Raw genomic sequence first — 111,609 nt, 5'->3', positions numbered from 1 at the left:
ACCCTTCGTCTTCTTCGACGTCCGTACCTCCGACACCGAGGGCAGCAAGCGGTTCTTCACGGAACTGCTGGGCTGGCACGCGAACGACACCCTGCTGACGACCGGGGGCGTTCCCTGGGGCGGCCTGACCCCGCTGGCCCCGGACGACGACCGGGCACCACAGTGGCTCCCCTACGCCCCGGTGTCCGATGTGGACGCTGCCGCGGCGAAGGCGGTCGAGCTGGGCGGGACCCTGGTGCGTGAACGCACCGAGCTGCCGTTCGGCTCCCTGGTGGTGGTCACCGACCCCGGCGGCGCCGCCCTGGTCCTGTTCCAAGCACTGGAAAAGCCGTGAATGGCACATTGAGGGACTTCAAGTCCCTCAATGTGCCATTCACGGACTTGATGTTCAGCTGAGCGGCCGGAACCCGACGCGTTCGGCGTCCTCGGCGGTGCGGAACCAGACCTCGGCGACCATCTTCGGGAACTGGGCCGATTCCTCGGTGCAGTACCGCAAAGCCGTGACACTCGCCTTCACCGCGAACGCGTCACTGGGCGCTCCGCCGCCCGGGCGCGGCATCGCCGAGCCGGGGCCGAACGGGCCGTGCGGGACGGCGTCGGCCGCCTCCTGCCGCGCGGGTGGCGGCTCGGGCGCCACCACCCCGGCCGCGGCGGCCACCTGGTTCGGCTGCACCGACGGCTCGAACAGCGAGCCGCTGTGCGCGCCGGCCAGGTCGGGCTCGCGCCGCTCCACCGTGCGCATCGACGGCTGGATCGGCTGCGGCGCGTCGAACCCGCCGCGCACCGTCGTCTCGCGCGGCTGACGCTTCGGCAGCACCTGCGTCGCCTCGGCCGGAGTCTCTTCGGGCACGTCCAGCTCTCCTGTGACGTCGTCGCCGCCGAAGGCGTATCGCGGCACTTCCTCGTCTTCGGGCTCGACCTTCCGCACGGAACCGGGGTGCTGGCCGATGATCCGCGTGCGCTCGACCGGCTCCTCGAACGCCGACCGCTGGGACGGTTGTTCGGGCGGCAGGTCGTGGTCGAACCAGTCCGGCACGGGTGCCTCGCCCGGGGTCTGGAACAGCGAGCCCGCGGAGTCCGGTTCGAGCCGCGAAAGCGCCGGCGACACGGGCTCGTGTTCGACCGCCTCCCCCGCCGGGGCCAGGTACTCCGTCGCGGTGGCGCGGTAGGGGTCCTCCGGCTCGTCGTCGGCGACCGGCGTCAGGAACTGGGTGGCCGCGGTCCGGTACGGGTCGTCTTCTTCGAGCTCGGGTTCGGGCTCGGGTTCGCGGTCCGGCTCCGGCGGCATCCGCGACGGCACCTGGGCGTCCAGCTCGGCGAAGTCCTCGTCGATGTCGTCGTGGACGTCGTCGCGGTGGATCGGCGGTGCGGCGACCAGCGTGCCGGGGTAGGACGTCTCCTGGCGGGACGGCTCCGGCTCGCGGCGCGGTTCCGGCCGCGCGAACGAATCGTGGCCCACCGCCGCCGCGTTCGCGGGGATGCGCGCGGCGTCGGCGTGGGACTGCGCCAGCGCGCTCTCGAGCTTGCGGACGCTCTTGCGGAGCGGCAGTACCAGCACCAACCAGGTGAGGAGGACCCCGACGAAGAACGCGGCGAGGCTCCACAGCCAAACCTGTCCGAATATGGACATCTTTTCCTGCCCCTGTTTAGTGCTTAATGCGTGCGCGCGACCAGGTAGTCGGCGACCGACTCGCACGCGTCCCGAGCGGGTGACGCGGGGAGCGCGCTGAGCTCGGCTCGCGCGCGCCGAGCGTAGTCGGAAAGGGTGACGCGTGCTCGATCGAGTCCGTTACTGACCCGCAGCAGCTCCAGCGCCTCCTGGACGAGGACGTCGTCGCCGATCGGGCCGGACAGCAGTTCGATGAGCCGCGGGTCGGTGTCCGGGTCGGCCAGCGCGTAGAGCATGGGCAGCGTCCGGACGCCTTCGCGCAGGTCGGTGCCCTGCGCCTTGCCGAGCTCGTCGGACGGCGAGGCGATGTCGATGATGTCGTCGGAGATCTGGAACGCGGTGCCGATGATGTCGCCGAAGCGGCGCAGCGCCTCGACGTGCTCGTCGGCGGCGCCGGACATCATCCCGCCGAACCGGCCGGACGTGGCGATCAGCGAGCCGGTCTTCTGCGCGATCACGGTGAGGTAGTGCGCGACGGCGTCGTCACCCGGTCCGGGGCCGACGGTCTCGCGCATCTGCCCGGTGACCAGCTCGCCGAAGGTCTCGGCGATGATCCGCGCGGCGTCCGTGCCCAGGTCGGCGACCAGGCGCGAGGCGTGCGCGAAGAGGAAGTCGCCGGTGAGGATGGCGATGGTGTTGTCCCAGCGCGCGTTGACGCTCTCGGCGCCGCGCCGCATGTCGGCCTCGTCCATGACGTCGTCGTGGTAGAGCGTGGCCAGGTGCACCAGCTCGACCGCGGCGGCGGCGATCACCACGTGGTCGTCCTGCTTGGGGCCGAACTGCGCGGCCAGCAGCGTGAACAGCGGACGGAAGCGTTTGCCCCCCGCTTCGACCAGGTGCAACGCGGCGTCGTTGACGGCCTGGACGTCGCTGCGGACGACCTCGCGCAGCAGCTTCTCGACGTCGGCCAGCCCGTCAGCGATCGCGCGCAGCAGGGCTTCGTCGGCGATCTGCAGGCCGACCGACGCCCGCAGGTCGTCGAGGGCGCCACCCGGCGCAGCGGGGAGGGATCCCGCCCCGGGGGCTGGGGAAGGCACAGACACGTCGGCTCCGCTCTACTCGTGCACCGGTCGGGTTGCCCCTTGAGCGTAGTGGCTACCGCGCGCGGTCGTTTACCCGCTGTCCAGCGGAAACGGTGACGAACATGACACCGCGGCAACGCCCCGTCGCGACGGCCGGGCCATCACCCACCGGGTGGTTCATGATCCACGAAAGGGTGATCGGAGATTCCGGACGCAACGGACGCCGGCGGCGGGCGGATATTCAGGGGGTGAACAGAGGTCGGCAAGGAGGAACGCCCATGCGCGTCACCATCGTGAGGCTCGCCGGAACGCTGGCGGCGGCCGCGCTCGCCGTGACACCCACGCCGGCGCAGGCGGCCCCGCAGCCGGGGGTGGCGAACATCGGCTCGGCCGAGTTCACGAAGGCGGGCTCGACGATCAAGGTCCCGGCGCAGGGCCCCTGTTCGATCGGCGGCCCGACGAGCGCAACGGCCCAGCCGGTGTCGAAACCGGGCATCACGTTCGGCGGCGGCACCTCGTCCTGCACGACGACGGTGACGGACCCGAACACGAGCGCCACGACGACGACGTCGACAGCGACGGGCAAGAACTTCGAGCTGTCGGCACTGCTGAGCGCGGGCGGGCCGCGGGTGAAGCTGTCGACGTTCACGGTGACCTGCACGGCAACCCAGACGCGGACGAACGCGACCTGGACGTTCGGCGGCATGTCAGGCCTGACGAACCCCCCGAACCCGGTGCCGGTGGGTTACGTGTCGCCGATCAGGAAGCCGGACGGGACGGCGCTGGCGAACGCGGTGTTCAACATCCAGAACCTCCCGGGCGACGGCAGCATCGGACTGACGATGCTGCGCATCGACTTCCTCCCGGCGTCGGGCATCAGCGGCCAGGTGACCCTGGGCCACACGAGCTGTTCGCCGACCCCGTAAGCCGGGAGTGCCGCGGCCTGGGACCAGTCCGAGAGGGTGGCCGCGGCACTCTCGCTACTCGTGTGCCGCTGACTCAGCGGCCTGGCCCGAAATGGCGCTCCAACACCGACGAGACAACGGCCTCGGCCTTCAGCGCGGCCTCCGCCGGCAAAATCGGCAGGGCGCCCACGTCAAGGCCACGCTCGGGCTCGGCCCTGATCCGCAGCCGCACCTGCCCTCGGACGTCGAGATTCCCGTACGGCGAAGCGTAGACGGAAAATTCGTCGCCACGCAGACTGCGAAAGACCACCGCCGGTTTCTGGCCGAGCGTGATGATCCGCCGGTCCGTCCACAGATTCGGATCCGAACCGAAAATCCCGGGGTGGTCGCCCAAGGCCGTTGCGCCCACCTCGATCTGAAGGCGGTGCTGCGGTTCGACGAACCAGCAGGCTCCGGGTGTCGCCACTGGTTCGAACGCGCTCCCGAAGGCCGTTTCGACAGCTCGCCGGAACACCGCACATTCGATGTTCGGATCGCGGGCTCCGGCGCCCAGCAGCACATCGGCACCGCCGGCCGGCACCTCGAGGTCAACCGCGGGGTCGCAGTCGTTCCCGTCGGTGTTGACGACCATGTTCGCGCAGGCTCCGACACGGCCGGAGTCCTGACCGCCGGCCGGGTACGCGAGGCCCTTCGGAAGCGAGCGAGCCCCAGCGGCGGCGAAGTCGCGCACGATTTCACAGTGGGCGTTGTCCTCCCGCGTGCCGTAGGCCAGTTCGAAGCGCACAGCCCGGACGAAACTGACCGGGACGAGCACACTGCAGCCCACGATCCGCCCCTGCTCGTGGCGCTCGACCTGGTAACCCTTCACACCCGACAGATCGACGACCGCCCCGTCATTCCGCAGCGGAGCGCCCTCCGGCGGCTCGTCACGAACGGTGATCAACGGAATCGGGTTACCGGCCCGCACGAGGTCACACTCGCGCCGGCCGTCGAAGACTCTGGCCTGCCGGGTGACCGGCGCAGCGCCTGCCGCCTTCCGGCGGTCGTAGACGCCGAGGTCGATCAGCGCGCACAGGTCGAGCGCGGCGAGCGCGGAATCCACCGCGTTCTCGTCCCGATCCGCCGGACGCGGCTGTTTCGGATGCCACGGAAGCGGCAATGACAGCGTTACGGAACGCTGCCCCAAAGCGGTCTCAGCGGCACAGCCGGATGTGGTCAGGAAACACGCCAGCAGGAAACAAGCAAGTCGTCGCGCAGGTCTCATTACACAGAGTATGCACACAGATTCGTGCTTTGAACAGGGAATATCTGCCTGGCGAGTGAGATTCAGCCGAATTGATTATCACTCATTGTCACTGAGTTCACCACTGCCATTCCGAGCGGAACGGATCTTCTTGCAAGGGGGAACAGGCGGTAGGGAACCCTGGTAATCTCCGATACGTCGAACTACGCAGGGTGCCGGACTAGGAGCACCCTGCTGCCAAGGGGAGAGCACAGTGACGACGACGGCTTCGGGGCGCCCCAGCCCTGTCACGCCCTGCCGGTTTGAGACGACAGGGGTGCAAGACGATGCCTGACGGCCGGCCGCCGGTCTACGACCCGAACACGCGCCGGGCACCGCTGACGCCGATCACCCCGCAGGCGGGCATCTACGGCGCCCCCGCGGGCGCGGGCGCGAGCGGCCCGGGCTTCAAGTACGACCGAGCCACGCTTGAGCAATTGAAGACCGACTGGAACGACATGGCCAACGAGTTCCAGGTCGATCAGGCCAGAGCCAGGACTATCGCAACAGCCCAAGGCCCCGGCGTGGAGTACGCAAGCGAGGGCAACGCCGACCACGTTCGCCGATCTGGTGAGGCACTCCTCGACACTCTCATCGGTCGCGAGAAGTACTGCCGAACGATGGCAGCCAAATTCGAAGCCGCCCTGGGCAAGTACGCAAGAGCCGAAGACACACATTCAACCGAGATCACGCGGACCGGAGGCAGCTTGTGATGCGCCGCACAATCATTCTGGTCAGCGCATCATTACTGAGCCTGACTGCGTGTACTACCACCAACGAGGGCAAACCCCAGCCGTCCTCCAGCACCGACAGCCAGTCTTCGTCACCCAACTCGGCCGACGGGCTCCCGGGGGCCGGAGTCCCGAAGGTCGAGAGCCCGCTGGACACAACCCACTTCAAACAGGCACCGTGTGACTCACTCAAAGACAGTCAGGTCAACGCTCTCCTCGGCTCTGGAGTTACACCAAAACCGGATCTGAATGGCCCCGGCGGCCCCGGTTGCAGTTGGAATACACCCAAGGTCTCACAGGCTGGCTTATCAGTTATTTTCAACGAGGTCGACAAAGTTGGCTTGACAGCCATCTACCAGAAGAAAAACACAACTTTCCCCTTCTTCTTGCCGATGGACCCGGTCGATGGCTACCCAATGGTTGCGTATGGCATGGTCGACGAACGGACAACACACGGTCGTTGCGCAATCGCCGTAGGCACGAGCGATCAAGAGATCATTGACGTTTCGATCGCACAGTCGGAGGAGAACGTCGGCAAGAAAGATCCCTGCGCAGCCGCACACGAAGTCGCCGCGCAGGTATTGACTAATTTACGGGCGGTGAGGTGATGGTCGCCGAAGGGCCGCTGACCGCAGCTCAGATCTACGAGCAGATCACTGGCGGCAAGGGAACTCAGGCCCTGGCCGACGCTCAGGACGGTGCGAGCCAGCTGACTCAGCGGATGATCGACCGGGCCGCTCGGATCAACGCTCTTCGGGCCAAGACCATGAGCGGTTGGCAGGGCGGCGCCGGAGATACCGCCGCGGACTCGACGGCACCGCTGATCCAGGCGGCGATGGACGATGCCATCCATCTCAAGAACGCGCAAAGCGCCGTCGGTGCGCAGATGGGCGCCTTCGGGACCGCGAAGAACTCCGTGAAGCCCGTTGCGGCGCAGCCTCCTGACATCACCGCCGATGACCTTTACAACACGCTCGCAGGCGATGGCAAGTCGTACCAGACCAAGGTCGCCGGATGGCAGGCCGACAGCCAGGCCAACATCGATGCCTTTCGCGCCTACCACTCCGCCAGCACCACCAATGGCGGGCAGATGCCCGCCCAGTACGCGCAGCTGACCGACTCCGGTGCGCCGATCACCTTGGACACCGGGTCGCCGCCCCCGGACACGACGACCGGCACCGATACCGGACGCCGTGCGCAAGATCGGCAGCGAACCCAGCCGCCCAGCGTCCCCGGCCAGACTCAGTACCGGCCCGGCACGCAGACCGGCCAGAACAAGACCGGTCAGAACCAGACAGGGCAGAATCAAACCGGCCAAAATCAGGTCGGACAGAACCAGGTCGGTGGCCGGACGCCGGGAGCCACCAATCCGTCCACTTCAGACGACACGCACGCCAACAGCTATGTACCCAAGCCCGTCATGCCGCCCGCGGCGAGCACCGGGTATCAGTTCGGTCCGACCGGGCAACCGATCAACTCCCTCGGGCAGGGATTCGGGCCGTACGGCAGCGGCGAGTTCGGGCCCGGGACCGGCGGATACGCGACCGGCGGTTACGGGCCAGGTTCGGGCAGCGGTGGATATCGCGGCACGGGCAGCGGCTCCGTGAACGAGCCGGGTGCGCGCGGGATGGGGCCGGGCCCCGGCTCGGGGCGTGGCGTGGTCGGCGAGAACGTCGCCGGGGGACGTCCCGGTGCGGCCGGTGCCGCCGGCAGGGGTGGTGCCAACGGGATGCCGATGGGGCATGCGGCCGGCGGCAAGAAAGAAGAGGACAAGGAGAAGAAGGCCGCGGCCTACCTCCGGAACCCGGATCCCGACGACACCTTCGGTGGCGACATCGAGAAGCCGGTGCCGCCGGTGATCGGCGAGAAACCGAACAAGTAGCACCACGCGAAAGGGGAGGAACCACGTGGTGCTCAAACAGGTCGAACTTTCGCTGAACACTCTGCTCACCGCGATGAACCAGGTGGGGTGCGGCGAACCGCACCAAGTTTTCGCCGGAGGGTTGCGGTACATCCCGCCGTCCTCGGCGAACCAGGTGAATCGTGAGGCGTTCGAGGAACTGAGCCAGTACGGCTTCACTCAGGGAGACCGCTTCACGCCGGGATTCGAGGAAGTCCTGCATCTGCTCGACCGTCCGGCAACCGAATACTTCGCTTATGCCCGCGACACGGAGGAGCAGATCGGCGTGCTCGTCGCGGCCCAGGGAAGGTTCGCGGTCACCGCGCTGTGCCAGGGCGAGCGTGTCTGGCTGAAGACCGTTTCGCCGGACAACAACCCGGCGGACGCGCTGGTCGCCAACCTGCCTCAGTACGCTCCGGCGTGCTTCACGCCCTTCTCGCTACCTCAGGACGAGTTCCGGCACGAAGCAGAAGCCGACGATCTCTACGACACAGGTCCCACCCGAAGCCGCGCGGCCCAGCAACTCGACGAAATCTTCGGCCAACCCTACTTCGGCGTCGGACAGTTCTACGCGGCGAAGCGGTCGAACGGCGGGCCCCGCACGCTCACCCAGGATTCGCTGAGCTACCTCGACGTCGAGGCTGGGCGCGTAGCCGTCCTGCTTTCCGGGGCGCCGGGCAACCGGTACATCACCGTGCTGCCCGGCGAGCCGGGGCTACTGGGCCAGAAAGTCGCTTCGCTGCGCGCCGGCCTGGATCACTAACGCCGCAAACGACGCCGGTGACAACACCAGCGCGCCGCCGTCCGGGTCCTTCGAGTCCCGGACGGCGGCACGCGTGGCGCCGAACGCGACCTCGACGCAGGATGACTGGGTGCCGCTGTAGCTGGACTTGCGCCAGCTCGCCGAGAACAGGTCCATACACTCAGTCTAGTGATTCATATCTTGCAGAGAGGTGCTCGATCAGTTGCACCGACTGCATAGGGCCGAGAGCGACTGAATCCAGCGCAGCGACGGTCCGCACATAGGGATCCACATCGGCAAGCTGATCCAGGAACAAGCCTGACCTCAGCTGCTCGAGATGCACCAGCGGTCGAGCATCGGCGAAGTCAAGCAGGTCAAAGGCGCCATCGATCGCCGCATGACCGCCGACACCGAACGAGATGACACGCACCTCCACCAGTGTGCGCTCTGCCATCTCCACGAGATGCCTCAACTGGTCCGCCATGACCTGCGGACCGCCGATCACCCGATGCAGCGCAGCCTCGTCGAGGTAAGTCACCAGCATCGGCGCACGTTTGCTGTTCAAGACCTTCTGGCGCTCCAACCTCAGGTTCACCCGCTGCGGGATATCCGGCGGCGCCACGCCGGCGGATCCCATCAACGAACGTATGTACCTGGGTGTCTGCAGAAGCCCAGGGATCGTGATCACGGTGGTCTCGACGATCCGGACAGCGTCGGCCTCGTACTGCGCGAGGGTCTTGGCCTGCTCTGGCACATCGGCGTAGCGCATTTCGAGCCAGGCCGCGCGATCGATGTCGCGCGACATCTCGATCAGCTTGCTTCGCTTGACACCGGTCACCTGATAGATGGCAAGCAAAGCGGAAACTTCTTCAGTTGACGCATTACGCAAGCCGGTTTCGATGCGACTGAGTGTGGACTCGGACCAGCCCAGTTTCTCTGCCACCTCAACCATTGCGAGCTTGCGGGCTCGTCGTTCAAAACGTAACCCCTCTGCAAGTCCACGTGCTTGCGGCTTGGGTTTTGACCTCGGCATGGCACCCTCCCTTCAGGTGAATGAGCTTGGCACGACGCCAATGAATAGCGCTAGAGTTGCTGCAACAACAACTCGATCAGGGGACCAGAGATGCGTTACGGCTATTTCGCCTACGAACTCCGCAAGACTTCCGTCAACGACATCAGCCATGAATTGGTCGGCTTCGCCGAGGTCAACTCCGCGCTGCAGAAGCACGACACGTACATCACAGAATTGCGTACGTGGGCTCTCGACCTGCTCCGCAAGGGGCACCACGAGGCCGGGCTGTTCAGCGTCTCCTACGGCGAAGTCGTCGAGTACGACGAGCTGGGTGAAGTTCTCGCCGAACTCATGCTGGCATGGGACGGCACCAGCGAGTTCGCCCAAACGCCGTGAAGGCCACCTTGAGGAACTCTACGTTCCTCAAGGTGGCCTTCACGAACCACAAGACTCAGAAAGCGAAACCGCCCGAGCCCGCCCAGCCGAGAGCGAACGCCGGGACCAGGCCCAGCACCAGCGTCACGCCCGTGCCGAGGAAGATCGCCGTGCCCGTGCCGAAGCCCGGGACCGATACCGAGGGGCCGTCGGGCGCCGGCTCTGAGAAGTACATCAGGACGATCACCCGCAGGTAGAAGAACGCCGCCACCGCGCTGAACACCAACGCGATCACGACCAGCGGTGCCATTCCGTCCGACAGCGCTGCCGAGAAGACCACGAACTTGCCCACGAAACCGGACGTCAAAGGAATGCCCGCCAGAGCCAAGAGCAGGAACGTGAACACGGCCGCCACCAACGGTGACCGCTTCGCCAGCCCCGCCCACGCCGAGAGGTGCGTTGCCTCCCCCGACGAGTCGCGGACCAGGCTGATCACGCCGAACGCCGCCAGCGTCGTGAAGCCGTACGCCAGCAGGTAGAACAGCGTGCTGGACAAACCGTCGCGAGTCATCGCGATCGCCCCGACCAGCAGGAAACCCGCGTGCGCGATCGACGAATACGCCACCATGCGCTTGACGTCCGTCTGCGTCAGGCCCAGCACCGCGCCGATCACCATCGAGATGATCGCCACCCCCCACAGGACTCCGCGCCACTCCCACGAAGTCGACGAGAACGCCACCGACAGCACCCGCAGGATCCCGCCGAACGCCGCGACCTTCGTGCACGCCGCCATGAACGCCGTCACCGGTGTCGGCGCTCCCTGGTACACGTCCGGGGTCCACGTGTGGAACGGGCCGACCGAGCCCTTGAACAGCAGACCGACCACCAAGAGACCCAGCCCGGCGAACAGCAGCGTGTCCGACCGGTCGGACCCGGCCGCCGCGTTCGCGATGTCGCCCAGCTTCACGGAGTTCGCGTAGCCGTACAGCAGCGCCAGCCCGTACAGGAAGAACGCCGACGAGAACGCGCCGAGCAGGAAGTACTTGACCGCCGCCTCCTGCGACAGCAACCGCCGCCGCCGGGCCAGGCCGCACATCAGGTACAGCGGCAGCGACAGGACTTCCAGCGCGATGAACATCGTCAACAGGTCGTTCGACGCGCAGAACGCCATCATGCCGCCAAGCGCGAACAGCGTCAGCGGGAACACCTCGGTCTGCATGACCGTCGCCGTCTGCGCACGGTCCTGGAGCGTGCCAGGGCGGATGCCGGCCTGCGCGACCAGCGCGCCGCCCGGCTCGACCACGCGGTCCGAGATCAGCAGCACCGCGCCGACGGCCAAGGCCAGCAGCGTGCCCCAGAGGAACAGCGCCGGCCGGTCGATCGAGATCGCGCCGCTGAACGTCTTGACGCCGCCCGCGGGCGCGTCGCCCGTGGCGTAGAGGAACAGGCTGACGCCGGCCGCCACGATCGCCGCCAGGCTCAGCCCGACCTGCAGGCCGAAGCGCGAGCGCTTCGACGCGAACGCCTCGACCAGCACGCTGACGCACGCCGCGCCGAAGACGATCAGCATCGGCAGCACCGCCGGGTAGTTCACCGACGGCGTCGCGATCGGCGGCTGCGCCTGCGTCAGGAGGATGTCGAGCACGGTTACTTGCCTCCCTGGACCGAGGACAGCGTCTGCTGCACCGTCGGGGTGACTGTGTCGAGCACCGGCTTCGGGTAGAAGCCGAGAACGAGGATCAGCACGACCAGCGGCGCGAGGATCGCGATCTCCCGCCCGCTCAGGTCGCGGATGACCTTTGTTGATCCGGACTCAGCCACGGTTGCTGTGGCTACGGCGCCACCCGACTCCACGCTGGTCGGGGTGGGAGGCCCCGTCGGGGCCGGCGAAAACACAGCGTCACCGCGGACCGGGCCCTGCATGACGCGCTGGTAGAGCCACAGGACGTACGCCGCGGCCAGGACCATGCCCACCGTGGCGAGGATCGTGTACACCGGCTGGTCCACAAAGGACCCGATGAGCACCAGGAACTCGGAGACGAACGAGTTGGTGCCCGGCAGCGAAAGCGTCGACAGACCGGCGAGGAGGAACATGCCCGCCAGCAACGGGGTCACCTTCGCCATGCCGCCGTAGTCGGAGATCTTCGACGACCCGCCGCGCGTGATCACCAGGCCGATCACCACGATCAGCATGCCGGTCGCGAGGCTGTGGTTGAGCATGTACGTCGCCGAGCCGATCATCGCCTGCTCGTTGAACGCGAAGATGCCCAGCGAGATGAAGCCGAAGTGCGCGATCGAGACGTAGGCGATGAACCGCTTCATGTCCCGCTGCCCGGCGGCGAGGATCGATCCATAGAGGACACCGATCACCGAGAGCACCAGCACCAGCGGCGCGAGGGTCTTGCTCGCCTGGGGGAACATCGGCAGGCAGTAGCGCAGGAACCCGAACGTGCCGACCTTGTCCAGCACGCCGACCAGCAGGACGGCGACGCCGATCGGCGCCTCCCCCGCCGCGTCCGGCAGCCAGGTGTGGAACGGCACCAGCGGCGCCTTGATCGCGAACGCCAGGAAGAACCCGAGGAACAGCCAGATCTGCGTCGACAGCGGCGCGTCGCGGACCACCGTCACCAGCGTGGCCCAGTCGAACGTGCCCTTGCCGAGCTTGTCGGCCGCGAGCGAGTACGCCCCGATCGCCGACGCCAGCATGATCAGGCCGCCGAGGAACGAGTACAGGAAGAACTTCACCGCCGCGTACTGCCGGTTCGCGCCGCCGTAGCCGCCGATGAGGAAGTACATCGGGATCAGCATGATCTCGAACAGCACGTAGAACAGGAAGACATCGGTCGCGGCGAACACGCCGATCGTGAGCGCTTCCTGCAGCAGGATCAGCGACAGGAACCCGCCCGCGCTGCGGCCCGGTGGCAGCTTGTCCAGCGTGCCGAGCCCGCCGACGACGATCGGCACCAGCAGCGCGATCACCGCGATCATGATCAGCGAGATGCCGTCGGTGCCGAACGCGATGTGCACCCCGAAGCTCGGGATCCAGTCGAAGCTCGACGTCATCTGCAGCCGCGCACCCGAAGGCGAGTAGCTGAGCCAGAACGGGATGATCAGCAGGAACTCGAGGATCGAGAACGCCAGCGCGGCCAGCACCGCGGCGCGGTCGTTCCCCTTGAGGAACGCCAGCACCAGGGAGCCGGCGAGCGGCACCAGGATGAGGATGAGCAACCAGGTCATCAGGAGAACCTCACCAGCAGGAGAGCCGCCAGAAGCAGGAACGTGCCGCCGAGCATCGACAGCGCGTAGGACCGGACGAACCCGGTCTGGAGCCGCCTCAGCCGGCCGGAGCCGCCGCCGAGGGAGGCCGCCAGGCCGTTGACCGCGCCGTCGACGCCGCGGTTGTCGACGAACACCAGCGCCCGCGAGAGCCAGGTGCCCGGGCGGGCGACCAGCGTCTCGTTGAGGGTGTTGCCGTACAGGTCCTTGCGCGCGGCCCGGGTGACGAACGAGACCCGCTCGGGCCGCTCGACCGGGACGTCACGGCGGAAGATCAGGTACGCGATCAGCACACCGAGCAGCGAGAACACGATCGCGCCCGCCGAGATCACGCCGGCGTTCAGCGGCGAGTGGTGGGCTTCCTCCAGCTTGCCGACCGAGGGGGTCAGCCACTCGGCGAAGCGGTCACCGAGGGCGAAGAACGCGCCGGCGCCGACCGAGCCGACCGCCAGCACCGCCATCGGGACCCACATGATCGCCTTGGACTCGTGCGGGTGGAAAGGCCGTGGGCCGTCGCCCGAAGATCCGCTTGCGGGATCGAGCTCCAACGCTGTGTTGATGTCCTTCCAGCGCTCCTTGCCGAAGAACGTCATCATCATCAGGCGCGTCATGTAGAACGCGGTGAGCCCGGCGCCCAGCAGCGCCGCGCCGCCCATCACCCAGCCGCGCCAGCCGCCCTGGCCGAACGCCGCTTCGATGATCGCGTCCTTGGTGAAGAAGCCCGACAGCGGCGGGATGCCGATCAGGGCCAGGTACCCGAGGCCGAAGGTGATGAAGGTGATCGGCATGTGCTTGCGCAGGCCGCCGAACTTCCGCATGTCGACCTCGTCGTTCATGCCGTGCATGACCGACCCGGCCCCGAGGAACAGCCCGGCCTTGAAGAAGCCGTGCGCGACCAGGTGCATGATGCCCAGCGCGTAGGCGATCGGCCCGAGGCCGACGGCGAGCATCATGTAGCCGATCTGGCTGACCGTGGAGTACGCGAGGACCTTCTTGATGTCGTCGTACGCGCAGCCGATGATGCACCCGAGCAGCAGGGTCACCGTGCCGACCAGCGTGACGATCAGGCGGCCGTCTTCGGTGGCGTTGAAGATGTCCTTGGAGCGGGCCACCAGGTAGACGCCCGCGGTCACCATCGTCGCCGCGTGGATCAGGGCCGACACCGGGGTCGGGCCCTCCATCGCGTCCGGGAGCCACGCCTGCAGCGGGAACTGGCCGGACTTACCGCAGGCGCCCAGCAGGAGCAGGATCGCCATCGCGGTGATCGCGCCCAGCGAGAACTTGCCGTCGCCGACCGCCTGGAACACCTGCGCGTAGCCGGTCGAGCCCGCGTACTTGAACATGATGAAGATCGCCAGCGCCAGCCCGACATCCCCGACGCGGTTCATCAGGAACGCCTTCTTCGCCGCGGTCGCGGCGGACGGACGGCCCTGGTACCAGCCGATGAGCAGGTAGGACGCGAGACCCACGCCCTCCCAGCCCAGGTAGAGCGTCACGAAGCTGTTGCCCAGCACCAGGATCAGCATCGACGCGACGAAGAGGTTCAGGTACGCGAAGAAGCGGTACCGGCCCTCGTCGTCGGCCATGTAGCCGATCGAGTAGTAGTGGATCAGCATGCCGACGCCGGTGATGAGCAGCACGAACGTCAGCGACAGCGCGTCGATCCGCAGCCCGAAGTCGATCTGCAGCGCACCGGCCGGGATCCACGAGTACAGCTTGGTGTCCGTCGTGGTGCCCGTGTCGGCGGTGAAGAACAGGATCAGGCCGTAGACGAAGGCCAGGGTGACGGTGGCACAGCCGAGCAGATGCCCCCACGCCTTGGCTCGCTTCCCTGCCAGCAGCAGGACGAGCGCGCCGAGGGCAGGAAAGGCCACCAGCAGCCACGATGATGCGGTCACTCGGGGGTCTCCTAGTACTTCAGCAGGTTGGTGTCGTCGACCGAGGCCGAGCGCCGGGTGCGGAAGATGGCCATGATGATCGCCAGGCCGACCACGACCTCGGCGGCCGCGACGACCATGACGAAGAACGCCATGATCTGGCCGTCGAGCCCGCCGTTGATCCGGGCGAAGGTGACCAGCGTCAGGTTCACGGCGTTGAGCATCAGCTCGATGCACATGAACACGACGATCGCGTTGCGCCGCACCAGCACGCCGACCGCGCCGAGCGAGAACAACAGCGCCGACAGCAGCAGGTAGTACGTCGGGGTCATGCCTTCTCCCCCTCGGGTTCCGAAGAGTCGGAGCCGACCAGCGCGTGCGCGTCCGGGTGCGGGCCCTCGTCCTTGACGAGCTTGCGTTCCTTCGCCAGCTCGATCGCCGAGGTGGACTCGATGATCGCCGACAGCGACTCCGGCGCGACCGAGCCGTCCGGCAGCAGGGCCGGCGTCGCCACCGAGTTGGCGGTGGCGAAGACACCCGGGCCGGGCAGCGGCGACGGCCGGTCGTGCTCACCGCGGAAGCGCAGCAGGACCAGTTCCCGCTGCGAGAGCTTGCCGCCCTTGCCGTGCCGGTCGGTGAAGGCCAGCACCATCGAGCCGATCGCGGCGGTGATGAGCAGCGCCGACGTCAGCTCGAACGGGAACAGGTAGTCGGTGAAGATCAGCCGGCCCAGGCCCTTCGGCCCGCCGCCCGCCGGCGTGGCCGAGTCGAGCGGGATGGCCGGGGTGACGTTCTCCAGCGCCCGGTAGATGCCGGTGGCCAGCAGCGCGGCCAGGCCGATGCCGAGCACGGTCGCGGCCAGCCGCTGTCCACGGAGGACTTCGACAACCGAGTCCGAGCTCTCCCGGCCGACCAGCATCAGCACGAACAGGAACAGCATCATGATCGCGCCGGTGTAGACGATGATCTGCGTGAAGCCCAGGAACGGCGCCGACTGGATCATGTACAGCGCGCCCAGGCTCAGCATGGTCAGCACCAGCCACAGCGCCGAGTGCACGGCGTTGCGGGAGAAGATCATCCCTAGCGCGCCGAGCAGCGAGACCGGGCCGAGAACCCAGAACGCGATGGCCTCGCCGGTCGAGACGCCCGCGGACGCGTTCGGCGCCTGGGCGAGAAGTGCGGCGATCACTTGACGCCCTCCCCGCGTGCCAGTTCGGGGCCGTTCACGTAGTAGTCCTGCTCGTTCTCGCCGAGCCGCATCGGGTGCGGCGGCTGCTCCATGCCGGGCAGCAGCGGGGCGAGCAGGTCTTCCTTCGTGTAGATCAGCCGCTGGCGGTCGTCGTCGGCCAGCTCGTAGAAGTTGATCATCGTCAGCGACCGGGTCGGGCACGCCTCGACGCAGAGGCCGCAGCCGATGCAGCGCAGGTAGTTGATCTGGTAGTCCGCGCCGTACCGCTCACCCGGCGAGAACCGGGCTTCCTCGGTGTTGTCACCGCCCTCGACGAAGATCGCGTCCGCCGGGCACGCCCACGCGCACAGCTCGCAGCCGACGCACTTCTCGAGGCCGTCGGGGTGGCGGTTCAGCTGGTGCCTGCCGTGGTACCGCGGCGCGGCCGGCGCGCCGGCCTCCGGGTACTCCTCGGTGGCGACCTTCTTGAACATCATCCCGAAGGTGACGCCGAAGCCCTTGACGGGATCAAGAAACCCCATCTTGTGCTCCTTCCTTTGCGGTACCGACGGCCGCCGGCTTGCGGCGGGCCGCCTTCGCCTCGGCCTTGGCCAAAGCCTTCTGACGCGGGGTGGTCTGCGGGACCTTGAGGTCCAGCGGCGGAACCGGGAAGCCGCCACCGGTCACCGGGATGCTTTCGCTCTCCTCTTCGCGGCCCGCGGCGCGAACGTAGAAGAACAGCGCGACGACGATGAAGATCGCGACCGCGGCGATGATGATGGTCGTGGTGTTCCAGGTGATGACCTTCGCGAAGGTCACCATGACGATCCACACCAGGTTCAGCGGGACCAGGACCTTCCAGCCCAGCCGCATGAACTGGTCGTAGCGCAGGCGGGGCAGCGTGCCGCGCAGCCAGATGAACCCGAACAGCAGGACGAACATCTTCGCGAAGAACCACAGCACCGGCCACCAGCCGGTGTTGAGCACGTTGTTCCCGATCAGCGACAGCGGCCACGGGGCCATCCAGCCGCCGAGGAACAACGTCGTCGCGAACGCCGAGACGATCACCATGTTGACGTACTCGGCGAGGAAGAACATCGCGAACTTCATCGAGCTGTACTCGGTGTGGAAGCCGCCGACCAGCTCCGACTCGGCCTCGGGGAGGTCGAACGGGGCGCGGTTGGTCTCGCCGACCATCGAGATCAGGTAGATCACGAAGCTGGGGACCAGGTAGAGGAACCACGCCTTGTGCTGCGCGCCGACGATGTCGGCCAGGTTCAGCGACCCGGCCTGCAGGATCACCGCGACGATCGACAGGCCCATCGCGATCTCGTAGGAGATCACCTGCGCCGCGCTGCGCATGCCGCCGAGCAGCGGGTACGGCGAGCCGGACGACCAGCCGGCGAGCACGATGCCGTAGACGCCGATCGAGGAGCAGGCCAGGATCACCAGCGCGCTGACCGGCAGGTCGAGCAGCTGCAGCACGGTGCGCTCGCCGAAGATCGACACGACCGGCCCGAACGGGATGGCCGACAGCGCGATCAGCGAGGGCACCACGCAGACGACCGGGGCGAGGAAGTACACCTTGCGGTCGGCGGTGTCCGGGATGATCTGTTCCTTGAACGGCAGCTTGATCGCGTCCGCCAGGGACTGCAGGTAACCGCCGGGGCCGACCCGGTTGGGGCCGGGCCGGTTCTGCATCCGGCCGACCGCCTTGCGCTCCCAGACGATCAGGAAGATCGTCAGGATCGGCCCGATCAGCAGGATGACCACGCACTTGAGCAGGATCAGCCACAACGGGTCGTCGGCGAGCAGCGCCGCCCGCGTCGCCGCGTCCGGGACGCTGCCCACGACGGTTTCGGTCAGCAGCGGGGTCATTGCCCACCTCCAGCGAGGTTCACCACGGCGCCGTGTCCGGCGCCGAGCGTCTTGGCCACGGCGGAGCCGTCGGAGTTGCCCGGCAGCCAGACGACGCCGTCGGGCAGGTCGGCGATCTCCACCGGCAGCGTGATCGCACCGCGTTCGGTGCTGACCCGCACGGTGGTGCCCAGTCCTTCGGCGGTCTTCGCGGACAACCGCGCGACCGGCGTGCGCTGGGTGCCCTTCAGGTGCGGTTCGCCGTCCTGCAGCGACCCGTTGTCGATCAGCTGGCGCCAGGTCGACAGGATTGCCTGGCCGGCACCCGGCGTGGCGGGCGGCGCGACCTCGGCGGCAACGTGGCTCCAGCGCAGCGCCGAAGCCACGCCCAGCTTCTCGAAGTCGCCGCGCGCGGCGGCCGGCGTCTGCGTGAACAGGTCCGCGTCCATCTCGACGGCGAGGGTGTCGAGCACCCGGCAGTCCGGCAGGGCGCCGGTGCCTTCGAGGGTGACGTCGAACGGGCGGGTGCGGCCCTCCCAGTTGAGGTAGCTGCCCGCCTTCTCGTCCGACGCGGCCACCGGGAGGACGACGTCCGCGCGTCCGGTCACCGCGCTGTGCCGCAGTTCGAGGCTGACCACGAACCCGGCGCTGTCCAGCGCGCGCAGCGCGAGGTCCGGGTCCGGCAGGTCGAACGGGTCGACACCGCCGACGACCAGGCCACCCAGCTCGCGAGCCGAGGCGGCCAGCAGGATGTCGGTCGTGTCGCGGCCCGGGGTGGCCGGGATCGGGACGCCCCAGGCGTTCTCGACGGCGACGCGGGCGGCGTCGTCGCCGACCCGGCGGCCGCCGGGCAGCAGCGACGGCACGCAGCCGGTCTCGAGGGCGCCCCGGTCGCCGGCGCGGCGCGGGATCCACGCGAGCCGGACGCCGGTGCGCTCCACCAGGTCGTGCAGGGCCGAGAAGAGGCCCGGGATCGCGGCGGCGCGCTCGCCGACCAGGACCACGGCGCCTTCGCCGCTCAGGGCTTCGTCGAGGTCCGGCGCGTGCTTGGCGATGCCCTCGACGGCCGCGGCCTCCTGGCCGGGGACGCAGGCGAGCAGCTCGCCGAACGTCTTGCGCACCGACGACGTCGTCCACTGTCCCAAGTGGACGACGCGGGTCTTGTTCCGGCGGGCCGCCTTGCGCAGCCGCAGGAACACGATCGGCGCCTCGTCCTCGGGCTCGAACGCCACGCACAGGACCGTCCGGGCCCGCTCGATCTCGCCGAAGGTGACGCCGGACTCCGGCGTCACGCTCACGACGTGCGAGGTGAGGAACGCGAGTTCCTCGGCCGAGTGCGGGCGGGCGCGGAAGTCGACGTCGTTGGTCCGCAGGGCGACGCGGGCGAACTTCGAGTACGCGTAGGCGTCCTCGACGGTCAGCCGACCACCGGTCAGGACGCCGACGCCACCGTTCGATCGGGCTTCGACCAGCCCGGCCGCCGCGGCGCGCAGCGCGTCGGTCCAGGACGCTTCTTCCAGCTCACCGGTCTCGCGGTTGCGGACCAGCGGACGGCGGATGCGGTCCTCGGCACCGGTGTAGCGGAACGCGAACCGGCCCTTGTCGCAGATCCACTCTTCGTTGACCTCGGGGTCGTCACCGGCCAGCTTGCGCTGGACCTTGCCGCGCCGGAAGTCGGTGCGCTCGGCGCAGCCGGACGAGCAGTGCTCGCAGACGCTCGGCGAGGACACCAGGTCGAACGGGCGGGAACGGAAGCGGTAGGCGGCGCTGGTGAGCGCGCCGACCGGGCAGATCTGGATGACGTTGCCCGAGAAGTAGGACTGGAACGGCTGGCCGGACGTCGTCCGCGACGCCATGTCGAGCACGTCCGCCGTCTCCGCGGTGCCGATCTGCTGGTGGGCGCCGCGTTCGAGGAGCTCGATGAACGGGTCGCCGGCGATCTCGCTGGAGAACCGGGTGCAGCGCTGGCAGAGCACACAGCGTTCGCGGTCCAGCAGCACCTGCGTCGAGATCGGCAGCGGCTTCGGGAACGTCCGCTTGGTGTCGACGAACCGGGATTCGGTGCGGCCGTGGGCCAGCGCCTGGTTCTGCAGCGGGCACTCACCACCCTTGTCGCAGATCGGGCAGTCCAGCGGGTGGTTGATGAGCAGCAGCTCCATCACACCCTGCTGGGCCTTGTCCGCGACCGGCGACGTCAGCTGCGTCTTGACGACCATGCCGTCGGCGACGGTCATCGTGCAGGACGCCTGCGGCTTCGGCATCGGCCGGCCGCCCATCTCGACCTCGACCAGGCACTGGCGGCAGGCGCCCGCCGGGGAGAGGAGCGGGTGGTCGCAGAACCGCGGGATGACCGTGCCGAGGCGTTCGGCCGTGCGGATGAGGAGCTCGCCCTTGGGGGCGATGACCTCTTCGCCGTCGATGACCAGCTTGACGTGGCCTTCAGGGACCGGCGTCTCTTTGGTCTCGGGCTTGTCGGGGGCGATCGTCATGCCTGCGCTCCCACCAGTTCGCGCTTGTTGCTCTCACACAGAGCGAGGAATTCGTCGCGGAAGTACTTGATGCCGCTGGTGATCGGCGACACCGCGCCGTCACCGAGGGCGCAGAAGGACCGGCCGAGGATGTTGTCGCAGACGTCGAGGAGGGTGTCGATGTCCTCCTCGGTGCCGTGGCCCTCGACCATCCGCTCGAGGATCTGCGCCAGCCAGTACGTGCCTTCGCGGCACGGCGTGCACTTACCGCAGGACTCGTGCTCGTAGAACTGCGTCCACTTCATCACGGCCCACGGCACGGACACGGTCTCGTTGAAGACCTGGACCGCGGTCGTGCCGAGCATCGACCCAGCTTCCGCCGCGCCCTCGAAGTCCAGGGGAACGTCGAGGTGCTCCGCGGTGAACATCGGGGTGGACGAGCCGCCCGGGGTCCAGAACTTGAGCGGGATGCCGTCCTTCATGCCGCCCGCCATGTCCAGCAGCTCACGCAGCGTCGTGCCGAGCGGGCACTCGTACTGGCCGGGCTTCTCGACGTGGCCGGAGATCGAGTAGATCTTCGGACCGGGCGACTTTTCGCGGCCCATCTCGCGGAACCAGCTGGAGCCGCCGTTGACGATGAACGGCGCGCTCGCGATGGTCTCGACGTTGTTGACCGTGGTCGGCGCGGCGTAGAGACCCGCGGCGGCCGGGAACGGCGGCTTGAGCCGCGGCTGGCCACGACGGCCTTCCAGCGAGTCGAGCAGCGCCGTCTCTTCGCCGCAGATGTACGCACCCGCTCCCGCGTGGACGGTGATCTTGAGGTCGAAGCCGGAGCCGAGGATGTTCTCGCCCAGGTAGCCCGCCGCTTCGGCTTCGCGCACGGCCGCGTTGAGGCGGCGGATGCAGTGCAGCGCCTCGCCGCGGACGTAGATGAAGCAGTGGTTGGACCGCATCGCGTACGAGGCGATGATGCAGCCCTCGATGAGCGAGTGCGGGTCCGCCATCATCAGCGGGATGTCCTTGCAGGTCCCCGGTTCGCCCTCGTCGGCGTTGATGACCAGGTAGTGCGGCTTGTCGAAGTTCGGCGGCATGAACGACCACTTGATGCCGGCCGGGAAGCCCGCGCCGCCGCGGCCGCGCAGACCGGAGTCCTTGACCAGCTGGACGAGCTGCTCCGGCGTCCCGGCGAGGGCCTTGCGGACGGCGGTGTAGCCCTCGAGTGCCTCGTACGTCCCGATCTGCCAGGAGTTCGGGGACAGCCAGCGCTTCGTGAGGACCGGGGTAATGGGATCGGCCATTACTTCTTCTCCACTTCGGGAAGCGGGACGTCTTGCGCGACGGGCGCGACCCAGCCGCGGTCCTGCGCGAGCTTCGCGCCCCGCAGCGTCTCGACGGCCTGCGACGGGCCGTCGACGTCCTTGCGGTAGGTCCGCTCGTCCTCCGGGAAGAACCCGGCGAGCTGCAGCTCGGCGCCCTTGAAGCTGGTCAGCGGGGCACCGCGCGTCGGGGCCGGCTTCTTGCCCGCCTGCAGCGCGTCGACCAGCGCGACGGCCTTCTCCTCGGTCTGGTTGTCGAAGTACTCGTAGTTGACCTGGATGACCGGCGCGAGGTCGCAGGCCGCGAGGCACTCGGCGTGCTCGAGGGTGATCGAGCCCGGCTCGTTCGGCGTGCCCGCGGTCTCGTTGTGCCCCAGCGGGTTTTCTTCGGAACCGAGGTGCGTTTGGAGCTTCTTGTAGATCGCGTCGCCGCCCATGGCCGCGCACAGCGTGTTGGTGCAGACGCTCACGAGGTGCTCGCCGCACGGACGCCGCTTGTACATCGTGTAGAACGTCGCGACCGCGCTGACCTCGGCGTCGGACAGGTCGAGCTGCCGCGCGCAGAACGCGATGCCCTCCTGGCTGACGTACCCCTGCACCGACTGCACGAGGTGCAGCAGCGGCAGCAGCGCCGAGCGGGACATCGGGTAGCGCGCGATCAGGTCCTGCGCCTTCGCGTGGATGTCCGCGTCGAAGATGTCCTCGAGGGGCGTCTCGGTGATGATGCCGACGGCCACATTGGGGTCCGGCGCGATGGCGACGACGTCGGTGTCGGGTCCGGCCGCGGCGTGCGTCGCCGCGGAGTAGTTCGGGCCCGGCTCGGGAACTGCTGTGGTCATCGGTCCACTCCCCCCATGACGGGGTCGATCGAGGCGATGGCGGCGATCACGTCGGCGACCAGGCCGCCCTCGGCCATGGCGGGCATCGACTGCAGGTTCACGAAGCTCGGTTCGCGCACGTGGACCCGCAGCGGCCGGGTGCCGCCGTCGGAGACCAGGTGCACGCCCAGCTCGCCGCGCGGCGACTCGACCGAGGTGTAGACCTGCCCGGCCGGCACCTTGAAGCCCTCGGTGACCAGCTTGAAGTGGTGGATCAGGGACTCCATCGACTGGCCCATGATCTTCTTGACGTGTTCCAGGGAGTTGCCCATGCCGTCGCTGCCGATGGACAGCTGCGCGGGCCACGCGACCTTCTTGTCCTCGACCATGACCGGGCCCGGCTCGAGCTTCTCGAGGCACTGCTCGATGATCTTGAGGCTCTCGTGCATCTCGTGGACGCGGATCAGGTAGCGCGACCAGCAGTCGGCACCGTTGTCGACCGGGACGTCGAAGTCGAATTCGTCGTAGCAGGAGTACGGCTCGGTCTTGCGCAGGTCCCACGGCAGGCCCGCGGACCGCAGCACCGGGCCGGTGACGCCGAGCGCGAGGCACGCGTCGACCGGCAGGTAGCCGACGCCCTTGAGCCGGTTGCGCCAGATCGGCTGCCCGGTGAACAGCTTGTCGTACAACGGAAGGCGCTTCTTCATCGTCTTGATGAATTCGCTGACCTTCTCGACGTAGTCGGCGGGCATGTCCTGCGCGAGGCCGCCGGGGCGGATGAACGCGTGGTTCATCCGCAGGCCGGTCAGGTGCTCCAGCAGGTGCAGCACCTCTTCGCGCTCGCGGAAGCCGAGCGTCATCGCGGTGGTGGCGCCGAGCTCCATGCCGCCGGTGGCGATGTAGACCAGGTGCGAGCCGATCCGGTTGATCTCCAGCAGCATCACGCGCAGCAGCTGCGCGCGGCGCGGGGCCTCGATCTGCAGCAGCTTCTCGACGCCGAGGCAGTACGCCATCTCCGTCGAGAGCGGGGCCAGGTAGTCCATGCGCGTCACGAAGGTGACGCCCTGGGTCCAGGTCCGGTACTCGCAGTTCTTCTCGATGCCGGTGTGGAGGTAGCCGATGACCGACCGCAGCTGCGTGACGGTCTCGCCCTCCATCTCCAGCACGAGCCGGAGCACGCCGTGCGTCGACGGGTGCTGCGGGCCCATGTTGATGACCATGCGCTCGTCGTGCGCCGCGTCGGCGATGACGTCGTCCCAGTCGCCGCCGGAGACGCTGTAGACGCGGCCTTCGGTCGTGTCGCGGCTGTCCGCCTCGGGAACTTCGGTGGTGTCTTCGTTGATGGTCACGAGTACGACCTCCGCTGGTCCGGCGGCGGGATCTCCGCGCCCTTGTATTCGACCGGGATCCCGCCGAGCGGGTAGTCCTTGCGCTGGGGGTGGCCGTCCCAGTCGTCCGGCATCAGGATCCGGGTCAGCGCCGGGTGACCGTCGAAGACGATCCCGAACATGTCCCAGGCTTCCCGCTCCTGCCAGTCGGCGGTCGGGTAGGTCTCGACCAGCGACGGCACGTGCGCGTCCTCGATGTCGAGGGTGACTTCGAGGCGGATGCGGCGCCGGTAGGTCAGCGACGTGAAGTGGTAGACCGCGTGCAGCCGCTGCGGGACGTCGACGCCGTAGTCCACACCGGACACCGAGGACAGCAGTTCGAAGCGGAGGCCGCCGTCGTCGCGCAGGGTCTTCGCGATGGCGGGCAGGTGCTCGCGGGCGACGTAGAAGGTGATCTCGCCGCGGTCGACCGTCGTCTGCAGGATCGCCTCGGCGGGGATCTTGCGCTCGGCCAGTGCCGCGTAGAACTCGTCGGCGAACTGGTCGAACCAGCCGCCGTAGGGGCGCTCGGCGGGCGCGGGGCTGTAGGCCGGGAGCCGGACGCCGCCGTAGCCGGAGGTGTCACCGGTGCCGTGGACGCCGAACATGCCCTGGCGCTCGCGGCCGGTGACGACCGGTTCGGCCGCACCCGGACCCTGGGCCGTCAGGCCGGTTTCGGCACGCTCGGCGCTCGACTGCTCTTCGCCGGGTTGGGGGTTCTCAGTCATCGCTCTACTTCTTCGCGTACTTGATCGACGACGCGACGAGCTCGGTGCGCGCCCCGCTGGCGGCGCGGATCGCGGCGCGGCGGGCGTTGATCGGCTCGTCCTGGATCTTGGCGTGCAGCTTGAGGATCGCGTCCAGCAGCATCTCCGGCCGCGGCGGGCAGCCGGGCAGGTACATGTCGACCGGCACGATGTGGTCGACGCCCTGGACCACGGCGTAGTTGTTGAACATGCCGCCGGAGGAGGCGCAGACGCCCATCGCGAGAACCCACTTGGGCTCGGCCATCTGGTCGTAGATCTGGCGCAGGACCGGGGCCATCTTCTGCGTGACGCGCCCGGCGACGATCATCAGGTCCGCCTGCCGCGGCGTCGCGCTGAAGCGCTCCATGCCGAAGCGGGCGATGTCGTAGCGGGAACCGCCGACGGTCATCATCTCGATCGCGCAGCAGGCGAGCCCGAAGGTGGCCGGCCACATCGAGTTCTTCCGCGACCAGTTGACGAGACCTTCGAGGCTGGCCAGCAGGATGCCGTTGGGGAGTTTCTCTTCGAGGCCCATGGGTCTAGTTCCAATCCAGGCCGCCGCGCCGCCACACGTAGGCGTACGCGAAGCCGACCGTCGCGATGAACAGCAGGATCTCCACCAGGCCGAACGTGCCCAGCGCGTCCGCCTGCACGGCGAACGGGTAGAGGAAGACCATCTCGATGTCGAACAGGATGAACAGCATCGCGGTGATGTAGTACGCGACCGGCATCCGGCCGCCGCCGACGAGCGGCTGCGGGGACGGCTCGATGCCGCACTCGTAGGCCTCGAGCTTGGCCTTGTTGTACCGGCTGGGGCCGACGAGCGGCCCGAGCAAGACCGACAGCACGGCGAAACCGAGCGCCAGCACGAACAACAGGACCAGGGGCAGGTAGGGCTTCAGGCTCGGGGCCTCTTGCGCCAGCTGCACCGTGTCGGTTCGGGTCAGCAACGTCAGCACGGGGTCTTCGCCATCCTTTCCGCGCCGATGCGGTTGTGCTTGGGGTGGGAACCGCTTGGCCTCGTCGGCACCCTAAGGGACCTGGGTCACACCGCCGAGGGTCAGGGTCTCCTTACGGCCCGTGGCTGTCCCCGGAGGGAAGACACAGGGTGCTTGTGAAATAGTTCACAAGCCACTCGTCGCGGATGTGAAGCGATTCACAAAGCATGGGGGGAGTCTAGGACGCGACTCACACTCTTGTCCCTAGGCCCCCGTGTTATAAGGGTCGCCTAACTTCCCGCGCCATCGTTGTCACGACGCGCTGACGTCGCCCGCGCGACCTGCGCGAAGGGTCCTCAAGATCGCCTCGAGGCCCGACAATCCGGACTCCGGCGTGTGAGCTATCCCACTGACCGCACGGCCAACTTGCCAGACCACTCGCGTGTCCGCGCGCACGAGGTCCAGCTCGTGAAGGCCACCTTGAGGAACTTGTAGTTCCTCAAGGTGGCCTTCACGAAGTACGTCAGCGGGGGGTGGGGGTGACCCGGGCGAGCGCCGCGATCAGGCGGTCGACGCCGTCGCCGCCCTTGGCGTCGTAGCAGCCCGACAAGCCCTTGTACACCAACGGGAGGAGCTTGTTGACGCGCAGCCCGTACTTGGTGCAGGCGTGCATGATCTTCGGCTTGCCGATGATCTTCGCGAAGACGTTGCCCAGCTGGTAGTAGCCGCCCATCAGCTCGCCGACCGCGCGCGGGTACGCCTCCAGCGCCCGCTCCCGCGAAGGCCCTTCGCGCCGCGCGAGCGCCTGCACGACGACCTCCGCCGCGATCTGCGCGGACTCCATCGCGGCCGAGATGCCTTCGCCGTTGAACGGGCTGACCATGCCGCCGGCGTCGCCGAGCAGCAGCAGGCCGTCGCGGTAGTGCGGGGTGCGGTTGAAGCCCATCGGGAGGCCGGCGCCGCCGACCTTGCCGATCGCGTTCTCCTCGCGGTAGCCCCACTCCTCCGGCGTCCCGTCGAGCCACTGGCGCAGCAGCGCGCGGTAGTCGGTGTTCCGGAACGACGCCGACGTCGAGAGCATGCCGAGGCCGACGTTCACCGTGCCGTCGCCGAGGGGGAACGCCCAGCCGTAGCCCGGCAGCAGCTTCGGGTCCCGCGGGTCGGAGCGGTCCCACAGCTCGAGGTGCCCCTCGATGAACGGGTCGTCGTGGCGCGGGCTCTTGTAGTACTGGCGCACCGCGACGCCCATCGGTCGCTTCTCGTTCTTCTGGATGCCGACGCTCAGCGCGAGCCGCGCGGAGACGCCGTCGCAGGCCAGGACGAGCGGCGCGCGGTAGCTCACCGACGTCCGCTCGGGGCCGACCTTCGCCTCGACGCCGACCACGCGCCCGGCCGGGCTGGTGATCGCACCGGTGACCGTGGTGCGCTCGTACAGCCGCGCGCCCGCCTTCACCGCGAGCTTCGCGAGCAGGTCGTCGAAGTCGTGGCGGGTGCGGGAAACGCCGTACGGCGGGTAGCTCGTCAGGTCCGGCCAGTCGAGTTCCAACGTCAAGTCGCCGGTGAGGATCCGCAGGCCGCGGCTGTGCACCCAGCCCGCGTCCTCGCTCGTGTCGATGCCCAGGTCGATCAACTGCTTGACGCCGCGCGGGGTCAGGCCGTCGCCGCAGACCTTCTCGCGGGGGAACTCGGTCTTCTCCAGCAGGAGGACGTCGACGCCCGCGCGGGCCAGGTAAGTGGCCACGGTGGACCCAGCGGGTCCAGCGCCGACGACGATGACTTCGGCGTCCTGGTCTGCGGTGCGTCGCGTCATACGCCGAATCTAACAGCGGAGCGAAGCTCCTCCTTTGAGGGCGGTGGCGGGGAGGAAGGCGGAGTTAGGCAGGCTTGCGCGCGCGGTGGATCGCCACGACGCCGAATGTGAGGTTCAACCACTCGACGTCGGCCCAGCCCGCGCTCGCGATGATCTCGCCGAGCGTGCGCTGGTCGGGCCAGGCCAGCATCGATTCGGCCAGGTAGGAGTACGCCTCGGGGTTGGACGACGTCCGCTTGCCGACCCAGGTGAGCAGCTTCAGCATGAACCGCCGGTGGACGAACCGGATCGGCGCGAACGGCGGGGTCGAGACCTCGCAGATCACCAGGCGGCCGCCCGGTTTGACCACCCGGGCGATCTCGGTGAGCGCCGCCTTCGTGTCGACGAAGTTGCGCAGCGCGAGGGAGATCGTCACGGCGTCGAAGCTCTCGTCGGCGAACGGCAGGTTGAGCGCGTCGGCCGCGACCATCGGCACGTTGCGGTGCTTGCCCGCGCGCAGCATGCCGAACGAGAAGTCCGCGGCCAGGCACCAGGCGCCACCGCGGGCGTACTCGACGGTGGACACGCCGGTGCCGGCCGCGAGGTCCAGGACCTTCTCGCCGCGGCGGGCGTCGAGCACGCGGGCGGTGGTCGTGCGCCAGCGCCGGTCGAAGCCGAACGTCATGAACGAGTTCGCCCGATCGTACCCGGACGCGACGCCGTCGAACATCGCGGCGACTTCGTGCGGGTCCTTGTCCAGGCTTGCGCGTGACATGGGTCGAATCTAGACAGCCGGGCGAAGCCCGTCCGTTGAGGGTGGTGGTGGGGCGGGGTCCGGGTAGTCGGGGCGCTTCACGAACGTCGCCAGCACCAGCCAGATGAGGCCGCCGAAGCGTCCTACCGGGATCAGCGGGTAGAGCACGTCCGTGAGCATGCCGAAGACCGACAGCCCGGCCAGCGCGGCGATGACGTAACCGGTGATGGCCAACCACCTGGCTTGGGCCCGCGCGACCGACGCGATGAGCAGCGCGAGGGGCACCGCGAACCCGAAGGCTCCGGCGGCGAACGACAGCGAGGTGAAGGCTCGGGCGACTGCGGGATCGGCGTTCTGGGCGGCCGTCCACATGGCCAGGCCGCTGAGCAGGAGTGAACCCGAGGCGAGCAGGCCGCCCGCGAAGCCGGGAGCCGGTGGTCTCTCGGCCGCCGTCCATGCCGCGAGGGACAGCCCGGCGCCGAAGACGACCAAGGCCAGCAGCTGGACGAGGCCCTGGTGGGCGGCGTAGTAGACGGCGACTTCGGCCGCGGACGAGCCGGGACGCGTTCCGGCGGCACCGAGGACTCCCCCGGCGATGGTCAGGACTCCGTAGGCGATGACGGCGATTCGTTTCATGCCATAAACGATTACACTGGTGTAATCGATTGTCAACGGCTACGGTTCCACCCATGCACGGTTTCGGCAGCGCGTTCCTGCTCGCCCAGGTCGGCGCCCACGCGGCCCAGCGGTTCGCCGAGCGGATCGCGGAGCTGGACCTGACGCCGGCGCAGGTCGGCCTCCTCCGGCTGGTGGCGACGCGGCCGGGCCAGAGCCAGCAGGCGATCGCGGCCCAGCTCGGCACGCAGCCGACGCGGCTGGTGGCGCTGGTCGACGGCTTGGAGAAGCGCGGCCTGATCGAGCGGCACCGCAACCCCGGGGACCGCCGGCTCTACGCGCTGGAGCTGAGCGAGGACGGCCGGGCTTTGATGAGCCGCATCGCCCTGACGTCGATGGCCCACGAGCGCGCGCTGACCGCCGCGCTCACCGAAGGCGAACGCGCGACCCTGCACGCACTGCTGACCAAGATCGCCGACGAGCAGGACCTCACCCCGGGCGTCCACCCCGGCTACACCCGCCTCAAAGGTTCGTGAAGGCCACCTTGAGGAACTTGTAGTTCGGGAAGGTGGCCTTCACGAACTTGGGCGTCAGCGGAAGGTGGCCAGCATCCCGGCCACGGCGGCGGGCCAGGTGAACTCCTCGGCGCGGGCTCGCGCTGCCGCGCGGCGCGTGTCTTCCGGGCTCTCCAGGAGGTTCGTCACCGCCGAGGCGAACGCCGGCGCGTGGTCGTCGACCGCCTCGCCGCACCCCGGTCGCACGATCTCCCGCAGCGCCGACGACGCCGACACCACCACCGGCGTCCCGGACGCGAGCGCCTCCAAAGCGGCGAGCCCGAAGGTCTCGTGCGGGCCCGGCGCGAGCGACACGTCGGCGCTGGCCAGGAGCCGCGCGACGTCGTCGCGTCCCGACAGGAAACCCAGGAACGTCACCGGCAAGCCGCGTGCCCGGCGTTCCAAGGAACGCCGCCGCGGCCCGTCGCCCGCCACGACCAGCCGCACCTTCGCGCCGGCCTCGGTCAGCGAAGCGACGGTGTCCACACTGCGCTCGACGTGCTTCTCCGGCGACAACCGTCCACAATGGACGAGCAACGCGTCCGCTCCCCCGGCGAGGCCGGCGCGCCAGCCGTCGTCGCGCATGGCGGGCCGGAACGTCGTGAGGTCGACGCCGAGCGGCACCCGGCGGACGTTCGGCGCGGCGATCCGGTCGAACTCCGCGCGCGCGAACGCCGTCGTGCAGACGACCGTGTCGTAGCTCGCGGCCATCCGCCGGTTCGCGACGTCGGCGACGCGGCGCGCCACCGGCTCGGGCAGCAGGAACTGCTCCAGCAGGCGGTCGAGGCGCTCGTGGGAGATGACCGTGCTGGGGACGCCGTGGCGCCGCGCCCAGCCACCCATCCCCCGCAGCGTCAACCGGTCCGACACCTCCAGGCGATCCGGCTCGAGCTTCCGCAGCACCGCGCGGACCCGGTGCGGGTCGACGGCGCGGTAGCCGCCGGTGGCCGGGATCTTGGGCGCGGGCAAGGAAAACCGGCGGACACCGGTCGGCAGGACTTCGTCGGCGTACCGGGTGCCCGGCACCACGAGCGTCACCTGGTGGCCACTCGCGACGTACCCGGCGCCGAGGTGGTGCAGCGCCGTGCGCAGCCCGCCCGAACGCGGCCCGTAGAAGTTCGCGAGCTGGACGATGTGCACGGCTCAGGCCGCGCGGGCGGCCCGGCCCTGCACGGCTTCGTAGTGCCCCATCAGCTCGCGGCACACAGCGGGCCAGGTACGGCCCAGCACGACCTTGCGTGCCTTCTCGCCGAGCCGGGCGCGCAGGGCCGCGTCCCGCAGGTCGCCGACCTTCGCGACCAGCGCCGGGCCGAACAGCTCGCGGTCCGCGGGCAGCAGGTAGCCGGTGCGGCCCGGCAGGACGAGATCCTTCGGGCCACCGGCGTCCGGCGCGAGCACGGGCAGGCCGGAGGCCATCGCCTCCTGCACCGCCTGGCAGAACGTCTCGTGCGGGCCGGTGTGGACGAAGACGTCGAGGCTCGCGTACGCCTTCGAGAGGTCTTCGCCGTACTTCGCGCCGAGGAACGCCGCGCCGGGCAGCTGCTCCTTGAGGTTTTCGAGTTCGGGCCCGTCGCCGACGACGACCACGCGGATCCCGGGCACGCCGGCCAGCGCGGCGAGCCGGTCGACCTCCTTTTCGGGCGCCAGCCTGCCGACGAACCCGACGAGCAGTTCGCCGTCCGGCGCCAGCTCGGCCCGCAGCGCCGGGTCGGCGTGCGCCGGGGAGAACCGCTCGATGTCGACGCCGCGCGCCCACCGGTGCACCCGCGGTACCCCGTGCAGCTCCAGCTGCTCGACCGAGTCGCTGGACGGCGCGAGCGTCCGGTCGGCCCGCGAGTGCAGCCGCCGCACCCAGCGCCACGCGGCGCGCGCGCCGATGCCGAAGCCGTACGCGGCGGCGAACCCGGCGATGTCGGTCTGGTAGACGGCGATCGACGGCACTCTCAGCCGGCGCGCGGCGGCGAGCCCGCGCGCGCCGACCACGAACGGCGACGCCAGGTGCACGACGTCCGGGCCGAACGCGGTGAGCGCGTTCAGCACCGTGCGCGTCGGCAGGCCGATCGGCAGGGAGCTGACGCCGGGGACGTCGAGCGCGGGGATCCGGACGACCGGGGCGCCACGGTAGGAGTCCGGGCCGGGACCGGGGGCGATGATCAGCACGTCGTGCGCGCGTTCGCGCAGGTGCTCGACGACCCGCAGGACGGAGTTGGTCACGCCGTTCACCTGGGGCAGGAAACTTTCGGTGACTATGGCGACTCGCACGTCTTGGACGATCGCACCCGATCCTGGCGGCGGCGTGACGCTGTGGCCAACGCTGCCGGAACAGATCGGCTACGACATGTCATCTCAAGGTCGTGTCCCGGAAACCAGGGGGGCCCAGACTAAGCAGGCATGACCCTCTTGTCCTCCCGGCCGCCGCGGCCCGTCGAGCCCGGCCTGGTGTCGAGGGCGCTCGAAGTGGCCGGGCGGCTGGCCAACGACGCCACCGACGTGATCACCGCGACCGCCGGCCGCGGCGCCCACCCTTCGACACTGGACTCGCCGTTCGACTGGGTCACCGACACCGACCGGATCCTCGAGCGGCACACGCGACGCGTGCTGACCGCGGAGTTCCCGGGCATCCCGGTGGTGGGCCACGAGTTCGGCGCCGACCACGGCGCGGACGTCGCCGAGTACCGCTGGGTGGTCGACTCGGTCGACGGCACGGCGAACTACGTCGCGGGGGTGCCGTGGTGCGCCTACAGCCTGGCGCTGGTCGACGCCGCGGGCCCGGTGGTCGGGGTGGTGGCGGACCCGTACCGAGCCCAGATCTACGCGGCGGCGCGTGGCCGCGGGGCCCGCGCCAACGGCAAGCCGATCCACCTGACGGACCGCTGTGTGACGGCGGGAGCGCTGGTGTGCACGGAGCTGGCCCGGAAGGGGCCATGGCCGGGAATGGGCGGGTTCATCGAGCGGGCCGCGGCGGCGCACGCGGGGGTCCGGGTACTGGGCTCGGCGGCGTTGTCGATCGCCCAGGTGGCGCTGGGCCACGCGGCCGCGGCGGTGCTGCACAGCTACCACGAATGGGACGTGGCCGGCTCGGTCGCGATGGCCATCGAGGCGGGCGCGGTGGTGCTGGACAAGCACGGGGAGGACGCGGCTTTGCCGACGGACGGGCTGCTGGTCGCGGCACCGGGGGTGGCGGACGAGGTGCTGGGGTGGTGGCAGGAGACGGCCCACGCGGGCTAATCCGGTTGCGCGCGCCGTGAGGATCGGGACATGCGCACGCTTCGCACACCGCGGCTCACGCTGGTGCCCCTGGCCGACGAGCACCTCGAGCTGGAGTACGAGCTGGACTCCGACCCGGAGGTGATGCGCTACCTGACGGGCCGGGCGGCAACCCGGGCCGAGGTCTCGCGGGCGCACGCCCGCCGGATGGCGACCGCGCCGGGGTTCGGCTTTTGGCTGGGCTTCACGGGCGAGGACTTCGTCGGCTGGTGGCTCCTGCGCCCACCCCACGGCCCCGACCAGCCGGAGGTCTCGGGCGAAGCGGAATTGGGGTATCGCCTGCTGCGCCGGCAGTGGCGGCAGGGGTACGCCCGGGAAGGCTCGCTGGAGGTGATCCGGTACGGCTTCGAGGTGCTGGGCCTGGATCGCATCTTCGCCCAGACGATGGCGGTGAACACGCCATCCCGCGCGACGATGGCGTCGGCTGGGCTGACGTTCGCGAGGGCGTTCGTTTCGGCCGCGGAGTACGACGACCCGATCCCGGGGGCGGAGGAGGGCGAGGTCGAGTACGAGATCACGCGCCGCCGGTGGCCGGCGCTGACAGGCTGAGTTCGCTGGGCCGGTGGCCGGACGCCGTGAACGACTCGTTCATGGCGTCTGACGACAGGAAAGGGTCGTTCACGGCGTTGCGAAACTCCCGGGATGGGCGGGGTTTCGGCTGGTCAGGCCGCCGCCGACGGCTCGGCCCGGGTGCGTTTGTTCTGCCGCCGGATCCACCACAAGGCCGGCCCGGCCACCAGCCACGTGAAGAACGCGAAACTCCCCAGCGGCAGCAACGTGTTCGTCGCCGAGCGGCCGGCCACCCGGGCCAGTTCCGGGTCCGATGCGTCGTACTCGATGCGGACCAGCTGGCCCGCCGCCAGGCCGTCCGGGTACAGCACGCCGTTCGCCGGGCTGTGGACGATGCCGTCCGGGGTTTCGAAGTGGATGATCGTGCGGTCGAACGCCACCGAGTCGACCGTCGCCGTCGCCGTTCCCAGCTGAGCCGAGATCGCTCCGTCGTTGCGGATCGCCGCGAACAGCAGGCACACGCACATCACGGTGAGGAGCGAGGCGACACCGAGGGTGATCCACCACCCGGCGCGCCTCGCCCGCTCACCTTTCGTGCTCACGCCGCGAGCGTAGCGGTCCCCCCTACCCCGCGTGTTCCGCGGCGAGGAACCGGTGGTTCGCCTGGATCTGGTCGTACGACTTCGGCTTCACGGGAGCCGCGGCGGCGCGCAACGCAGGAGCGGCCGCGCCGTTCGGGCCCACCGCGGGCTTGCCCGCCGTGTACAGCCACGTCTGGAACAGGTCGTGCAGCGGCTTGCCCGAGATCTTCTCCGCCAGCGCGATGAACTCCAGAATCCGCCCGTCCGAACCGCCCTTCGTAGCCTGCCACGTCTTCAAAATGGCAAAGAACGCCTCGTCACCGACGGCGGTCCGCAGCGCCTGGAGCGTCAGCGCACCCCGGTCGTAGACGGCGTTGTCGAACTGGTTGTCCGCGCCCACGTCGGCCGGGACCAGCTTCCACAGCGGAGCGTCCGCCGCGTTCGAGTCGTACGTGTACTGCGCCAGCTCCGCGACCGTGCCCTCACCCTCGTGCTCCGACCACAGCCACGACGCGTAGGACGCGAAGCCCTCGTTCAGCCAGATGTCGCTCCACCGACCCAGCGAAACGTTGTCGCCGAACCACTGGTGGGCGTTCTCGTGCGCGATCAAGTTCGTGTTCGAGCCCGCGCGGAAGTTCCGGGCGCCGTACGTGGGCCGCGTCTGGTTCTCCAGGGAGAAGCCGATGCCGCTGGTCACGACGCCGCCCTCGGCCTCGAACGGGTACGGCCCGAACTGCGTCGCCAGGAACTCGTTGATCTCCGCCGTCCGCTCGACGCTGGCCTTCGCCGCGTACAGCGAGTCGCCGAGGTCGGCGCCGTAGGCCGTGATGAACGGCTTGCCGTCGGGCGTCGTCGACTCGACGACCTCGTACTTGCCGACGATGAACGACGTCAGGTACGTCGCCTGCGGTTTCGTGCTGCGCCACTGCCAGCGGGTCCAGCCCGCGCGGCTCTTCGTCTTCCGGACGAGGGTGCCGTTGGAGATGGCGGCGTTGTCGTCCGGCGCCTCGATGGTGACGTCGTAGGTCGCCTTGTCGGTCGGGTGGTCGTTGGCCGGGAACCACCACGCCGAGCTCTGCGGCTCGTCGATGCCGAGCGCGCCGAAGGAGCCCTTCTTCCACGCGTTGAGGCCGTCGACCTTCTCGGTGGACGGCGTGTCCGCGTAGGCGACGACGACGGTCGCGGTCTGGCCCTTGAGCAGCGGCTGCGCCGGCGTGACGACGAGCTCGCCGTTGCCGGTCTGGTTCGTGAACTGCGCCGGCCGGTTGTTCACCCGCACGCTCGACGCCTTCAGCGCGAAGTCCAGGTCGAACCGCGAGAGGTCCTGCGTGGCGGTGAGCAGCAGCGTCGTCGTGCCCGACAGGAGGTCGGTCGCGGGCTGGTAGGTCAGCCGGATGTCGTAGTGCAGCACGTCGGTGCCGCCGTTGCCGGCGTTCGGGTAGTAGGGGTCGCCGGCACCGGGGGCGCCGGGTGAGGGCGCCGCGCTCGCGGTACCGGCGAGCAGCACCGAGACGACGCCGGCCGCGAGCGCACCGAGGCCGGTGCGCGTTCTTGCACGCATACGAATTCCTCCTGAAGGAGTGAGAAGCAGCGCGCTCGAACGTAGCCAGGCCAGGCGGAGGCAGGAACAGCCGAAGGGAGGTTTCTTGCCTACTGGGATTCCACCCGGAAAGCGGTTGACCGAATGGCTCAGACCGCGGAGACGGCCGAAGACACCGCCGCGCGCAGCCGGGCGTGCAGGTCGCGGTGCCGCGAACGGTCCACCCGCACCTCCACCACCCGCAGCCCCGGCACGGGCGCCAGCGCCGCCCGGAACTCCGTGAGGGTTTCCGCGACGACGTGCGGCACGCGGTAGCCGGCGCACAGCGCGCCCAGGTCGGCGCCGTGCGGGGTGCCGAAGACGCGCTCGAAGCTCGCCGAATGCTCCGGCGCCCCCTGCTCGAGCAGGGAAAAGATGCCGCCACCGTCGTCGTTGAGGACGACGATGGTCAGGTCCGGCCGCTGCTCGGCGGGCCCGGTGAGCAGGCCCGACGCGTCGTGCAGGAACGTCAGGTCCCCCAGCAGCGCGTAGGACGGGCCCCGGTGCACGTACGCGGCGCCGATGGCCGTCGAGACCGTGCCGTCGATGCCCGCGACACCGCGGTTTCGGTGCACGAGGACGTCCGCGCGCAGCCGCCCGGCCAGCGCGACGTCCCGGGTCGGGTTGGACGAGCCGACCACCAGCAGCGAGTCCGGCGGCAGGGCGTCCACCAGCTCGGTCGCCACCCGCAACCCGCTGGGCCACGGCTCGTCGGCCAGCGTCGACGCCACCGCGGCCGCGGCCGCCGCGTCGGCGCGGCGCCAGCTCGCCAGCCACTCCGGGTCGGCGGGCTTGGTCGGCTCGTCGAACCACTGCCCGACCTGCCGGACGTTGTGCGCGGGTGCCGGCCAGTCCGAGTCCGGGCGCACCAGCAGCACCTCGACCGAGGCGTCCGAGAGCACGTTCTGGATCTGCCGGAACACCGTCGGACGGCCCAGGCAGAGCACCTGCTCGGGCTTGTGCCGCCCGATGAATTCCTCGACGCCGAGCAGCCACGCTCCGGACGAGATCGCCGTACCGCCGGACAGGCCGAGGCCGCCGGTCTCCGACACCACCGGCCAGCCGTGCTGCTCGGCCCACTCGCTGGCCGCCTGGACGCCGGTGTCGCACGCGATGACCAGGCCGTGCCGCGCCGAAGGCACCACGAACGACGGCAGCGCGCCGAAGTCCGGCAGCTCGGTCCAGCGGGAACCGTCCGCACGGCCGTCGAGGGATTCGTACCATTCGCCGTCGTCGTCGAGATCGGGCACGAGCGGCTCGCGGAACGGGATGTTCAGGTGCACCGGCCCGCAGCGCCACTCGCCGTACGCGGCGTTCCAGGCGCGGCAGATCTGGCTGCGCCAGTACGAGTTCTGGCCGGCCCGCCGCTCGGCGACGGCCAGCTCGTCGAAGTAGCGGATGGCGTTGCCGTAGAGCTGGTGCTGGTCGATGACCTGCGACGCGCCGGCCGCGCGCAGCTCGGGCGGCCGGTCGGCGGTCAGCACGATCAGCGGGACACCGGCCCGGTCGGCCTCCAGGACGGCGGGGTGGAAGTTCGCGGCCGCGGTGCCGGACGTGCAGAGCACGGCCACCGGGCGGCCGGTCCGCGCGGCGATGCCGAGCGCGAGGAAGGCGGCGCCGCGCTCGTCGATCCGGACGTGGAGCTGGAGCTTCCCGGCCGCCGCCGCGTCATAGAGCGCGATCGACAGCGGCGCGTTGCGGGAGCCGGGGCAGAGGACGACGTGCGAAACGGTGTTGCGGACGAGTTCGTCGACGATGACCCTGGCCTGCGCGGTGGAAGGGTTCACCGGCAGGCTCCGTCGCCCGCCGACGTACTCTTCACCGCGGAGGCGGCAGCCAGCACAGCAGAAGTGTCCACAGGTCCTATCCTCGCAAACGTGGATGACGCCCGAGTTTCCGAGCTGTTCGACCCCGCCGCGTGGACCGAGGTCGAAGGTTTCGCCTTCACCGACATCACCTACCACCGCTCCGCCGGCAGTCGCGGCGGCAAGCGCGTCGTGCGCATCGCGTTCGACCGTCCCGAGGTCCGCAACGCCTTCCGGCCGCACACCGTCGACGAGCTCTACCGGGCGCTGGACCACGCCCGGATGAGCGCCGACGTCGGCTGCGTCCTGCTCACCGGCAACGGCCCCTCGCCCAAGGACGGCGGGTGGGCGTTCTGCTCCGGTGGTGACCAGCGTATTCGCGGACGGTCCGGGTATCAGTACGCGAGCGGGGAGACCTCCGACACGGTGGACCCCGCGCGGGCGGGCCGGCTGCACATCCTCGAGTGCCAGCGGCTCATCCGGTTCATGCCGAAACCGGTGATCGCGGTCGTGCCGGGCTGGGCCGCGGGCGGCGGGCACTCCCTGCACGTGGTGTGCGATCTCACGCTCGCCTCCGCCGAGCACGCGAAGTTCAAGCAGACCGACGCCGACGTCGGCTCGTTCGACGGCGGCTACGGCTCGGCCTACCTGGCGAAGATGGTCGGCCAGAAGTTCGCCCGCGAGATCTTCTTCCTCGGCCGGGAGTACTCCGCCGAGCAGATGCACCGGATGGGGGCGGTCAACGCCGTCGTCCCGCACGCCGACCTGGAAAAAGAGGCCCTGGACTGGGCGTGGACGATCGCCGGCAAGTCGCCGACGGCGCAGCGGATGCTGAAGTACGCGTTCAACCTCACCGACGACGGCCTCGTCGGCCAGCAGCTGTTCGCCGGCGAGACCACCCGGCTGGCGTACATGCAGGACGAAGCCGTCGAAGGCCGCGACGCGTTCCTCCAGAAGCGCGACCCCGATTTCAAGGACGTCCCCTATTACTACTGAGCTGCTCCCGATCCACCTCGACGGCTCGCCCGAGGCGCTCCACACGCTGAAGGCGGCCGTCGCGGACGCGCTGGGCGGCGCCCCGGCGGTGCTGCCGTTCACCGACCCGGCGCTGCGCGACGCGATGGCCCCCGACGAGCCCGCCGAGCCGGGCACCGCCGTGGTCATCGCCACCTCCGGTTCGACCGGCGCACCCAAGGGCGTGCTGCTGTCGGCCCGCGCGCTGACCGCGTCCGCCGAGGCCACCCACGCCCGGCTCGGCGGTCCCGGGCACTGGCTGCTGGCCACCCCGGCGCACTACATCGGCGGGCTGCAGGTGCTGGTCCGGTCGCTGCTGGCGGGCACCGAGCCGGCCGTCCTGACCGGCACCGGGTTCCGCCCGGACGACTTCGCCGCCGCGGCCGCGACGCTGAAGGGCGGCCCCCGGTACACGGCGCTGGTGCCGACCCAGCTGGTCCGCCTCCTCGACGACGGCGGCGTGGGCCTGGCCGCGGCGAAGACGTTCGACGCGATCGTGGTCGGCGCGGCGGCGACCTCGGTGTCCTTGCGGGAGCGTGCCGCCGACGCCGGCGTGCGGATCGTGCCGGCGTACGGGATGAGCGAGACGGCGAGCGGCTGCGTCTACGACGGCTTCCCCCTCGACGGCGTCCGCGTCGACATCGAGGGCGACCGGATCCGCATCGCGGGCGACGTCCTCGCGCACGGCTACCGGCGGCAGCCTGGGCTGACGGCGGAGGCGTTCCGCGCCGGCTGGTTCACGACGTCCGACCGGGGGATCCGGCACGAAGACGGCCGGGTGGAGGTGCTCGGCCGGGCCGACGACATGATCAACACCGGTGGCGTGAAGGTCTCGGCGGCCGCGGTCGAACGCTGCCTCTGCGCGCAGCCGGGCGTGCGCGACGCGTGCGTCGTCGGCCTGCCGGACCCGGAGTGGGGCGAGGCCGTGGTGGCGCTCGTCGTGTCCTCCGGTGACGCGGGTGACCTGCGAGCGGCGGTCCGGGCCGAGCTGGGACCGGCGTCGACGCCGAAGCGCGTCGAGTTCACCGGGGCGCTGCCCCTGCGCGGACCTGGGAAGATCGACCGGGCGGCGGTGAAAGCCCGGCTGCTGCCGGGTCAAAACGGCTGAATGGCGGCATTTTCTTGACATTTACGCCGTGCGCCCGCTTCGCTACTCACCATGACGCGCCTGATTCGCACTGCCTTGATCAGCACCGCCGTCGCCCTGGGGGTCCTTCTTCCCGCGGGTACGGCGCTGGCCGACGGTCCCACCGCGGACCCGAACAGCGGCTCGCTCGTCCTGCAGGTGCCGGCCACGGACTGACCGGCGGATTCCGGCCGGCCCGGAAGAGCCGGAACTGTGCCACCCCCTCGACGGCACGGTCCCGGCCCCTGCTCTCGCTCCGCTCGCGACCGCTCACGCGGTGCGTCCACTACCGTGCCGCACTCACCGTGGCGATACCTTGCAACCGGCTTGAAAGAGCTGGTCGAATGCGGTCCCGGACCCAAGCGGGTCCGGTCGCGGCGGGGAGGGCGCAGGGGTGGAGTTCCGGTTGCTGGGCACGATCGAAGCCCATCAGGACGGCAAGCCGGTGGAGCTGGGGCCGGTCCGGCAGCGGTCCGTGCTGGCGGCACTGCTCGCCGACGCGAACCGGATGGTGCCGGTCGACCAGCTGATCGACCGTGTGTGGGCGGAGAGCCCGCCGCTGCGCGCGCGGGACACGCTGTACAGCTACCTGTCCCGCCTGCGCGGGTTGCTGGCGGGCGGCGGGCTGGAGATCGAGCGGCTCGGCGGCGGCTACCTCCCGCGCGTCGATCCCGACGCGGTGGACCTGCACCGGTTCCGGCGGCTCGTGGCCGAGGCCCGCGAGGCCGAAGACGAAGAGGCCGCCGTCCTCTTCGCGCAGGCCCTCGCGCTCTGGCGCGGGGAAGCGCTGGCCGACGTCGGCACCGAGTGGGCCGACGAACTGCGCCGGGACCTGCGTGCCGAACAATGGGCGGCGGAACTCGACCACGCCGACCTGCGCCTGCGCCTGCGCCGGCACGCCGAGCTGCTGGCGGAGCTGACGGCGTGGACCCGCGATCACCCCCTGGACGAGCGGCTCGCGGGCCAGGTCGTGCTGGCCCTCTACCGCTGCGGCCGCCAGGCCGACGCCCTCGACCACTACGAGCAGCTGCGGCGGCGGCTCGTCCGGGAGCTGGGCACCGATCCCAGCCCGCCGCTGCGGGACCTGCACCAGCGGGTCCTCCGCGGCGATCCGGACCTGACCGCGTCGGCGTCCGGCGCCCGGCCGGGCGCCGGCGCGGTACCGCACCACTTTCCCGCGGCACCGCCGTCGTTCATCGGCCGCGCGGACGAGCTCGCCGCGCTCACCGCCGCGTCCCACCCCGAGGCGGACGTGAGCCGGGTGGTGCAGATTTCCGCGCTGGCCGGCGCGGGCGGGGTCGGCAAGACGTGGCTGGCCCTGCACTGGGCGCACGCCCACCGCGAGCGGTTCCCGGACGGCAGGCTGTTCGCCGACCTGCACGGGTTCTCCTCGGCCGGCGCCCCGCTCGATCCGTCGGTTGTGGTGCGCGGGTTCCTCGGCGCGCTGGGCGTCGCGCCCAGCCGCATCCCACCGGATCGGGACGCCCAGGTCGCGTTGTACCGGAAGCTCGTCGACGGCAAGCGGATGCTGGTCGTGCTGGACAACGCTGCGGACGCCGACCAGGTGGTCCCGCTGCTGCCGGGCAGCCCGGCGGGCACGACCATCGTGACCAGCCGGCGGCACCTCGCCCCGCTGATCACGCGCTACGGCGCCCGGCACCTCCAGCTCGACATCCTCAGCCACGGCGAAGCGCACGCGCTGCTGACCGAACGGCTGGGCGCGGCCCGCATCGCCGCCGAGCCGGCGGCGGCCGAAGCGCTGATCCGCCTGTGCGGGCACTACCCGCTGGCGCTGGCCATCATGAGCCGCCACGCGCACACCCGGCCCCACATCCCGCTCACCGAGTTCGCCGCCGAACTGCGTGACCTCGGCCTCGACGCGCTCGACCACGAAGATCCTGCCGTCAGCCTGCCGACGGTCCTCTCGTGGTCCCTGCGGGCCCTCACCGGCGAACAACGCACCTTGTTCGCCCTGCTCGGCATCGCGCCCGGAGCGGACATCGGGCTGCCCGCCGCGGCCGCGCTCGCCGGCTCGCCGCCGCGGCGGACCGCCAAGGTGCTGAGCATGCTGGAGGAGGCCTCGCTGCTGACCCGCCGCGCCGGCGGCCGGTACGCGATGCACGACCTGATCCGCGACTACGCCACGGCCACCGCCGGCCGGGATCTTTCGCGCGTCGAGCGGGAATCCGCGCTGCGCCGGGTGATCGACTTCTACACCCACACCTCGCACGCGGCCGACCACCGGGTGGATTCCCACCGCCAGGCCGTCCGGCTCCCCGCTCCCGCGCCCGGCGCCGAACCCGGCTCGCCACCCGACGACTCGGATGCCATGGCGTGGTTCGACAACGAGCACGCCAACCTGCTGGCCGCCCAGCGCACCGCCGCGGACCTCGGGTGGCACGACGCGGTGTGGCACCTGGCGTGGGGGCTGCACACCTTCCAGAACCGGCGGGGGATGCTCCACGACCGGCTCGCCGTGTGGCGGCCCGCGCTGGCGGCCGCCCCGCACCTGCCCGACCCGGCCGCCCTCAGCCGGTCGCGCCGGCTGCTCGCCGACGTCTTCGCGAACCTCCGCAAGCACGACGAGGCCGTCGAGCACCTGCAGGAGGCGATCTCCCTCGCCGAACGGAACGAAGACGACACCGAGCAGTCCCTGGCCCAGCACGGGCTTTCGTGGGTCTGGCAGTTGCGCGGAGACGACCGGAGGGCGCTGGCGCACGCCACCCGCGCCCTGGAGCTCTTCCGCGGCCTGGGCCAGCCGGTCTGGGAGGCGCGCGAGCTCAACCAGGTGGGCTGGTTCGCCGCCAGGACCGGCGACTTCGAGACGGCGCGCACCCATTGCACGGCCGCGCTGGCCCTGCACCGGGACCACGGCGATTCCCACGCCGAGGCGGACACCCTGGACAGCCTCGGCTACATCGAGTTCCACACCGGCCACCACGCCTCGGCGATCCAGTACTACCGGGCGGCGCTGACCCTCTACCGCGACCGCGGCAACACCTTCCAGGTGGCCGACACCCTCGATCGTCTCGGCGAGCCGCACGCCGCGCTCGGCCACGACGACGACGCCCGCACGGTGTGGCGGGAGGCACTCGAGATGTACCGCCAGCAAGACCGGGCCGAGGACGCCGAACGCGTCCAGCGGCAGCTCGACGCCCTGGCCGGGGACCGATCGTCGCGCGCGGTCTGACGGCGTCCGGGCTCCTGGTCAGGCACTGATCGACATGGCGTTGAATGGCGCCATGGCGAGCTTGAGCGAGTGGATCGAAGGGGCCCGGCCGCGGACGCTGCCCAACGCGGTGGCGCCGGTGGTGGCGGGCGTCGGCGCGGCGATCGCGCTGGACGCGTTCTCCTGGTGGCGTTCGGTGCTGGCGCTGCTGGTCTCCCTCTCGCTGATCGTCGGCGTCAACTACGCCAACGACTACTCCGACGGCATCCGCGGCACGGACGAGAACCGCGTCGGCCCGCTGCGACTGGTCGGCTCGGGCGTCGCCGCACCCAAGGCCGTGCTGACGGCGGCCCTGATCGCGCTGGGCCTGGCCGGGGTGCTGGGGCTGGTCCTCGTGGCGGTCAGCGGGCACTGGTGGCTGCTGGCGATGGGCGCGCTGTGCATCCTCGGCGCGTGGTTCTACACCGGCGGCAAGAAGCCTTACGGCTACTACGGCTTCGGCGAGATCGCCGTCTTCGTGTTCTTCGGCCTGGCCGGCGTCCTCGGCACGGTGTACGTCCAGGCCAGCCGGGTCAGCTGGGCGGCGCTGGGGTGCGCGGTCGCGGTCGGCTGCTTCTCGACGGCGGTCCTGACGGCCAACAACCTCCGTGACATCCCGACCGACGTCGAGTCCGGCAAGCGCACCCTCGCGACGCGCCTGGGCGACCAGGGCACGCGCCGGCTCTACCTGGCGCTGATCGCCGTGCCGTACGTGCTCAGCGGAATCCTGCAGTTCACCACGCACTCGCTCGCCGCGCTCACGGTGCTGAGCGCCGCTCTGCTGCCCCAGTCCGTCAAGGCGATCCTCCGGGACGCGACCGGCCGCGACCTCATCCCGGCACTGCGCGACACCGGGCTCGCGATGCTCGCGTGGGCGGTGCTGGCCGCGGTCGGCCTGAACATCTAGCTCTCCGGGACGAACTTCCCGGTCGTGAGGAACTCCTCGAACAACGCGGTGTGCGGCGCCAGGTCCAGGTTCTGCTTCGCGAGCCACTCGTCGTTGTAGTAGGTGTGCGCGTACCGCTCGCCGCCGTCGCACAGCAGGGTGACGACGCTGCCCGCCTGGCCGTCCTCGACCATGCGCGAGATGAGCCGGAAGGCGCCGTACAGGTTGGTGCCCGTCGAGCCGCCCGCCCAATGCCCGGTCCGCTCGCGCAGCAGCCGGATCGCCGCCAGCGAGCCGGCGTCCGGGATCCGGAACATCTCGTCGATGACGCCGGGCACGAACGACGGCTCGCACCGCGGGCGTCCGATCCCTTCGATCCGCGACGGCATGCCGGTGGCGTAGTCCAGGGCGCCGGTCTCCCAGGCGCCGTAGAACGACGAGTTCTCCGGGTCGACGACGCAGACCTTCGTCGTGTGCCGCTTGTAACGGACGTACCGGCCGAAGGTCGCGCTCGTGCCGCCCGTGCCCGCGCCGACCACGATCCACGCCGGGACCGGGTGGCGCTCCGAGCGCATCTGCGCGAACACCGACTCGGCGATGTTGTTGTTGCCCCGCCAGTCCGTCGCGCGCTCGGCGTAGGTGAACTGGTCGAGGTAGTGCCCGCCGCACTCGGCCGCGAGCCGCTCGGCCTCGGGATACATCGCCGGCGCTTCGTCGACGTAGTGACACTCGCCGCCGTAGAACTCGATGAGCGCGATCTTCTCCTTCGACGTGCGCCGGGGCACGACGGTGATGAACCGCAGCCCGAGCATCCGGGCGAAGTAGGCCTCGGAGACCGCGGTCGACCCGCTGGAGGCCTCGACCAGCACGGTGTCCGACCCTATGTGGCCGTTGACCAGGCCGTAGAGGAACAACGACCGGGCCAGCCGGTGCTTCAGCGAGCCGGTCGGGTGGACGGACTCGTCCTTGAGGTACAGGTCGATGCCCCACTCCGGGGGCAGCGGGAAGACGTGCAGGTGCGTGTCGGCGCTGCGGTTGGCGTCGGCCTCGATGATCCGGACGGCTTCGCGGACCCAGCTGCGGCTGTGCAGCCGGCTCATTCGGGCTGCCCGGCGGCGTCGCCCCGGAGCTGAGCGCGCAACTCGGCGCGGGCCCGAGCACGCTTCTCGTTGCGCTTGGCCAGGCCGGCCGTGACGCGGGCGTTGAGCGGGCGGAAGAGCAGCAGACCGAGCGGCAGCCCGACGACCAGGCCGATGAGCAAGGCGACCAGCAGCGGCACGGTCGCCAGCGTCAGCGCCCACGCGATCACCGCGACCAGCACGAACCGCGCCAGGAGGTACAGCGTCAGGTCGCGGGCCAGGTTCGGGGCTTTCTCGTCGCTCACATCAACGCAGGCTACGCCCCGCCTTGCCGGTCTTTCTGCAGCCCCGCGTTGTTCGGCCGGCCTTCGAAGCGCGTCGAGAGCACGACGGTGGTGTTCGTCCGCCCGACGCCGGCGATGCGGCGGAGCCTGCCGAGGGTCCGCTCCAGCTCGTCGACGGTCGGCACGCGCACCTTGACGACGAACGCCTCGTCCCCGGCCACCGCGTAGCAGCTCTCGACCTCGTCGAGCTCGGCGAGCGCGTCGGCGACGTCGTCCTCCGTGGCGGTGTCGGTCGGGTGGATGCTGACGAGGGCGGTGACGCCGAGACCGACCGAGCTCGGGTCGACGACCGCGTGGTAGCCGGTGATCACGCCGGCGGCTTCCAGCTTGCCCACCCGTTCGTGCACCGACGACGCGGACAGCCCGACGGCCCGTCCGAGGTCTGCGTAAGTGGCCCGTCCGTTGATGCGCAACGCTGCGATGATCTTCCGGTCCAACTGATCCACAGGATCACTCTATGCGGTTGGACAATCCCCCATTGGCACCACCGCCCCGCGCCCGATACCGCGACGGACGTCGTCCTGGCACGTCATGTCACCGGATATCAGTTGCAGAGGTCAAACAAACTGTCCGTTTTGACCTTTAAGGGCTCTTTACTCGTGGACAACCGTTCGAGTACCCGACGGGTGAAGTGCAACGATTGCCGTGTTGGCTACCCCGGCGCGACGAGCAGAAGGGCTCGGACGCCTCCGGTATAGCAGTGAGTTCGTTAAGGAGGCGGAAAATGACCGCGACGATGGGCGGACGCCTGCTCACCCCAGGCGAGGTGGCAGCGCTGTTCCGAGTGGACCCCAAGACGGTGACCCGGTGGGCGACCGCGGGCCGGATCGGCTCGATCCGCACCCCCGGCGGACACCGGCGGTTCCGGGAGTCCGAGGTGAACGAGCTCCTCGCCGAGCTGACCACCGACGCCAGCGAACCGGCGCGCAACGCCTGAACCATCTCCGGCGCGGGGCCGTGTCGGGTACGGGGGAACAACCCGTCCCGCACGGCCCCTCGTGTATTGCCGACCCGGCTTAGGCCCATCACACCGCCGGAGAGGTTAACCTCGGGGGACTGGCAGCCATACGGAAGGATCCGGCATGCTCGCTCTGCTCGCGGCGGTCGGCGCGCTGGTCGTCGCCCTGCTCCTGTGGCGATCGTTCGCCGGCCAGCGGATCGGGGTCCCGTCGACCGCCCGCCGCGCGCCCCTCGCCCCGGACGACGACCCCGACTTCCTGCGTCAGCTGGCCGAACAGCAGCGCAAGCGCCGGGACGAAGACCTCTAGGCAGTCTTTACCTTCACCGAACCCGTAACTCACGTGACTGAGCCCGTAACTCGCGTGATTCGGGCCGTAACTCGCGAGTTCCGGCTTCAATCACGCGAGTTACGGCTTCAATCACGCCGGTTACGGGCCTGATCACGCGGGTTGTGGGTCAGCGGTAGCCCTGGGAGAGCGGGGTCGCGAAGCCGTCGGCGACGGTCGCCGCGAGGTCCAGCAGGGCCAGGCGGGTTTCGCCGGACAGGCGGTCCAGCTCGATCTCGGCACCTTCCTCCAGGTGCGGGTCGAACGGCACCTTGCACACGGCCCGGACCTTCGCGCCGAAGTGCGCCGACAGCTTGTCGAGGTCGACCGAGCCGCCCTTGGGACGGACCGAGTTGATCACCGCCACCGAGCGTTTCACCAGCTCGCCGTAGCCGTGGGCTTCGAGCCAGTCCAGCGTCGCCGAGGCGCTGCGGGCGCCGTCGACCGAGCCGGACGACACCACGACCAGCGCGTCCGCGACGTCCAGGACGCCCTTCATCGCCGAGTGCATCAGCCCGGTCCCGCAGTCGGTGAGCACGATGTTGTAGAAGTGCTCCAGCAGGTTGATCGTGCGCCGGTAGTCGCCCTCGGAGAAGGCCTCCGAGACGGCCGGGTCCTGCTCGCTGGCCAGGATCTCCAGCCGGCTCGAGCCCTGGGACGTGTAGGACCGGACGTCGCTGTAGCGCGTGATGCGGGCCGCGTCACGCAGCAGGTGGCGGACCGTCGCGGTGGTCTCCAGCGGGATCTTCTGCGACAGCGTGCCGCGGTCCGGGTTGGCGTCCACGGCGACGACGCGGTCGCCGCGCAGGGACGCGAACGTCGAGCCCAGCGTCGTCGTCACGGTGGTCTTGCCGACGCCGCCCTTCAGCGACAGCATCGCGATCTTGTAGCACCCGCGCAGCGGCTGGTTGACGCGCGCGATGAGCTCGCGGCGCTGGGCGTCCGCCGGGCTCTCCCCCGGGTTGACCAGCTTCCCGGTGCCGACGTAGACCGCCTTGCGCCAGCCGGACTGCGGGGGCCGCTTGGTCTGCTTGACCAGGTGCGCGGTCGACAGATCATGGCCGTGGCCGGGCTGCTGCGGCGCCGCGTGGCGGCCGCCCTGGGGCTGCGGCAAACCCGACGGCTGCTGCGGGTACTGGGCCTGAGCCTGGGCCTGGGCATACTGCTGGGCCGGGTCGTACTGGGGCTGCAGCGGCGGCAGGTTCTGGTCGTAGCCATAGGGCACCTGGTGCGGACCGGACACGGCGGGGTTGGGTACCTGGTGCGGGCCCGACACCGCCGGGTTGGGCGGCGCCACCGCCTGCGTGGGCTGCAGGTCGTACACGCCCGACGTCTCGGGGTGCGGGTGCGAGTCCGTCCGGTCGTCGGCGAACAGCCCCGGCTGCTGCGGGGCAGCGGCCGGTTCGGGGTGGCCTGGAGCCGATTCTTCGCTGGGTCCGGTCACCGGTGAAAACCTCCACGCGCTCCGCCTGACACTCCGCCCCCGATGTCGACGGTAGTCGGCGGACGCGCGGGATGCTCAGCCCACCCCGGCGTAGGAGTGCAGGCCCGCGGTGACGAGGTTCACGAAGAACAGGTTGAAGACGATCGCGGCGAACCCGGCGATGTTGACGGCCGCGGCCCGGGCCCCGCGCCAGCCCGCGGTCGCCCGCGAGTGCAGGTAGGCCGCGTAGACCACCCAGGCGATGAAGGCGACGGTCTCCTTGGGGTCCCAGCCCCAGAACCGGCCCCACGCCGACTCGGCCCAGACCGCGCCGCAGAGCACGCCGAAGGTGAACACCGGGAAGGCGAAGATGGTGGTCCGGTAGGCGATCCGGTCGAGGACGTCGGCCTCGGGCAGCTTCGAGGCGAACCGGGCGAACTTCGTGGCGTCCTTGTCGTAGGCCGCCCGGAACAGGTAAAGCACGCTCGCGACGCCCGGCACCAGGAAGACACCGGAGCCGATGATGGCCGCCGAGACGTGGATGACCAGCCAGTACGACTGCAGCGCGGGCTGCACCGGCGCCGCGGTCGTGTACAGCAGCGTGCCGTTGACGAACATCAGGATCACGACGGGCAGCAGCAGGAAGCCGGTGAGGTGCCGGACCGGGAACTTCGACATCACGATCAGCCAGGTGAGGACGGTGATGAAGGTGACGGCCATGCCGTACTCGTACATGTTGCCCCACGGCGCGCGGTGCACGGCGAGGCCGCGCAGCACGATCGCCGACAGCTGCAGCAGCGCGCCGAGCACGAGCAGCGACGCGCCCATCCGGCCGATCCGCTCGGGGCGGCCGACCTCGCGCTGCGCGGCCGGGACCTCCTCCACGGGCGGGCCGCCGGCGCCGACGAGCTCGCGCGCCCGCAGCTTCGCGCGCTCGGTGGCGAGCCGGCCCTTTGCGCCGAAGCCCTGCTCGATCAGCGTCATCATCAGCGCGACGACGTAGATCGCCGCGGCGGTGGTGTACAGCCAGTCGCTGTAGGTCGACAGCGTCTCGTTGATCGGCATGCCTCAGCCCTTCTGCCCACTGATCAAGCGTTCACTGACCCGGTGGAACTCTTCGCCGTACCCGGCCTGATCCGTGCGGGCCAGCCCGGCGACCTCGATCACCGTACCCGGGTCGTCCTCGGTCCCCGGTTTCACCCGCACCCACAGCCGGCGGCGCTTGACCAGCAGGGACGCGCCGAGGCCGAGGAACATCGCGACGGCGAAGCCGAGCACGAACCCCTGCGTCGGGTCGTGGGAGACCTGCAGCGACACCCACTGGCCGACGCCGTCGAAGCGGACCTTCGTGCCGTCGTCGAGCTTGATCTCCTGGCCGGCCTTCAGGTTCTCGCGGGCGACCTTCTTCAGCCTGCCGTCGTCGACGAGCGTCTGGTCGACCTCGAACACCGACTGGCCGCGCCCGGCGTCGAGGCCGAGGTCACCCCGCAGGATGTCGACGGCGACGGCCGGGTCGTCCGCCTCGGGCGCCGACGACGTCAGGACGTTCCCGTGCATGAAGGCCGTCGGGGCGAACAGGCCGGTGATGGCCAGCTGGCGGGTCCGCCGCTGCACCTCGTCGGTGATGCCGGGCTGGTCGAACTTCGTCGCGCCTTCGGCGAGCATCGTGCTCGGGTCGACCGTGCGCCACTGGGTGTTCAGCGTCCGCTGGGCGCCGTCCGGGAAGGTGACCGTGAACTTCGGCGAGTAGCCGTGGCCGAGCAGGTAGACGCGGTCGCCCGCGGTGCGCAGCGGCGAGTTGACCTCGAGGCCGTACGGGCGCCAGGTGTTCGTCTCCAGGTCCTGGCCGGACTGGTACTCGATGTTCGAGTGGTAGTAGTCGGGCTGGCCGGACTGGGTGTAGCGCGCGGCGAAGTCGTCGACCTTCACGCAGAACGGGTTGAGATCGGTGCCGTCGACGCGCAGGCCCGCGTTGAAGGAGTCGTAGTTGTAGATGCCGGCGTTGCAGAAGCTGTCGCCGTCGGCCTGGACGATGACCTGCCCCTCGTAGCCGTAGAGCTTGCCGAGGGCGAAGAACACGATCAGGCCGAGCATGCTGAAGTGGAAGATCAGGTTGCCGGTCTCGCGGAGGAAGCCGCGTTCGGCGGAGATCGTGCGGACGCCGCCGGCCTCTTCGCGCTCGACGCGGCGCCAGCCGGAGAGCTGCTTGTGGACGGCGGCGATCTCGGCGGCAGCGTCTGACACATCGGACTTGCCGCGGCCGAGCCGGTAGTGCGGCATCCGCGCGAGGTTGCGCGGGGTCAGCACCGGCTTGGCGCGCATCGCCTTGAGGTACTCGAAGGTGCGCGGGGTGAGGCAGCCGACGAGCGAGATCATCAGCAGCAGGTAGATCGCCGAGAACCAGATGCTGGAGTAGACGTCGTAGAACTCGAGCTTGTCGAGCAGCGTCCCCCACCAGCCGTGGGCGGCGATGTACTCGTCGACCTTGGGGGCGTTGAGCTTCCGCTGCGGCAGGAGCGCACCGGGCAGGGCGGCGAGGGCGAGCAGGAACAGCAGGACGAGCGCGATGCGCATCGACGTCAGGCCGCGCCAGGTGTTGCGGAAGAAGGCGAAAGTGCGCTTCGCGGGCGTAGGGCCTTGCGGAGTCTTGGGGGGCGCCTCGGTGGTCGTCACAGCGGCAGCCTCAGATCACCGGTGAGCTCGTTGCGGAGCCAGCCCATCAGATCCCCCCAGACGCCGGTGACCAGCAGGATGCCGACGGCCATCAGCAGCACACCGCCGAAGATCTGCACCTGACGGCCGTGCCGTCGTACCCAGTCGGTGGCGCGCACCGCCCAGCGGGCGCCGAGCGCGATGAGCAGGAACGGCAGCCCGAGGCCAAGGCAGTAGACGGCGATCAGCAGGTACCCGCGGGCCTCGGCGCCGCCGGTGGCACTGGCCAGCGTCATGACCGCGGACAGGGTCGGGCCGATGCACGGCGTCCAGCCGAGCCCGAAGATCGCGCCGAGCAGCGGGGCGCTCCAGACACCGCCGCGCGGCACGTGGTGCGAGCGGACCTCGCGCTGCAGGCCGGGGATCCAGCCGAGGAACACCAGGGCCATGGCGATGGTCAGGACACCGCCGACGCGCTGCAGGATGTCCTGGTTGAGGACGAGCGTGTCGGCGAACCAGACGAGCGTCCCCAGCGTGGCGACGAACACGACGGTGAACCCGAGCACGAACAGCAGAGCGGCGCCGACGACGGCCCAACGGCCCTTCTTGCGCTCCTCATCGGCGCTGACGGCCGGGGCGTCCGCGCCGACGAGCGCGGCGAGGTACGCGAGGTACCCCGGCACGAGCGGCACGACGCACGGCGAAGCGAAGGAGACGGTGCCGGCCAGCAGCGCTACGCCCGCGGCGAGCAGCAGCGGTCCGGAGATCGCCAGCTCGGTCACGGAGTTCACTCCGTTGAGGGTAGGCAGTGAGGTCCTGGTGAGAACTCCGGGGCCGCTTCACAGGACCTACGCCACAGCAGATCAGGACCTTGGTCCTGCGTGTTGCGACGGCCGTCCGGGTTGTGGCTTCGGATCGGGGTTGCGGGGAGGGGTCCGGGTGGGGGGCCGGTCATGCCGCCGGCGTGCCGTTCACGCCGCCTCGGCCGACAGCCGCTGGACCACCGGGAGCAGGTCCTGGGCCAGCACCTGCCGCAGGAACACCGCCGCGACCCGGTGCTGCTTGTCCAGCACGATCGTCGACGGGATGATGTTCCGCGGGTAGCCGGTCAGCTTGAGCAGGACCCGGCCGTCCGGGTCGTAGATCGACGGGTACGTCAGCCCGCGGTCCCGGACGAAGTCCTGGGCCACGTCCCGCGCCGGGTCGCGGACGTCGATGCCCACCACCTGGACGCCCTTCTTCGCCAGCGACTCCATCTCCGGCGCCTCCGTGCGGCACGGGCCGCACCACTGGCCCCACAGGTTCAGCACGACGGCCTTGCCGGGGAAGTCGGCCAGCGACAGCTGCTTGCCCTCGTTCATCAGGTCTTCCCCGGCCAGGACCGGCGCCGTCTGCCGCTGGGCGACGTCGTAGGTGATGTCGACCTGGCCGCCCGGCGAAACGAAGCTGAAGCTGCTCCCCTGCACCACCGCGTCCTTGCCCGCGCTGCACCCGGCCAGCGCCAGCACCGCGACCACCGCCCAGAAGAGCCTCATGCCCCGGTCACCTTCGGGTCGGTGGCGCCCGCGGGCTCGCTGTAGACGATCTCCCGCAGCTCGTCTCCGTCGAACACCAGCGACGTCAGCGACGCCAGCGAGCACTGACGACGCCGGGGGTCGTGCCACAGGGCCTTGCCCTCGAGGAACCGCCGCAGCGTCCAGATCGGCAGCTGGTGCGAGACGCACAGGGCCTCGTGACCGGCGGCCGCCTCGCGGGCCCGGTGGACCGCGCCGAGCATCCGGTGCGCGATCTCGAGGTACGGCTCGCCCCACGACGGCTTGAACGGGTTGACCAGCTTCGGCCAGTGCTTCGGCTCCCGGAGCGCGCCGTCGCCGACCGCCACGTGCAGGCCCTCGAACTGGTTGCCCGCCTCGATCAGGTCCTCGTCGGTCGCGATGTCGAGCCGGTGCGCCGCGGCGATCGGCGCCGCCGTCTCCTGGGCCCGCTGCAGCGGCGACGCCACGACGTGCGCGAGGTCGTGGCCCGCGACGGCCTCGGCGACCGTCAGCGCCTGCCGCTGCCCGCGCTCGGAGAGCCGGTAGCCCGGCAGACGGCCGTAGAGGACCTTCTCGGGGTTGTGCACTTCGCCATGACGCAGCATGTGGACGACGGTGGTCACTGGACGGCTCCAGCCGCCGCGCGCGCCGCCGCGGGCAGAGCCGCTTCGATCACCGAGAACGCTTCGTCGTCCATGGCCGCGTTGACGAACCAGGCCTCGTACGCGCTCGGGGGCGCATACACGCCTCCGTCGAGCAACGCGTGGAAGAACGGCGGGAACCGCCACGTCTCGGACGCCTGCGCGCCGGCGTAGTCGCGTACCGGCTCTTCACCGAAGAAAACGCTCACCAAGTTGCCCGCGTACTGGACGTTGTGCGCAACGCCGGCTTCGCTCAAAGCGGCGTGGAAGAGGTTGCCGAGGCGCTTCGCGTTGGCGTTGAGAGCCGCGTACACGGCGTGGTCGGCCGCGCGCAGCGTCGCGAGGCCCGCGGCCACCGCGACGGGGTTCCCGGACAGCGTCCCGGCCTGGTAGACCGGGCCGCCCGGGGCGAGCTTGGCCATCACGTCGGCGCGGCCGCCGAAGGCCGCCGCCGGCAGGCCGCCGGACATCACCTTGCCGAACGTGTAGAGGTCGCCGGCCACGCCTTCGAGGCCGAACCAGCCCGCGGCCGAGACGCGGAACCCGGTCATCACCTCGTCCATGACCAGCAGCGCGCCGTGCTCGTGGGCGATCTCCCGCAGCCCCGCGTTGAAGCCGTCGACCGGGGCGACCGCGCCCATGTTGCCCGCCGCCGCCTCGGTGATCACCGCGGCGATCTCCCCCGGGTTGTCCACAAAGGACTTCCGGACGGCGTCGAGGTCGTTGTAGGGCAGCACCAGCGTGTCCGCGGCCTGCGCCCCGGTGACACCCGGCGACGTCGGCAGCCCGAGCGTCGCGACGCCGGAGCCGGCCTGCGCGAGCAGCGCGTCGACGTGACCGTGGTAACACCCGGCGAACTTCACGATCTTCGACCGGCCGGTGAAGCCCCTGGCCAGCCGGATCGCGCTCATCGTGGCCTCGGTGCCGGAGTTGACCAGGCGAAGCTGTTCGACGGGTTCGACCCGGCCGATGATCTCCTCGGCCAGCTCCACCTCGCCGATGGTCGGCGTGCCGAAGGACAGCCCGGACGTCGCCGCCACGCGCGCCGCCTCCACCACCGCCGGGTGCGCGTGGCCCAGGATCATCGGCCCCCACGAAGACACCAGGTCGACGTAGCGGTTGCCGTCGGCGTCCCACAGGTGCGGGCCCTCGCCGCGGACCATGAACCGCGGGGTGCCGCCGACCGAGTTGAACGCCCGGACCGGCGAGTTCACCCCGCCCGGGATGGCCGCCTTCGCGCGTTCGAACCATGCCTTGGACTGCTCGGTTCCGTTGCTCACCCGTTCAGTCTCGCAAACCCGCATAGGATGGCGGGACGCCGCCCGGGAGGGGAACAGCCGGTGACCGAACGCGTGCCGCACCGCAACCCGTGGCTGGTGCTGGCCGGCTTCTTCGGCGTCGTCGCCGTGGTGGCGGTGGTCGGCGCCCTGGCCGCGACGTCGGCGAAGGACATCTACGCCCGGCTCGAACAGCCTCCGTGGGCGCCGCCCGCGTCCGTGTTCGGTCCGGTGTGGACCGTGTTGTACGTCATGATCGCGCTGTCCGGCTGGTTGTACTGGCGCACCGACGGCGAGACGCGCGGGTTCGCCGCGTACGGCATCGGCCTCCTGTTCAACCTGCTCTGGACCCCGCTGTTCTTCGAAAGCGGGGCGGCGCGGGTGGCGCTGGCCGACGTCGTGGTGCTGGACGTCGTCGTGGTGGTGACGATCGTCCTGTTCGCCCGCCGGTCGAAGCTCGCCGCCGCGTTGCTGGTGCCTTACCTGGGCTGGATCCTCTTCGCGACGGCACTCAACACCGCGGTCGTCGTGCTCAACTAGCGCCCGGCCTGCTGGGTGATGGCCTGCGCGGTCACCGTGCCGTCGTCGCCCGCCTGGCCCTGGACGACGACCGTCGCGCCCGGTTTGAGGTCCGCCAGCTTGCCCGGCTGGGTCACCCCGACCGTCGTGGAGTCCGATGTGGACACCTTGACGTCGGTGCCCTGCGCGGTCTTCACGTACACCGTGGTGCCGTCGACGTGGTCGACCGTGCCGGTGGTGCCGCGGCCGCCGCGTGACCCGCCGCCCTGCTGGCCGGTACCGCCGGTCTGGCCGGTCCCGCCCTGGGCGCGAGCCTGGGTGCCGCCGGTGCCGCCGGCCTGCCGGGCGGGCGCGGAGGAGCCGAACGCCGCGTGCGTCCAGGCGCCGCCGCCGAACGCGATCGCGAACACGACGAGCCCGGCCAGCACCAGCGTGGTGCGGGAAAACGGCTTCGCGGCCCGGCGCATTTCAGCGTTCAGGTCACCGTCGACCGCCGGGCTGGCGACGATCTGCTCCGCCGTCGGCTCCAAAACGCCACTTTCACGTGAAAGCGACGGCTCGGTGGAGGAAGACATCGAAACTCCTTATTCGTGACGCAGGGCCTCGATGGGCCTCAGCTTGGCGGCCCGGTTCGCCGGGAAACTGCCGAAGAACAGCCCGATCAGGGCGGACACCGCGAAGGCGAGCAGGATCGACGAGGGCACGATGACGGGCTTGATCCCGGAGATGGTGAACCGGCTGCCGATCAGCCCGATCGCGACGCCGAGCAGCCCGCCGAACAGGCTGAGCATGGTCGCTTCGGCGAGGAACTGGCCGAGGATGGCCGCGCGCGGGGCGCCGATGGCCTTGCGGATGCCGATTTCGCGGATCCGCTCGGTCACCGTGACGAGCATGATGTTGGTGACGCCGATGCCGCCGACGAGCAGGGAGATCGCCGCCACCGCCGCCAGCAGCACGGTGAACGTCTCGGTCGCCGACGTCCGGGTCGCGAGCAGCTGCTCGGAGTTCTGGATCTGGTAGTCGGGGGTGCCGCCGAGCCGGATGCCGTGGCGGGCGTTGAGGATCGCGGTGATCTCGGACTGGGCCAGCGAGACGGAGTCCGCGCTGGTGGCCTGGACGGCGATCTGGCTGAGGCTGCCGTACCCCGCCAGCGAGTTCTGCGCGGCGGAAATCGGCGCGATGGCGACGTCGTCGGCGTTCTGCAGCCCGGTGCTGCCCTTGGCCTGCAGCACGCCGATCACGGTGAACTGGATGCTGTTGAGCAGCACGTTCTTGCCGACCGGGTCGGCACTGCCGAAGATCGACTCCGCGGTCGTCGGGCCGAGCACGACGACCTTCCGCGCGGCCGTGACGTCCTCGCTGGTGAATAGCTGACCCTGGGCGAGTTCGCGGTTGGTCGTGGTGAAGTACGCGGGTTCGGTGCCGGCGACGCTGGAGATGTCGTAGGACGTCTGCCCGTAGGTCGCGGTCGCCGTCGTGTTGACCACGGGAGACGCGGCCTTGACGTCGGGGGCGCCGACGGGGTCGACGAGCGCGTGGGCGTCCTGGACGGTCAGCGGCCGCGCCGCCGCGCCCTGCCCGCCGCCGCGCGCCGGGGAGACGTTGACGACGTTGGTGCCGAGGCCCTGGATGCTGGCCGCGATGGCCGCGGACGCGCCGTTGCCCACCGCGACCAGCAGGATCACCGCGGCGACGCCGATGGTGATGCCGAGCGTGGTGAGGGCCGAGCGCAGCTTGTTCGCGGTGAGGCCGCGGACGGCGAAGCGCAGGATTTCCAGCAGGTTCACGAGACCGCCCCCACCGTGCGCGTCACTTCGTCCGAGACGATCAGGCCGTCGTCCACCCGCACCACGCGGCGCGCGTGTTCGGCGACCTCGTCCTCGTGCGTGATGACGACGATGGTGCGACCGAGGGAGTTGAGCCGGTCGAACACGCCGAGGACGTCCTCGGTGCTGCGCCGGTCGAGGTTGCCGGTCGGCTCGTCGGCGAGCAGCATCGCCGGGCCGGTGACCAGGGCGCGCGCCACCGCGACGCGCTGGATCTGGCCGCCCGAAAGCTCGCTCGGCAGGTGCTTGGCCCGGTCGGACAGCCCGACCATCTCCAGCGCCGCGAGCGCGCGACGGCGTCGCTCCGCCCGGCGGAGTCCACTGTAGACGAGCGGAAGTTCCACATTGGACAGAGCGGACGTCCGGGGCACCAGGTTGAACGACTGGAAGATGAACCCGATCTTCCGGTTGCGCAGCAACGCCAGCTGGCGTTCGTTCAGCTTTCCGACGCCGAAACCGTCCAGGAGGTACCGGCCGGACGTCGGGACGTCCAGGCAGCCGAGCATGTTCAGCAGCGTCGACTTGCCCGAGCCGGACGCGCCCATGATCGCGACGTACTCGCCGGGCCACACGGTGAGGTCGACGCCGCGCAACGCGTGCACCGCCGTCTCGCCGGTCCCGTAGGTCTTGCGCAGTCCGGAGACCGCGATCACCGGGTTCATCCGCGCCCGCCGAAGCCGCCACCGCCGGTGCCGGTGCCGGTGCCCGTGCCGCGCTGGCCGCCGCCCGGGAACCCGCCGGTCCCGCCGCCGGGGAACCCGCCGGTACCACCGGTGCCGCCGGTGCGGTTGTTTCCGCCGCCGGTGCCGGTCGCGGCCGTCGCGGTGAGCACGACGTTCTCGCCGTCGGTCAGTCCCGAGGTGATCTGCACCGTCGACTCGCCGCGGAGGCCGACCTGCACCTGGCGCGTGACGTTCTGGCCGTTCTCCTGCACCGTGACGAGGTTGGTGCCGCCGACGCTCTGCACCGCTGCGGCCGGCACGCTCAGCGCGTCCTGCGCCTCGGCGACGGTGATCACGACGCTCGCCGACTGGCCGGGCCGCAGCCCGTCCGGTGGGGAGGTCAGCGCCAGCTGGGCGCCGTAGGAAACGACGCTGCCGCTCGTCGTCGGGGTCAGGTTGATGCTCGACACGGTCGCCTGGACCGGCTTGTCCGGCAGCGCGTTGAGCGTCACGGTCGCCTTCTGGCCGGTCTTGACCTTGCTGACGTCGATCTCCGCGACCGACGTGTTGACGACCAGCCCGGTCAGGTTCGTGATGGTGATGAACCCGCTGCCGGAGCTGCTGCTCGAAGACGCGGCACTGGAGTTCGACGACGAGCCCTGGCCGCCCTGGCCGCTGCCGCTGGAAGACGACTGGGAGCTGCTGCTCGACGAGCCGCTGGAGGACTGCTGCCCGACGGCGCCGTTGATCGCGGTGACCGTGCCGGCGCCGGGCGCGTAGAGCGTCGTGTTGTCGAGCGCCTGCTGCGCGGTCTGGACGTCCAGCTGGGCCTGGTCCAGCTTCGCCTGCGCCGAGGTGACGTTGTTCGCCGCCGTCTGCGCGCTATTGGCGCTGTTCTGACTGTTTTGGCTGTTCTGCCCGGTGGCCGGGGTGGCTTCGGCCGTCTCGGCGGTGTCCAGGTTGTCCTGCGCGACCGCCAGGTTCGCCTTAGCGACCTGAAGCTGCTTCGCCGCCTGCGTGCTGTCGACGGTGGCGAGCTTCTGCCCGGCGCTGACGACGTCGCCGACCTTGACGTCGATCGACGTGACCTTGCCGGCCGTCGCGAAGTTCGCCGCACCGGTGTAGCTGCTGGCGAGGGTGCCGGCGGCGGAGACGGTCTCGGTGACCGTCGCCCGGCGGACCGGGGTGCTGCGCGACTGCGCCTGCGCCGAGCTCGGCGCCGGGCTGAACGCCTGGTATATCCCGAATCCCGCTCCGGCCAGCAGTACGACCAGAGCACCGTTGATCACCCATGCCTTCGAGGCACGCACGCGCGTCATGCGGCAACCTTGGTGCCGCTGTTTAGCAATTGACTGTTCGTTGCCTGTGCGGCAGCTGTGTATCAGTCCTTGGCTCTGGGGGCCCGCGCACGGACCGCGAGCAGGAGCTGACGCACCGCGTCGACCAGCAGCAACGCGGCCACCGTGCCGATCCCGATGGCCGCCGCGAGCAGCCCGCCGAAGTACCGGTGCGACTCGAGCAGCGCGCCGTCTTCGGTCCGGGTGACCACGGTGGCGGCGGCGTGGTGCCAGCAGGCGTAGGCCGCCCAGCCGGCGAGGACGGCGAGCACGACCTCCACGACGGCGACCAGCGTCCGCCACGGCTTGTGCAGCCGCGCGCGCGGGCCGGGTTCGTCCGTCGGCCAGAGTTCGGCCCCGGTGGGCTGCGGAAGGTCGATCACGGCGACGATTTTCTCATGCTTCACGCGGTGTCGCCCGGACGAGCCGGTCCAGCGCGTCTTGCAGGGCTTCGACGTCCTTCGCCCACGCGAGCACCACCGTGCCGTCGGCCAGTTTCACCGGCAGCGAGTCGTACTTGCGCGGCACCGACCAGCCGCCGCCGAGCACCCGCGCGCCCACCGGCGTGCCGACGTCCGTCACCTCGGCGATCTGCTCGGCGGGCACCTCCTCGCGGCCCTGCCGCAGCTGCCGCGTGGTGACCTCCAGCGACAGGAACCGGCGCCGCGCGTACACCCACGGCACGGTGATGACGCCCAGCCCGAACCCGACCATCAGCCAGCCCACGACGTGCACCGGACCACCCGTGACGAGCTCCGCGAGCGCGCCGGCCAAGGCGAACACCGGACCCCACAGGATGGCGCCCCAGCTCACGCCGGACTCGGCGTAGAGCCGGTCGCTCACGGCTTCCTGACCGCCTTCGGGAAGTAGTCCGTCACCGACGGCAGGTACATCAGGACCAGCGCGATGACCATCAGCAGCGTCGCGATGATCGAAGGCACGCTGTAGAAGATGCCCAGCTGGAACAGCACGCAGGCGACCGCGAAGCCGGTCAGCACCGTGCGGGCCGAGCGGGTGCCTTCGCGGGCCTTGTACGCGAACAGTGCGACGAGCAGCGCGAACACGACCGACCCGCCGAGCAGCAGCCAGAACGCCGTCGTGGCGCCGTTGGCCATCGCGGCTTCGTCGACCTTCTGGCCGCGTTCCCGGCTCTGCCGGATCAGCGCGTCGATCAGCTGCTGCTTGATGGCCAGGGTGAACACCTGGCCGCCGACCAGGACCACGCCGCCCACCAGCCACAGCCAGAACGAAGCCCGCACCGCGCCGGGTGGGTCGATCTTCGGCGCCGGCTGCCCCGGCAGCACCGGGTCCGGCGAACGTCCCATTTTGCGCCGTTCGTCGTCGGTGAGCCCGTTGAGGTCCTCGGTGTCCTTGTCCGCCACGCGGTGACTCTAGCCGGTCAGTCCAGCCAGGCAGCGGCTTCGGCGGCCCAGTACGTGAGGATCAGGTCGGCACCGGCCCGGCGGATCGAGGTGAGCACCTCGAGGACCGTCCGCTCGCGGTCCAGCCAGCCGTTCGCCGCGGCTGCCTCGACCATCGCGTACTCGCCCGAGATGTTGTACGCCGCCACCGGCACCGGGGAGATGTCCGCCGCCGCCTTGATGACGTCGAGGTAGGCCAGCGCGGGCTTGACCATGACCATGTCCGCGCCCTCGGCGAGGTCCAGCTCGATCTCGCGCAGCGCCTCGCGGCCGTTGCCCGGGTCCTGCTGGTAGGTCTTGCGGTCACCCTTGAGCTGCGAGTCGACGGCCTCGCGGAAGGGGCCGTAGAACGCGCTGGCGTACTTCGCGGAGTACGCGAGGATCGCCGCGTCCTTGTGCCCGACCTCGTCGAGCGCCCGGCGGATGACGCCGATCTGGCCGTCCATCATCCCGCTCGGCCCGAGCACGTGCGCCCCGGCTTCGTACTGCGCGATGGCCATCTGGGCGTAGATCCGCAGGGTGGCGTCGTTGTCGACCCCGCCGTCGGCGTCCAGGACACCGCAGTGGCCGTGGTCGGTGAACTCGTCGAGGCAGGTGTCGGCCATCAGCACGGTGGCGTCGCCCAGCTCGTGCCGCAGGTCGCGCAGGGCGACGTTGAGGATGCCGTTTTCGTCGACGGCGCCGGAGCCCTCGGCGTCACGCGTGGCCGGGATGCCGAAGAGCATGAGCCCGCCGACGCCGGCGTTGACCGCGTCGACGGCGGCCTTCCGCAGCGTGTCGCGGGTGTGCTGCACGACGCCGGGCATGCTCGAGATCGGCCGCGGCACGTCGAGCCCTTCGGCGACGAACATCGGGAGGATCAGCTGGCGTGGCCGCAGCGTCGTTTCGCCCACCAGCCTGCGCATGGCCGGGGTGGTGCGAAGCCTGCGGGGACGATGCTCGGGGAACACCCTCACCAAGTTACTCCCGCGGCTTTTGCCGGAGTTCCGCAAGGGTGCTCAGCGGTCCTGGCTGAAAGCCGTGAATGGCACATTGAGGGACTCTAAGTCCCTCAATGTGCCATTCACGGACCTTGGAACTTCAGGAGCGGCGGGCCCGCTTCGCCTTGCGCGGCGGCGGCAGGGCACCTTCGGCGCGCAGCCGGGCGGCGTGCTCGGCGAGCGCGTCGACCAGGTGCGGGACGTCCGCCTTCTCCGGCTGGACGTCGACCCGGAGCCCGAACTCCACCGCGGTCTCGGCGGTCTTCGGGCCGATGCACGCGACCAGCGTGCGGGTGTGCGGCTTGCCGGCGATGCCGACCAGGTTCCGCACGGTCGAGGACGAGGTGAAGCAGACCGCGTCGAAGCCGCCGGTCTTGATCATCTCGCGGGTCTCGGCGGGCGGCGGGGCGGCCCGGACGGTCCGGTAGGCCGTCACGTCGTCGATCTCCCAGCCGCGCTCGCGCAGGCCCGCCGACAGCGTCTCGGTGGCGATGTCGGCCCGCGGCAGCAGCACGCGGTCGACCGGGTCGAGGACGTCGTCGTACGGCGGGAACTCGGCCAGCAGGCCCTCGGACGACTGCTCGCCGGACGGGATCAGCTCCGGGATGATGCCGAACGAGCGCACCTTCGCCGCGGTCGATTCGCCGACGCAGGCGATCTTCACGCCGGAGAACGCGCGGGCGTCCAGGCCGAACTCCTCGAACTTCTCCCACACCGCGCGCACCGCGTTGGTGGAGGTGAAGACGATCCACTGGTAGCGGCCGTCGACCAGGCCCTTGACCGAGCGCTCCATCTGGGCCGGGCTGCGGGGCGGCTCGACCGAGATGGTCGGCACCTCGTGCGACGTCGCGCCGTGGCCGCGCAGGCGCTCGGCCATCTCGCCTGCCTGCTCCTTGGTGCGCGGCACCAGGACCTTCCAGCCGTAGAGCGCCCGCGACTCCCACCACGACAGCTTCGAGCGCTGCCCCGCGGCGTGGCCGATCGTGACGATCAGCGGCCCGACGAGCTCGCCGGCGTCGTTGGCCAGCTTCTCGAGCGTCGTGTCGAGGGTGCGCTGGGTGTTGATGGTGCCGTTCGCGGTGACCGCGACCGGGGTGGCCGACGGCACGCCGTTGCCGGTGAGCGCCGAGGCGGCCTCGGCCAGGTGCGCCGATGACGCGTGCAGCACCAGCGGGCCGGGTGCGGCGGCCAGTGCCGCCCAGTCGACGTCGCCGCGGACGTCGACCTCGGTGTGCGTGCCACCCAGCGCGACGCCCGCGTACGCCGGGACGGCCGCGGCCGGGGAGACACCCGGGATGACGTCGAACACGGCGCTCGTGCGCGCGACGGCCTGGACCTCGGCCACCACGGCCGGGGTGGTCAGCGGGTCGCCCGCGATCAGCCGCAGCACCAGCCGGCCGGCCTTGGCCTCGGTGGTGAGGTCCTTGGCGACCTCGGTGGCCTCGCCGACGGCGGGCCGGACCTCGGCGCCCTCGGCGGCCATGGCCAGCACGGCCTGCGGCACGTCGGGGTCGGTCACCACGACCTCGGCCTTGGCGAGCAGTTCCTGGGCACGGACCGTGAGCAGGCCAGCATCGCCGGGGCCGGAGCCCACGAACGCTACGCGCCCGGTGGTCTTTCGCGCGGGGGTCATCTGTGCGTTTCTCCTCTTGCGGCGTCCGTGCGCGGTCGCACGGACGCAGGGGTCTCCTACGTTCTTCGAAGCGCTCGCGAGAGCGCTACTGAGCCGGGCCGGAGAAGGCTCCGGCTCCGAGGTCCAGCAGCTCGGCGGCCAGGTCCTTGCCCAGCTGGGCGGCCTGGTCCTTGTCGGCCAGCGCGATGGCCCGGACCATGTCCACCGCGCCGTTCTCGCCGTCGACCGCGGCGGTGCCGCGCAGCGAAATCCGTTCCACGACCTTGCCCTCGGCGTCGAGATCTTCGACGATCTCGGCGAGCGCGCCCACCGGCGCGCTGCACCCCGCCTCGAGCGCGGCCAGCATGGCCCGCTCGGCCGTCACCGCGGCCCGCGTGCCCTCGTCGTCCAATGTGGATGCGAGCAGGTGCTCGAGGTCCACGTCGGCGGTCCGGCACTCCACCGCCAGCGCGCCCTGTGCGGGCGCCGGCAGCATCTGGATCGGGTCGAGGGTCTCGGTGATCACCCCGACCAGTCCGACCCTGGCCAGTCCGGCACGCGCCAGCACCACGGCATCCAGCTCGCCGTCGGTGACCTTGCGCATGCGGGTGTCGATATTGCCGCGAATCGGCACGATTTCCAAACCGAGACCCAGCGCGTGCAGCTGCGCGGTGCGCCGCGCCGCCCCCGTGCCCACCGTCGAACCCGGCGGGAGCTCGCCCAAGGTGAGCCCGTCGCGCGCGATCAGCGCGTCCCGCGGGTCCTCGCGCGGCGGCACCGCGGCCAGCGTGATGCCCGGCTCCGGCGCGGTCGGCAGGTCCTTGTACGAGTGGACGATGACGTCGACCTCGTTGCGCAGCAAGGCTTCCCGCAGCGCGGAGGTGAACACGCCGACGCCGATCGTGGCGATCGGCGCCAGCGACTTGTCGCCGGGCGTGGTCACCGTGACGATCTCGACCTCGACGCCGGTGGCGCGCAGGGCGTCGGCGACGGTCCCGGTCTGGGTCAGCGCGAGCTTCGATCCCCGCGTTCCCATGCGAATGACTCTGGTCACTACTACTTCTTCTCCGGTGGGGGCTTGGGGCTCGCCACCGCGGCGGGGGCCTGCGGGTCGAGGCAGAACAACTCTCGCAACGCGTTCGCGTAGTCGGTTTCGGCCGTCTCGGCGGCCAGCTGCTTGACCCGCACGGTCGGCGCGTGCAGCAGCTTGTCGACCACCCGGCGGACCGTGCGGCCGACCTCTTCGCGCACCCCGGCGTCCAGCTCGGGCAGGCGGTTGTCGAGCCGCAGCAGCTCGGCGTCGACGACCTCGGCCGCGCGGCGGCGCAGCGCGGTCACGGTCGGCGTCACCTCGGCGCTGCGCTGCCCGGCGAGGTAGTCGCGAACCTCGTCGAGGACGATCCCGGTGGCCTTGGCGGTCTGGCGCTCGGTGGTCGGCGTGCCCGCCTCCCGCATCCGGCGCTGGACGGTGGCCAGGTCGACCACCCGGACGCCGGCCAGCTCGCCGACCGCCGGGTCGACGTCGCGCGGCAGGCCGAGGTCGCAGACGACCAGGTCGCGGCCGCGGCGCGGCAGCACCTGGCCGGGCCCGAAGACGGCGTCCTGCGCGCCGGTGCAGCAGATCACCACGTCGGCGTCGCGGACCGCCTCGACGACCCCCGACAGCGGGATCGCGCGGGCCGGCACGCCCTGCTCGGTGACGTTCGCGGCGAGCCGCCGGGCGCGGGCGTCGGTGCGGTTGGCCACGGTGATCTCGCCGATGCCGGCCTTGCGCAGCTGCGACGCGCTCAGCGCGCCCATCGAGCCGGCGCCGACGATGACGGCGTGCTTGCCGGTGACGTCCCCGGCCGCGGCGAGCGCTTCGGACACGACCGACGCGCCGAGGGCGTCGAGGCCGGTCTCGGTGTGGACGCGCTTGCCGACGCGCAGCGTGGTCTGGATCAGCTCGTGCAGCGTGCGGCCGACGGTGCCGGCCTCGCGCGCGGTGGCGTAGGCCGACCGGATCTGGCCGAGGATCTGCGTCTCGCCGACGACCATCGAGTCCAGGCCCGAGGTGACCGAGAAGAGGTGCTCGACAGCGGCGCCGGCGTAGTGCACGTACATGCTGTCGTAGAGCTCGGCCGGTTCCATCCCGGCCTGGCGGGCCAGCACTTCGGAGACGTCGCCCAGGCCGCCGTGGAAGGTTTCGACGACCGCGTAAACCTCGATGCGGTTACACGTCGAGACGAGCATGACCTCACTGATGTGCTCGGCCTGCTGCAGCTCGTCGAGCACCTTGCCGATCTCGGGCGTGGGCACCGCGACGCGTTCGAGCGTGCTCAGCTCCGCACTTCTGTGCGAAAGACCGACCGCCAACACGCTCATGAGCGCACCACCATTTCCCGTCCGCCGTCCGGACCCGTGCCGTTCCGGCCGCCCCGCTTGCCATTCTGGGCGGGCGAGCCACCGGCCGGTAATCCGGAATTGCCCTGATTCCCGGCGGCCGGCGCTTCGCTGTCCGCCCGGCGGGCCACATGGAACGAGAGTATCTGCAGCTCCACGGCCAAATCCACTTTGCGGACCTCGATGTGAGCAGGAACCTGCAGCACGACGGGTGCGAAGTTGAGGATGCACTGGACACCACCCGCGACCAGGCGGTCACACACCGACTGCGCCGCGGTGGGCGGGGTGGCGATCACGCCGATGGAGATGCCGCGCTCGGAGCAGACCCGCGGGATGTCGTCCATGTGCGACACCAGGAGGCCGCCGACCGGCACGCCGATCAGGTCCGGGTCCAGGTCGAACAGCGCTTCGACCGGGAAGCCGCGCCCCGGGAAGCCGCCGTAGTTGGCCAGCGCGTGGCCCAGGTTGCCGATCCCGACCACGGCCACCTTGTGCTGGCGGGTCAGGCCGAGGATGCGCTCGATCTGGCTGACCAGGACGCCGACCTCGTAGCCGACGCCGCGGGTGCCGTAGGAGCCGAGGTAGGAGAGGTCCTTGCGCAGTTTCGCGGAATTGACGCCGGCGGCCTGCGACAGCTCTTCGCTCGAAACGGTCGTCGCGCCCTGTTCGGACATTCCGGACAACACGCGGAGATAGACGGCGAGCCGGGCGACCGCCGCCTCGGGGATCGACTTCGCCCGGACGGCCTCGGGGGCGTCGCCGTTGGTTTCGGCGGGCACGGCGGGCATTTCCGCGGTCGGCGCGTTGTCGGCGTCCGGGGTGCCCTGGCGGCGGGACCGTCGTGGCGGCCGGCCGGCGGAGTCCGCTCCGTCGCGCCTCCCCCGCTGTGTCACCACGCCGTTGTCTCCTGCCCGCTGTGCGTCTGGCGGCCATCGCCACGGCCGTTCGGAACTGTGTCTTGACCCAGGACCCGGAGTCGGGTTCGATACCGGCCGCCCCGGAGGCGATGGCCCTACGGTAGACCACTTGTGAACGCGCGCACAAAGTCACTGGTCGGAGGCGTTTCCGGCGGCCACTCGATCATGACGCCCCGTCAGAATCCTTGTCCGCCAGGCACTTCCGGGTCGGACTTGCCCCGGGCCGGCCGGTCGCGCCGCCCGGCGGCGCGACGAGCGGGCCACCGGGCGCGGCGAACGGCACCGGCGCGCGTCAGCGGGCGTCGAGGGTGACCGAGTGCCAGCCGGTGGCGCCGTCCGGCACGGGATCCGCGCGGTTTTCGGTCTGGGTGTAGCCGTCGTGGTCGGTGGCCCGGACGAACGCCTGGTGCGTCCCCTTCGGCACGTCGAGCTCGATCCACCACATCCGCCAGGTGTCCTTGCTCACCTCGGCCGAGAGCGTCGCTTCCCGCCACTCCCCCTTGTCGAGCCGGACCTCGACCTTCGCGATGCCGGTGTGCTGGGCCCAGGCGGTGCCGGCCAGCCGGACCTTGCCCGCGGTGACGCCGGCGAACCCCTTCGGCGTGTCGATCCGCGACTCGGTCTTGATCGGCGCCTGCTCGGCCCAGCCGCGGCTGAGCCAGTACGCCTGCCGCGCGTCCCACTTGGTGAATTCGAGCGATTCGACCCATTTGGTGGCCGACACGTAGCCGTACAGGCCGGGGATGACGATCCGCGCCGGGAAGCCGTGCTCGACCGGCAGCGGCTCGCCGTTCATCCCGATCGCCAGCATCGCGCCGCGGGCCGGGTCGAGCGCGACGTTCGCCGGGGTGCCGCACGTCCAGCCGTCGGTGCTGGTGGCGAACATCTGCTCGGCGCCGGCCTGCACACCGGCCTGGTCGAGGAGGTCGACGAGGTCGACGCCGATGAACGTCGCGTTCGAGATCAGCGGGCCGCCGACCTCGTTGGAGACGCAGGTCAGCGTCACCCGGCGTTCGACCAGCGGCCGGGTGCGGATGTCGGCGTAGGAGAACGTCACCTCGCGGTCGACCATGCCGTGGATCTTCAGGCGCCAGTCCTCGGCGCGGATCTGCGGCACGACCAGCGCGGTGTCGATGCGGTAGAAGTCCGGGTTCGGCGTGATGAACGCGGGCGAGCCGAGCTTCGCGAAGTCGGCGTCCGCGGGCAGCGGCGGCGCGGTGCGCGCGGGAACGAGCGGCCCGACGGCGGCCCGGGAGTCCTCGGCGTTCGCGCTGGTCCCGGCCACCTGGCCGACCACGGCCGCGACTCCCGAACCCGCGGCGACCCCGACGCCGGCGCGCAGGAACTTCCGCCGGTCGAAGCCCTGGTCGCCGGGGACGGCTTCGGCGGGCAGCGCGATCCGGTGCAGGAAGGTGAACACGACGAGCCCGGCGACCAGGGCGGCGACCGGCGCGAGCAGGGCGACCTGCCCGAGGTCGGTGCGCACGAACACGGCGGCGACCCCGGCGGCGCCGAGCAGGAAGACCAGCACCTGCCCGGCCCGGGGCGTCCGGCGCGACAGCTGCCCGGCCACCAGCGCGAAGAGGACCAGCACCACGGCCAGCCCGAGCTTCAGCACCGGCTTGTCCCAGGTGCCCAGCGTCCGCTCGGCCCACTTCACGATGCCGGTCGGGCTGTGGTCGATGACGTAGTTGGCCACCGCGATGAACGGAGACGCCGTGTAGCCGACGAAACCGGCGACCAGGTGCCCGACGCCGAGGGCGGCGGCCAGCGCCAGCAGCCCGATCAGCGTCGAGACCGGAAGCGAAAGCCGTTTCGGCGCCTCGGGCGGCGCGTCCTGCAAAGTGCTCACGTCTCCATCTTCGGAGCGCGAGCCCGTCCGGGCGGCCCGAAGTGGCTTACGAGCCGGTTACGGCTCCGGCGAGCGCGGGGCACGAACGTCATGAACGACCCTTTCCTGTCATCGGACGTCAGGAAAGGGTCGTTCACGGCATCGGCGGCGCACCAACTCAGGCGAGCGCGCGCCGCAGCCGGTCCTCTTCGACGCGCCAGTAGCCGTGCTCGGCGCCGTCGACCAGGATCACCGGGACGCGGTCGCCGTACTCGGCGCGCCACTCCGGGTCCGTGTCGACGTCCTCGGCCTTCCAGGGGACACCGAGTTCGCCGCAGATCCGCTCGACCTCGGCCTCCGCGACCTCGCAGAGGTGGCAGCCGTCCCGGCCCATCACCGTCACTTCGTGCGCCATGCCGTCCTTACTACCGCATCTACCGCAACCGCGTCCGGCGCAGCTTCCCGGTCGCCGAGTGCGGCAGCGACTCGGCGAACTCGACCGCGTGCGGCACCTTGTACCCGGCCAGGTGCGCGGCGCAGTGGTCGACGACCTGCTGCTCGGACAACGCGGCCCCGGTCGCCGGCACGACGAACGCCTTCACCGCTTCGCCGCTGCGCTCGTCGACCACGCCGACGACGGCGGCTTCGGCCACCTCGGGCAGCTCAGTGATCACTGCCTCCACCTCGCGCGGGAAGACGTTGAAGCCGTTGACGATGACCAGGTCGTTGGCCCGGTCGACCAGGTGCAGGTCACCGTCGGTGTCGAGGTAGCCGACGTCACCGGTGCGGAACCAGCCCTCGGCGTCGGGACCGTGGTCGCCGTCGGGCCAATAACCGGAGAAGAGGTTCGCGCCGCGGATCGACACCAGCCCGGTCTCGCCTTCGGCCTCGAAGACGTCGTCGACGTCGTCGGGGTCGAGCGGCACGGTCTGGTCGGTGCCGTCGCTGTCCACCAGCCGTAGCTCGATCCCGGGCAGCGGGCGGCCGACCGAACCGGGCTTCGGGTAGCCGGTGACCAGCGTCGACGTCACCACCGGCGCGCACTCGGTGAGGCCGTAGCCCTCGTAGACGTCGAGGCCGGTGGCCTCGCGGATCGCGGTCAGCGTCTTCGGGTGCAGCGGCGCGGCACCGGACGTCATCCGCCGCACGGTGGCCAGGCCGCGGCGCAGTTCGTCGGGGCCGAGCGCGGCGAACTCGGCGTACATCGTCGGGACGCCGGTGATCGACGTGACGCGCTGTTCGGCGCAGTCGTCGAGCGTGCGCTGGGCTTCGAAGCGCTCGGACAGGACCGTGGTCGCGCCGACGGCGGTCGCCTGCAGCAGCCCGGGGCCGAGGCCGTAGACGTGGAAGAGCGGGATGGTGATCAGCACGCGGTCGTCCTGCTCCAGGACGCCCTCGACGCCGCTGATCTGCGCCAGGTTGGCCAGCAGCGCGCGGTGGGACAGCATCACGCCGCGCGGCGGCCCGGTGGTGCCCGAGGTGTACGAAACGACCGCGATGTCCTCGCCGGCCCGGCCGGCGTCGGCGAAGTCGGCGCCGTCGTCAGAGTCGGAGGCCGGCGTGAGACCGCTCACGCCGTCCGGCAGCTCCTCCTCGGCGTCCCGCTGGACGACGACCTTGGCCCCGCTGTGCGCGAGCAGCTTCCCGAGCTCCGGGCCCGGCACCTGAGGCGACAGCGGCACGACGATCGCCCCGGCGCGCAGCGCGCCGAAGAAGGCGACCACGAAGTCCACCGACGTCGGCAGCCGCAGCGCCACCCGGTCGCCGGGCTCGACGCCGGCGTCCGCGAGTCTCCTGGCCTGGGCCTGGGCGGCGGCCTCGGCCTGGCGGTAGGTCAGGCCGCGCCCGGTGCCGGTCTCGCACACCGCCGGGTGCTCCGGCCACGCCGCCGCGGCCCGCGTGAGCAGCTCGCCGACCCCCGGCTGCGTCCCCTCTGGCGCACTCACCCGCGACCCGCCTCTCCTCGTCCGATGCGAACCGTTGCAAGTCTGTCATCTGAAGCGACGTCATGGGTGCTGACCGCGAGCGTCGCGTCTGCGCAACCCCGGAACCACTACCTACTTAGCGGTAACTACACGTATGCTGCACTGCGTCGCGGGCGGGTGTTGATCACCGCCGCGTCCGGAGAGAGGGAGTCGCCGTGACGAACTTGCCTGCCCACGAGGTCGTGGGGCACGCGAGCCGGCAAGCCCCTGCTCCTCCGGGTTCCGGGGGTACCGTGGCCCACTGGGCCGAAGCCGCCGCCGGAGGTGCCGCCCGATGACCCTGCCGACCGCCGTGAGCCGCGGGCCCGTCGCCATGTTCGCCGAGCGCGTCTTCGGGCGCTCGTCGACCGTGCCGATGAGCAGGCAGGCGTCCGACGACGAGCGCGCCGAGGTGGCGAAGGCCGAGGCCTGGGAGCTGGTGCGCGCCGCGCAGGACGGCGATTCGTCCGCCTTCGGCCGGCTCTACGACCGCTATGTCGACGTCGTCTACCGCTACGTGCTGTTCCGGCTCGGCGACCGCGATCTCGCCGAGGACGTCACGAGCGAGACGTTCCTGCGCGCGCTGCGCCGGATCTCGTCGGTGAGCTACCAGGGACGTGACGTCGGCGCGTGGTTCGTCACCATCGCCCGCAACCTCGTGCTCGACCACGTGAAGTCGAGCCGGTTCAAGCTCGAAGTCGTCACCGACGAGGTGACCGAGCCGCGTTCCGCGCCGTTCAGCGTCGGCGCGACCGCCCAGGTGGGCCCCGAACAGGAGGCGATCAGCCGTGCCACCCGCGCGGAACTGCTGCGCTGCGTCGCGGAACTGGGCGACGACCAGCGGGAATGCATTGTCCTGCGGTTCCTGCAGGGACTGTCGGTGGCGGAGACGGCCGAGATCATGAACCGCAACGAGGGCGCGGTGAAGGCGCTGCAGCATCGCGCCGTACGCCGTTTGGCACAACTTCTGCCCACGGGATTGCGCTGAACCCGCGAACTTTTCCGCTCATCGCCCGAAACCGGTAACCCCCGCGGCGTCCGGATCGTTACTCCACGCAGACCGGTGTCAGTACCGGCCAAGGCCGAGATGGAGCAGCGCAGTGAGGTTTGCGCGTGAGCGAGCCGAGATCGAGCGGTTCGCACGTGCCTGTGAGCCGTCCCCGGTACCCCGGGACGGCGAGTTCGCCGACGAACTGGCCCTCGTCGGCGCCCTGCGCGAGCTCGGCACGGCCGGCGCCCCGGACCTGGAGACCCGGCAGCGGATCCGCGCGGAGATCGCGGGCCGCCTGGAGACGGCGGCGGCCACCACCCCACGTCGGAGGTGGCGGCCGCGGACCGCCGACCTGGTGGCCGCCGCGCTCTTCCTCTTCCTGGTCCTCTCCGGCCTGTCGCTGGTGCTGTCCCGCAACGCGCTGCCGGGCGACCCGCTGTACGGCGTGAAGCGCGCCGGGGAGTCGACGGCGCTGGGCCTGACGTTCGGTGACCAGGCGAAGGCGAAGAAGCACCTCGAGTTCGCCACCAACCGGATCACCGAGCTGCGCGAGCTGGCCGAGGAAGGCGCGAGCGGGAACGGCTACCGGACCGCGTACGACGACTTCGCCACCGACCTGCGGGCCGGTGTCGCCCAGATGTCCACCGTGGCGACCAGTGACGGCGGTGGCGCGCAGGCGCTGGCCGACGTCCGGCTGTGGGCGCGCAACCAGGAGGCGCGGCTGGGCTCGCTCCCGCTCCCAGCCGACGCGGCGCCGGTGTTCGACGACGTCCGGGACCTGCTCGGCAAGGTCCAGGCGCGCACGAGCGGGCTGGTGGCGCGGATGAACTGCTACCAGATCACCACGGGCAAGTCCGACGAGCTGGGCCTGCTCCCGGCGACCGGCGAGTGCACGGTCCGCCCCGCCCCGGCGACCGGCACCAAGCCGTCGTCCGAGCCGGCCTCGTCGCCCTCCGGCGCGAGCACGGCGCCCGCGCCGACCGGCACGCAGCTGCCCCCGTCGGACGCGGCCGCGACCCCGGGCATCCCGGCGCCGACCGGCGGGGTGACGCCGCCGCCGGTGTACGGCGGCTCGACGACGACCCCACCGCCGGCGCCGCCCACGACCACGTCGCCACCGCCGCTGATTTCGCTCCCGCCGTTGCTGCCCGGGCTGCCGCCGATCGTGATCGGCTGAGGTCAGGGCCACACCTGCGACGGCGTGGTGGGCGGCTCGCTACCCTGTGCAAAGGACCCGGACGTTCGCAGGGGACGTCGCCAGACGTGGGCAGACGTGGAGGCGGTGTGCGTGTCAGCTTGGCGTGGCAGGGATAAGAGTCAGGAGCTGGAACGGCTCGCCGCGCTCGCGGGCGAGGCGTCGGCCGAGGCCGCCCACGCCCGAGTGGTTTCCGAAGCCGCCGAGCCCCACGTCCCGCCCGCGCCGCCGGACCTCACCGCGGCCGCCTTCTTCGACGTCGACAACACGATGATGATGGGCGCGTCGATCTTCTACTTCGCCCGCGGGCTCGCGGCGCGGAAGTTCTTCACGTCTTCGGACCTGGCGGGGTTCGTCTGGGGCCAGATCAAGTTCCGGCTCGGCGGCCGCGAGAACAAAGAGGACATCAAGACCCACCGCGAGCGCGCACTGTCCTTTGTGGCCGGGCGCACGGTGGCCGAGCTGACGTCGATCAGCGAAGAGATCTACGACGAGCTGATGGCCGACAAGATCTGGTCCGGCACGCGCGCGCTGGCCCAGATGCACCTGGACGCGGGCCAGCGCGTCTGGCTGGTGACGGCGACCCCGATCGAGCTGGCCGCGATCATCTCCCGGCGGCTCGGCCTGACCGGCGCGCTGGGCACGGTGGCGGAGACGAAGGACGGCGTCTACACGGGCCGCCTGGTCGGCGACCTCCTGCACGGCCGCGCGAAGGCCCACGCGGTGCGCGCGCTGGCGTCCCGGGAGGGGCTGAACCTCAAGCGCTGCACGGCGTACTCCGACTCGGCCAACGACATCCCGATGCTCTCGGCGGTCGGCACGGCGGTGGCGGTCAACCCCGACGGCGGGCTGCGTGACGTGGCCCGGGCGCGCGGCTGGGAGATCCGCGACTTCCGGACCGGGCGCAAGGCGGCGAAGATCGGCGTGCCGTCGGTGCTGGGCGTCGGGGCGCTGGCGGGCGCGGTGGCGGCCGGGATGGCCTACCGCCGCCGCTGACGGCGCGCGGCGTCCTCGGTGGCCATCCACCTCCCGGGCCGGAACCCTCCCGGCCCGGAGGGGATGGCTCAGCCGCGGAAGACCGACTTCCGCTGCGACAACCGCCGGTACAGCGTCTGCTGAATCGACTCCCGGACCTGGTCGGTCAGCTGGAACACCAGCATCGGGTCCTCGACCGCCTCCGGCTCGAACTCGTCGGTCCGGATCGGCTCGCCGAACTCGATGCTCCACTTCGTCGGGAGCGGGATCGTGCCCAGCGGGCCCAGCAGCGGGAAGAACGGCGTCACCGGGAAGTACGGCAGACCCAGCATGCGGGCCAGCACCTTGATGTCGCCGACCTTCGGGTAGATCTCTTCGGCACCGATGACCGACACGGGGATGATCGGCACGCCGGCGCGCAGCGCGGCCGACACGAAACCGCCGCGGCCGAAGCGCTGCAGCTTGTAGCGCGACGAGAACGGCTTCCCGACGCCCTTGAAGCCCTCCGGCCACACCCCGACCAGCTCACCCTTGCGCAGCAGGCGTTCCGCGTCCGCGTTGCAGGCCAGCGTCTGGCCCGACTTGCGGGCGAACGAACCCACCAGCGGCACCTGGAACACCAGGTCCGCGCCGAGGCCGCGCAGGTGACGGCCACCCGTCTCGTCGTGGACCGCCACCGCCGTCATCAGCGAGTCCAGCGGCACCGTGCCCGAATGGTTGGACACCAGCAGCGCGCCCCCCGAAGCCGGGAGGTTCTCGACGCCGTACGTGTCGACGCGGAACCACTTCTTGTACAGCGCGCGCAGCGGCGGCAGGAAGACCGCGTCGGTCAGCTCGGCGTCGAAGCCGAACTCGTCGACGGTGTAGTCCCCGGTCAACCGGTCGCGGATGAAGCCGAGCGCGGACCGGGCCACATCCGAAAGGACTTCGGGGGCCTGCGCTCCCTGACCGGCGCCGGGGAAGGCGACGACCGGCGCCGCCCGCTGGGTCTCGGTTTCCCGGGCTGTTTCCTCTTCGCGCAGGTCCTGCTCCGCCTTCACCACGTCCGGCTTCTCCCGGCCCGGTCCGTGCAGAGGGATGACCTGTGCTTCGGCACCGCCCACGGTCTCCGCCTCGCTTTCGAAGTCGTTCAAGTCGTGCGGTCTGCTCACCGGCTCGCCTGCCCGGTCGCAGCAGCGACGAGCACCTTTCCGGCCAGGCCCGCCAGCTTGCCACCGTCGAGCACCGGCCGGAGCCCGCGTCCCACGACGTAGTCGTCGAACGCCTCACGCGTGGTCCACCGCGGGGTGTACCCGAACTCCTGCTTCAGCTTGGCGATGTCGACGACCCGGCCGAAGTTCAGCAGCCGGACCTGGTCGGCGGAGAAGTCCACCACGCGAGCACCGCGCAGGACCTTGCCGACCGACGGCACCACGCTCCGCGGCATCGGCAGCTCGACCCGGCCGGCTCGCCGGATCGCCTGCGAGAGGGTGAGTACCCCCTCCGAACCGACGTTGAACACGCCGGGTTTGTCGGTCAACGTCGCCCGCTCCAGCACCGCCAGCGCGTCCGAAGAGTGCAGCAGCTGGATGCGCGCGTCGTACCCGAACACTGTCGGCACCACCGGCAGCGCGAAGTAGCGGGCGAGGACCGTGTCGGTCTCGGGACCGATGATGTTGGCGAAGCGGAACAGCGTCGTGGTGATGTCCGGGCGGCGCCGCACCAGGCCGCGGACGTAGCCCTCCATCTCGACGGCGTCCTTCGCGTACCCGCTGGTCGACGTCGGGATGAGCTCGGAGTCCTCGGTGAACACCGCCTGCGAACGGGCACTCGCGCCGTAGACCGCCGCCGTCGACTTGACCACCAGCTTGCGCACCAGCGGGGAGCGCTGGCACGCGGCCAGCAGCCGCATGGTGCCGATGACGTTGACTTCCTTGATCGCCGTGCGGCGGCCCGGCCCGGCGGGGTGCGCGGTGCAGGACGCGTGCACCACGGTGTCGACCGTGGCGGTGCTGATCACCTTGGCTATCAACGGGTTCCTGATATCCGCGCGGACGAACTCCGCGTGGCCCATGCGCTGCAGGACCGCCTTCGCCGGCGGGACCGTGTCGACACCGATGACCCGTTCGAAGTCGGGGTTGTTGCCCAGCCGGGCCAGCAGTTTCCCGCCGAGTTCCCCGGCGACCCCGGTGACGAGCACGATGTTCGACGGCATGCGACTCCCTGCGGCGTAGGGCGTGTGGGGGGTGGACGGTCACCCGAGGTGCGCGTACCTGCACTCGTTGGAAGCATCGCGCGGACGCCGTTGAGATGTTACCGCTCATCAGTGGTAGGTCAGGGGTGTCTTACGTGCTATTAACCGCGGTTCCCCCGGAAAGCGACGAACGCCTCACTCGAACGGGGGGACCGGCCCACCACATGGACGTGGCCCGTCCAGAAGCTGGACGGGCCACGGTCGCGGTCGGCAGGATTTACTTGCCGGCCTTCCGACGCTGCACTCGCGTGCGGCGAAGCAGCTTGCGGTGCTTCTTCTTCGACATGCGCTTGCGGCGCTTCTTGATCACAGAGCCCATGGGCGCTCCTTAGGTCGTCGTCGGTCACGCTGCCCGGCGCAGCGTCCAACGGGTGGAGCGCACAGGCACGAGCGGTTTTCCAGGTTACCCGCCACCTGGCGCGGGCCGGTCATCGGGCACGTTGTAGCGCTGCGCGCCGCAGGCCACGGCGTGCCCGGCGACCGGTCAACCCACGTCGTAATAGGCACCCTGGAGGTACTCGTGCACTGCTTTTTCCGGCACCCGGAAGGACTTCCCGACCCTGACGGCGGGCAGCTCACCCGAGTGCACGAGACGGTAGACGGTCATCTTGGAGACCCGCATCAGCGTGGCCACTTCGGCGACCGTCAGGAACTGGACCTGCCCGACTGCGGGCAAATCCTCCTTCTTGTTCGGCGACATGTTTACCGCGTCCTTCGACACGTGTCGCGCCACGAGGCTTCCCCACCTGTGGTATCGACACGCACGTGCTCTATCGAGAGTAGCGGGACTGGTGGGACTAATGCGACGCCTGTCACCGAGATGGGCCCCTACCTGCGCTAACGCACAAGCACCCGCGCGTGCAAGACCACCGGAATCGCCCTTTCCGGCGAATCCGGGCACGTGCGGACCCGGACCGGCCACACGCCACGCCCTCGGCCCCGCCGCCGCACGGGGGCCCGGAAGTCCGTGAATGGCACATTGAGGGACTTGAAGTCCCTCAATGTGCCATTCACGGACTTCCGGCTTCGTCGTGGGCCTTGCCCAGCTCCACCGAGCGGTCGCGGGCCGCTTCGATGGCGGCCAGCATGGCCGCGCGGACGCCGTGCTTCTCCAGCTCGCGGATGGCGTTGATGGTGGTCCCGGCGGGGGACGTCACGGCCTCGCGCAGCAGCACCGGGTGCTCCTCCGACTCGGCCAGCATCTTCGCCGCGCCGACGGCCGACTGGATGATCAGCTGGCCGGCCAGCGTGCGCGGCAGGCCGAGCAGGATCCCGGCGTCGATCATGGCCTCGACCAGGTAGAAGAAGTACGCGGGCCCGGAGCCGGACAGCGCTGTGACGGCGTCCTGCTGCCCCTCCGGCACCTCGACGACCTGGCCGACGTGGGTCAGCAGGTCCCGCACCACCGCGAGGTGCTCGCGCGTCGCGTAGCGGCCCGCGGAGATGGCGCTCATGGCCTCGTTGACCAGCATCGGCGTGTTCGGCATCACCCGCACCACCGGAACGCCCGAAGCGAGCCGGCGCTCGTACAGCGACGTCGGCAGGCCCGCGCACAGCGACACCACGAGCGACGACGGGCCGAGCAGCGGCGCCAGCTCGTCGAGCACCGGGTCGATGTCCTGCGGCTTCACCGCGACGACCAGGACGTCGGCGTGCTTCGCCGCTTCTTCGACCTCGACGGCGCGGACGCCGTACCGCGCCGTCAGCTCCTCGGCACGCGCCGGGTACCGCTCGGTGAAGAGCAGGTCGCCCGGTTCGTGGCCGCCGTGCAGCAGCCCCGAGAGCAACGCCTCGCCGATCTTGCCCGCACCCAGCACCGCGATGACCGTCATGGCGTCAAGCGTGCCAAACGCGGCTCAGCCGCCCGGTGCCGGGGCGAGGCCCAGCTGGCGGGACTGGCACACCAGCCTGCCCTGCGAGTCGACGACCGTGGCGTCGGAGTCGAACCACGACTCGTGCACCGACCTCGACTCGACGACCACCCGCAGCCAGCCCGGCGCCGGGCGGGTGCGCAGCAGCGCCGTCAGCTGCACCGTCGGCGCCCAGCCGATCCGGCCGAGGTTCATCACCACCGGCGGGTTGACGTCGGAGGCCAGCAGCGTGAAGTACGGGTCGACCAGGCCGTGGCGCGGCCGGACCCACAGCCGCATCCGCGGCGGCTCGCCCGAGCGGCCTGCCAGGTAGCCGGCGGTCGCCGGGTCGAGCCGGACCTCGCAGCCCTTGGCCAGGTTGAACGGGCCCTCGGGGCTCTCCGGCATGGTCAGCGCGCCCGGCGACGGCTCGGCGGGCATCGACGGCACGTCCGTCCACTCCGGGCGCCGCATCGGCAGCCGCCCGGTCGTCACCCTGGCCTCGACGCAGCTGCGGCCGCGCTGCTCCAGCCGGACCTCGACGACCGTCGCGCGGCGGCCGACCTTGCGGACGTCGGTGCGCAGGAGCACCGGGCCGAGGGCGAGCGGGTGCAGGAACTCGGCGCTGACGACGAGAGGCTCGGCGTGCGGCTCCCCGCGTTCGTGCAGGGCGGCGACCGCCGCCTTGGCCAGCAGGGCCAGGAGGAATCCCCCGTGCGGGTGCGGGCCGATGGCCCACTCCGCACGCAGCACCGCGGTGAAGGTGCCGTCCCCCAGCGACCGCGCCGCACTCGCCGTGTCGAAGGACACGGCGGTGCCGTCCATTCCGCTCACGAACGGTCCGCGCCGATTCGGGAATCCGGATAGGTGACGATCAAGGAGAGCGACGGTTTCACGGTCCGCACTTTACGGGTACGACCGGCGGAAATGCACTCGGGAGTAGTCGTGTCCTCCGCGGAATGTGCGCGGTTATTGCCCGAGGTGGAACCGGGTGAACAACAGCGCCTCGGCCAGGTCGCGGACGCGCTGGGCCGCGGTGACGGCGTGGCGGGTGTTGATCTCCAGCACGATCTGCCCGGCGAAACCACTGCTGACCAGCTTCTCCAGCAGTTCGGTGCAGGGCTGGCCGCCCCGTCCGGGCACCAGGTGCTCGTCCTTCGGGACGCCGGTGCCGTCGGCCAGATGGACGTGCGAGAGGCCCTCGCCCATCCGCTGCGCCAGCGCCAGCGCGTCCATCTCGGCTGCCGCTGTGTGGGACAGGTCGAGCGTGTAGTGGCGGAACCCGACGTCCGTCGGATCGATCGACGGCCGGAACGCGGACACCCGCGCATTCTTCGAACCACCGGGCGGCCGGACCTTGAACATGTTTTCGACCGCTATTTCGATCCCGCTCGACTCCTCCAGTTCGGCGACGAGATCGCCGAAGGCGTCGCCGTACCGGCGTTGCCAGCGGAACGGCGGGTGCACCACGACCGTGCGCGCGCCGAGCTCGAGCGCGGCGTCGACGGACATCCGCAGCCGCACCACCGGGTCCGGCGACCAGATCCGCTGGGTGATCAGCAGCGACGGCGAGTGCACCGACAGCACGGGCACCCCGGTGCGACGGGACAGGCGCCGCAGCGCCGTGACGTCCTGGCTGACCGGGTCGGCCCAGACCATCACCTCGACGCCGTCGTAGCCGAGCTCGGCGGCCAGCTCGAAGGCCGTCCCCGCCTTCAGGGGCCACACCGACGCCGTGCTGAGGCCCACGGGGACCGGCTGCTCGTCTGTCACGCGCGCCATCCTGCCTCGTCACCGAGGGTGCGCGGCGCCGCCGGGCCGCTAACGGGACGCGGATCACGGGTCCTCCGCTGTCCCGGCCCGCGTCAGCGGCCGACGAGCAGCAGCGCCGCCGGTGACACCGTCACCACCAGGCCGACCAGCACCGCAAGCACCGTGGTCTGCAGGTCTTCGGCGCGGCGGATCTTCCGCACGATCCAGACCAGCGCGACGACCACCAGCAGCGCCGCGACCAGCGCGGCGGCCGGGATGTTCACCCACAGCCAGTTGAAGCCGAGCCAGACGGCGGCGCCGCCGACGACACCCATGGCGAGCTGGCCGGCCAGCGCCAGCCACTGCTTGCCGGGCGACACCGCGGGCGCAGGCTCCGCGACCGGCTCGGGCGCGTCGTCGTACTCGTCGTCTTCGTAGCCTTCGCCCTGCTCGTAGGCGTAGTCGTCCTGCTCGAAGTCCGGGCCGTCCGGCGGGTACCCGTCGGCGAACTCGCGCTCGTAGGGCTCGAGGTCGTCCGGGATCGGCGCGCGCGAGGCGCGGTCGACGGGCGCGAACGGCATCGGCGGCGGGTACGCGCCGGTCGCCGGGCCCGCGTCGTAGGCCGCCTGGTAGCCGCTGCTCTCCGGGGCGAACCCGTCGGGCTCGAAGTCGTCCTCGGGGTAGCCGTCGTCCGGGGTGTCGGCGGGCACCACCGGCATGACGCCGATCTCGGTGTCCTCCATCTGCTCCTTCTGCCGCCGCTTGCGCCAGTTCGCCAGGCCGGCGGGCGAGGACGGCTCCCGCGGCTCGGGCTTCTTGCCCTTCTTCGACGCCGGCGGGGCGGGCGGCTCGTCGTCGGGGACCGCCGAGAACTGCTCGGTGTGGTCCTCGCGCTTCGGCTCTGGGCGGCGCGACGGGGCGCGGCGCGGGCGGCCGGGCGCGGCGGGCGGCGGCGCGAACGACCCGCTGGCCATCGGGCCCGGCGGCACGTCGATGTCGGCGTCCGGGGTGCCGTTGAGGCCGTCGAGCCGGGCCGACAGGGGGCCGGAGGGCGGCAGGGGTCCAGGGGGCGGCGGGGTCGGCAGCTGCTGGGACGGCTGGGGCGGGGTCGGCAGCTGCTGCGACGGCTGCGGAGGGCCGGGGCGGCGCCGGACCGGCGGGACGACCCCTCGGGTCTCCTCGGCCGCCGGCGGAGGCGGCGTCGGCAGTTGCTGCGACGGCTGCGGCGGGGGCGGCTGGCGGCGCGGCGCGGCGCGCGGCGGCACGGGCAGCTGAGCCGACTCCTGCTGCCGCGGCGGCACCGGCAGCTGCGCCGGCTCCGGCGGGCGCGCGAACTGCCCGGACTCCTGGGGCGGCCGGGGGCGCTGCCCCGGCTCCGGCGGCACCGGCCGCGCGTACTGGCCGGACTCGGCACCGCCGGGGGCGGGCCGCGCCGGGGGCGGCGGCACCGGCCGCGGCAGCGGCTGGGAGTCCTGCGGGACCACGCGCGGCGCGGGCGGCGGCGGGGGCGGTGGCTCCGCGCGGCGCCGTCCGGCGGGCCGGGCGGGAGATGCCGGCGGGGGCGGGGTGCCCTCGGACGCCACCCGGTCGATGATCGCCTGGGGGCCGGTGTCGGTCACGCCCGGCCGCCGGTGCGTGCCGGTGGCTTCGGGGGTGGCCGGTTCGTCGTCGTCATCAGCCGCGCGCCGGCGGCGACGGCGTCCGCCGTCGACCTGGGCGCCGTGCTGGGCGAGCAGCTCAGCCACGGTCTTCTGCGGCTGGTCGCCTCCGGTCTGGTCCGTCATACCTGGTAGTCCCCTGCGCGCTCCGGGTTCTCGGCACCTCGCGAGGAGGCACCCGACGGCAGCTCGGTGGCGCAGCGCGCGCTGTACGCCGTCCTCTGCATGTCCGTCACCTCTTCACCGTGCCCGTGCTGCGTGTGCGAAGTCCAGCCGCGTGCTTTCACCGGTCCTCCTGTGCGCCGAAGCGCCCCACGAGGGCGGCTCCAGTCTCATCCGCGCCGTGGGAATGGTCCAGCCGCCGCAGGATGACACCCTCTCGCAGAGCCCACGGGCAGATCTCGAGTTCCGGCACGCCGAGCGCCCGCATCGTGGCTTGCGCGACGAGCGCACCCGCCACGAGCTGGTGCGACCGGCTCGAGCTGACGCCTTCGAGGTGCGCGAGATCGGCCGACGACATCCGCGAGACGAAGGCCAGGAGCTGGCGCAAGGCGGTGTCCGTGAGCGTACGTCGGACGCGCGGGCCCGCCGCCGAGGGGGCGGCGCCGGTCAGCCGGGCGAGCGAGCGGAACGTCTTCGACGTCGCCACGACCCGATCGGGTTCACCCCATTTGGTGATCTTGCGCGCGAGGTCGGTGAGCTGGTCGTCCAGCCACGCCGACGTCGCGACGAGCTCGGAGCGCGTCGGCGGGTCGTGCCGGAAGCGGGTGCGCGTGGTGCGGCCGGCGCCCAGCGGCAGGGATTCGGCCAGCACGGGCTCTTCGTCACGGCCCATCGCGACCTCCAGCGAGCCGCCGCCGATGTCGAGCACCAGCAGCTGACCGGCCGACCAGCCGTACCACCGGCGGACGGCGAGGAAGGTGAGCCTGGCTTCGTCGGTGCCCGAGAGAACCTGCAGGTCGACGCCGGTTTCCTCGGCCACACGGGCGAGCACCTTCGCGGAGTTCTTCGCCTCGCGGACGGCGGAGGTGGCGAACGCCATGACCTCTTCGCAGCCGAGCCGGGTGGCGGCTTCCTTCGCGGACTGGACCGCGGTGCAGAGCTCGTCGGCACCGGCCTTGCTCAGGTCGCCGCCGCGGGTGATCCGCTCGGCCAGCCGCAGCACGGACTTCTCGGAATGCATCGGGGTCGGGTGGGCGCCACGGTGGGCGTCGACCACGAGCAGGTGGACGGTGTTGGAACCGACGTCGAGTACCCCTAGGCGCACGGGGGTCCAGCGTACCGGCCCCAGCCTCAGGTCTCGAACATGTAACCAACAACACTCGGTGCGGTACCGCCCCGGCGCGCCTCCACCGGGGCCGGTACCACCACGAAAGGGACTTACGTCTCGAACTTGTAGCCCAGGCCGCGAACCGTCACCAGGTGCCGCGGCGAGCCCGGGTCCGGTTCGATCTTCGAGCGCAGCCGCTTCACGTGGACGTCGAGCGTCTTGGTGTCGCCGACGTAGTCCGCGCCCCACACCCGGTCGATCAGCTGCCCGCGCGTCAGCACCCGGCCGACGTTGCGGAGCAGGTATTCGAGCAGGTCGAACTCCTTGAGCGGGAGCGACACCTCGGCACCGTCGACGGTCACGACGTGCCGCTCGACGTCCATCCGCACCGGTCCGGCGGAGAGGACCAGCGGGGCCAGCTCGCCCTCCGAGCCGGGCTCGCCGCCGCGGCGCAGCACCGCGCGGACCCGCGCGATCAGCTCCCGCGCCGAGTACGGCTTGGTGACGTAGTCGTCCGCGCCCAGCTCCAGGCCGACGACCTTGTCGATCTCGCTGTCACGCGCGGTCACCATGATCACCGGGACGGCCGAACGCTGGCGCAGCTGCTTGCAGACGTCGGTGCCGCTCATCCCGGGCAGCATCAGGTCGAGCAGCACGATGTCGGCGCCGTTGCGGTCGAACTCCTCCAGCGCCGCCTGGCCGGTGCCGGCCACGGCCGCGGTGAACCCTTCCTTGCGCAGCAGGAAGGCGAGGGGGTCGGCGAACGACTCCTCGTCCTCGACGATGAGAACCCTGGTCACAGGTTTCCTCCATGATCTGGGCTGTCCTGCCCGGTAACCACGAGCCTCTGGGTGCGCTCGGGGATCTTCTCCTGCCGCGGTGCCGGCGAGGTCTGTTTCCCGGCCTTCGCCGGTTCGGCCGCGTGCTCCGGCCCGATGTGCGCGGGGATCCGCAGCGTGAACGTCGAGCCGGTGCCGGGACGGCTCCACAGCCCGACCGAGCCGCCGTGGTTGGCCGCGACGTGCTTGACGATCGCCAGGCCGAGGCCGGTGCCGCCGGTGGCGCGGGAGCGGGCCTTGTCGGCGCGGTAGAAGCGCTCGAACACGCGCGTCTGCTCGTCCTCGTGGATGCCGATGCCGCGGTCGGTGACGGCGATCTCGACGACGCCGTCGTTGAGCCGGCGCGAGATCGACACCGGGCTGCCGGCCGGCGAGTACGCGACGGCGTTCTCCAGCAGGTTCGACAACGCGGTGACCAGCAGCGTGCGGTCGCCCTCGATGAGCAGGCCGCTGGGGGTGTCGGTGGTGATCCGGATGTCGGCGGACTCGGCCGACAGCGTGGTGCGGCCGAGCGCCTCGCGGACGACCGCGTCGACCTCGACGACGTTGAGGTCGGGCAGCCGCTCGGCACCCTGCAGCCGGGACAGCGCGATCAGCTCGGTGACGAGCTGGCCGAGCCGGGTGGACTCGCGCAGGATCTTGCCGCCGAAGCGGCGGACCTCTTCGACGTCCTCGGCCGCGTCGAGCACGGCCTCGGTGAGCAGCGCGATCGCGCCGACCGGGGTCTTGAGCTCGTGACTGACGTTGGCGACGAAGTCGCGGCGCACGGCCTCCAGCCGGATGGCCTCGGAGTGGTCGACGGCCTCGACGACGGTGAAGCCGTCGCCGAGCGGCCGGACCTGGCCGAGCACCGCCTCCGGCTGGCGGCCGCGCGCTTCGAGCGGCGAAAGGTCGATTTCCATCGGCTCGTCGGTTTCGACGACCTGTTCGGCGGCCTTCCGGGCCCGCGGGTCGGCCTGGTTGACCTTCACCAGGCCCAGCTCGTAGGCACGCGGGTTGTGCAGCACCATGTCGCCGAACCGGTTGAGCACGACGACGCCGTTGTTCGAGGACCGGACCAGGCGTTCGTAGAGTTCGGCGACGGTCGGGCCGGGCGGACGGACGTCCTCGCGCCGGGTGCGTGCCCGCGCCACGAGGTAACCGACCACCGCGCCGGCCACCAGTGCTCCGATGGCCAGTGCGAGTGAAACAGGCGTGGTCACAGGCCGATCGTAAGCGGTGATGTGGCCTTTCGGCCTAGCGTTGTCCGCCTTGTCGTGAGCACCGCGACACCTGGGGAGGACATGTTCGCCGGGGTGTCAGCCCACGTTCACCCGGCCGATTCCCGAGCGAGACCTTCCGGGTGAATCAGGCATCTCCTTCGAGTGCCGCCAAGTCGTCCCCGGTGAGTTCCAGGGCCGCCGCGGCGACGTTCTGCTCGAGGTGCGCGAGGCCGCCGGTGCCGGGGATGGCGAGCACGTTCGGTCCCTGGTGGAGGGTCCACGCGAGCCGCACCTGGGCCGGGGTGACGTCGTGGCGGCGCGCGACCTCGGCGACCCGCGTCTCCTCCGCCGAACCGCTCGCCATGGCGAAGAACGGCACGAAGGCGACCCCGTGCTCGGCGCACAGCCGGACGAGTTCGTCGTCCTCCCGGCGCGCGGTGAGGCCGTACTGGTTCTGCACGCAGACGACCGGCGCGATGGCCAGGGCTTCGGTGAGGTGCTCCGGGCCGACGTTGGAGATGCCCAGCTCGCGGATCAGGCCCTTTTCCCGGAGGTCGGCGAGCACGCCGAACCCGTCGGCGATCGAGCCGGTGCCGCGCTCGAGGCCGTGGCCGATCCGGTAGTTGACGACGTCGAGGTGGTCGACGCCCAGCTGGCGCAGGTTCTCGTCGACCTGGGCGCGCAGCTGGTCGGGGCGGGCGGAGTAGAAGGTGCCTTCGAAGTCGCGTCCGGCGCCGATCTTGGTGGTGATCACGAGGTCGTCGTACGGCGACAGCGCGGTGTTGATCAGTTCGTTCGCCGACCGCGGGCCGGCGAAGTAGAACGCGGCCGTGTCGATGTGGTTCACGCCGAGTTCGACGGCCCGGCGGAGCACGGCGAGCGACGTCTCGCGATCGCGGATCCCGCCGTCCGAAGTGGACATCAGGCGCATCGCGCCGTAGCCCAGCCGGTTGACTTCGAACGAGCCGAGCTTCCAGGTGCCCGCCGCTGCGGCGGGGAGGGTGTTCGTGGTCATGGCTCCAGCTTTCCGGCAAGGCCCGCGTGACCACCGGGTTTGGCAGTTTGCTGCCACACTGGAATACGTGGAGAAGGTGACTGACGTCGTCTCGGTGCGCGGCGAGGCGGAGCTGTTCGAGCGCACTGCGCATCTATTCGCCGCGGCGACGGAGATCTCGTGCGCCGCCCGCGACCTGCACACGTGGTCGGTGGCGCACCCGAGCGAGCCCCCGCGCGAGCAGTCGGTTCGCGGGCTGACCGTGCGCAAGGTCTACCAGCCCGGCGTGCTGTTCGACCCGGCGCTCGCGGAGCACCTGCGGCAGATCGCCGCCCACGGGGCGAGGATCCGGATCACCGAACGCGAGATCAACGAGACGATTCTGCTCGACCGCCGGATCGCGATCGTCGCCGGCGAGAACATCGGCGGGGTCCGCGGCTACACCGTGATCAGCAGTCCCGACCTGGTCCAGGGCATCCAGTCGCTGTTCGAAGCGGCCTGGCACGGCGCCACCGACCTGGAGTCCTACCAGGCCCGGTTCACCGAGCTGGGTGCGCGGGAGATCCTCGAGCAGCTGGCGTCCGGCTCCAAGGACGAGACGGCGGCCCGCTGCCTCGGCGTCAGCCTGCGGACCTACCGGCGCCGGGTGGCGGAGCTGATGGAGCTCCTCGGCGCGTCTTCGCGGTTCCAGGCCGGAGCACGGGCCCGCGAGGCAGGGCTGCTGTGAAGCGAGCGCCTAAGTCCGTGAATGGCACATTGAGGGACTTCAAGTCCCTCAATGTGCCATTCACGGACTTGCGGGTCAGCGGCCCTGGTTGGCCACCGCGGCGGCGGCTTCCTTGGCGGCTTCGGGGTCGAGGTACTCGCCGCCCGGCTTCAGCGGCTTCAGGTCCTCGGTGAGGTCGTAGCGCAGCGGGATGCCGGTCGGGATGTTGAGGCCGGCGATGTCGGCGTCGGAGATCCCGTCGAGGTGCTTGACGAGCGCGCGCAGCGAGTTGCCGTGCGCGGCGACCAGGACCGTCTTGCCCGCGCGCAGGTCCGGCACGATCTCGGACTCCCAGTACGGCAGGAGCCGCTCGACGACGTCCTTGAGGCACTCGGTCAGCGGCGCGTTGCCGCCGAGGTTCGCGTAGCGGGCGTCGCCCGCCTGGCTCCACTCGTCCTTCGGGTCGATCGCCGGCGGCGGGGTGTCGTACGAGCGGCGCCAGAGCATGAACTGCTCCTCGCCGAACTCGGCGAGGGTCTGCTTCTTGTCCTTGCCCTGCAGCGCGCCGTAGTGGCGCTCATTGAGGCGCCAGTCGCGCTTCACCGGGATCCAGTGCCGGTCGGCGGCGTCCAGCGCGATGTTCGCGGTGGAGATCGCGCGGCGCAGCAGCGACGTGTGCACCACGTCCGGCAGCAGGCCGGCGTCGGCCAGCAGCTGGCCGCCCTGGCGGGCTTCGCCCTCACCCTGCTCCGAAAGCGGTACGTCCACCCAGCCGGTGAACAGGTTTTCCGCGTTCCACGTGCTCTGCCCGTGCCGCAGCAGCACCAACGTCCCAATCTCGGCCATGGCCAACAGCCTGCCAGAACGCACCAAGCGGCCCGTGGGTGACCTCCGTCGCACCGACTGATTTACCCAGAGTGTGTTACCGGGAAGTAACACCCCACCCTTCGACAAGTTCGGCCGCCAACAACGCGCAAAAACTCCGCAACGGGCTGCGCACCGTTATCGATCGTTCCAAAATTCACTCGAACGGGTTAGCCGGTAGCCTTGTGATTACCCGTCGGTATCTGACAGGTTGGCTACGTCCCGAACGGCCGGATTCCACGCACTCCCCGGCCGGGTTCGGGCTTTGACCGCGGCTCGTCTCCCCCCTGCCGAGCCGCGGCCCGCCGGCCCCGTTGACACCCCCCTCGTCACCGGGTCCTGATCGGCGGGAACTTCAGCGGGGCGGCTCGAGTCGCGACTCCCCCCTCCCTCGAGCCGTCCCGCCTGTTCCGCTCAGCTTTCGCTCGGCCCCGGCATCGGCTCCGGCACCCCCGTCCGGCGACGGCGGTGCAGCCACCAGCCGAGCCAGCCCAGCGGCACGACGAACAGCAGGAACGGCGCGATCGCCCCGAGCACCGTCAGCAGGCCACCGCCGAAGACGAGGAACGCTTCCCAGCCGCCGGCCAGCCCGCCGAGGAACCCGCTGCGGTCCTCCGCCGCGGGCGGGGGCGCGGCGACGCCGCGGATGGTCATCGCGACGGTCGCCATCGCGACACTGCCGGCCAGGGAGTTCCGCTGCTGCTCGAGGGATTCGAGCGCCGACTCACGGCTCGTCAGTTCGCTTTCGACCGACGCGATCTCCGACACCGAAGTCGCCCTCGCCAGCAACGCGCGGATCCGATCCACCGACGCCCGCTGCGTCGCCAGCCGCGCTTCGACGTCGACGACCTGCTCGGTCACGTCCTGGGTGTTCAGCTCCCGCTTCACCAGGCTGGTGCCGAGGTGCGAAAGCTGGTCGAGCACGCCGTCGAGCTTGTCGGCGGGCACGGCGAGGCTGAGCGTCGCCGTCTCGTCGCCGGTGCTCTCCTGGCCGGTGTAGCCGCCGGCGCCCTGCGCGATCCCGCGGGCCTGCGCGACGACGTCGACGACCTTGGTGGCGGTCAGTTCGAGCCGGGCACTGCGCGAAAGCTTGCGCTCGGTGGCCCCGGGCTGCGGCGGGGTCACCTTGTTCTGCCCGGCCTTGCCTGTCCCCTGCTGCGGCACCGCGGGCCCGATGCCCGCACTGTCCGCCGTGGACGATGCCCCGTTTTCGGCCGCCGAGCACCCGGCCAGCGCGAACGCCACGGCCGCGGCCGCGAGCCCGGCTCTCCATCGAGTCCGCATCCTGCGTCTCCCTCCAGTTTCGACTGACGAGGAGACGGATGTCCGGTTCAGGGCCGTTGCACGGCCCGGGTCACGACTCGGTCAAGCCCGGTTCGTGCGGCTTCTCGGGCGCCACGAGGTGCTTGAACGCCTGGAGGTTGGCCAGGGACTCGCCGCGGGAGACGCGCCAGTCCCATTCGCGCTTGATCGACGTCGCGAAGCCGATCTCCAGCAGGGTGTTGAAGTCGCCGTCGGCCGCTTCGAGCACCTGGCCGAGCACCTTGTCGAGCTCGTCGGCGCTCATCGTGTCCTTGCCGAACCGGCCGACCAGGTAGATGTCGCCGAGACTGTCCACTGTGTAATGGACGCCGTAGAGCTTAGCGTTGCGCTGCAACAGGAAGCGGTAAACGTCCTCATGGGACTCGTCGGGACGGCGGCAGACGAAGGCTTCCACCGAAAACGCGTGGTCGCCGTCGACGAGCCACGCGTTCGTCTGCAGCTTCTTCGTTCCCGGCAGCGTGACGAAGTACTTGCCGGGACCGCGCTTGTCGTACTTCAGCTCCGCGGAGTCCAAAGTAGACTGGATCAGCTCGTCCAGGCTCACACCGCCACCTCCGTGCGCAGGTCCAGCGCACGGGAGAAGGCACTGGTGGCCTGAGCATAGATGTCGAGCAGCGCGTCGGTGGTGCGGCGCCAGGAGAACCGCCGCGCGTGCACAACGGCGTTCGCACCCAGCTCGGCCCGCCAGTCCGGGCGAAGCGCGACCGCGGCCAGCGCGTCCGCCCACTCCTCGGCGCCGTGGCCGGGGACCAGCAATCCGGAAACGCCGTGCGGCACCGCCACCGGCAGCCCGCCGACCTCGGCCGCGACCACCGGCGTCCCGCAGGCCTGCGCCTCCAGCGCGACCAGGCCGAACGACTCGTTGTAGCTCGGCACCGCGACGACGTCGGCGGCGCGGAAGACCCGGGCGAGCGCCTCGCCCGGCTGGGGCGGCAGGAACCGGACCTGCGGCTCGATGCCGAGGAACACGGCCAGCTCGCGCAGGGCCTGCGGCTGTTCCAGCCCGGTGCCGGAGGGCCCGCCGACGACCAGCACGACCAGCTTCGGCGCCAGTTCGGGACGGCGTCGCAGCAACGCGGCCGCGGCGTGCAGCAGCACATCCGGCGCCTTCAGCGGCTGGATCCGGCCGGCGAAAGCGAGCACGATGGCGTCGTCGGCCAGGCCGAGGAAAGCGCGGGCCTCGTGCTGGGAACCCGGCGTGAAGCGTTCGAGGTCGACGCCCGGCGGCACGGCGTGCACCGCGTGCGGCTCGGCGTCGTAGAGCTCGATGAGCTGGCGGGCCTCGACCGCGGTGTTGGCGACCAGCTTGTCGGCCTCCGCGACCACCTGCTCCTCCCCGATCACGCGGGTGCGCGGCTCGGGCTTGTCCCCCTCGGCGAGCGCGGCGTTCTTCACCTTGGCCAGCGTGTGCGCGGTGTGCACCAGCGGAACGGACCACCGGTCGCGGGCGAGCCAGCCGACCTGGCCCGACAGCCAGTAGTGCGAGTGGATGAGGTCGTAGTGGCCGGGCTCGTGGAAGGCCTCGGTCCGCAGCACGCCGGAGGTGAACGCGCACAGCTGGGCGGGCAGCTCGTCGCGGGCCAGCGGCTCGAAGGGGCCGGCCTGGACGTGCCGCACGGTCACCCCCGGCGCCAGCTCGGCCACCGGCGGCTGGTCGGACGCGGTCGCGCGGGTGAACACCTCGACTTCGACGCCGCGGCGGGCCATCTCGGTCGCCGTCTGGCTGACGTAGACGTTCAAGCCCCCGGCGTCGCCGGTCCCGGGCTGTTCGAGTGGCGAGGTGTGCACGGACAGCACCGCGATCCGGCGCGGCACAGCGCGGAACCTCGGGTGAAAGCTGGTCACCTGGTCACGTCTCCTGCGTACTTCAGCATTCCTCGGCGAACTGCCGCAGCACCGCGTCGAACTCGGCCGCGGACTCGGCGAAGGGCGCGTGCCCCCCATCAACGAACCAACGCCCGCGGGCACCCGGAATCTTCCCGATGGCGTGCTCGGCCACCGAGGGCTCGATCACGCGGTCGGCCGTGCCGTGCACGACCAGGGCCGGTTTGTCGATCCCGGCCAGCACGTCTTCGCTGCCGACGTCCCGGCGGAACAGCGCCGCGCGGACCGCGGGCGGGACGCTCAACGAAGCGCCGAGCAGGGCTTGGGCCTGCGCGCCGGGCACCGGCCCGGCCACCATCCCGCGGGTGAACGCGGTGAGAGCCGGGACCGCGATGTCCGGATCGTCCGAAAGCATCGCCCGCATGTGCTCCCGCATCAGCGGGCCGACCCGGCCGCCCGGCCGGTCGCGGCCGATCTCGGTGATGGCGCCGACGAGCACGAGGCCACGCAGCCGTGCGGTGCCGTGCACCCGGATGTGGTCGGTGAGCACGAGGCCACCGTAGGACCAGGCGACGACGATGGCGTCCGGGCCGGCGAAGTCGAGCACCGCGGCGAGGTCGTCGGCCCAGACCCGCGGGTTTTCATACCCCACCGCCGGGACGTCGGAGGCGCCGTGGCCGCGCAGGTCCACCGCGACCAGCCGGAACCGCTCGGTGAGGGCGGGGTCGGCCAGCTGCGCGGCCCAGCAGCCGGACGACTGCGCCCAGCCGTGCACGAACACGATCGGCCTGCTGTTCCCCGCGCCCTCGACCCGCAGGCCGAGCCGCACCCCGCCGTGCCCGACGACTTCCGTGCGCACGGGTTACTTGGCGCCCAGCGACTGCCAGGTCTTCCAGTCGTAGTTCCAGTCCTTGACGTCCGAGTTCATCGGCGGGGACAGCTTCGAGCCGGTGATCTCGACCGGGTCGCCGACCAGCGCGGAGTCGAAGAAGTCCTTGGCGTCGGCCTCCAGGAGGTTGACGCAGCCGTGGGAGTTGTTGTCCCGCCCGATGTGGGCCGCGTTGTCCTGGTTCTCGTGGATGTACTCGCCGTGGTTGGAGAACCGGCAGGCCCACTTCTTGTTGATGTTCGTGTAGCCGTAGCGGGCGTTGTCGAACACCGCCGTCGGCTCCTTGCTCATGACGATGTAGGTGCCGTTCGGGGTGTTGCGGTCGACCTCGGCGTCCAGCCCGTTGGCGCACGGGTAGCTCTTGACCTGGGAGCCGCCCCGGAAGACGCGCATCTGGTGGTCCGGGGTGTTTACCTTGACCACCTGGTTGCGGCCGATCTTGAACTTCGTCGTGACGTCGGCCTTGCCGTACGCGCCGCCGCCCAGCTCGACGCCGTAGAGCTTCGCCTCGACGTTCACGGTGATGTTCTGCGGCCAGTACTCCTTCGGCCGGTAGTCGACCTGGCTGTCGGACAGCCAGCCCCAGGCGCCTTCGACTTCCTTGTCCGTCTTCACGGACAGTGCCTTCTCGACCGCCTTGCGATCCTTGACCGGCGACGCGAACTTGACGCTGATCGGCATGGCCACGCCGACGGTCTGGTTGTCGGCCGGGTTGAGCGTGGCGCGGACCTGCTTGGCCGGGTTGATCGTGGTGAAGCTGCCGGTGAACTCGACCGGCTTGCCGTCGTTGCCGGTGGCCTTGGCCGCGTAGGTGTAGGTCTTGCCGTAGCCGAGGGGCTCGGAGCTGGTCCAGGTGAGGCCGTCCGGGGCGGTGTCGCCCTTGACCTCCTTGCCGCCGCCGGTGACCTTGCACTCGGTGAACTTGCCGTCGGCGACCTTCAGCACGACCGGCTTGAGGACGGGGACGTCCTTGGCGTTCACGGCGGGCTCGGCTGTGACCTTCGCCACGGGCTGCGCGCCACCCTCGCCGTCGGCGCCGGCCGCGCCGGTGGGCAGTGCGTTGCCGCCGTTCTCGCTGGAACACGCCGCGGCGACCAGGGCGGCCCCGGCCGCCAGGGCAGCCTTGAAGACCGTACGCCGTTCGATCACCGATACCTCCCGAAATCCCCCGCAACCAGCGGGCACACGCCTTTAGCGCCGGCGACCCAGCCGACGTTACCGACCGGAGACCCACGATCATCCGATCAGGTGGCGACGCCTTGTGCCGACAAGACGTCCTTAACACGTCCGGGTTGCCCGTTTCGGCTCAAATCACGCAGTTGATCAGCAGCGGTTCGGGGTGCAGCCGGACACCGAAGCGCTCGTACACGCCGTCGCGAACCTCGCGGGCGAGGCCGAGGAGGTCCTCCGTCGTCGCGTCGCCGCGGTTGGTCAGCGCGAGGGTGTGCTTGGTCGACAGCGAGACGCGGTTCCCCGGTCCGGGGTAGCCCTTGGCGAAGCCGGCGCGCTCGATCAGCCAGGCCGCGGACAGCTTGACGCCGCCGTCGGCCGGGTACTGCGGGACGTCGGTGCCGACCCGGTCGGCGATCCGCGTCAGGACCGCTTCCGCCTCGGCCGCCGGGACGATCGGGTTGGTGAAGAACGAGCCCGCGCTCCACGTGTCGTGGTCGTCCGGGTCGAGCACCATGCCCTTGCCGCGACGCAGCTTGAGCACGGCTTCGCGCGCTTCGGCGGCCGGGACGCGCGCGCCGATCTCGACGCCGAGTGTGCGCGCCAGCTCGGCGTAGCGGATAGGCGCCGAGAGGCCGTCTTCGCGGACCTCGAAGCGGACCGAGAGGACGACGCCGGTGTCGGTGCCCTTGAGGACACTGGTGCGGTAGGCGAAGCCGAGCTCTCCGGCCTTGAGCGTGCGCACTTCGCGCGTCACGCGGTCGTACAGCTCGAGCGAGACGATCGACTCGGCGACCTCGCAGCCGTACGCGCCGACGTTCTGGATCGGCGTCGCCCCGACGCTGCCGGGAATGCCGGAGAGGCATTCGAGGCCGCCCAGGCCGGCGTCGGCCAGTGCGGCGACGAACGCGTCCCAGTTCTGGCCCGCCTGGACCTCCACCACGTCACCGTCGCGGCGCCAACCGGTGTTCGCCACCTCGACGAGCGTGCCGTCGAACCCCGCGTCGCCGACCACCAGGTTGGAGCCGCCGCCGAGCAGCAGCACCGGCTCGCCCGCCGCGTCCGCCGCACGGACCGCCGCGACGAGGTCTTCGCTGGTCACGGCGCTGACGAAGCGGCGAGCGGGGCCGCCGAGGCGCAGCGTCGTGTACGCGGAGAGCTTCGGGAGTTCGGAAGTACGGATGTTCACCCGCCTGACGGTACTGTTCGGCTCATGGGATCCCGGATCGAGCACCGCGCTGAGTTCGCCGCCGACGTCGCGTCCGTGTACGCGGCGGTCGCGGGCGAGAAGGCGCTGCGAGCGCTTCTGGAGGAGCTCGGTGGCCACAGCGCGGCGCTGCTGGCGTACGAGGAGTCCGACGCGGGCTTGCGGTACCAGCTGCGCCAGGGCATCAGCGCGGACAAGCTGCCGCAGGCGGTCCGGACGCTGCACAAGGGTGACCTGCTGGTGACGCGGACGCAGACCTGGCGCGTGAGCAAGGACGGCACCGGACGGCAGGGCAACGCCTCGGTCGAGGTCGGCGGCGTCCCGGGCGAGATCAGCGCGCGGACGGCGTTGCTGGCCGACGGCGGCACGACGGTGCTGCGGATCAGCGGCGAGGTGACGGTCCGGATCCCGCTGTTCGGCGGGAAGCTGGAGAGCGTGATCGCCGAGCAGGTCACCAAGCTGCTGGAGCGCGAAGCCGAATTCACCGCGAAGTGGCTGGCCGAGGCCGCCTGAGCCCGGTCGGCGCGCCGACCCGCGGCACGACCAACCCGAACCGCCTGCGCCGGGTCGACCGGTGGATCGCTTCCTCGCCGGCCACGACCCGGTTGCTGCGCGCGGCCGATTCGCCGCTCGTCGTCGACCTCGGCTACGGCGCTTCCCCGGTGACGACGGTCGAGCTGGCCCGGTGGCTGCGCCGGGTCCGGCCGGACGTCCGGGTGCTGGGCCTGGAGCTGGATCCGGTGCGGGTCGCCGCCGCATTGCCCGCCGCGTCGCCGCCGTTGCTGGACTTCCGCCGTGGCGGGTTCGAGCTGGCCGGGACGCGGCCGGTGCTGGTGCGGGCGTTCAACGTGCTGCGGCAGTACGCGGAGGACGAGGTCGCGGGCGCGTGGGGCCTGATGCTGGACTCGATGCCCGCCGAGGGCCTCCTGGTCGAGGGCACGTGCGACGAGATCGGCCGGCTGTCGACGTGGGTCCTGGTCTCCCGCGCGGGGCCGGTCTCGCTGACGTTGTCGATGCGGCTGGCCGGCTTGGACCGTCCGTCGACGGTCGCGGAGCGGCTGCCGAAGGCGCTGATCCACCGGAACGTCCCCGGTGAGCGCGTCCACGACTTGCTTGCTTTCCTCGACGTTTGCTGGGCGACGGCGGCGCCGCACCAGTCCTTCGGCGTGCGTTCGCGGTGGCTGGAGACGATCCGGCTGCTGGCCGCGCGGGGCTGGCCGGTGCTGGGCCCGCCGTCCCGGATCCGCCTCGGCGAGCTGACGGTCCCGTGGGCTGCGGTCGCCCCGGCCTGAGCGCAGCGGCGACGTCATGAACGACTCTTTCATGACGTCCGGTGACATGAACGACTCGTTCATGACGTTCACCGGGCCACCCCCGCTCCGTCACCCCGAAGTGACCTGCGGTGATCACCATTGAGCCGTGGAACTGCTGGCGTACGTCACCGAGCTGCTGCGCGGCGCGCTGGGCTCGCCGTGGCTGTGGGTGCTCGTCTTCGCCGTGGCCGGGCTGGACGCGCTGCTGCCGTTCATGCCCAGCGAGACGACCGTCGTCACCGTCGCCGTCCTGCTCGGGCCCGATCCCGCGCAGCTCACGCTGCTCGCCGCGGTCGCGGCCGGGGGCGCGTGGACCGGGGACTGCCTCGGGTACGCCGTCGGCCGGTTCGCGGGGCCGCGGGCGGTCGCGCGGCTGCAGCGCGGGCCGGACGGGCGCCGTCGCTACGAATGGGCGCGCGACCAGGTGCGCGACCACGGCGGCCTGCTGATCATCGCCGCCCGTTACCTGCCGGGCGGCCGGGTCGCCAGCGCCCTCGCCAACGGCAGCCTCGGTTACCCGCCACACCGGTTCGTGCTGCTCGACGCCGCCGGCGCGGCGATCTGGGCGGTGTACAGCGTGCTGATCGGCCTCGCCGGCGGAGCCGCCTTCGCGGACGAGCCGGGCAAGGGCCTGCTGCTGTCCTTCAGCCTCGGGCTGGGCTTGGTGTTCGCCATCGAAGCCGGGCGACGGCTACGGTCGGCCCATGCGGCTGTTCGAAGCGATCGACGTCCACGCCGACGGGCTCAAGCGGGCGGCGCTGACGACCGGGCCCCTGGCACGGGTGCCGAACTGTCCGAAATGGACTGTCCATGACCTGGTGACGCACATCGCGTTCGTGCACGGCTTCGCGATCGGCCTGGCGGTGAACCGGCCCGTGAAACCGGCGCCTCCGCAAGACTGGGACGACGTCCTCGGGTGGTGGGACGGCCAGCGTCTCGCCCTGCGCGAAGCGTTGAGCCACGACCCGGCAGCCCCGGCTTTCTCGCCGTACCCGGGCTTCGAGTCGACGGTCGGCGACTGGACGCGGCGCATGGCCCACGAGACGGCGATCCACCGCCTGGACGCCGAATCGGCGCTCGACGACGTCCCGCGGACGCGCTTCTCGCCGGAGTTCGCGAACGACGGGATCGACGAGTTCCTGACCTACCTCACCCCACGCCTGGGCAACAAAGCCGACGTGCGCGTCACGACGCCGGAGCGCACGTGGACCGTCGGCGAGCCCGGCGCGGAGGTCGCCGGCGCCGCCGACGACGTCTACCGCGCGCTGTGGGGCCGTCCGCACCAGGCGTCCGTCACGGGTGACCTCGCACCGCTCGCGGCGCCCTGACCAGCGCAAGGGACAATGTCCGGCGTGACCGCTCCCGAACGCCGCTACGTCATCACCTTCGGCTGCCCCGACCGCACCGGCATCATCGCCCGGATCTCCGGGTTCCTCGCCGAGCACGGCGGCTGGATCGTCGAGGCGGCCTACCACACCGACCCGGACACGGGCTGGTTCTTCACCCGCCAGGTGGTCCGGGCCGACTCACTGCCCTTCGACGCCGCCGAACTGCGCGCCCGCTTCGGTGAGGTGGCCGCGGAGCTGTCCGCCGAATCGAGCTGGCAGGTCACCGACACCGGCGAGCGGCGCCGCGCGGTGATCCTCGTCTCGAAGGCCGGGCACTGCCTGTACGACCTGCTCGGCCGCGTCGCCTCCGGCGAGCTGGACGTCGACATCGCGGCGGTGATCGGCAACCACGAGAGCCTCGGCGACATCACCCGTGCGCACGGCATCCCGTTCCACCACGTGCCGTTCCCGGCCGGCGGCAAGGAAGCGGCGTTCGAGCAGGTGCGCAAGCTGGTCGACGAGCACGACCCGCACGCGGTGGTGCTGGCCCGGTTCATGCAGATCCTGCCCGCCGGCCTGTGCCGCGAGTGGGCGGGCCGGGCGATCAACATCCACCACAGCTTCCTGCCGTCGTTCATCGGCGCGAAGCCGTACCACCAGGCACACACGCGCGGCGTGAAGCTGGTCGGCGCGACGTGCCACTACGTGACGGCGGACCTCGACGCGGGCCCGATCATCGAGCAGGACGTCATCCGCGTCGACCACGGCGACTCGGTCGAGGACATGGTCCGCAAGGGCCGGGACATCGAGAAGGTGACGCTGGCCCGCGGCCTGCGCTGGCACCTGGAGAACCGGGTGCTGGTGCACGGCAACCGGACAGTGGTGTTCTGACCGGTTGCCGTGCAGTTCGTCACGCGCCGATGGTCTTGGCGTCGATGACGAACCGGTAGCGCACGTCGGAGTTCTCGACACGCTCGTAGGCCTCGTTGACCTTGTCAGCCGAGATCGTCTCGATCTCCGCGCCGATGCCGTGCTTCGCGCAGAAGTCCAGCATCTCCTGCGTCTCGGCGATGCCGCCGATCATCGAGCCGGCCAGCACCTTGTTACCGCCGAGCAGCGAGAAGGCGTTGTAGGCCAGCGGTTCGCCGGGCGCGCCGACGTTGACCATCGCGCCGCCGACCTTGAGCAGGCTCAGGTAGGCGTCGATCGGCAGCTTGGCCGACACGGTGTTGAGGATGATGTCGAACTTGCCGCGCAGGACGTCGAACGTGGCCTCGTCGCTGGTCGCGTAGTACTCGGAAGCGCCCAGCTTGAGCCCGTCCTCCTGCTTCTTGAGGCTCTGGCTCAGCACGGTCACCTCGGCGCCCATGGCGGCGGCGATCTTGACGCCCAGGTGGCCGAGTCCGCCGAGGCCGATCACGGCGACCTTCTTGCCGGGGCCGGCACCCCAGTGATGCAGCGGCGAGTAGGTGGTGATGCCCGCGCACAGCAGCGGCGCGGCGACATCGAGGTCGATGCCCTCCGGGATGCGGCAGACGAAGGCGTCCTTCACGACGATCTGGTTGCTGTAGCCGCCGTAGGTGTTCTCGCCGTCGAAGCCGACGCCGTTGTACGTCTGGATGTTGCCCTTGACGCAGAACTGCTCGGTGCCGGCCGTGCAGTATTCGCACTCGCCGCAGGAGTCGACCATGCAGCCGACGCCGACGCGGTCACCGACCTGGTACTTCGTGACGTCCGAGCCGACCGCGGCGACGACGCCGGCGATCTCGTGACCCGGGACCATCGGGAAGATCGCCTGGCCCCAGTCCTCCTTGGCCTGGTGGATGTCGCTGTGGCAGATGCCGGCGTAGGCGATGTCGATCAGCACGTCGCCGGGACGCAGGTCACGGCGCTCGATCGTGGTCGGCGCCAGCGGCGCGCCCGGCGCCGGGGCGGCGATGGCGTGCGTGGTCGTGCTCATGGAACCCTCCAAGTTCAAGTACCGTCGTAAGAGGTCTCATACATCAACGACGTAAGAGGTCTCTTACATATTCCGAGCGAGAGATGTGAGCCAGGCCATGGGCGGCAAGTACCACCACGGCGACCTCCGCGGCGAGCTCGTGCGCGTCTCACTCGACCTGATCGCCGAACACGGCCTCGAAGGCTTCTCGGTCGCGGAGGTCGCGCGGCGGGCGAAGGTCAGCCCCGGTGCGCCCTACCGGCATTTCGCCTCCCGGGAAAGCCTGCTGGCCGAGGTCGCGGGCAACATCGCCTGCCAGCTGGCGGACCGCGTCGCCACCGCGGCCGGCGAGCACGAAGACCCGGCAGACGCCCTCGCGGCGGCCGCGGGCGCGTACACGCGGTACCTGATCGAGCGCCGGGCCGGGATGAACGTCATCTACGCCGACGGTCTCCACGGCCCGCAGCACACCGGCCTCCACGAGCAGACCCGGCGGCTGACGGACGAGTTCCTCATGCGCTGCCTGGCCGTCGCCCCGGACCCGGCGACCGCGCTGGAGCTGATGGAGCAGCTGTTCACCCAGGCCCACGGCTACGGCACGTTCCACCTCGACGGCGTCTTCGTGAAGCACGGCTATTCGGTGGACCTCGTGGTGCGCAAGTCCACGGAAGCCGCGCGCGCCGCCATCATCGGCCGGGCTGTCGGTGGGGCGCGCTAGCTTGGCAACATGGGGATCATCGACTCACACGAGGCACTGCGCGAAGTGATCGGCGAGGCCGCCGAGCTGACGCAGAAGAAGGTCATCGACCGGATCGACGAGCACGCGCGAAACCTGATCGAGCACTCGCCGTTCGTGCTGCTGGCGACGTCGGCGCCGGACGGCAGCTGCGACGTCTCACCCCGCGGCGACCCGGCGGGCTCGGTACTGGTGCTCGACGAGACGACGCTGGTGCTCGCGGACCGGCCGGGCAACAAGCTGGTCGACAGCTTCCGCAACATCGTCGACAACCCGCACGCGGGCCTGCTGTTCCTGGTGCCGGGCATGAACGAGACGCTGCGGGTCAACGGCCGCGCGACCCTGGTGTCGGAGGCGCCGTACTTCGACTCGCTGGTGGTCAAGGGAAAGCGGCCGAAGCTCGCGGTGGTGGTCGAGGTCCAGGAGCTGTACATGCACTGCGCGAAGGCGTTCCTGCGGTCGTCGCTATGGGACCCGTCGACGTGGCCGGAGCGTTCGTCGCTGCCGTCGATGGGCACGATCATGCGCGACCAGATGGCTCTGCCGGTCTCGGCGGAGGAGCTGGACGCGAGGCTCGACGAACGGGCGATGACCCAGCAGTACTGATCTCGGCGACGACGTCGAGCAGGCCGGGGAACCGCGCGTCGAACTCGTCCCGCCGCAGGCGGACGAACGTGCCGTTCCCCGCGTCGCGCTGCCGGACCAGGCCGGCCTCGCGCAGCACGCGCCAGTGGTGCGTCCGGGTCGACTTGGCGATCGGCAGCGGGAACGACGAGCAGGCCCGCTCACCGCCGTCGCCGCCGACGAGCTCCAGGACCACCGCGCGGCGGTGCGGATCGGCGAGCGCGGACAGGACGGCGCCGAGGTCGACGTCGGCCATCTCGGGGATCGGCAGTTCACCGGGCATGCTGGACATGGTACGACAGCTGTCGTACCTTCGGTCAGGTACGACAACCTTCGAACCTCCGGAGCGCCGCATGCTGTGCGTGTTCGACGTCAACGAGACCCTGCTCGACCTCGCCCCGATGGACGCCCTGGTCGGCGGCCCCGAACTGCGGCGCGAGTGGTTCGGGCTGGCCATCCACACCGTCCTGACGGTGACGGCGACCGGCGGCTACCAGGACTTCGCCGGCATCGCGGGCGCGGCCGCCGTCGAGGTGGCCGCCCGGCACGGGCGGGAGGTCGATCTCGCCGCGCTCGGGGAAGGGCTGCGGAGCCTCCCCGCCCATCCGGACGTCGAAGCAGGCCTGGCGAAGCTCCGGGAGGCGGGCCACACCGTCGTCGCGCTGACGAACTCGCCGCTCGCCACCGCCGAGGCCCAGCTGCAGAACTCCGGCCTGGCCCCGCTCTTCGACCGGATCTTCTCGGCCGAGCAGGCCGGCCGGCTCAAGCCCGCGCCGGAGCCGTACCACCAGGTCGTGGCCGCCTACCCCGGGCAGGAGGCGGTGATGATCGCCGCGCACGACTGGGACATCGCGGGCGCGCAGGCGGCCGGGCTGCGGACGGCGTTGCTCGCCCGTCCCGGCGTCCGCCCGCTGCCCGGCTCACCCGAGCCGACGTACACGATCTCGGCCCTGCCGGAGCTGGCCGAGCTGCTCTAGTCCGCGATGCGGACCAGCATCTTGCCGGTGTTGGCCCCGGACAGCAGGCCGAGGAACGCCTCGGGCGCGTTGCGGATGCCGTCGACGAAGGTCTCGGAGTACTTGATCTCGCCGGAGCTGACCAGCGGCGCGACTTCGCTGACGAATTGCTGCTGCAGGTGCCAGTGGTCGATCACCAGCAGGCCGCGGATGGTGAGCCGCTTGGCGATGACCTGCGCGAGGTTGCGCGGCGCCGGCGTCGGCTCGGTCGCGTTGTACGTGGAGATCATCCCGCAGATGGCGATCCGGCCGTGCACGGTGATGGCGTCGATGGCCGCTTCGAGGTGCTCGCCGCCGACGTTGTCGAAGTAGACGTCGATGCCCTCCGGCGCCGCCTTGTGCAGCTGCTCGACGACCGGGCCGTCCTTGTAGTTGAAGGCGGCGTCGAAGCCGAGGTCGTCGATCAGGTGGCGGACCTTCTCCGCCGAACCCGCGGAGCCGATGACGCGCTTGGCGCCCTTCAGCTTCGCGATCTGCCCGACCAGCGAGCCGACCGCGCCGGCCGCGCCGGACACGAACACCGTGTCGCCCGGCTTGAACTCGGCCGACTCCAGCAGGCCCGAGTACGCGGTCAGGCCCGGCATGCCGAGCACGCCGAGGTACGTCGACAGCGGCGCCGCGGCCCCGTCGACCTTGACGTACCGGCCCGCGTCGAGCACGGCGTGGGTGCGCCAGCCGGCCTGGTGCAGGACGTGGTCACCCGGCTTGACGTCGTCGACGTTCGACGTGACGACCTCGCCGACGGCCCCGCCGGACATGACCTCGCCGACTCCGAACGGCGGCGCGTAGGACTTGACGTCCTTCATGCGGCCACGCATCGCGGGGTCGACGCTCATGATCAGGTTGCGGACCAGGATCTGGTTGGCACCCGGCGCCGGCACCTCGGTGTCGACGATCTCGAAGTTGTCGTGCGTCGGAACACCTTCCGGCCGCGAAGCCAGCCGGATTTCGGTCGCCGTGCTCATCGTCGAATCTCCTCCAAAGTCTCGAAGCGGGGCAGACGCCCCGGATTCCACCCGATGTAACCAGCTAACCGGGGCGCAGATTCCGATTGTGATCGGTTACACGATCTCCGCGAGCTTCCCGAGCACGCCGTCGTAGATCTTCTTCAGCCCACCCGGCGCGAAGGTCTTCTCGAAGAAACCGCCGATGCCGCCCGCACCGTCCCAGGCGGTCTCGATCTTCACGACACTACGTTCACCCGCTTCGGCGACCGTCCACGTGGTGACCATGCTGGAGTTCGCGTCGGTTTCGACCAGTGTCCCCGGGCGAGGCTCGGTGACGGTGGCCTTGACGTCGCGCACGCGCTTCGACGTTGCCTGCAGCTTCCACCCGGCCTTGGTCCCGGCGCCGACGCCGCCCTCGGTCACCTCGTAGTCGCGGTAGTGCTCGGTGAGCAGCTTCGGGCGCGTTTCGGCGTAGTCGGCGACGAGCGCGCGGACCTTGTCGGCCGGGGCGTCGATCGTGCGCTCCGCGGTGGCCGTGACCTTTCCCATTTGACTCCTTTTCCCGACGTACGGATCAGGGTCCACGATTTCACCGAGCGGCGCACCGCCGGCGGGCGGGACGCCGACGTCCGCGCGCACACGAGGATGGCCCTCGGCGGTTAGGCTGCCGGTAGTCCAGATGATACGAGGGTCGTATGAGTTCGCGAGCGGGCCGCCGCCGGTCGACCGTGGTGGTGAAGGAGTCGTTGCGGGAGCTGCGCAACCAGCTTTCGCTGCTGAACCACCAGGTCAGCGCGCACCTGGGCCTCAAGGACGTCGACCTGGACTGCCTCGAGCTGATCGCCCGGCACGGCCCGCTCAGCCCGAGTGCGCTCGCCCGCCGCGCGGGCCTGCACCCGGCGACGATGACCGGCATCCTCGACCGGCTCCAGAAGGGCGGCTGGATCGTCCGCGAACGCGACCCCGAAGCGGCCGACCGGCGCGCGGTCGCCGTGCGCGCGGTCCGCGGCCGCAACGCCGAGCTGTTCCGGCTCTACGCGGGGATGAACACCGCGATGGACGAGCTCTGCGCCGGCTACAGCGAAGACGAGCTGGCGCTGATCGCGGAGTTCCTCCACCGCGCGACGTCGGCGGGGCACACCGCGACCGGTGACCTGGCTGACGGCTGACCAGCGGTTTTTGTGCTGTACTCCCCAGCATGTGGCAATCGGGTGACGCTTACGAAGCCTTCATGGGCCGCTGGAGCCGCCGGCTCGCGGAGACGTTCGTGCGGGGGCTCGACGTCCCCGCGAGCCGCCGCTGGCTCGACGTCGGCTGCGGGACCGGCGCGCTGACGGCGGCGGTGCTGACCGCGGCCGACCCGGCCGAGATCGCCGGCGTTGACCCATCCGAAGGATTCCTGGCCACGGCCCGGGAGCGCGTGACCGATCCGCGGGCGTCGTTCACGCTCGCCGACGCCCGGGAGCTGCCGTTCCCGGACGACCGCTTCGACGTCGTCGTTTCCGGGCTCGTGCTGAACTTCGTCCCCGACCCGGCCGCGGCCGCCGCGGAGATCAGGCGGGTGACCGTTCCCGGCGGCCTCGACGTGGCCTACCTGTGGGACCTCGCGCAGGGCATGGAGCTGCTCCGGTACTTCTGGGACGCCGCGGCCGAGGTGGACCCGGCGGCCGCGGACCTGCACGAAGGCCGCCGGTTCCCCCTCTGCCGGCCGGAGCCGCTCGGCCGGTTGTGGTCGGACGCGGGCCTGGACGGCGTGGCGATCGACGAGGTCAGGATCCCGACCGTGTTCACCGGCTTCGACGACTACTGGCAGCCGTTCCTCGGCCGGCAGGGCCCGGGGCCGGCGTACCTCGCGACCCTTCCCGAGGCCCGCCGGGACCAGATCCGCGAACTCCTGCGCAGCCGCCTGCCGACCGCACCGGACGGCTCGATCCCGCTGTCCGCCCGCGCCTGGGTCGTGCGCGGGACCGCTTAGTCCCCGGAACCACTCGCTCTCGGCCTCGGCCGGACCATTGACAAAAAGTTTTTTTACATACAAGCTGATTTTCGCCATGAGAGACATCGTCTACCTCGATCAGATCGAGCAGGCCGAGGCCCTGCTCAAGCCGCAGCGGATCGAAGTGCTGCGGCAGCTCGCCGAGCCCCGGTCGTGCACCGAGGTGGCGGCCGAGCTCGACCAGACCCCCCAGCGGGTCTACTACCACGTGAAACGCCTGGTGGAGGCCGGTCTGGCCGGCCAGGTCGCCGAGCGCCGGGTGCGCGGGATCCACGAGGGGATCTATCAGGCGGCCGCCCGGTCCTACTGGCTGGCGCCGAGCCTGGTGGGGCGGATCGGGCTGCGCCAGACCCGCGACCGGCTCAGCCTCGGCTACCTGATCGACCTGATGGAGGACGTTCAGGCCGACGTCGCCGCCCTCGACCGCACCCGGCCGGATCTGCCGTCGATCGGCGTGTCCGGCGAAATCCGGGTGCGCCCGGAGCAGCGCAAGGCGTTCCTCGACGACCTGCAGCAGACGCTGCAGGACCTGTTCACCCGCTACGGCGGCGCCGAAGGCGACGCGTTCCGCCTGGCCGTCGCCTGCTACCCGAAGGGAAATCCCGATGACCGAACCTGACCTGGTCCTTCGCGCGGTCGTTCCGGCTCCGCCGAAGGTCACGTACGAAGCGCTGACCGATCCGGCCGCGCTGCGTGTCTGGCTGACCGAGCACGCCGAGGTCGATCTGCCCGCCAGATTCGAGTTCTGGGGCCCCTCCACCCCGGACGGCGCCGAGCCGCACCAGCGCGTGCTGCACGTGGACGAGCGCAGCATCCGGTTCGGCTGGACCGTGGAGGGTGTGGAGGACACGGTGCAGTTCGAGGTGGACGAGGATCAGGACGGCACGCTGGTGACGCTCAGCCACAGCGACCTGCCCAGTTTCGAGGAGGTGCTGGCCGACAAGGCCGGTGCCCGTGGCGCGGTGCAGACGTTCTGGGCGCTGGCGGTCGCCAACCTGGCCGACTACCTGGCCGGCCGTGAGCTGACCCCGAAGATCGACTTCACCTCGGACCAGCTGCGCGCGTCGGTCGTCATCGACGCGGCACCGGCCGAGGTGTTCGACTCCCTGGTCCAGCCGGAGCACTTCCGCCGCTGGTTCCGCGCCAACGTGGACATCGAGCCCCGGCTGGGCGGCCGGTTCGCGATGGGCGGGTTCGATGTGGACCCGGGCGGGGCCAAGTTCGTCGAGTTCGAACCAGGCCGCAAGGCGGCCCTGCGCTTCGCCGACAACGAGACGACCACCTGGGAGCTGGCCGGTTCGGACGGCCGGACCCGGCTCACCATCGTGCACAGCGGTTTCGACCCCGCCAACCCGCCGTATTCGGCCTGGGGCGGCTGGCTCAGCGGCGTCGCCGAGTTGCGGCGCTACCACGAGCTGCCGGTCTGGCGCTCGATCTGGCGCAAGATCGAGGTAGCGGGCGTCCCCGCCGGGATCCTCGTGACCGACGAGTGAGGGTGAGGGCCCTCGGAGGTGTTCCGAGGGCCCTCCTGCTCAGAGACCGGCCTGGGCGAGCCAGTCCTTCGCGACGTCGGCGGCCTTCTCGCCGTCGGAGTCGACGCGCTTGTTCAGGTCGCGCATGACATCCGTGGTCAGCTTGGCGCTCACCGCGTTGACCGCGTTGGCGAAGTCGGCGCCGCGCTCGTCGGCGACCTTCTTGTTCACGGCGGGCACGACGTTCTCGGTCGGCACGATGTTCAGGTCGTCCTTGAGCACGGTGTAGTTCGAGTCGCCGGTCAGCGGGCTGACCGAGTCGACCGGGATGACCGTGACCGCGCCCGACTTGAGCTGCTGGACGCGCGGCCCGGCTTCCTGGATGGTCTGGAAGGTGATGTTGGTCAGCTTGTAGACGTCCGTGAAGCCCTTGAAGCACGGAAGCCGCTTCTCGCACTCCGGCGGGCCCGCCATGACGACCTTGTCCAGCTTCTTCAGGTCGCTGATCGACGCGAGGCCCTTTTCCTTGGCCAGGTCGGACTTGACGATGTAGGTGTTCTTGTCCTCGGCGGCCGCGAAGTTCAGCAGCGCGACACCGCTGGGCTCGAACAGCTTGGCCAGCTGGTCGTGCTCCTCCTGCGCGGTCTTGCCGGCTTCCTTGCCGAAGCCGGTGGTGATCGCCGCACCCTGGTACTCCGGGATGAACTGCAGCTCACCGGACTTCAGCGACGGGTAGATCAGCTCGCGCGAGCCCAGGTTCAGCTTGCGCGCCACCGGGTAGCCCTTGGCTTCCAGGGCCTGCGCGTAGATCTCCGCGAGGATCTGGCTGTCGGTGAAGTTGAAGGACGCGACGACGATCGGCGCGCCACCCTTGCTCTGCGCGGCGGGCTTGTCACCGCTGCCGCTGCCACCACCACAGGCGGCCAAGCCGAGCGTCGCCGCGACAGCCACCGCCACCATCGACGCGTTCCGGAACCAGCGCACGAATCCCCACTCCCTCGTCACTCGAACAGACGAAAGGACCCTAGCGCCGCCCACCGACAAGAATCCACATGCTGGGAGAAACCGTCACAAATTCCCAGCCTGCGGAATTTGACCGCTCGATCGGGGTAGGGTCGGCCGGTGCACGTGATCCCGCTGGCCGCCGACAGCGGACCCCCGCTCTTCCAGTGGAAGTGGGTGGACCGCAACGCGGACGACATCGTCCAGCGCCTCGGCGAACACATCTCACTGACCGCCGCCGCGCTCGGCGTGGGGCTGGTCGTCTCGATCGGGCTCGCCGTGCTCTCCCTGCGTTTCCGCTGGTCGTACGGGTTCATCCTGAGCGCGGCCGGCGCGCTTTACGTGATCCCGAGCCTCGGCGCGTTCGCGGTGCTGGTGCCGTTCTTCGGACTGACGTTCCTCACCGCGATGATCCCCCTGGCCACATACACGCTGCTCATCCTCGTCCGCAACATCGTCACGGGCGTCGACCAGGTGCCGAACGAGGTCCGCGAGGCCGCGGTCGGCATGGGGTACACGCGGGGCAGGCTGCTCTGGCAGATCGAGCTGCCGCTGGCGCTGCCGGTGGTGATCGCCGGGCTGCGCGTCGCAGCGGTGACGACGATCGGACTGGTCACGGTGACGTCGATGCTCGGCCTCGGCGGGCTGGGTTATTTCATCCGCGCGGGCATCCAGACGGCGACGCCCAATCCGACGGAGATCATCGTCGGAGTGGCACTGTCGGTGGCGCTGGCGGTGGTCGTCGACCTCGTGCTCTGGCTCGGCGAGCGCCTCCTGGCCCCCTGGTCGAGGAAGGTGCGGGCGCGATGAGCTTCCTCGACCAGCTGAACGCGTGGCTCGGCGACCCGAACCGCTGGAGCTGGACGGACAAGGCGGGCGTCCCCTCCCGGACGCTCGAGCACCTCAGGTTCTCGCTGCTGGCCCTGGTGATCGCGGCGGTCCTGACGATCCCGGCAGCGTTGTGGCTGGCCCACTACCGCCGCGGCGCGTTCCTCGCGAGCAGCGCGGTGAACATCGGCCGGGCGATCCCGAGTTTCGGGCTGATCATCCTGTTCTGGTTCCTGGCCAGCCGCTGGGAGCTGGACACGACGTTCTGGCCGCTGCTGCTGGCACTGGTCGCGCTGGCGATGCCACCGCTGTTCACCAACACCTACGCCGGCGTGGTGTCCTTGGAGCAGGACACAGTGGACGCCGCCCGCGGCACGGGCTACCGCGAGTGGCAGATCATGCTGCGCCTCGAGCTGCCACTGGCATCGCCGGTGATCCTGGCGGGCGCGCGGGTGTCGTTCCTCCAGCTGATCGCGACGGTGGCGATCGGAGCGATCGTCAACGACGGCGGCGGCCTCGGCCGCTACATCGTCGACGGCTTCGCATTGGGTGCGCAGGGCTACGGCGAGATCTTCGCGGGCGGCCTGGCGGCTGTGGTGCTGGCTCTGCTGTGTGACGGAGTCTTCGCGCTGATCGTCCGCTTGGCGACACCTCGGGGTCTCGCCCTGCAGAACGCCCGTCGCGGGTAGGCCTGCTCGGCGGTGACGGTCCGCGCCCCCTTCGGGGCCCACCCCCACCCCTCCCCTCCCGGGTTCCGGCAAAGTCGCGCCCGGCTCGCGGGTCGGCTGCTCGCCGGAGGTCTTGAATGACTCATTCAGGACCTCCGAAGACCTGAATGAGTCATTCAAGACACCGCGACACTGGCGGCTGCCACGCATGCCGGTGAGCAGACGGGCGAGTCCAGAGCCGCGCAAGCCGGTGCCGACCACATCGCGCTAGAACGCGCCGAGGAAGATCAGCACGCCGAGCGCGATCAGCACCGCCGGCAGCACCACGTGCCCCCACCGCGCGAGCACCTTGGCGACGCCCGGGCGGGTCGCGAGGAACCGCCCGGCGACGCACCACACCGCGATACCCACCAGGAACACCGCCACGTAACCGGCCAGGCCCGCAGGTCCGGTCGCGGCGAACGCGGGGACGTACACGCCGACGTTGTCACCGCCGTTGGCGAAGCACACCGTCGCGATGCCGAGCAGTCCGGCCGCCGGCGCGGGCTCGTCGTCGTCCTGACGCCATGCCTGCCACGCCGCGCGGATTCCGAGCAGCACCGGCAGCACGCCCAGCCAGCGGACTGTGCCGTCCGGCAGCAGCCCTGCTCCCAGCGCCCCCGCGACCGAGATCGCGAGGATCGCCGCGAAGCCGAGGAACTGCCCGGCCACGACCTTGAGCTCGCCACGGCGTCCGGCCGCCTGGCCGAAGAACACCGCGAGCAGCACCAAGTCGTCGACGTCCGTCACCGCGAACATCGCGGCCGCGCGCCCGAGCAGCCCGCCGTCCACGCCCACCCTCCCGGTACTGTGCCGATCGTTACCAATCCGACCACAGTCACGGCCGAATGGCTTAGTAGCAACGGTTACCTGCCGCGCGGGGGTCGGCCTACTTTTGGCCGGATTGGTAAAACCGCTTGGCGAAGGCCGGTGCGGCACAGGACGATTCTGCCCATGCCCGCCGCCACGCGCCGCAGCTACGCCGGTCCGGAGGACCTGCGGGCCATGCAGAGCCTGGCCCGCCGGATCTGGTCGAAGGCGAGTTCGGTGCACGTCGGGGATCTTGCGTGGCAGCGGTTCCAGCACGCCGGCCGCGAAGCCGAATGGCCGACCGTGCTGTGGGAAGCGAGTGGCGAAGTCGTGGCGTGGGGCTGGATTTCGCTACCCGGCGAACTGGCGCTGCTCGTCGATCCGGCGCGCCCCGGACTCGCGTCCGAGGTGCTCGGCTGGTTCGAAGACACCGCCTCCGGAGCCGAGCTCGCTGTCACCGTGCTCGACGCCGAAAAGCATGTCCTCGCCGCGCTGGAGCGAAGCGGTTACGCGCTTCAGGAGCGTCCTGTTTTCCAGTCGTATATGTCTCGCCTCCTCGTGGATCTGCCCGAGCCGGTCGTGCCCGGTGGGTTCACCGTCCGGCCGATCGGCCCGGACGATCTCGAACGGCGCGTGGCCGTGCACCGCGCGGTCTGGCACCCGTCACGGGTGACCGGACCGAGCTACCGGAACGTCATGGCCGCCTGGCCGTACCGCGCCGAACTGGACTGGGTCGTCGAAGCACCCGATGGCCGGTTTGCCGCCCAGTGCCTGATCTGGCTCGACGAGCGCAATGCCGTCGGCGAGCTGGAGCCCGTCGGAACCTTGCCGGGGTTCCGTCGCAGTGGGCTCGCCCGCGCGGTGTGCCTCGCCGCGCTGCGCGCGGCCCACCACGCCGGCGCTCGCGAAGCCGTCGTGTATCCGGTGATCGGTCATCCGAAATCCGTTGCTGCCCTCCCGTTGTATCGAGATCTGGGCTTCCACCCCTATGCCCGCACCCTCACCTTCACGCGGACCCGTCGTCGTATCCCTCCTTCCCCGGGGCCCGTGTCCCCCGGAGGGCGCACACCGACGAACGTAGCGCGGCGGCCGGCCCGCCTGTCCGTTTCGGCGGCCTCCGGCGGCGGGTTGTCCACATCTGGGCAACCCTGTGGACAACTCGGTGGATTTCGTTGCGACGGCCCGAAAACGTCGGTGCCGCGTGATAGTGTCGAGACGGGGGGCGCCCCCGCGGGCCGAAGTCTGAACAGCGGCGAAACACGCGGGACCGACCACTCACAAGCCTTTCGCAGCAAAGGAAATCCCGGAGCAGCCCGCACCCGCAGAGTGCAGTGAGGGCGTCGACATGCGAGCGGAAACCCGGACTTTCAGGTGAGTGTGGAGAGATCGTCGAAGTAGGCCGCCCGGCAAGCAGCGATCAACCGCGAGATCTCAGGGCCGAGCGAACGATCCTCGTCCACCGGCGGCACCACCGACCGCACCCACTCGTACGCCGCGCGAAGACCTGGAACACTGTCGCCGCCGGCCAAGTACCGCGCCTGCGAGCCCGTGATCAGCTCGCACGCCGTGATCGCGAAGAGGTGCGAAGCAGCCGCGCGCAATTGCTCACCGGCGGCCGCCGCAAACGCCTGCACGTCCTCCTGACCGGCCGAAGTGTCGATCGAACCGAGCGTCGCCGGTGTCGCGAGCCGGCGCAGCGCCTGCAGTTCGCCGGCCGCCCGCTTGTGCAGCGGGGTCAATCCCGCCCGCGGCCCCGGATCCGCCGTGAGCTGCGCCGGGAGACCGCTGAACCGCTCGTCGAGGAGCCGGTGCGTGCGCTGCACCGAGATTTCGCCGAGGTGCACCAGCGCCGCCGTGACCGCGTCCATCCGCAGGCCCACGTCCACCGCGTGGTACCCCGTGCCCGGGATGAACGCGCCGTCGACGAAAGACGGCGAATCGCCGGGCATCGTCTCCCAGCGCCGCCAGGTCTCGTGCAGATCGGTGTTGACGCGGGAAGCGTGGGCGAGCGCCCGCGGCGCGACCCGCACCGAAAGCGGGGCCTGCACGACGCCAGGCCGCACCGGACCGATTCCGACCAGTGAATTCAGCTCGTGCAGCAGCGTTCGCAGGTGGTCGTCGCCGCCCGCCATGACCGGCGAGAAGACCTCGCGTGGCGCGCCGAGCACGTCGATCGCCATCGCTTCGGTGAGCGTCTGCAGGTCGATGAGCTGCTGGGTTTCGGTCCAGCCGCGCCGAGCGTGCACCATCGCCAGCGGAGACCCCTGCAACAGGGAAGCGCCTTCTTTCGGCCCGAGGACGTACGGCTCGGCGCCACGCGCGGCGAGCGCCGAAGCGGCCGGGACCTCGACGCCGTCCTCCAGGACTGTGCCGAGGCCGAGGAACGTCTGGAAGGCGTGCGCCAGCGGGATGATCTCGCCCGAGCTGCCGAGGCCGGAGCGCGGGACCGCCGGCGTGAAGCCGTCGTTCAGCCGGTCCACGAGGAACTGCACCAGTTCCGGGCTCACCCCCGACCACGGCCGCAGGAAATCGCGCAGCCGGACGACGAGCAGCGCGCGGACGTCCTCGGGCGGGAGCCACGGCGGCCCGCCGACGGCGCGGCCGACCAGCAGGTTGCGCTGGTGCTCGGCCTGCTGCCGCGCGTCGAGGGCGACGCCCGCGAGGCGGCCCATCCCGGTGGTGACGCCGTAGACCGGTGCCTCGCCTCGCAACGCCGCCAAGAGCGCTTCCCGGCGCCGCTTCAACGTCTCTACCAGCGGTTTGTCCAGAACCAACCGTTCACTGTCAGCGAACTCGCTGTCGGAGACGATCATCGGTAGGGCAGCATGGTGCCGACGCCGGAAGCCTCGGCACGGGCGAGGATCATGTTCGCCACCGCAACGTCCGTTGTGGACAGTCCGCGGTGCCAGAACAGGATCCGTTCGGCGTCGTGCTCGCGGCCGGGTTTGCTGCCCGCCACGATGTCGCCGATCTCGGCGTGGACTTTGTCCTCGGTGAGAAGGCCGGCGTTGAGCTGCGGGCGCAGGGCGCCGAACCGCGGGTTGCCGGACCGCGATTCGCGCCAGTCGTCGACGACGACCTTGTCGATGTCGTCGAGCAGCGTGAGCTCGAGCGCGCTGATCGTGCCGTAGGGCACCAGGAAGGTGCCCGGCCGGAGGAACTCGCGGCGCACCAGCGCCTCGGGTTCGACCAGCCGGGACGCCTCGACCTGGATGTCCGCGCCGTCCAGGGTCTCCTCGGCCGTGGCACAGACGCGGACGTCCTTGCCGAGCCGCTCGGACAGCCGGCGGCCGAAGTCCTCCCGTGACTCCGGGCGCTTGCTGGTCACGCGGATCTCGGCGAAGTCGAACAAGGAATCCAGCAGCACGACGTTCCACCAGGCGGTACCGCGGGCGCCGATGTGCCCGAGCACCCGTGAATCCGGGCGGGCCAGGTACTTCGCGCCGACGGCGGTCATCGCGCCGGTGCGGGCCTCGGTGATCATCGTGCCGTCGACGATCGCCCGCGGCATGCCGGTGTCCGGGTCGAGCAGCAGGATCAACGCCATTTCCGAAGGGAGGCCCCGTTCGAAGTTCCCCACGAAGTCACCGACGACCTTCACGCCACTCACCTGCTTCGCGGACAGGTGGCCGCGGAGGATGTTGAAGTGGCCCTTGCCGCCGTTGTCCGGCACGAGGTGCGTACGCGGCTCGAAGACGACCTGACCGCGGCCGTGGTCGGCGAGCACGTCCTCGACCGCGCCGACGATGTCCGCGTCCGTGACGCCGAGCGTGTCGATGTCGGCTCCGGTCAGGTACCGGAGCCAGACGGACGTCACCGGGCGAGGTCCTCGATGACCTCAGCTCCGGGCAACGCGGCCAGCGCCGCTCCGGAGATCAGCAGCTTGCTGCCGCGGATCCCGCTGCCGATGACGAGCTCGGGAGCGTCGGCGACGCGCCGGTCGATCAGGATGGGCCATTCGGCGGGCAGGCCGACCGGCGTGATGCCGCCGTACTCCATCCCGGTCAGCTCGACGGCTTCGTCCATCGGCGCGAACGACGCCTTGCGGACGTCGAGGCGGCGCTTGATCACGCCGTTGACGTCGGCGCGGGTGGTCGCGAGCACGAGCGCGGCCGCGAAGCGGACTTCGCCCGCTCGCTTGCCGGCGACGACGACGCAGTTCGCGGACGCCTCGAGCGACGAGCCGTACGCCTCACAGAAGGCGGCGGTGTCGGCGAGCGACGGGTCGATCTCGGTGACACCGACGGCGTCCGGGTCGGCGAGCGCGGCCAGCGCCTTGGCAACGGGCTCGGCGAGCAGATCAGTGCGCGTGGGGGCGGGAACGACGGTGAGGCTCCCGGCGATCGTCCAGGTCATGACCCCCATTAAAGCGTCCCCGCCGGCTGCGGCGAGGACGGGAAGGAGTTCACCAGCTGGAGCCGCCGCGCTGGACCTCGATCAGCTTCGGGCGGACGTCCACTATGTAGACGAGGGCCGCGGCCATCGCGGGCACGTAGAAGATCATCCCGGGGCCCATCACGGGGAACAGCACCATGGCGAGCGTCGCGCCGCCGGTGATCAGCATCCAGATGGGCTTGGTCTTGCGGTCGGCCGCCGAGTAGGCGTCGGCACGCTGGAGCAGCGCGTGCACGAAGGCGAAGAGCCCGACCAGCGCGCTGCCCCAGTGGATGACATTGAGGATCCAGAAGGCGACTAGCACAGCGACAGCTTACGGCAAACCACCCGAACGACCCCGGCCCCGCCACCGGAGGTCCGGGGGGCGGGGCCGGGTGTTCACGGCGTTTTTACTTGTCGGTCTTCGGCGCGGCCGGCTTCTTCACCGCGGCACTGGTGGTGCTCGCCGTCGTCGTCCGGCGGGCCGGGGCGGCCGTCTTCGGGGCCGTCTTGTTCGCGACCCGGCGGCTCGCGGAACGAGTCTCGTGGGCGACGTCGTCACCCAGCTCCTCGATGGCGTCGGCGGCCTCGCCGGCGACCTCGGTCACCTTGCGGGCGGTCTTCTCGCCGGCCGAGCGGGTGCGCTTGGTCACCTTGGCCAGCACGCCGTCGACGCGCTCGCGGACCTCGCCCCCGACGACCTCGACCTGGCCCTGCGCGGTGGTCAGGG

120 protein-coding genes (2 of these 120 cut by a window edge) are annotated in these 111,609 nt (G+C 70.6%); 37 read left to right on the top strand and 83 right to left on the bottom strand.

The features are described 5' to 3' along the window. Nucleotides 1-334, top strand: partial view of a VOC family protein gene (locus A3CE_RS0126435; protein ID WP_020643124.1) — the 3' portion only. Its footprint begins 14 nt before the window's first position; 334 of the gene's 348 nt are visible here — the last part of the coding sequence; its start codon lies off the left edge, out of view; it ends in the stop codon at nt 332-334. 54 nt (nt 335-388) lie between these two features. On the opposite strand, the gene A3CE_RS0126430 is transcribed toward A3CE_RS0126435, so the two are convergent. Next, nucleotides 389-1,630: a sunset domain-containing protein gene (locus A3CE_RS0126430; RefSeq protein ID WP_020643123.1), complete on the bottom strand. Its 1,242-nt coding sequence runs from the start codon at nt 1,628-1,630 to the stop codon at nt 389-391. A 23-nt stretch (nt 1,631-1,653) separates the two neighbouring features. Beyond that, nucleotides 1,654-2,706 (bottom strand): polyprenyl synthetase family protein, encoded by a 1,053-nt coding sequence (locus A3CE_RS0126425; RefSeq protein ID WP_020643122.1) that lies wholly within the window; start codon nt 2,704-2,706, stop codon nt 1,654-1,656. 263 nt (nt 2,707-2,969) lie between these two features. Here A3CE_RS0126425 and A3CE_RS57475 point away from each other — a divergent pair, with 263 nt between their 5' ends. Next, nucleotides 2,970-3,617 carry a hypothetical protein gene (locus A3CE_RS57475; RefSeq protein ID WP_020643121.1) on the top strand — a complete coding sequence of 216 codons (648 nt, stop codon included), beginning with the start codon at nt 2,970-2,972 and terminating at the stop codon, nt 3,615-3,617. Between the two features lie 73 nt (nt 3,618-3,690). Here the strand turns inward: A3CE_RS57475 and A3CE_RS51680 are convergent, their stop codons facing one another. Beyond that, a complete protein-coding gene (locus tag A3CE_RS51680) occupies nt 3,691-4,698 on the bottom strand; it encodes a hypothetical protein (RefSeq protein WP_020643120.1) in 1,008 nt (335 codons plus the stop codon). A 467-nt stretch (nt 4,699-5,165) separates the two neighbouring features. On the opposite strand from A3CE_RS51680, the gene A3CE_RS0126410 reads away from it, so the two are divergent. The 4 genes from A3CE_RS0126410 to A3CE_RS0126400 are packed head-to-tail and all read left to right on the top strand — an operon-like array spanning nt 5,166 to nt 8,272. Continuing rightward, nucleotides 5,166-5,591, top strand: a complete 426-nt coding sequence (locus A3CE_RS0126410) for a hypothetical protein (protein WP_020643119.1) — start codon at nt 5,166-5,168, stop codon at nt 5,589-5,591. After that, entirely contained in the window at nt 5,591-6,217 is a 627-nt protein-coding gene (locus A3CE_RS55380; RefSeq protein WP_084642127.1) for a DUF3558 domain-containing protein, read from the top strand. The genes A3CE_RS0126410 and A3CE_RS55380 overlap by 1 nt, the downstream gene beginning before the upstream one ends. Further along, complete coding sequence (locus A3CE_RS0126405) at nt 6,217-7,491, top strand: hypothetical protein (RefSeq protein WP_020643118.1); 1,275 nt, start codon at nt 6,217-6,219, stop codon at nt 7,489-7,491. Before A3CE_RS55380 ends, A3CE_RS0126405 begins: the two co-directional genes overlap by 1 nt. A 25-nt stretch (nt 7,492-7,516) precedes the next feature. After that, nucleotides 7,517-8,272, top strand: a complete 756-nt coding sequence (locus A3CE_RS0126400; protein WP_020643117.1) for an ESX secretion-associated protein EspG — start codon at nt 7,517-7,519, stop codon at nt 8,270-8,272. Here the strand turns inward: A3CE_RS0126400 and A3CE_RS0126395 are convergent. Further along, nucleotides 8,225-8,428: a DUF397 domain-containing protein gene (locus tag A3CE_RS0126395; RefSeq protein WP_020643116.1), complete on the bottom strand. Its 204-nt coding sequence runs from the start codon at nt 8,426-8,428 to the stop codon at nt 8,225-8,227. The two genes, A3CE_RS0126400 and A3CE_RS0126395, sit on opposite strands and share 48 nt — an antisense overlap. A gap of 4 nt (nt 8,429-8,432) precedes the next feature. After that, on the bottom strand, nt 8,433-9,284 hold the full coding sequence (locus A3CE_RS0126390; RefSeq protein WP_026468876.1) for a helix-turn-helix domain-containing protein: 852 nt from the start codon (nt 9,282-9,284) through the stop codon (nt 8,433-8,435). 90 nt (nt 9,285-9,374) lie between these two features. Here A3CE_RS0126390 and A3CE_RS0126385 point away from each other — a divergent pair, with 90 nt between their 5' ends. Then, nucleotides 9,375-9,659: a hypothetical protein gene (locus A3CE_RS0126385; protein WP_020643114.1), complete on the top strand. Its 285-nt coding sequence runs from the start codon at nt 9,375-9,377 to the stop codon at nt 9,657-9,659. A 55-nt stretch (nt 9,660-9,714) separates the two neighbouring features. Here the strand turns inward: A3CE_RS0126385 and nuoN are convergent, their stop codons facing one another. From nuoN to A3CE_RS51675, 17 genes are all read right to left on the bottom strand, one after another. Further along, nucleotides 9,715-11,283, bottom strand: a complete 1,569-nt coding sequence (gene nuoN, locus A3CE_RS0126380) for an NADH-quinone oxidoreductase subunit NuoN (protein ID WP_020643113.1) — start codon at nt 11,281-11,283, stop codon at nt 9,715-9,717. 2 nt (nt 11,284-11,285) lie between these two features. Further along, the gene (locus tag A3CE_RS0126375; RefSeq protein WP_020643112.1) at nt 11,286-12,875 is read right to left on the bottom strand and encodes an NADH-quinone oxidoreductase subunit M; all 1,590 of its coding nucleotides are present in this window, start codon (nt 12,873-12,875) and stop codon (nt 11,286-11,288) included. Then, nucleotides 12,875-14,812 (bottom strand): NADH-quinone oxidoreductase subunit L, encoded by a 1,938-nt coding sequence (nuoL, locus tag A3CE_RS0126370; RefSeq protein WP_020643111.1) that lies wholly within the window; start codon nt 14,810-14,812, stop codon nt 12,875-12,877. The genes A3CE_RS0126375 and nuoL overlap by 1 nt, the downstream gene beginning before the upstream one ends. An 11-nt stretch (nt 14,813-14,823) precedes the next feature. After that, complete coding sequence (nuoK, locus tag A3CE_RS0126365) at nt 14,824-15,123, bottom strand: NADH-quinone oxidoreductase subunit NuoK (RefSeq protein ID WP_020643110.1); 300 nt, start codon at nt 15,121-15,123, stop codon at nt 14,824-14,826. Beyond that, entirely contained in the window at nt 15,120-15,980 is an 861-nt protein-coding gene (locus A3CE_RS0126360) for an NADH-quinone oxidoreductase subunit J (RefSeq protein ID WP_020643109.1), read from the bottom strand. Before A3CE_RS0126360 ends, nuoK begins: the two co-directional genes overlap by 4 nt. Further along, nucleotides 15,977-16,501: an NADH-quinone oxidoreductase subunit NuoI gene (nuoI, locus tag A3CE_RS0126355; protein ID WP_020643108.1), complete on the bottom strand. Its 525-nt coding sequence runs from the start codon at nt 16,499-16,501 to the stop codon at nt 15,977-15,979. Before nuoI ends, A3CE_RS0126360 begins: the two co-directional genes overlap by 4 nt. Beyond that, a complete protein-coding gene (gene nuoH, locus A3CE_RS0126350) occupies nt 16,488-17,837 on the bottom strand; it encodes an NADH-quinone oxidoreductase subunit NuoH (RefSeq protein ID WP_020643107.1) in 1,350 nt (449 codons plus the stop codon). The genes nuoI and nuoH overlap by 14 nt, the downstream gene beginning before the upstream one ends. Beyond that, complete coding sequence (locus A3CE_RS0126345) at nt 17,834-20,305, bottom strand: NADH-quinone oxidoreductase subunit G (RefSeq protein ID WP_020643106.1); 2,472 nt, start codon at nt 20,303-20,305, stop codon at nt 17,834-17,836. Before A3CE_RS0126345 ends, nuoH begins: the two co-directional genes overlap by 4 nt. Then, nucleotides 20,302-21,582, bottom strand: a complete 1,281-nt coding sequence (nuoF, locus tag A3CE_RS0126340) for an NADH-quinone oxidoreductase subunit NuoF (protein WP_020643105.1) — start codon at nt 21,580-21,582, stop codon at nt 20,302-20,304. Before nuoF ends, A3CE_RS0126345 begins: the two co-directional genes overlap by 4 nt. Beyond that, nucleotides 21,582-22,439: an NADH-quinone oxidoreductase subunit NuoE gene (gene nuoE / locus A3CE_RS0126335; protein ID WP_020643104.1), complete on the bottom strand. Its 858-nt coding sequence runs from the start codon at nt 22,437-22,439 to the stop codon at nt 21,582-21,584. Before nuoE ends, nuoF begins: the two co-directional genes overlap by 1 nt. Continuing rightward, nucleotides 22,436-23,767 (bottom strand): NADH-quinone oxidoreductase subunit D, encoded by a 1,332-nt coding sequence (locus A3CE_RS0126330; RefSeq protein WP_020643103.1) that lies wholly within the window; start codon nt 23,765-23,767, stop codon nt 22,436-22,438. The genes nuoE and A3CE_RS0126330 overlap by 4 nt, the downstream gene beginning before the upstream one ends. Then, nucleotides 23,764-24,513: an NADH-quinone oxidoreductase subunit C gene (locus A3CE_RS0126325; RefSeq protein WP_020643102.1), complete on the bottom strand. Its 750-nt coding sequence runs from the start codon at nt 24,511-24,513 to the stop codon at nt 23,764-23,766. The genes A3CE_RS0126330 and A3CE_RS0126325 overlap by 4 nt, the downstream gene beginning before the upstream one ends. A gap of 4 nt (nt 24,514-24,517) precedes the next feature. Continuing rightward, on the bottom strand, nt 24,518-25,066 hold the full coding sequence (locus tag A3CE_RS0126320) for a NuoB/complex I 20 kDa subunit family protein (RefSeq protein WP_020643101.1): 549 nt from the start codon (nt 25,064-25,066) through the stop codon (nt 24,518-24,520). A 4-nt stretch (nt 25,067-25,070) separates the two neighbouring features. Beyond that, nucleotides 25,071-25,490, bottom strand: coding sequence for an NADH-quinone oxidoreductase subunit A (locus tag A3CE_RS0126315; RefSeq protein WP_020643100.1), 420 nt, complete (start codon nt 25,488-25,490; stop codon nt 25,071-25,073). 502 nt (nt 25,491-25,992) lie between these two features. Continuing rightward, entirely contained in the window at nt 25,993-27,279 is a 1,287-nt protein-coding gene (locus A3CE_RS0126310; protein WP_020643099.1) for a geranylgeranyl reductase family protein, read from the bottom strand. Between the two features lie 64 nt (nt 27,280-27,343). Continuing rightward, nucleotides 27,344-28,033, bottom strand: a complete 690-nt coding sequence (locus A3CE_RS0126305) for a demethylmenaquinone methyltransferase (protein WP_020643098.1) — start codon at nt 28,031-28,033, stop codon at nt 27,344-27,346. Between the two features lie 9 nt (nt 28,034-28,042). Then, the gene (locus A3CE_RS51675) at nt 28,043-28,648 is read right to left on the bottom strand and encodes a hypothetical protein (protein ID WP_020643097.1); all 606 of its coding nucleotides are present in this window, start codon (nt 28,646-28,648) and stop codon (nt 28,043-28,045) included. A 53-nt stretch (nt 28,649-28,701) separates the two neighbouring features. Between A3CE_RS51675 and A3CE_RS0126295 the strand changes: the two genes are divergently transcribed. Beyond that, entirely contained in the window at nt 28,702-29,163 is a 462-nt protein-coding gene (locus A3CE_RS0126295; RefSeq protein ID WP_020643096.1) for a MarR family winged helix-turn-helix transcriptional regulator, read from the top strand. A gap of 54 nt (nt 29,164-29,217) precedes the next feature. Here A3CE_RS0126295 and A3CE_RS0126290 read toward each other — a convergent pair whose 3' ends face one another. Beyond that, nucleotides 29,218-30,321: a glycosyltransferase family 4 protein gene (locus A3CE_RS0126290; protein ID WP_020643095.1), complete on the bottom strand. Its 1,104-nt coding sequence runs from the start codon at nt 30,319-30,321 to the stop codon at nt 29,218-29,220. Between the two features lie 3 nt (nt 30,322-30,324). Continuing rightward, nucleotides 30,325-31,395, bottom strand: coding sequence for a glycosyltransferase family 4 protein (locus A3CE_RS0126285; RefSeq protein ID WP_281170627.1), 1,071 nt, complete (start codon nt 31,393-31,395; stop codon nt 30,325-30,327). Nucleotides 31,396-31,572: 177 nt separating this feature from the next. Here A3CE_RS0126285 and A3CE_RS0126280 point away from each other — a divergent pair, with 177 nt between their 5' ends. After that, nucleotides 31,573-32,409, top strand: a complete 837-nt coding sequence (locus A3CE_RS0126280) for an inositol monophosphatase family protein (RefSeq protein WP_020643093.1) — start codon at nt 31,573-31,575, stop codon at nt 32,407-32,409. A gap of 30 nt (nt 32,410-32,439) precedes the next feature. Beyond that, entirely contained in the window at nt 32,440-32,997 is a 558-nt protein-coding gene (locus tag A3CE_RS0126275) for a GNAT family N-acetyltransferase (protein WP_020643092.1), read from the top strand. Between the two features lie 113 nt (nt 32,998-33,110). On the opposite strand, the gene A3CE_RS0126265 is transcribed toward A3CE_RS0126275, so the two are convergent. The 3 genes from A3CE_RS0126265 to menD all read right to left on the bottom strand — a co-directional run bounded on the left by A3CE_RS0126265 (nt 33,111) and on the right by menD (nt 36,905). Next, nucleotides 33,111-33,560, bottom strand: a complete 450-nt coding sequence (locus A3CE_RS0126265; RefSeq protein WP_020643091.1) for a DUF3592 domain-containing protein — start codon at nt 33,558-33,560, stop codon at nt 33,111-33,113. A 22-nt stretch (nt 33,561-33,582) separates the two neighbouring features. Continuing rightward, nucleotides 33,583-35,100 carry a M1 family metallopeptidase gene (locus A3CE_RS0126260; protein ID WP_020643090.1) on the bottom strand — a complete coding sequence of 506 codons (1,518 nt, stop codon included), beginning with the start codon at nt 35,098-35,100 and terminating at the stop codon, nt 33,583-33,585. 128 nt (nt 35,101-35,228) lie between these two features. Continuing rightward, nucleotides 35,229-36,905: a 2-succinyl-5-enolpyruvyl-6-hydroxy-3-cyclohexene-1-carboxylic-acid synthase gene (menD, locus tag A3CE_RS0126255; RefSeq protein ID WP_020643089.1), complete on the bottom strand. Its 1,677-nt coding sequence runs from the start codon at nt 36,903-36,905 to the stop codon at nt 35,229-35,231. 90 nt (nt 36,906-36,995) lie between these two features. On the opposite strand from menD, the gene A3CE_RS0126250 reads away from it, so the two are divergent. The 5 genes from A3CE_RS0126250 (at nt 36,996) to A3CE_RS0126230 (ending at nt 43,178) form a co-directional block, all read left to right on the top strand. Next, complete coding sequence (locus A3CE_RS0126250) at nt 36,996-37,919, top strand: 1,4-dihydroxy-2-naphthoyl-CoA synthase (RefSeq protein WP_020643088.1); 924 nt, start codon at nt 36,996-36,998, stop codon at nt 37,917-37,919. A 1-nt stretch (nt 37,920) separates the two neighbouring features. Continuing rightward, on the top strand, nt 37,921-39,045 hold the full coding sequence (menE, locus tag A3CE_RS0126245; RefSeq protein ID WP_169524120.1) for an o-succinylbenzoate--CoA ligase: 1,125 nt from the start codon (nt 37,921-37,923) through the stop codon (nt 39,043-39,045). Between the two features lie 51 nt (nt 39,046-39,096). After that, nucleotides 39,097-39,240, top strand: coding sequence for a hypothetical protein (locus A3CE_RS57470; RefSeq protein WP_169524017.1), 144 nt, complete (start codon nt 39,097-39,099; stop codon nt 39,238-39,240). 217 nt (nt 39,241-39,457) lie between these two features. Beyond that, nucleotides 39,458-42,253 carry an AfsR/SARP family transcriptional regulator gene (locus tag A3CE_RS0126235; RefSeq protein WP_020643085.1) on the top strand — a complete coding sequence of 932 codons (2,796 nt, stop codon included), beginning with the start codon at nt 39,458-39,460 and terminating at the stop codon, nt 42,251-42,253. A gap of 52 nt (nt 42,254-42,305) precedes the next feature. After that, nucleotides 42,306-43,178 (top strand): 1,4-dihydroxy-2-naphthoate polyprenyltransferase, encoded by an 873-nt coding sequence (locus A3CE_RS0126230; RefSeq protein WP_020643084.1) that lies wholly within the window; start codon nt 42,306-42,308, stop codon nt 43,176-43,178. Here the strand turns inward: A3CE_RS0126230 and cds1 are convergent. Genes cds1 through A3CE_RS0126215 form a run of 3 tightly spaced genes read right to left on the bottom strand, consistent with a single transcriptional unit; the run spans nt 43,175 to nt 45,026 of the window. Then, nucleotides 43,175-44,257 carry an L-cysteine desulfhydrase Cds1 gene (gene cds1, locus A3CE_RS0126225; protein ID WP_020643083.1) on the bottom strand — a complete coding sequence of 361 codons (1,083 nt, stop codon included), beginning with the start codon at nt 44,255-44,257 and terminating at the stop codon, nt 43,175-43,177. The two genes, A3CE_RS0126230 and cds1, sit on opposite strands and share 4 nt — an antisense overlap. Beyond that, complete coding sequence (locus A3CE_RS0126220; RefSeq protein WP_020643082.1) at nt 44,254-44,541, bottom strand: DUF4229 domain-containing protein; 288 nt, start codon at nt 44,539-44,541, stop codon at nt 44,254-44,256. Before A3CE_RS0126220 ends, cds1 begins: the two co-directional genes overlap by 4 nt. Nucleotides 44,542-44,552: 11 nt before the next feature. After that, on the bottom strand, nt 44,553-45,026 hold the full coding sequence (locus A3CE_RS0126215) for an Lrp/AsnC family transcriptional regulator (protein WP_020643081.1): 474 nt from the start codon (nt 45,024-45,026) through the stop codon (nt 44,553-44,555). A gap of 278 nt (nt 45,027-45,304) precedes the next feature. Here A3CE_RS0126215 and A3CE_RS0126210 point away from each other — a divergent pair, with 278 nt between their 5' ends. Continuing rightward, entirely contained in the window at nt 45,305-45,517 is a 213-nt protein-coding gene (locus A3CE_RS0126210; RefSeq protein ID WP_003081896.1) for a BldC family transcriptional regulator, read from the top strand. Nucleotides 45,518-45,662: 145 nt separating this feature from the next. After that, entirely contained in the window at nt 45,663-45,848 is a 186-nt protein-coding gene (locus tag A3CE_RS0126205) for a hypothetical protein (RefSeq protein WP_020643080.1), read from the top strand. A gap of 148 nt (nt 45,849-45,996) precedes the next feature. On the opposite strand, the gene A3CE_RS0126200 is transcribed toward A3CE_RS0126205, so the two are convergent. From A3CE_RS0126200 to hemL, 7 genes are all read right to left on the bottom strand, one after another. Beyond that, on the bottom strand, nt 45,997-47,310 hold the full coding sequence (locus A3CE_RS0126200; protein WP_020643079.1) for a MinD/ParA family ATP-binding protein: 1,314 nt from the start codon (nt 47,308-47,310) through the stop codon (nt 45,997-45,999). Nucleotides 47,311-47,385: 75 nt separating this feature from the next. After that, a complete protein-coding gene (gene ccsB / locus A3CE_RS0126195) occupies nt 47,386-48,354 on the bottom strand; it encodes a c-type cytochrome biogenesis protein CcsB (RefSeq protein WP_020643078.1) in 969 nt (322 codons plus the stop codon). Between the two features lie 3 nt (nt 48,355-48,357). After that, nucleotides 48,358-49,962 carry a cytochrome c biogenesis protein ResB gene (gene resB, locus A3CE_RS0126190; RefSeq protein ID WP_020643077.1) on the bottom strand — a complete coding sequence of 535 codons (1,605 nt, stop codon included), beginning with the start codon at nt 49,960-49,962 and terminating at the stop codon, nt 48,358-48,360. Then, nucleotides 49,959-50,732, bottom strand: a complete 774-nt coding sequence (locus A3CE_RS0126185; protein ID WP_020643076.1) for a cytochrome c biogenesis CcdA family protein — start codon at nt 50,730-50,732, stop codon at nt 49,959-49,961. The genes resB and A3CE_RS0126185 overlap by 4 nt, the downstream gene beginning before the upstream one ends. 180 nt (nt 50,733-50,912) lie before the next feature. Next, nucleotides 50,913-51,476: a TlpA family protein disulfide reductase gene (locus tag A3CE_RS0126180; protein ID WP_020643075.1), complete on the bottom strand. Its 564-nt coding sequence runs from the start codon at nt 51,474-51,476 to the stop codon at nt 50,913-50,915. Next, nucleotides 51,473-52,099, bottom strand: coding sequence for a histidine phosphatase family protein (locus tag A3CE_RS0126175; protein WP_020643074.1), 627 nt, complete (start codon nt 52,097-52,099; stop codon nt 51,473-51,475). The genes A3CE_RS0126180 and A3CE_RS0126175 overlap by 4 nt, the downstream gene beginning before the upstream one ends. Further along, a complete protein-coding gene (gene hemL, locus A3CE_RS0126170; protein WP_020643073.1) occupies nt 52,096-53,397 on the bottom strand; it encodes a glutamate-1-semialdehyde 2,1-aminomutase in 1,302 nt (433 codons plus the stop codon). The genes A3CE_RS0126175 and hemL overlap by 4 nt, the downstream gene beginning before the upstream one ends. A 60-nt stretch (nt 53,398-53,457) precedes the next feature. On the opposite strand from hemL, the gene A3CE_RS0126165 reads away from it, so the two are divergent. Then, nucleotides 53,458-53,934, top strand: a complete 477-nt coding sequence (locus A3CE_RS0126165) for a TspO/MBR family protein (RefSeq protein WP_020643072.1) — start codon at nt 53,458-53,460, stop codon at nt 53,932-53,934. Here A3CE_RS0126165 and A3CE_RS0126160 read toward each other — a convergent pair. The 15 genes from A3CE_RS0126160 to A3CE_RS0126090 all read right to left on the bottom strand — a co-directional run bounded on the left by A3CE_RS0126160 (nt 53,931) and on the right by A3CE_RS0126090 (nt 68,827). Continuing rightward, on the bottom strand, nt 53,931-54,488 hold the full coding sequence (locus A3CE_RS0126160) for a hypothetical protein (RefSeq protein WP_026468873.1): 558 nt from the start codon (nt 54,486-54,488) through the stop codon (nt 53,931-53,933). The two genes, A3CE_RS0126165 and A3CE_RS0126160, sit on opposite strands and share 4 nt — an antisense overlap. Nucleotides 54,489-54,497: 9 nt before the next feature. Beyond that, nucleotides 54,498-55,700 carry an ABC transporter permease gene (locus tag A3CE_RS0126155; RefSeq protein WP_020643070.1) on the bottom strand — a complete coding sequence of 401 codons (1,203 nt, stop codon included), beginning with the start codon at nt 55,698-55,700 and terminating at the stop codon, nt 54,498-54,500. Then, entirely contained in the window at nt 55,697-56,401 is a 705-nt protein-coding gene (locus A3CE_RS0126150) for an ABC transporter ATP-binding protein (protein ID WP_020643069.1), read from the bottom strand. Before A3CE_RS0126150 ends, A3CE_RS0126155 begins: the two co-directional genes overlap by 4 nt. Further along, complete coding sequence (locus A3CE_RS0126145; RefSeq protein WP_020643068.1) at nt 56,398-57,720, bottom strand: efflux RND transporter periplasmic adaptor subunit; 1,323 nt, start codon at nt 57,718-57,720, stop codon at nt 56,398-56,400. The genes A3CE_RS0126150 and A3CE_RS0126145 overlap by 4 nt, the downstream gene beginning before the upstream one ends. 62 nt (nt 57,721-57,782) lie before the next feature. Next, nucleotides 57,783-58,121 carry a hypothetical protein gene (locus A3CE_RS0126140; protein WP_026468872.1) on the bottom strand — a complete coding sequence of 113 codons (339 nt, stop codon included), beginning with the start codon at nt 58,119-58,121 and terminating at the stop codon, nt 57,783-57,785. A 13-nt stretch (nt 58,122-58,134) separates the two neighbouring features. Then, entirely contained in the window at nt 58,135-58,581 is a 447-nt protein-coding gene (locus A3CE_RS0126135) for a hypothetical protein (RefSeq protein ID WP_020643066.1), read from the bottom strand. Beyond that, a complete protein-coding gene (locus tag A3CE_RS0126130) occupies nt 58,578-59,120 on the bottom strand; it encodes a hypothetical protein (RefSeq protein WP_020643065.1) in 543 nt (180 codons plus the stop codon). Before A3CE_RS0126130 ends, A3CE_RS0126135 begins: the two co-directional genes overlap by 4 nt. A gap of 17 nt (nt 59,121-59,137) precedes the next feature. Further along, entirely contained in the window at nt 59,138-60,109 is a 972-nt protein-coding gene (gene hemB, locus A3CE_RS0126125; protein WP_084641795.1) for a porphobilinogen synthase, read from the bottom strand. Between the two features lie 130 nt (nt 60,110-60,239). Next, on the bottom strand, nt 60,240-61,772 hold the full coding sequence (locus A3CE_RS0126120) for a bifunctional uroporphyrinogen-III C-methyltransferase/uroporphyrinogen-III synthase (protein ID WP_020643063.1): 1,533 nt from the start codon (nt 61,770-61,772) through the stop codon (nt 60,240-60,242). An 85-nt stretch (nt 61,773-61,857) separates the two neighbouring features. Then, nucleotides 61,858-62,787 (bottom strand): hydroxymethylbilane synthase, encoded by a 930-nt coding sequence (hemC, locus tag A3CE_RS0126115; protein ID WP_020643062.1) that lies wholly within the window; start codon nt 62,785-62,787, stop codon nt 61,858-61,860. Between the two features lie 20 nt (nt 62,788-62,807). After that, the gene (locus A3CE_RS0126110) at nt 62,808-64,115 is read right to left on the bottom strand and encodes a glutamyl-tRNA reductase (protein ID WP_020643061.1); all 1,308 of its coding nucleotides are present in this window, start codon (nt 64,113-64,115) and stop codon (nt 62,808-62,810) included. Then, nucleotides 64,112-65,029: a redox-sensing transcriptional repressor Rex gene (locus tag A3CE_RS0126105; protein ID WP_020643060.1), complete on the bottom strand. Its 918-nt coding sequence runs from the start codon at nt 65,027-65,029 to the stop codon at nt 64,112-64,114. Before A3CE_RS0126105 ends, A3CE_RS0126110 begins: the two co-directional genes overlap by 4 nt. 313 nt (nt 65,030-65,342) lie before the next feature. Continuing rightward, nucleotides 65,343-66,902 (bottom strand): molybdopterin-dependent oxidoreductase, encoded by a 1,560-nt coding sequence (locus tag A3CE_RS0126100; RefSeq protein ID WP_020643059.1) that lies wholly within the window; start codon nt 66,900-66,902, stop codon nt 65,343-65,345. A 157-nt stretch (nt 66,903-67,059) separates the two neighbouring features. Further along, complete coding sequence (locus A3CE_RS0126095; protein WP_020643058.1) at nt 67,060-67,296, bottom strand: glutaredoxin family protein; 237 nt, start codon at nt 67,294-67,296, stop codon at nt 67,060-67,062. 19 nt (nt 67,297-67,315) lie between these two features. Continuing rightward, nucleotides 67,316-68,827: an AMP-binding protein gene (locus A3CE_RS0126090; RefSeq protein WP_020643057.1), complete on the bottom strand. Its 1,512-nt coding sequence runs from the start codon at nt 68,825-68,827 to the stop codon at nt 67,316-67,318. Between the two features lie 313 nt (nt 68,828-69,140). Here A3CE_RS0126090 and A3CE_RS0126085 point away from each other — a divergent pair, with 313 nt between their 5' ends. From A3CE_RS0126085 to A3CE_RS0126075, 3 genes are all read left to right on the top strand, one after another. Further along, nucleotides 69,141-69,833 (top strand): sigma-70 family RNA polymerase sigma factor, encoded by a 693-nt coding sequence (locus A3CE_RS0126085; protein WP_020643056.1) that lies wholly within the window; start codon nt 69,141-69,143, stop codon nt 69,831-69,833. A gap of 112 nt (nt 69,834-69,945) precedes the next feature. After that, complete coding sequence (locus A3CE_RS0126080; RefSeq protein ID WP_020643055.1) at nt 69,946-71,013, top strand: DUF5667 domain-containing protein; 1,068 nt, start codon at nt 69,946-69,948, stop codon at nt 71,011-71,013. A 96-nt stretch (nt 71,014-71,109) separates the two neighbouring features. Next, nucleotides 71,110-72,027: an HAD family hydrolase gene (locus A3CE_RS0126075; RefSeq protein ID WP_051183790.1), complete on the top strand. Its 918-nt coding sequence runs from the start codon at nt 71,110-71,112 to the stop codon at nt 72,025-72,027. A gap of 68 nt (nt 72,028-72,095) precedes the next feature. Here A3CE_RS0126075 and A3CE_RS0126070 read toward each other — a convergent pair whose 3' ends face one another. The 13 genes from A3CE_RS0126070 to A3CE_RS0126015 all read right to left on the bottom strand — a co-directional run bounded on the left by A3CE_RS0126070 (nt 72,096) and on the right by A3CE_RS0126015 (nt 83,825). Next, complete coding sequence (locus tag A3CE_RS0126070) at nt 72,096-73,139, bottom strand: lysophospholipid acyltransferase family protein (protein ID WP_026468869.1); 1,044 nt, start codon at nt 73,137-73,139, stop codon at nt 72,096-72,098. Nucleotides 73,140-73,153: 14 nt separating this feature from the next. Beyond that, nucleotides 73,154-74,200, bottom strand: coding sequence for an NAD-dependent epimerase/dehydratase family protein (locus tag A3CE_RS0126065; protein ID WP_020643052.1), 1,047 nt, complete (start codon nt 74,198-74,200; stop codon nt 73,154-73,156). Between the two features lie 256 nt (nt 74,201-74,456). After that, complete coding sequence (locus A3CE_RS55375; protein ID WP_007030867.1) at nt 74,457-74,558, bottom strand: 30S ribosomal protein bS22; 102 nt, start codon at nt 74,556-74,558, stop codon at nt 74,457-74,459. Between the two features lie 165 nt (nt 74,559-74,723). Next, nucleotides 74,724-74,939 carry a helix-turn-helix domain-containing protein gene (locus A3CE_RS0126055; RefSeq protein WP_013222402.1) on the bottom strand — a complete coding sequence of 72 codons (216 nt, stop codon included), beginning with the start codon at nt 74,937-74,939 and terminating at the stop codon, nt 74,724-74,726. 310 nt (nt 74,940-75,249) lie between these two features. Then, nucleotides 75,250-76,071: a pyrroline-5-carboxylate reductase gene (gene proC, locus A3CE_RS0126050; protein ID WP_020643051.1), complete on the bottom strand. Its 822-nt coding sequence runs from the start codon at nt 76,069-76,071 to the stop codon at nt 75,250-75,252. 24 nt (nt 76,072-76,095) lie between these two features. Further along, complete coding sequence (locus tag A3CE_RS0126045; RefSeq protein ID WP_020643050.1) at nt 76,096-76,914, bottom strand: thioesterase family protein; 819 nt, start codon at nt 76,912-76,914, stop codon at nt 76,096-76,098. 144 nt (nt 76,915-77,058) lie between these two features. Next, on the bottom strand, nt 77,059-77,871 hold the full coding sequence (locus tag A3CE_RS0126040) for a sugar phosphate isomerase/epimerase family protein (RefSeq protein WP_020643049.1): 813 nt from the start codon (nt 77,869-77,871) through the stop codon (nt 77,059-77,061). A gap of 83 nt (nt 77,872-77,954) precedes the next feature. Then, a complete protein-coding gene (locus tag A3CE_RS0126035) occupies nt 77,955-79,625 on the bottom strand; it encodes a hypothetical protein (RefSeq protein ID WP_026468867.1) in 1,671 nt (556 codons plus the stop codon). Then, nucleotides 79,622-79,786, bottom strand: a complete 165-nt coding sequence (locus tag A3CE_RS56730; protein WP_157376793.1) for a hypothetical protein — start codon at nt 79,784-79,786, stop codon at nt 79,622-79,624. The genes A3CE_RS0126035 and A3CE_RS56730 overlap by 4 nt, the downstream gene beginning before the upstream one ends. Further along, a complete protein-coding gene (locus tag A3CE_RS0126030; protein ID WP_020643048.1) occupies nt 79,783-80,766 on the bottom strand; it encodes a Ppx/GppA phosphatase family protein in 984 nt (327 codons plus the stop codon). The genes A3CE_RS56730 and A3CE_RS0126030 overlap by 4 nt, the downstream gene beginning before the upstream one ends. Nucleotides 80,767-80,879: 113 nt before the next feature. Continuing rightward, nucleotides 80,880-81,569 carry a response regulator transcription factor gene (locus A3CE_RS0126025; RefSeq protein ID WP_003062718.1) on the bottom strand — a complete coding sequence of 230 codons (690 nt, stop codon included), beginning with the start codon at nt 81,567-81,569 and terminating at the stop codon, nt 80,880-80,882. Continuing rightward, on the bottom strand, nt 81,566-82,810 hold the full coding sequence (locus tag A3CE_RS0126020) for a sensor histidine kinase (protein ID WP_026468866.1): 1,245 nt from the start codon (nt 82,808-82,810) through the stop codon (nt 81,566-81,568). Before A3CE_RS0126020 ends, A3CE_RS0126025 begins: the two co-directional genes overlap by 4 nt. Nucleotides 82,811-82,955: 145 nt before the next feature. After that, the gene (locus A3CE_RS0126015) at nt 82,956-83,825 is read right to left on the bottom strand and encodes an oxidoreductase (RefSeq protein ID WP_020643046.1); all 870 of its coding nucleotides are present in this window, start codon (nt 83,823-83,825) and stop codon (nt 82,956-82,958) included. A gap of 67 nt (nt 83,826-83,892) precedes the next feature. Between A3CE_RS0126015 and A3CE_RS0126010 the strand changes: the two genes are divergently transcribed. Further along, nucleotides 83,893-84,531 carry a helix-turn-helix domain-containing protein gene (locus A3CE_RS0126010; protein WP_020643045.1) on the top strand — a complete coding sequence of 213 codons (639 nt, stop codon included), beginning with the start codon at nt 83,893-83,895 and terminating at the stop codon, nt 84,529-84,531. Between the two features lie 75 nt (nt 84,532-84,606). Here the strand turns inward: A3CE_RS0126010 and A3CE_RS0126005 are convergent, their stop codons facing one another. The 7 genes from A3CE_RS0126005 to A3CE_RS0125975 all read right to left on the bottom strand — a co-directional run bounded on the left by A3CE_RS0126005 (nt 84,607) and on the right by A3CE_RS0125975 (nt 91,769). Beyond that, entirely contained in the window at nt 84,607-85,356 is a 750-nt protein-coding gene (locus A3CE_RS0126005; protein ID WP_020643044.1) for a phosphoglyceromutase, read from the bottom strand. A gap of 432 nt (nt 85,357-85,788) precedes the next feature. Continuing rightward, on the bottom strand, nt 85,789-86,658 hold the full coding sequence (locus A3CE_RS51670; protein ID WP_051183789.1) for a DUF4349 domain-containing protein: 870 nt from the start codon (nt 86,656-86,658) through the stop codon (nt 85,789-85,791). A 70-nt stretch (nt 86,659-86,728) separates the two neighbouring features. Beyond that, nucleotides 86,729-87,241 (bottom strand): type III secretion system chaperone family protein, encoded by a 513-nt coding sequence (locus A3CE_RS0125995; RefSeq protein ID WP_020643042.1) that lies wholly within the window; start codon nt 87,239-87,241, stop codon nt 86,729-86,731. Further along, nucleotides 87,238-88,542 (bottom strand): D-inositol-3-phosphate glycosyltransferase, encoded by a 1,305-nt coding sequence (gene mshA / locus A3CE_RS0125990; protein ID WP_245589593.1) that lies wholly within the window; start codon nt 88,540-88,542, stop codon nt 87,238-87,240. The genes A3CE_RS0125995 and mshA overlap by 4 nt, the downstream gene beginning before the upstream one ends. Before the next feature lie 22 nt (nt 88,543-88,564). Continuing rightward, a complete protein-coding gene (locus A3CE_RS0125985) occupies nt 88,565-89,380 on the bottom strand; it encodes an alpha/beta fold hydrolase (RefSeq protein ID WP_020643040.1) in 816 nt (271 codons plus the stop codon). A 3-nt stretch (nt 89,381-89,383) separates the two neighbouring features. Further along, nucleotides 89,384-90,559 (bottom strand): L,D-transpeptidase, encoded by a 1,176-nt coding sequence (locus A3CE_RS0125980; RefSeq protein ID WP_020643039.1) that lies wholly within the window; start codon nt 90,557-90,559, stop codon nt 89,384-89,386. A 157-nt stretch (nt 90,560-90,716) separates the two neighbouring features. Further along, on the bottom strand, nt 90,717-91,769 hold the full coding sequence (locus A3CE_RS0125975; RefSeq protein ID WP_020643038.1) for a UDP-N-acetylmuramate dehydrogenase: 1,053 nt from the start codon (nt 91,767-91,769) through the stop codon (nt 90,717-90,719). Between the two features lie 24 nt (nt 91,770-91,793). On the opposite strand from A3CE_RS0125975, the gene A3CE_RS0125970 reads away from it, so the two are divergent. From A3CE_RS0125970 to purU, 5 genes are all read left to right on the top strand, one after another. Continuing rightward, nucleotides 91,794-92,300: a DUF2505 domain-containing protein gene (locus A3CE_RS0125970; protein ID WP_020643037.1), complete on the top strand. Its 507-nt coding sequence runs from the start codon at nt 91,794-91,796 to the stop codon at nt 92,298-92,300. Then, the gene (locus A3CE_RS0125965) at nt 92,279-93,079 is read left to right on the top strand and encodes a hypothetical protein (RefSeq protein WP_020643036.1); all 801 of its coding nucleotides are present in this window, start codon (nt 92,279-92,281) and stop codon (nt 93,077-93,079) included. The genes A3CE_RS0125970 and A3CE_RS0125965 overlap by 22 nt, the downstream gene beginning before the upstream one ends. A gap of 127 nt (nt 93,080-93,206) precedes the next feature. Continuing rightward, entirely contained in the window at nt 93,207-93,914 is a 708-nt protein-coding gene (locus A3CE_RS0125960; protein WP_020643035.1) for a DedA family protein, read from the top strand. Further along, entirely contained in the window at nt 93,805-94,428 is a 624-nt protein-coding gene (locus A3CE_RS0125955) for a maleylpyruvate isomerase family mycothiol-dependent enzyme (protein WP_084641793.1), read from the top strand. Before A3CE_RS0125960 ends, A3CE_RS0125955 begins: the two co-directional genes overlap by 110 nt. Before the next feature lie 15 nt (nt 94,429-94,443). After that, the gene (purU, locus tag A3CE_RS0125950; RefSeq protein WP_020643033.1) at nt 94,444-95,319 is read left to right on the top strand and encodes a formyltetrahydrofolate deformylase; all 876 of its coding nucleotides are present in this window, start codon (nt 94,444-94,446) and stop codon (nt 95,317-95,319) included. Between the two features lie 19 nt (nt 95,320-95,338). Here the strand turns inward: purU and A3CE_RS0125945 are convergent, their stop codons facing one another. Next, nucleotides 95,339-96,388: an NAD(P)-dependent alcohol dehydrogenase gene (locus tag A3CE_RS0125945; RefSeq protein ID WP_020643032.1), complete on the bottom strand. Its 1,050-nt coding sequence runs from the start codon at nt 96,386-96,388 to the stop codon at nt 95,339-95,341. A gap of 85 nt (nt 96,389-96,473) precedes the next feature. On the opposite strand from A3CE_RS0125945, the gene A3CE_RS0125940 reads away from it, so the two are divergent. Then, nucleotides 96,474-97,085: a TetR/AcrR family transcriptional regulator gene (locus A3CE_RS0125940; protein ID WP_026468863.1), complete on the top strand. Its 612-nt coding sequence runs from the start codon at nt 96,474-96,476 to the stop codon at nt 97,083-97,085. A gap of 9 nt (nt 97,086-97,094) precedes the next feature. Beyond that, nucleotides 97,095-97,709 (top strand): pyridoxamine 5'-phosphate oxidase family protein, encoded by a 615-nt coding sequence (locus A3CE_RS0125935; RefSeq protein ID WP_020643030.1) that lies wholly within the window; start codon nt 97,095-97,097, stop codon nt 97,707-97,709. Here A3CE_RS0125935 and A3CE_RS51665 read toward each other — a convergent pair. Then, complete coding sequence (locus tag A3CE_RS51665; RefSeq protein WP_169524015.1) at nt 97,624-98,010, bottom strand: ArsR/SmtB family transcription factor; 387 nt, start codon at nt 98,008-98,010, stop codon at nt 97,624-97,626. The two genes, A3CE_RS0125935 and A3CE_RS51665, sit on opposite strands and share 86 nt — an antisense overlap. 70 nt (nt 98,011-98,080) lie before the next feature. Here A3CE_RS51665 and A3CE_RS0125925 point away from each other — a divergent pair, with 70 nt between their 5' ends. Beyond that, entirely contained in the window at nt 98,081-98,704 is a 624-nt protein-coding gene (locus A3CE_RS0125925; RefSeq protein WP_020643029.1) for a haloacid dehalogenase type II, read from the top strand. Here the strand turns inward: A3CE_RS0125925 and A3CE_RS0125920 are convergent. After that, entirely contained in the window at nt 98,701-99,708 is a 1,008-nt protein-coding gene (locus A3CE_RS0125920; RefSeq protein ID WP_020643028.1) for an NADP-dependent oxidoreductase, read from the bottom strand. The genes A3CE_RS0125925 and A3CE_RS0125920 overlap by 4 nt on opposite strands. Before the next feature lie 96 nt (nt 99,709-99,804). Then, nucleotides 99,805-100,239, bottom strand: a complete 435-nt coding sequence (locus A3CE_RS0125915) for an SRPBCC family protein (protein ID WP_020643027.1) — start codon at nt 100,237-100,239, stop codon at nt 99,805-99,807. Nucleotides 100,240-100,385: 146 nt separating this feature from the next. On the opposite strand from A3CE_RS0125915, the gene A3CE_RS0125910 reads away from it, so the two are divergent. From A3CE_RS0125910 to A3CE_RS0125895, 4 genes are all read left to right on the top strand, one after another. Beyond that, entirely contained in the window at nt 100,386-100,859 is a 474-nt protein-coding gene (locus A3CE_RS0125910; RefSeq protein ID WP_020643026.1) for a MarR family transcriptional regulator, read from the top strand. A gap of 29 nt (nt 100,860-100,888) precedes the next feature. Then, nucleotides 100,889-101,665 carry a class I SAM-dependent methyltransferase gene (locus A3CE_RS0125905; protein WP_026468861.1) on the top strand — a complete coding sequence of 259 codons (777 nt, stop codon included), beginning with the start codon at nt 100,889-100,891 and terminating at the stop codon, nt 101,663-101,665. Between the two features lie 76 nt (nt 101,666-101,741). Continuing rightward, entirely contained in the window at nt 101,742-102,305 is a 564-nt protein-coding gene (locus tag A3CE_RS0125900; RefSeq protein WP_020643024.1) for a winged helix-turn-helix domain-containing protein, read from the top strand. Further along, nucleotides 102,292-103,179 carry an SRPBCC family protein gene (locus tag A3CE_RS0125895; protein WP_020643023.1) on the top strand — a complete coding sequence of 296 codons (888 nt, stop codon included), beginning with the start codon at nt 102,292-102,294 and terminating at the stop codon, nt 103,177-103,179. The genes A3CE_RS0125900 and A3CE_RS0125895 overlap by 14 nt, the downstream gene beginning before the upstream one ends. A gap of 39 nt (nt 103,180-103,218) precedes the next feature. Here A3CE_RS0125895 and A3CE_RS0125890 read toward each other — a convergent pair whose 3' ends face one another. Further along, nucleotides 103,219-104,142, bottom strand: a complete 924-nt coding sequence (locus tag A3CE_RS0125890; RefSeq protein WP_020643022.1) for an ABC transporter substrate-binding protein — start codon at nt 104,140-104,142, stop codon at nt 103,219-103,221. Between the two features lie 138 nt (nt 104,143-104,280). On the opposite strand from A3CE_RS0125890, the gene A3CE_RS0125885 reads away from it, so the two are divergent. Both A3CE_RS0125885 and A3CE_RS0125880 read left to right on the top strand, forming a co-directional pair. After that, on the top strand, nt 104,281-104,970 hold the full coding sequence (locus A3CE_RS0125885; protein WP_020643021.1) for an ABC transporter permease: 690 nt from the start codon (nt 104,281-104,283) through the stop codon (nt 104,968-104,970). Beyond that, nucleotides 104,967-105,677, top strand: coding sequence for an ABC transporter permease (locus A3CE_RS0125880; RefSeq protein ID WP_020643020.1), 711 nt, complete (start codon nt 104,967-104,969; stop codon nt 105,675-105,677). Before A3CE_RS0125885 ends, A3CE_RS0125880 begins: the two co-directional genes overlap by 4 nt. Before the next feature lie 246 nt (nt 105,678-105,923). Here A3CE_RS0125880 and A3CE_RS0125875 read toward each other — a convergent pair whose 3' ends face one another. Beyond that, nucleotides 105,924-106,487 (bottom strand): cadmium resistance transporter, encoded by a 564-nt coding sequence (locus tag A3CE_RS0125875; RefSeq protein ID WP_020643019.1) that lies wholly within the window; start codon nt 106,485-106,487, stop codon nt 105,924-105,926. 162 nt (nt 106,488-106,649) lie between these two features. On the opposite strand from A3CE_RS0125875, the gene A3CE_RS56725 reads away from it, so the two are divergent. Beyond that, nucleotides 106,650-107,840, top strand: a complete 1,191-nt coding sequence (locus A3CE_RS56725; protein ID WP_125592074.1) for a GNAT family N-acetyltransferase — start codon at nt 106,650-106,652, stop codon at nt 107,838-107,840. Nucleotides 107,841-107,872: 32 nt separating this feature from the next. On the opposite strand, the gene A3CE_RS0125860 is transcribed toward A3CE_RS56725, so the two are convergent. From A3CE_RS0125860 to A3CE_RS0125840, 5 genes are all read right to left on the bottom strand, one after another. Further along, nucleotides 107,873-109,318 (bottom strand): aromatic amino acid lyase, encoded by a 1,446-nt coding sequence (locus tag A3CE_RS0125860; protein ID WP_020643016.1) that lies wholly within the window; start codon nt 109,316-109,318, stop codon nt 107,873-107,875. Further along, nucleotides 109,315-110,322 carry an ornithine cyclodeaminase family protein gene (locus A3CE_RS0125855; RefSeq protein WP_020643015.1) on the bottom strand — a complete coding sequence of 336 codons (1,008 nt, stop codon included), beginning with the start codon at nt 110,320-110,322 and terminating at the stop codon, nt 109,315-109,317. The genes A3CE_RS0125860 and A3CE_RS0125855 overlap by 4 nt, the downstream gene beginning before the upstream one ends. Next, on the bottom strand, nt 110,319-110,861 hold the full coding sequence (locus tag A3CE_RS0125850) for a YbaK/EbsC family protein (protein ID WP_026468860.1): 543 nt from the start codon (nt 110,859-110,861) through the stop codon (nt 110,319-110,321). Before A3CE_RS0125850 ends, A3CE_RS0125855 begins: the two co-directional genes overlap by 4 nt. A gap of 49 nt (nt 110,862-110,910) precedes the next feature. Further along, nucleotides 110,911-111,204, bottom strand: a complete 294-nt coding sequence (locus A3CE_RS0125845) for a DUF2516 family protein (RefSeq protein ID WP_020643013.1) — start codon at nt 111,202-111,204, stop codon at nt 110,911-110,913. An 85-nt stretch (nt 111,205-111,289) separates the two neighbouring features. Then, nucleotides 111,290-111,609, bottom strand: the 3' portion of a protein-coding gene (locus A3CE_RS0125840) for a membrane protein (RefSeq protein ID WP_020643012.1). The gene runs 370 nt beyond the window's last position; only the last 320 of its 690 coding nucleotides appear in the window; its start codon lies off the right edge, out of view; its stop codon occupies nt 111,290-111,292.

This window comes from Amycolatopsis balhimycina FH 1894 (assembly GCF_000384295.1).
Classification (GTDB): Bacteria; Actinomycetota; Actinomycetes; order Mycobacteriales; family Pseudonocardiaceae; genus Amycolatopsis; species Amycolatopsis balhimycina.
Note: the sequence above shows the minus strand (reverse complement) of the source record. Positions and strands in the feature narration are given on the sequence as shown.

Excerpts from the sequence above, each read along its gene's own strand:
- nuoE (WP_020643104.1), bottom strand. The coding sequence starts at position 22,439 with ATGACCACAGCAGTTCCCGAGCCGGGCCCGAACTACTCCGCGGCGACG.
- A3CE_RS0126065 (WP_020643052.1), bottom strand. The coding sequence starts at position 74,200 with ATGCCGTCGAACATCGTGCTCGTCACCGGGGTCGCCGGGGAACTCGGC.
- A3CE_RS51670 (WP_051183789.1), bottom strand. The coding sequence starts at position 86,658 with ATGCGGACTCGATGGAGAGCCGGGCTCGCGGCCGCGGCCGTGGCGTTC.
- A3CE_RS0126305 (WP_020643098.1), bottom strand. The coding sequence starts at position 28,033 with ATGTCACGCGCAAGCCTGGACAAGGACCCGCACGAAGTCGCCGCGATG.
- A3CE_RS0125920 (WP_020643028.1), bottom strand. The coding sequence starts at position 99,708 with ATGAGCACGGCGACCGAAATCCGGCTGGCTTCGCGGCCGGAAGGTGTT.
- purU (WP_020643033.1), top strand. The coding sequence starts at position 94,444 with ATGTCCGGCGTGACCGCTCCCGAACGCCGCTACGTCATCACCTTCGGC.
- A3CE_RS0125945 (WP_020643032.1), bottom strand. The coding sequence starts at position 96,388 with ATGAGCACGACCACGCACGCCATCGCCGCCCCGGCGCCGGGCGCGCCG.
- A3CE_RS0126085 (WP_020643056.1), top strand. The coding sequence starts at position 69,141 with ATGACCCTGCCGACCGCCGTGAGCCGCGGGCCCGTCGCCATGTTCGCC.
- A3CE_RS0126325 (WP_020643102.1), bottom strand. The coding sequence starts at position 24,513 with ATGACTGAGAACCCCCAACCCGGCGAAGAGCAGTCGAGCGCCGAGCGT.
- hemC (WP_020643062.1), bottom strand. The coding sequence starts at position 62,787 with ATGGGAACGCGGGGATCGAAGCTCGCGCTGACCCAGACCGGGACCGTC.
- ccsB (WP_020643078.1), bottom strand. The coding sequence starts at position 48,354 with ATGCCGATCAACGAGACGCTGTCGACCTACAGCGACTGGCTGTACACC.
- A3CE_RS0126320 (WP_020643101.1), bottom strand. The coding sequence starts at position 25,066 with ATGGGCCTCGAAGAGAAACTCCCCAACGGCATCCTGCTGGCCAGCCTC.
- A3CE_RS0126015 (WP_020643046.1), bottom strand. The coding sequence starts at position 83,825 with ATGACCACGAACACCCTCCCCGCCGCAGCGGCGGGCACCTGGAAGCTC.
- A3CE_RS0125860 (WP_020643016.1), bottom strand. The coding sequence starts at position 109,318 with ATGATCGTCTCCGACAGCGAGTTCGCTGACAGTGAACGGTTGGTTCTG.
- nuoK (WP_020643110.1), bottom strand. The coding sequence starts at position 15,123 with ATGACCCCGACGTACTACCTGCTGCTGTCGGCGCTGTTGTTCTCGCTC.
- A3CE_RS0125935 (WP_020643030.1), top strand. The coding sequence starts at position 97,095 with ATGGGGATCATCGACTCACACGAGGCACTGCGCGAAGTGATCGGCGAG.
- A3CE_RS0125970 (WP_020643037.1), top strand. The coding sequence starts at position 91,794 with ATGGGATCCCGGATCGAGCACCGCGCTGAGTTCGCCGCCGACGTCGCG.
- A3CE_RS0125955 (WP_084641793.1), top strand. The coding sequence starts at position 93,805 with ATGCGGCTGTTCGAAGCGATCGACGTCCACGCCGACGGGCTCAAGCGG.
- A3CE_RS56725 (WP_125592074.1), top strand. The coding sequence starts at position 106,650 with ATGCCCGCCGCCACGCGCCGCAGCTACGCCGGTCCGGAGGACCTGCGG.
- A3CE_RS0126120 (WP_020643063.1), bottom strand. The coding sequence starts at position 61,772 with ATGACCCCCGCGCGAAAGACCACCGGGCGCGTAGCGTTCGTGGGCTCC.
- A3CE_RS0125910 (WP_020643026.1), top strand. The coding sequence starts at position 100,386 with ATGAGTTCGCGAGCGGGCCGCCGCCGGTCGACCGTGGTGGTGAAGGAG.
- nuoF (WP_020643105.1), bottom strand. The coding sequence starts at position 21,582 with ATGGCCGATCCCATTACCCCGGTCCTCACGAAGCGCTGGCTGTCCCCG.
- A3CE_RS0125925 (WP_020643029.1), top strand. The coding sequence starts at position 98,081 with ATGCTGTGCGTGTTCGACGTCAACGAGACCCTGCTCGACCTCGCCCCG.
- A3CE_RS0126345 (WP_020643106.1), bottom strand. The coding sequence starts at position 20,305 with ATGACGATCGCCCCCGACAAGCCCGAGACCAAAGAGACGCCGGTCCCT.
- A3CE_RS57475 (WP_020643121.1), top strand. The coding sequence starts at position 2,970 with ATGCGCGTCACCATCGTGAGGCTCGCCGGAACGCTGGCGGCGGCCGCG.
- A3CE_RS0126395 (WP_020643116.1), bottom strand. The coding sequence starts at position 8,428 with ATGGACCTGTTCTCGGCGAGCTGGCGCAAGTCCAGCTACAGCGGCACC.
- nuoI (WP_020643108.1), bottom strand. The coding sequence starts at position 16,501 with ATGGGGTTTCTTGATCCCGTCAAGGGCTTCGGCGTCACCTTCGGGATG.
- A3CE_RS51665 (WP_169524015.1), bottom strand. The coding sequence starts at position 98,010 with ATGCCCGGTGAACTGCCGATCCCCGAGATGGCCGACGTCGACCTCGGC.
- cds1 (WP_020643083.1), bottom strand. The coding sequence starts at position 44,257 with ATGAGCCGGCTGCACAGCCGCAGCTGGGTCCGCGAAGCCGTCCGGATC.
- A3CE_RS0126430 (WP_020643123.1), bottom strand. The coding sequence starts at position 1,630 with ATGTCCATATTCGGACAGGTTTGGCTGTGGAGCCTCGCCGCGTTCTTC.
- A3CE_RS0126180 (WP_020643075.1), bottom strand. The coding sequence starts at position 51,476 with ATGAGGCTCTTCTGGGCGGTGGTCGCGGTGCTGGCGCTGGCCGGGTGC.
- A3CE_RS0126375 (WP_020643112.1), bottom strand. The coding sequence starts at position 12,875 with ATGACCTGGTTGCTCATCCTCATCCTGGTGCCGCTCGCCGGCTCCCTG.
- A3CE_RS51675 (WP_020643097.1), bottom strand. The coding sequence starts at position 28,648 with ATGAAACGAATCGCCGTCATCGCCTACGGAGTCCTGACCATCGCCGGG.
- A3CE_RS0125880 (WP_020643020.1), top strand. The coding sequence starts at position 104,967 with ATGAGCTTCCTCGACCAGCTGAACGCGTGGCTCGGCGACCCGAACCGC.
- A3CE_RS0126230 (WP_020643084.1), top strand. The coding sequence starts at position 42,306 with ATGGCGAGCTTGAGCGAGTGGATCGAAGGGGCCCGGCCGCGGACGCTG.
- A3CE_RS55375 (WP_007030867.1), bottom strand. The coding sequence starts at position 74,558 with ATGGGCTCTGTGATCAAGAAGCGCCGCAAGCGCATGTCGAAGAAGAAG.
- A3CE_RS57470 (WP_169524017.1), top strand. The coding sequence starts at position 39,097 with ATGACGCGCCTGATTCGCACTGCCTTGATCAGCACCGCCGTCGCCCTG.
- A3CE_RS0125915 (WP_020643027.1), bottom strand. The coding sequence starts at position 100,239 with ATGGGAAAGGTCACGGCCACCGCGGAGCGCACGATCGACGCCCCGGCC.
- A3CE_RS0126385 (WP_020643114.1), top strand. The coding sequence starts at position 9,375 with ATGCGTTACGGCTATTTCGCCTACGAACTCCGCAAGACTTCCGTCAAC.
- A3CE_RS0126295 (WP_020643096.1), top strand. The coding sequence starts at position 28,702 with ATGCACGGTTTCGGCAGCGCGTTCCTGCTCGCCCAGGTCGGCGCCCAC.
- A3CE_RS0125905 (WP_026468861.1), top strand. The coding sequence starts at position 100,889 with ATGTGGCAATCGGGTGACGCTTACGAAGCCTTCATGGGCCGCTGGAGC.
- A3CE_RS0126280 (WP_020643093.1), top strand. The coding sequence starts at position 31,573 with ATGACCCTCTTGTCCTCCCGGCCGCCGCGGCCCGTCGAGCCCGGCCTG.
- A3CE_RS0126095 (WP_020643058.1), bottom strand. The coding sequence starts at position 67,296 with ATGGCGCACGAAGTGACGGTGATGGGCCGGGACGGCTGCCACCTCTGC.
- A3CE_RS0125850 (WP_026468860.1), bottom strand. The coding sequence starts at position 110,861 with ATGACCTGGACGATCGCCGGGAGCCTCACCGTCGTTCCCGCCCCCACG.
- A3CE_RS0126210 (WP_003081896.1), top strand. The coding sequence starts at position 45,305 with ATGACCGCGACGATGGGCGGACGCCTGCTCACCCCAGGCGAGGTGGCA.
- A3CE_RS0126160 (WP_026468873.1), bottom strand. The coding sequence starts at position 54,488 with ATGTCTTCCTCCACCGAGCCGTCGCTTTCACGTGAAAGTGGCGTTTTG.
- A3CE_RS0126145 (WP_020643068.1), bottom strand. The coding sequence starts at position 57,720 with ATGACGCGCGTGCGTGCCTCGAAGGCATGGGTGATCAACGGTGCTCTG.
- A3CE_RS0126150 (WP_020643069.1), bottom strand. The coding sequence starts at position 56,401 with ATGAACCCGGTGATCGCGGTCTCCGGACTGCGCAAGACCTACGGGACC.
- A3CE_RS0126040 (WP_020643049.1), bottom strand. The coding sequence starts at position 77,871 with ATGGCGCGCGTGACAGACGAGCAGCCGGTCCCCGTGGGCCTCAGCACG.
- A3CE_RS0126005 (WP_020643044.1), bottom strand. The coding sequence starts at position 85,356 with ATGGCCGAGATTGGGACGTTGGTGCTGCTGCGGCACGGGCAGAGCACG.
- A3CE_RS0126410 (WP_020643119.1), top strand. The coding sequence starts at position 5,166 with ATGCCTGACGGCCGGCCGCCGGTCTACGACCCGAACACGCGCCGGGCA.
- A3CE_RS0126260 (WP_020643090.1), bottom strand. The coding sequence starts at position 35,100 with ATGCGTGCAAGAACGCGCACCGGCCTCGGTGCGCTCGCGGCCGGCGTC.
- A3CE_RS0126055 (WP_013222402.1), bottom strand. The coding sequence starts at position 74,939 with ATGTCGCCGAACAAGAAGGAGGATTTGCCCGCAGTCGGGCAGGTCCAG.
- A3CE_RS0126110 (WP_020643061.1), bottom strand. The coding sequence starts at position 64,115 with ATGAGCGTGTTGGCGGTCGGTCTTTCGCACAGAAGTGCGGAGCTGAGC.
- A3CE_RS0126390 (WP_026468876.1), bottom strand. The coding sequence starts at position 9,284 with ATGCCGAGGTCAAAACCCAAGCCGCAAGCACGTGGACTTGCAGAGGGG.
- A3CE_RS0126310 (WP_020643099.1), bottom strand. The coding sequence starts at position 27,279 with ATGACGCGACGCACCGCAGACCAGGACGCCGAAGTCATCGTCGTCGGC.
- A3CE_RS0126405 (WP_020643118.1), top strand. The coding sequence starts at position 6,217 with ATGGTCGCCGAAGGGCCGCTGACCGCAGCTCAGATCTACGAGCAGATC.
- A3CE_RS0125895 (WP_020643023.1), top strand. The coding sequence starts at position 102,292 with ATGACCGAACCTGACCTGGTCCTTCGCGCGGTCGTTCCGGCTCCGCCG.
- proC (WP_020643051.1), bottom strand. The coding sequence starts at position 76,071 with ATGACGGTCATCGCGGTGCTGGGTGCGGGCAAGATCGGCGAGGCGTTG.
- A3CE_RS0126045 (WP_020643050.1), bottom strand. The coding sequence starts at position 76,914 with ATGGACGGCACCGCCGTGTCCTTCGACACGGCGAGTGCGGCGCGGTCG.
- A3CE_RS0126205 (WP_020643080.1), top strand. The coding sequence starts at position 45,663 with ATGCTCGCTCTGCTCGCGGCGGTCGGCGCGCTGGTCGTCGCCCTGCTC.
- A3CE_RS0126035 (WP_026468867.1), bottom strand. The coding sequence starts at position 79,625 with ATGACGGACCAGACCGGAGGCGACCAGCCGCAGAAGACCGTGGCTGAG.
- A3CE_RS0126275 (WP_020643092.1), top strand. The coding sequence starts at position 32,440 with ATGCGCACGCTTCGCACACCGCGGCTCACGCTGGTGCCCCTGGCCGAC.
- A3CE_RS0125900 (WP_020643024.1), top strand. The coding sequence starts at position 101,742 with ATGAGAGACATCGTCTACCTCGATCAGATCGAGCAGGCCGAGGCCCTG.
- nuoH (WP_020643107.1), bottom strand. The coding sequence starts at position 17,837 with ATGACCCCGCTGCTGACCGAAACCGTCGTGGGCAGCGTCCCGGACGCG.
- A3CE_RS55380 (WP_084642127.1), top strand. The coding sequence starts at position 5,591 with ATGCGCCGCACAATCATTCTGGTCAGCGCATCATTACTGAGCCTGACT.